This window comes from Vibrio atlanticus, assembly GCF_024347315.1.
GTDB lineage: Bacteria > Pseudomonadota > Gammaproteobacteria > Enterobacterales > Vibrionaceae > Vibrio > Vibrio atlanticus.
Genome location: NZ_AP025460.1, coordinates 57672 through 173014, shown reverse-complemented (window position 1 = coordinate 173014; position 115343 = coordinate 57672). Strand labels below are relative to the sequence as shown.

Below are 115343 nucleotides of genomic sequence, written 5' to 3'. Positions count from 1 at the left end.
CAAAATGCAAAGCTTGAAGCTCAGCTGTTGGATTTAAAAGAGAAGGATAAGAACCGCTGATCTTAACTTCAGGTTCAGGCTCGATAAGGTACGTTTTGATCAAAGTTGGAAGATTTAACACCCCAATAAAAGCGATCACACTGAACATGAGTATGTTGTTCCATCGACGTCCACGATATCTCATCTGATTCTGCTCATCTAATCTATTGAGTAATCAGTATATCGTGAAAGTGGCAATACTTTCTATGTTGTACGGTTTTCTATCTATCAGACGCTATATCACACAAGAATAATTGAGTAACTCAAATTTTAGATATAAAAAAACCCAGCTATAAGCTGGGTTTTTAATTTATTCTTCTATAAAAGAAGAGACAAAGGGGCTATCAATTACTTGATTTTAGCTTCTTTGTACATAACGTGCTGGCGAACTACTGGATCAAACTTTTTGATCTCAAATTTGCCTGGCATGTTACGCTTGTTCTTGTCAGTTGTGTAGAAGTGACCAGTTCCAGCAGAAGATACTAGACGGATTTTCTCACGAATGCCTTTAGCCATTGCTTAATTCCTCTTAAACGTTTTCGCCACGTGCACGGATATCAACAAGAACAGCATCGATGCCTTTCTTATCAATAATACGCATGCCTTTAGCAGTTAGACGTAGTTTAACAAAACGTTTTTCGCTCTCTACCCAGAAACGGTGAGTTTGTAGGTTCGGCAGAAAACGACGCTTGGTAGCATTGCGTGCGTGTGAACGGTTATTACCCGTTACTGGACGCTTACCAGTTACTTGACATACTCGGGACATGAATGTCTCTCCAAATCGTTTCAGCTCGATATCAACCTTGGTGGCCGAACCTCTCTATCAATTCTGAAAATAGAGGTAAAAACCATAATGGAAAATCCATTCAAGGCTATCAAAGGTCGCGTATTATACTAACTTGACATGCATTGCTCAAGACCCGAACAGATCCTTTTTAAGGATTTCGTGATCTTTTTTTGAACAGGGCAGCTATTTGAGTAATCAGAGCTGATTTAAGGTTCTAAAATGTGGGCGGAATGATAGCAGATTTAACGCAACTAACAACCTAAAATGTGATTCAAATCCATCCGCGCTCTGCAAAAGAGATAACTTCGCCATCTCCAACGACAAAATGGTCGAGAATTCGGATGTCCACTAGTGCCAATGCGTCGGTTAATCTACGTGTAATTCGCCTATCTGCTTGGCTTGGCTCTGCGACACCGGAAGGATGGTTGTGCGCTAGGATTAAAGCGGCAGCATTATGATGAAGTGCCCGTTTAACCACTTCTCTCGGGTAAACAGATGCTGCATCGATGGTTCCTTCAAACATCACTTCATCCTTTATTACTCTGTTTTGGTTATCTAGGAACAATATGTAGAAGGCTTCTCGCTGGCGATCACGCAATATACTCGAAAGATACAACTTGGTGTGACTTGGGCTAGTTAGTGCATCCCCTCGAGATAAAGTCTCGGCCAAATAACGTTGCGTCATCTCCAAAACAGCCTGCAACTGGACATATTTCGCCTGCCCCATCCCTTTATGGGCACAAAACTCAGCCTCCGTTGCAGAAAAAAGATGGCGAAGCGAACCAAAATCTTTGATCAACTTGTCTGATAGCTCTAAAACATTCATTCCTTGTGTGCCCGTTCGAAGAAATATAGCTAACAACTCCGCATCACTTAAGGAGTCGGGGCCTCTACTCAGTAACTTTTCTCTTGGCATCGACTCAACAGGCATTTTACTTATAGGCATATAAAGGCTATCTAGGGTGATGAATACGATCCATCAGCCTAATCCGTTTGTCTACGGAGAGCTTCCACAGCTTTATAAAGAAGACTAATGCCTAGCAAAACCGTGTAATTGATAAGTTTGATAACATCAACTTGATGAGTGTCAAACCTGTTCCAATTCTGCTTCTAGGCACTAATCCTTTGTTCTGATATCGTTAGTCCCAGAGAAATTAAGGAACAGAATCATGCAAACATTGGTTAATCAACTGGATAACGCTGACCAACAAGGCCTAGCTGGAAAAAAAATCCTACTTGGCATTAGTGGTGGTATCGCTGCGTATAAATGTGCCGAACTGACTCGACGCTTAATCGAACGTGGTGCGCAGGTACAAGTCGTCATGACTAATGCGGCTAAGGAGTTCATTACTCCTCTCACCATGCAAGCTGTCTCTGGAAGGCCAGTGTCTGATAGTTTGCTTGATCCTGCTGCTGAAGCTTCCATGGGGCACATCGAACTGGCGAAATGGGCTGACCTAGTCTTATTAGCACCCGCAACCGCAGACCTTATTGCGCGTATGACCGCAGGCATGGGTAACGACCTACTGACCACTTTGGTTTTAGCAACCGATGCGCCAGTTGCGGTATCCCCAGCAATGAACCAACAAATGTACAGCCACCCTGCGACTCAAGAGAACATCGCAACGCTAAAACGTCGTGGATGTGAAATCTGGGGCCCGGCAGCTGGTGAACAGGCCTGTGGCGATGTTGGTATGGGGCGTATGTTAGAGCCAATGCAACTGGTCCATCGTTGTGAAGACTTCTTCCAACCTAAACCTCTGACTGGCCGTTCGGTGTTAATTACTGCGGGTCCAACTCGTGAAGCCATCGACCCGGTGCGTTACATTACTAACCACAGCTCAGGCAAGATGGGCTATGCACTGGCTGAAGCGGCCGCGAAACAAGGCGCAACAGTGACTCTAATCAGTGGCCCTGTTTCATTAGCGACGCCAAACAAGGTTAATCGCATTGATGTAGACAGCGCACAACAGATGTTTGATGCCGTGAATGCCAATGCTGCTCAGCATGATATTTTCATCAGCTGCGCTGCGGTTGCCGATTACCGCCCGGAGGCCATTGCAGACCAGAAGCTTAAAAAAGTCGATGGTAAAGATGACATGACCATTCAAATGGTTAAGAACCCAGACATTGTGGCTTCCGTTGCCTCAATGACCGAAGATCGTCCATTTACTGTCGGCTTCGCAGCAGAAACTCAAGATGTCGAGAAGTATGCGCGCGGAAAATTGGAAAGAAAGAACCTCGATATGATTTGTGCTAACGATGTTTCTGTCGAAGGCCAAGGCTTTAATAGTAGTAGTAATGAGTTACACCTTTATTGGAAAGGTGGCGATAAATCTCTACCTCTAGATAGCAAAGACTCTCTTGGTTTCCAGATCCTTAATCAGATCCAACAGCTTATTGACGTATAAACGCACAATTTTACCCTGACAATACGCTGACACCTCTCGATTCTGTTGACCTAGGTCTTACAAAACTAGGAACAGAATTGAATGGTGTTTATAATCCTTCTTCACTCAATCCTCATCTTTAGGAAAGGAAGTAAATAGATGGCCGGTACTCGAAAATCAAACCGTCGTGAAGAAATCCTGCAAGCTCTAGCACAAATGTTGGAATCGACCGAAGGTGCTTCTCGTATCACAACGGTAAAGTTGGCCAAGCAAGTTGGTGTTTCTGAAGCTGCGTTATACCGCCACTTCCCAAGCAAAGCTCGCATGTTTGAAGGCTTGATCGAGTTCATTGAAGAAGCGTTGATGTCTCGAATCAACCGTATTCTAGATGAAGAGAAAGACACACTAGAGCGCATACGCCTAGTGCTACAACTTATCTTGGTTTTCTCAGAACGTAACCCAGGCCTGACTCGAATTTTATCTGGTCATGCTCTAATGTTTGAAAATGAACGCCTACGCGATCGCATCAATCAGCTTTTCGAACGTATTGAGACGCAACTTCGTCAAATTCTACGAGAAAGAAAGCTTCGCGAAGGGAAGTCATTCCCGGTTGATGAAAAAATCTTAGCGGCTCAATTGTTAGGTCAGGTTGAAGGAAGTTTAAATCGATTTGTTCGCTCGGACTTCAAATATCAACCGACAGCGAACTTTGAAGAGTATTGGGCACTTCTGAGTGCACAAATCGAATAGTAATCAGCATTAAGCCAAATATATGAACAAAACCACATATGATAAGCCTGAATTTTCACTCTTACTGCTTCACCCTAAATACTGGCCCGTATGGCTAGGCTTTGGGTTGTTGGCTCTAATTGTTAACCTGCTACCTTACCGTGTGTTGCTCTCCTTAGGGCAGCGACTTGGCTTACTAGGCGTGCGTTTTGGTAAAAAACGGGTTGATATTGCAACTCGTAATATGGAGCTGGCCTTCCCTGAAAAGCCCATAGAAGAAATAAATCAATTAGTTAAAGAAAACTTCAAAAATACTGGATTAGCCTTGATTGAAACCGGCATTACTTGGTTTTGGCCTACGTGGCGATTTAAAATGCTATTGGTTGATAAAGATACCTCTGCAATGAGAGCTCACAGTAAAAATGGCAAAGGCGTTCTACTTTGTTGTGTGCACGCTCTCAACCTTGAAATTACCGGACGTGCTTTTGCTATAATTGGACTTCAGGGATACGGGGTTTACCGTCCGCATAATAATGCAGCATATAATCTCATTCAGTTTTGGGGCAGAACTCACAATGGCAACAAGACAATCGATCGTAAAGATGTGAAAAAGATGATACGTGTTCTGCGTAACGGAGATCGCCTATTCTATCTCCCTGATCATGACTACGGTCGCAATAAATCTGTATTCGTACCTTTCTTTGCAGTAGAGGATGCAAGCACCACCACTGGAACCAGCATTTTGGCTTACACCAGTCGATGCGCGGTCGTTATTGGGTCTGGCTTTAGAAATGCCGACGGAAAATATGAAATCATGGCCGACGAATCAATCGAAGATAACTATCCGCAGAAAGATGAAAAAGCGGCAGCAGCGTATATGAACCGCTATCTTGAGAAGATTATCTTAAGAGCCCCAGAACAATGGATGTGGCTACACAAGCGCTTCAAAACCATGGAAGATCCAGAAGCGGAAAAAGGCATTCGTTACAAGTAAGCGAGCCTTGTTCTGTCCAATAAGATTTAAGTAAAAAAATGCCCGAAAGAGTTTCATCTCTCGGGCATTTTTCTTTTTAATCTCTAAACCTAAGGCACTAAACTATTAGGTTCAACTTCTTCAGTTTAGGAATTAGATTCCGTATTGAGCTCGGTACGCTTTCACTGACTCAAGATGTACTGCGTCGGTGCCTTTCTCTTCAAGAAAAGTCACTAAGTCAGTCAGGCTAACGATTGAGATAATTGCACAACCGAAGTCACGCTCTACTTCTTGAATCGCAGACAACTCACCTTTGCCCTTCTCTTGACGGTCAATCGCAACTAGAACACCCGCTAAGTCAGCGCCGTTTGCTTGGATGATTTCCATCGACTCACGGATCGCAGTACCTGCAGTGATCACGTCATCCACTAACATGATACGACCTTCAAGTTCGCTACCCACTAGGTTGCCACCTTCACCGTGGTTCTTCGCTTCTTTACGGTTGAAGCAGTAAGGCGTGTCCACATCGTGGTGATCCGCCAATGCAACCGCTGTTGTTGTTGCGATTGGGATGCCTTTGTATGCAGGGCCAAATAGTACATCGAACTCAATACCCGAATCTGCCAATGCTGCTGCGTAGAAGCGACCTAAACGCGCTAAGTCGCGACCTGTATTAAACAATCCAGCATTGAAGAAGTAAGGGCTCTTACGGCCAGACTTTAAAGTAAACTCACCAAACTTAAGTACTTCTTTCTCTAGTGCAAATTCAATAAATTCACGTTGATATGCTTTCATGTTCTTCCTCTACGTTTATTCAATAAAACTTAACTTACGCTCTGCACTACCCTTTCGGGTTTTACAGACAAAAAAATAGCTCCTTGTGAAAGGAGCTATCTAAAAACTAGTCGGCCAACGCAGCTTTCTGCGCTTCGACGATATCGGTAATGCCCTTATTCGCCAGGGCTAAAAGCTGCATCAGCTCTTCGTGGCTGAACGGTTCGCCTTCTGCGGTGCCTTGAATCTCAATCATCTTACCGTCTTCCGTCATTACAACGTTCATATCGGTATCGGCTGCTGAGTCTTCAACGTACTCAAGGTCACACAGTGCTTGTGCACCAACGATTCCCACTGAAACTGCCGCTACGTGGCCTTTCATTGGGTTCTTTTTCAGTTTGCCGCTTGCTAGTAGGCTGTTGATAGCATCAGCCATTGCAACGCTTGCACCTGAGATAGAAGCAGTACGAGTACCGCCGTCTGCTTGGATAACATCACAATCGACAGTGATCATGATTTCACCCATTACTTTCAAGTCAACAACAGCACGTAGGCTACGAGCGATCAGACGTTGGATTTCCATCGTACGACCACCTTGCTTACCGCTCGCCGCTTCACGACGGTTACGAGTGTGCGTCGCACGTGGAAGCATGCCGTATTCAGCCGTTACCCAACCCTTTCCTTGGCCTTTCAACCAACGCGGTACGTTTTCTTCTACCGTCGCATTACATAGAACTTTAGTGTTGCCGAACTCAACTAATACAGAACCTTCAGCATAAGCAGTGTAGTTACGAGTAATTTTAATTGGACGAATTTGATCTACAGCGCGGTCATTTGGACGCATTGGTATCTACCTTATTAACAGTCTGAAGTGATTTACTATCGAAAGAGTGCATCACCTAAGAAAGGGGTGAGACAGTTTTGATTGGGGCAAGATTATATAGCAGTTTATCTTTCAAATCTATTTACCATTCAAAGTGGCCTACTACTTAAGGCGACTTACGACTCAAAGATACTTACCGTGAAGGCTATTTATAACGGAAAATCGACAAGCTTCGGGAGCACACCATATCGTGATACTATGCGTGCGCGTTATTTTCAGAATGATAAAAGACAGGAAAATTCGATGATTTATAGTATGACCGCGTACGCGCGCAAAGAAGTAAAAGGCGATTGGGGTACAGCAGTATGGGAAATCCGTAGTGTAAACCAACGCTACCTAGAAACTTACTTCCGTATGCCTGAACAGTTCCGTGGTTTAGAGCCAATCCTACGTGAGCGTTTCCGTAAGCGTCTAGCGCGCGGCAAGGTTGAATGTAACCTACGTTTTGAAGCAAACCCAGCAGCGAAAGGCGAGTTAAGCATTAACGAAGGTTTGGCTCAGCAAGTAATCAATGCTGCGAACCAAGTAATGACGATGACAGGTGAAGACAGCCGTCTGAACCCATTCCAAGTCATGAATTGGCCTGGCGTGATGGAAACGCCAGAGCAAGACATGGATGCCATCAACAAAGATCTTTTGGAAGCATTCAACGATGCTATTGCAGAGTTCATTGACGCTCGTGCTCGTGAAGGTGAAAACATGAAGGCGCTCATCGTACAGCGCTTAGATGCAATCACTGAAGAAGTCGTGAAAGTTCGTGCACGCATGCCTGAGATCCTAGAATGGCAACGTGAGCGTCTTCTTACCAAATTTGAAGATGCGAAAATTGAACTTGAAGGTTCTCGTGTTGAACAAGAGCTTATCCTACTGGCTCAGAAGTCAGACGTAGCAGAAGAGCTAGACCGTCTAGACTCTCACGTGAAAGAAGCAAATGTAGTATTGAAAAAAGGTGGCGCTTGTGGCCGTAAGCTTGACTTCATGATGCAAGAGTTCAACCGTGAATCAAACACGCTAGCATCTAAGTCTATCAGCACAGACATCACAGCATCGGGCGTTGAGCTTAAAGTTCTTATCGAACAGATGCGTGAGCAGATCCAGAACATTGAATAGGGTTTCACAACGCTTCACACTAAATCTAAACATCTAATTTAAAGGGATTCTTTTTGAATCCCTTTTTCATTCCGGTTCACAAAGTTTCTTAATATTTCATTTTAATGGTGGCAGATTGGGTGACAGGCAATAGAGTTATCAGCTACAGTTAGTATATCTGCCACCAAATTGATAAGTTGCTCATATGCAAGATTCTGAACTAAAAAAACTTCAAAAACTCGGTAAGCCCGTTAAAAAGAGTTTAGGAAGAGGTCTCTACTTCCGAGTTAGTGCAGAAGGCACCGGATTTTGGATTCTGAGGTATAGCATCAATAAAACTAGGAAGGAGTTCACTCTTGGTAGATATGGAAGCAGGGCTGATGAAATATCCCTTAAAGATGCTAGAGATAAAGCGGCAGAAACAAGAGTAAAAATCAATCAAGGCATAGATCCACTTGCAGAAAAAAAACGTCTGAATCGAAAAACCTACATCACTGTGAACAACATAGCTGAGAAATGGTTAAGTATATGTGAACGTGAACTAAAAAACCCACAGATACCACGACGAGTGTATAAAAAAGAAATCGCCCCTATGATTGGAGATCTCTCGATAAAGAAAGTTGAACCTCTAGATATACTCGCTATCGTCGACAAAATTAGCCAGAGTGGACGCCCTTCTATTGCCAACGATGCTCTCGCCTACTGTAAACAAATCTTTAATAGAGCGATTAAGGAAGGAGCTATTAAGTTTAACCCCGCTGGTGCGCTATCGATTAGAGATGCAGGAGGTAGTGAGAAATCTCGATCTAGGAGTCTATCTTTTAAGGAACTTGAGATAACCCTGAATGCAATGAGAGAAAACCATCATGTGTTTAACAGAGATAATTATCTAGCATTCTGCTTACTTGTAACTCTGGGCATTAGAAAAGGGGAATTAATTGCAGCTAAATGGAATGAATTCAACTTTGAAACCAAAACTTGGCATCTCCCAGAGGAGCGGACTAAAACAGGTAAAGCGATCTCTATCCCACTACCTGAAGAAGTATTACCTTGGTTCAGAGAGCTATCAATCAAAGCAAACGGTTCCGAATACCTATTCCCTTCTAGAAGATTTAGTAAACGTCGGGGGTATATCTCAGATGACACTCTGAATCATGCTCTAGCAAAACTATTTGGCAATCAGGGTTACATAAAAAAATCCAAGCGAGAACTTCCCAACATACTCGGTAATAAAGGGATTGATCACTTTGTTATCCACGATTTAAGGAGGACATGTCGTAGCTTATTAGCAGAATTGAGAGTGCTCCCTCATATTGCAGAGAAATGCCTTAACCACAAACTCAAAGGTGTAGAAAGTGTATATGACCATTATGACTATTTTAGTGAGAGAGCAGAAGCACTAAAAAAACTAGCAATACAGGTTTCAGATATAGCCTAAGTCGAGAGTGTAAGAAATATTAGTCACGCACAAGAGTTAACGAGATACTGATTTCAGCTACTAACGACATTTGATTATAGCATTCACAAATAACGTGCTGTAATCTTATTATCTAACAGTATCGCATCCCTGCTCGTTTGAAAAAATAGCGGTGAATCTCGCCTCCAACTAGCAACAAATCTTTCAATGATTCCCAAATCTCCATTTTTTCGAGCTTCTTTTATTTTATGTTGAAGTTGGCGAAATAATTTCAAACGAGCTTTGTTCAGACGGTCACAATTCAAATTGAAGACCTTTATTGTCTCCTCTACGAGTAATAACGTAGAACCATGCAAGTTACCCTCAATTACGATTTGATTACATTTGACTTCATTCGGGATTAACCTTCCAGATTCCTTTTCAAAAAAAAACAAAGCTTGATCACAAGGCATGTTCAAAGGCGAAAGTACTTTCCCATTCCAATCTTTATCTGTGACTTTTTTTACACCTTCAAAATGTGACTTGTGGGAATCACAACTTAAGTTCTCGGGAAGATCGTATTTCTCTCTATTTTTATAGTCTGTTCCGCCTAAACAGACACCTATAAGGTTAAACCAGTCTAAATGAACGTTATGCGTAGTGGAATGGTCCGATTTAGATCTAAAATGCTCTACTCTTTTATTATGAGGTTCTTCATCTTTTAAACTAATTTCGCAATACGCACATATTTCATATTGCTCTAAGAAAATTAGGTTTTTAATAACAGTATACGATTCACCATTATTGTGTGTTCTAAAGTCGTCCCATTCAGCATTGGGGAATTCAGAAGCATAGTCAGTGAGCATATTGTCATCAGTAGATTTATTAATCGTCCTCAAACTCTTGCTCCCACTCTTTGTTCTCAATATAAAGGTCTAGTTCAATGATGGTATCGTAATCTTTACCAAAGTTATCGATTAGCACTTTTCTCATACTTCTAGCATCTTCAGTATTATACCTATCAGCATAAACCAACTTTTTATATCTACTAAGTAGTTGAGTTATTTCATCTTCAGGTGGCCGCTCTTCTACATAAAAAAGGTTTCTCAATACCCATGAAGATATAGCACCTCTAACCCCTTTAGGAGCTTTAAATTTTTTACCATCTTTCAGTAACCATATATTATCGCTATCCAGTGTATGACATACCTGAGGGCTATGAGTTGTAACTATGAATTGAATATTAGGAAAAGTATTCTCTAAACGTTGAATAACTTTCTGTTGCCAAGAAGGGTGGAGGTGAAGATCTACTTCGTCAATTAGTACTAATCCACTACCCTCTAAAGGATTGCTTAGCAAAGGGTTCAACATTGTCAATCTTCTAGAAATATCGGCAACTAGAGCCAAAAGGCTTTTTTCACCTTGTGACAATTGCAACACACTAAATTCCTGACCATCTTTATTGATAACCATATCTAATGGCGCTCTTTTGAGTTTTAAGTCGGAAAACCCAGGAAGGAACTTATAGACAGCATTTCTAACACTATCTAGCGCTTTGTTACCAATGTTGGATTTTTGATTGAGCTCTTCTTGAAGGATGTTTATCTGCTCTCGATATTGCATTATTAATCCTTCTCCCACAGCCGCAGTCTTAGGGTCTGATAGAATCGAGGTCATTAATTTGCTATTTATCTCATCCTCTTTAGATTCAATTTTGGCCTTTATAACCCTAACTTCACTACCTTCCTCATTTTCCGACTCAACCTGCTCCTTAAACCATCGAAAAAACAACTTAAAGTCAGCTTTACCTGTCAAACTCTTACTATATGCTTTCGACTTATCCCAAGTTTGGTTACTCAGAATCTCTTCAGATTCTTCTATATCTTTGGTCGTAACATCGTTAGCTCTTTCTACGGTGTAACTCGCCAAAAGTGGAAATGAAAGGTCTTCATTCACAGTATTAGCAAGTCGATACAAGTTCCCGATGTCATTTAGCTCTTTGAACTTACTTTTTTTCTTAGGCTCGAGCATTGGTCTACTTTGAGATAACTCAAAGCTAAAATTAGTTCCATCAACTTGAAACTCTGGAATAACAGTTGCGTAGTTAGCACCGACAGCTATATCAAACTCATCCAACTGATCACCATTGTAAGATCTTGTGGATAATCGAGATACAAAGTGCGTTAAAGATTTTTGAATAGCGTTCAGTACACTCGACTTACCGCTACCATTGTTTCCAATAATAACAATCGTATTTGATTTTTTATTAAAGGGGATTTCAATGTTTGAAAACCCACGATAATCAATGAGTTTAATTGAAGAAAGCCTCAAACTAGCACTTGCTAATTGTTCTGCACACTTAAGACGGTAGTGTTGAACTTTAGATTCATCAATAGGGGCTCCCATCAAACCACCTTCAAAAATTTCAACTAGCTGCGCTGAAGCTGCGAAGCTACCAGACTCTGATTTAGACATAACCTGCTTAATTTGCCGACTTAGCGTGCTAGACATCATTCTCTCCAGAATATTTGATGATTTCAGTCAAAACATTATCACCATATTTGATTGACATTTTTTGAACAAAGCTCGCTTCTATATGATTTGCATACGATATGAGTCCTTGTAGATGGAGGGTGTCTTCTACATCTAGCAAACCAAGCTTAAACTTATGAACTAAAGCTGAGATGTATCGCTTTCTCTCTCTACCTAGTGAGATTTTGTTATTGTTAGTTAAAGTTATCCCGGTCACATGTCTATTATGCGCTTTAGAGGAGAAAACGGTTTTGGACTCATTCAAAACTAGCCTTGCACCAAACTCTTTCTTCAGTGCCTTTCGTACAACAAATAAATGCTCAAAGAGAAGCCCTTTCTGGGTCGTAGAGAAAGTCAAGTCATCAGCATAACGACTATAGTTTATTCCTGACTTCCTACATAGTTTGGTCATTCTCTCATCAAAAGAAAGCATAACCACATTTGACACAAAAGGTGAACTTGGAGCTCCTACACTTAAAGCTAGCTTTCCACTTCTTTTCTTACTAATGTTCCAAAATAAAAATTGCTGCAATACAATAAGATCCACCCCGGAAACAACAATACCCTGTTTTTTCAATGACTTAAATAGCATTTTAGGTGTGATGTTATTAAAGAAATTTTCTAAGTCGACCTTAAGCAAGAAGTTGGACTTAACATGTACAAGAGCATTATCCTTAACACTTCTTCCGGGAACGTAAGCTGTTGCAGAAGTATGTATCGATACTTTAGGCGTTAGGTAATCTACTATTTCTTTTTGGATAATTTTTACGGCAGGCGTGGGTTGCGCAATGGTTCTAAAACCTAGGCGCTTTTTTGGGATCTTATAAACCTTATAGTGTTTAGACGGAGTAGCTTCAAGAAGGCTTTTGAAGTTTAGATTCCGTTCGTTAAGGTATTGATAAAGTTTCAAATCCATTAAGTTCTTGTTTTGTTAAAGGTGACTTGGGAGAAAGCTCCCAAGTCACACAGAGCTCTTTACTAGAAGCCGCGGAATAACATTTTAGATCCGTAAGCGTCTGTGAAGCATGAGCAGCGGTTACGGGTCTAAAATGTTGTTCCGCAACTGCAAATGTGCCCAATAAATGAGAGTTTGGCGCATCGCCAGACTAGACTAAACTTTTGAAATTCAATCTAAATTACACTAAAGAGCTACCTGATTTTAGTTGATTCGGTAAAAGAAAGCAAAAGCTCTTAATAGTACTATCTAATTTAAAAATATCACTTGTTAGTATCGATTTTCGGAAAAAATAAATATTAAACAAAGGCTTACTAATCATTAACTAAAGATAAATCAAAAGTAACACTGACACGTTATTTTCTTCGATGCCTTTTTGCCTTAGTTTCAATAGCTTTAACTCTGTTAAAAATAGTCCTTACATCCACACCCAGCTCATTGGCAACATCTGTTTGATAATCTTTTTCCAGCATAAGCTCAAATACATTACGCTCTTGCTCTGTAAGGCTCTCCAAAATTGTTCGGGATAGTTGTTCGTCAATCAATGCGTCTTCAGGAGACTGTCTATTTATAGATTCAAGCACTCCTTCCATTTCATCTAGGCTTTCAAACCTAATCATTTTTCGGTTTGAATCATTGATTCTTCTATCTCCAATTAACTTTCCTATATCATTATCATCACTGTACTCATGCTTTTGCTCTATCAACTTTCCTTTATACGTACGGTGGGATATTCGCTTCGCCATAAACCTATAAGTCCTATGACGACAGACAATTTCTAGGTAATTATTAAACGAGCTTACCTCGTCAAAAGACAACTTCCCCCTTTTGATAGTCTTGTGCATTTCTAACCAAACGGTTGCAGCTACATCGTCAATTGCCATTTCATAGTCTACGTAGAGTATCTTATGAAAGTCGTTTTTTTTCATGAATTTAGAAATTTCCAGATGAACTCGTTCTGAATAAAGAGTCACCAGCTTGTTAAATTCCCTTTCACCGCCATTAGCTGCATCAACTATTAGCTCAAGAAGCTTTCTATTACCTTCCAAAAAAAACCCTTAATATCAATTGGTTAAAAATTAAATGAAATTTTATCTAAATAAATTTTCCGGTCATGCCCTCCTAAGGGACTCCTAACCTATAGAGGATCAACTAGACAGGAAGAGTACATGAACAATTTAACACACCCAACAAACGACATTATTAACAATATCAGATTAATTAGACAAACAGAGTTGGCCAATTTACTAGGTGTAAGTAAGACAACTTTATGGCGTTTGAGACAAGATAAAAATTTTCCATCTCCTGTCGCCATTAGATCACGATTAATTGGGTGGCGCTTTAGCGATATTGAAAACTGGCTCGAAGTAAACAAACTCGATGCAGCAGCATAAACACTAAATGATATGGCTTAGTTCAGCCGCTAGGCTGGCACAACTAATCGAAAGAGGAAAACAAGTATGAGTAAATTAACATTGATGATGGCCGCACAAGAGTACATAAGCCGACTGAGAGGAAAGAAGTCACCTAAGGGCGAATGGATCTGCAACACTTACTTCATCATTGATAAACATAAAGAGAGGGAACGATGTTGTACAAAATATGAAAATCAAATTGAGTTTAGCCCTCGCGTCATGTGGCAACATTGCAAAAGCATCGAACATATAGCCAACAGCTATCAAGTCGATAGAGATGAGCTTGAAAAAGAAGTAAAAAGTATGTTTGAAATAGGAAGGAAAAGAAGGAAAGGAAATTGCTCAATTTAAATTTTCAATTAAAAATAGATTTATTGAAATCAATATTTAATTAGATTTAATTTGATTTCAAGGTTATTAGGCCGGCAAGAATACTTGCCGAATCAACCCAAATCCTAACACACCTAAAATCAACTTAATTAATAATACCTAGTGGTAAGTTAAAATTAACAAACCAAGATATTTCCAGTTGGCCGCAAAGTTATTTTACCCCCCAAAAATTAAAAGTCAGTAATAATATTAGTATACGTTAGCCGTATGTTAATATTTTTATTTACCTATAACAATTAATAGCTCATAATATAAACATAGTGACAGACTATGTTTATTCATACTTCATAAACGTCTGATTAAGACGCTAACGCTCTTAATAATCTAGTTAGACACTTAAAATAACAAAAAGATTTTTTGTTATTTTAGCGCCATCATAATAACAATAAAGGTGCCATTAAAATGAGTTATCAATTTATACATATAGAAACTTATGCAAGTATATCTTCAAGAAACAATAAAAAACAATCAGCTAAAGCGATTGCTGAAGAATGCGAACGAGCTGTAGGTGCATGCCCACATATAGAACAACCAAAGCCGTATCATTTGCTCTATGGAAAAAAACCAACTGACGTTGTAAAACAAGCAGAGTCTCAAGCTAAAAAAGCAAAAGATAAGATAGGCAGAAAGCTTCGCAAAGATGCACAAATAATACTGGCAGGAGTCGTTAGCTACCCTAAAGCACTAAGCATATTTAATCCAAACTGTAATAAGTTTAGGATGTGGATAAAACTCAATCATCAGTTTTTGAAGAAAAAATATGGTTCGAGGTACAAATCCCTAGTGCTCCATACTGATGAAAATGACGGTTTTCCACATTGCCATTTTTACGTTGTACCGGAATTAGATAGCTCTTCTAATCACCTTAATATCAGCACGGTTCATCAAGGCATACAAGCTCGTGATAAATTAGATTCGGCCTCTGCTAAAGAAAAGGTCAGAGCATATAAAAATGCAATGAGAGAATACCAAGATGAATATCAAGAACAAGTTGGCGTCTTCTGTGGGTTAACCAGAATCGGCCCAAAAAAGAGGCGCTTGACGCGGCAAGAGTGGGCCCTAGAAAAGTCAGCATCAAAAAGATTATCTTTAACTCTGAATAAACTACTAAAGACAAAAAAAATACTGAGTCAAAGAGAAAAAGAAATAATAAACACTAATACCAATAATAACTACAACAAAGGTACATATAATGAGCTTGGTAAATAACGAAAAAACAATGATTAATGCACTACATAACTATAAAAAGGAACTAAGGGATACTCATATAAGTCATCCCTACTTCAGCATCATGCATGATCAATACTATGAACTAATCCAAGAGGTCTTTAAAAGATTAATCATAAATGGTGATCTAAGTCGCTCGGAAGAGTTCTTACATGAAGTAGAGCTTTTTAAGCAAGATATGATTAGAAAATTTGAATCTTCTGATATGTACGCGTACTGTCCTCGCTCTCATCACGAAAGACTGAATGGTATTCCCCGTGAGGGAGAACGAGCCACAGCTCTAGCTGAGCTCAAAAGACATCAATGGGATGATTCCTCAGATTTATCGTTTTGACCTTCGTAGGCTCTAACAAAGCTATACTTAAACGCCACATATGTGGCGTTTTTTGATCTCAAAAATCAAACAAAAATCTTGCACAAAAAAGGTGACAGAAATGGCAGGTAAATATCAAAAAAACCAATAATAAGAACATAACACATTGATTTAATTTGGCTTAATCTCGATAAAATACATTCAGATCCAGAACATTGAATAACAGTTCGTCAGTAACACACTGTGGATAGCCACTAGCTGAATCAGTGTTGATTAGATCAAGATAAGCTCCTAGTTTTAGGGGCTTTTTTTATGGATACAATAATGACAATCAGGATGAGTAAGTTGAGCAGGTTGTTACGCAGGAGATGTACTTAGCACAAAAAATAGATACAGCGATAGATAGAACTGATCAGGTGTACAAAAGGATTTTTAATATTTAGAGGAGGTGTTGCAAGTGGAGGAGAATGTTACGGTAAAACTGAGGGGAAACTGGTTTGAGAGAGAAAGTGACGCAAGTTGCTATTGCAACCTGCGCCGACTTAAAATCTTATAGAGCTACAACGTTTGCAGCTTGAAGACCTTTTTGGCCTTGCTCTACTTCGAAAGACACTTGTTGGCCTTCTTTAAGAGTCTTGAAACCTTCAGAAGCGATTGCACGGAAGTGTACGAATACGTCAGCGCCGCCGTTGTCTTGAGTTAGGAAACCGAAGCCTTTCTCTTCGTTAAACCATTTTACTACGCCGTTTGTTTTGTTAGACATGATGTGTCCCTTATATAAAAATAAAAAATTAATCGCCAAAAGTGCGATGCGCTGAAAGCTTGAATTATTTAATGTATCTATGAAGCCAAGGGAAACACTGAGAATAACAATGAAGCAATACTAAGGGTTTTACTTTACAACTGGATGTTTCATTTAATAACCCTGAAAACAGAGCAAGCACATTCTTGGTGATCCTGACCAGGTTGTAAAGCGTTATTTGAATAAAATGACTATTTTTTGTTCAATTAACTTCTATTCAGCCCCACAACATCACTGAACTTCATTTACAAAGCTATGATCTGAAGAAATTTACTCTTCCGCGGTTTGGTTCGGACAACACACACACGGCCAGTAATAATGTTCTACTAGAATCAAGAGTACGACAAAAGCAAAAACAAACGCCGCAACAGCACTCTCCACGTAACTAAACTACCAGTATCTTCACACCAAGTTCTCGTAAAGCATCAAGCACCTTAGGGTCAGCGCCGTCATCTGTAATCAATGTGTCAATCTGAGAAGCGGTAGCGAGTAACTTCCCACCATGCTTACCTACTTTGCTGCTATCTATCAGAGCCACAATACGATCACCATACTCCAGCAGCTTTTTCTCTGCCATATAGACCAATAGATCAGAGGTATGCACACCAGCTGTCGTAACACCCGTACCCGTAAAGAAGACAAAACGACTTTTATGGTCATCTGCTGCTTCTTCATCTGGAGAAATAGTGATCTGACGTTCGGGTAGATATTGGCCACCAAGTATGATGATACTTTGATGATCTTGACTAATCAGCTGATAAGCCAATGGCATAAAATTCGTCACAACTTGCACATCACGATGCGCTAAATGCTCTCCCATCAAAAAAGTCGTATTGCTACCACTCACAATAATACTGTCGTGTTCTTCACACATATCTGCCGCAGCTTTAGCAATTCGCTTTTTCGCTACATAGCTTTCTATATCTGTTTCGCAGGGGATAAAGCTGCTTGGTGCATGAGTTGCGGCTAGGGACGAGTCAAAATTGATTACCTCTGCCCCATTACGGATTTTTTTCAGCCTCCCTTCTTCCGCCAACTTTGTAATGTCCCGACGAGCTGTAGATAAAGAGATATCTAACATCTTCACATAGTCATTTGTCGTTATAAACGTATGACTCGTTAGATGATCTAACAAGCTTCTATGACGCTGAGCTTCATTCATTGTTCATACCATTAAGTTCTTTTGAATTATTTTGACGCATTATGAACTTTTGAGCAATTAGATTCTCAAAATGAACTCCTTTGAATTAATTTGACTCGAAATGTGTGATCGGAACCATTATTTTGTTCACAATAAATCAAAAATGACTTTACGTGACTGCATTTGACCATTTATAGTCGATTTGCGTCATAAGAAGTCACTGGAGAGTAAAATGAAATACCAAGCAGTAATGATTGATTTAGATGGAACACTGTTAAGTGATGCTGAGCAGATCTGCGTGACTAACAAACAAGCGATTTGTCTTGCCGTTAATAATGGATATCAGGTGAGCTTGGCGAGTGGTAGACCGCACCAGCTGATGATGCCATATGTTGACCAGCTTCAATTATCGCTACCAATCATCTGCTGCAATGGTGCCTATATTTATGACCCTAAAACACAACGTGTTCAACATCAGCACACAATTAGTCATGAATCACTAACGGGCCTGTTGAGCTTACTGAATGATGGACATTTCGCCTTCACCATCTATTCAAGTAAAGGCATCTTTGCTCAAAAAGAATCAACTCATACAAAGGGTTTAGAAAAAAAGGCTGAGGTTATTAATGCCGCAATGGAGCTGCAGATTATCCCAACGCTGACCGAACTCATCGCTCGCAGTGGCGATGTATACAAAGTATTAGTGTCTAGCCAAGACAAAGAATCTCTAAACCAGTTACGAGATTCCTTAAAAACGCACTTCCAAGCTGACTTATCAACACCGAATAAATTGGACATTACGTCTAAAGCAGCCACCAAAGGTCACGCTCTTCAACAGTGGCTAAATGACCAAAGAATTTCATCTCATAACACCATTGCTTTTGGGGATGGGGACAACGATGCCTCTATGTTCCGACTTGTCGGAGAACCTGTCGCAATGGCTAATGCCAGCCCTGCTTTAAAAGGCATGGCTAATCTAATTGTTACCAATAACAACGGCTGTGGAATTGGCCAGTACCTTCGCTTGATAGTGCAAGAAGGCCAACACACATGCCAAAACACTTTTAGTTACTAAGGATAAATCATGAAAAAAGTAAAAATTGCCGCAGGATTAGCACACGTAGATTACGGCCACATTGCAGACGTAGTGAAAGAAGTATCTGATGCTGGTGCCGATTACATCCACTGTGATGCAGCAGATATGCATGACCTGAAAAACCTGCAATTGATGGGGGGGCATCAAATTGTTGAAGGCATTCGTCCTTACACTGAAAAGCCAATTGAAGTTCACGCTTACTTCAAAGATTGCGACAAATTATTTATCGATAAAATCGCAGCTGCTGGTGCAGACATGCTGATTCTACCAGCTGAGCATTTTATCGGTGCTCCTCTGTGTTACATCATTAAGTACTGTCAAAACCACGGAATGAAATTTGGTTTAACCGTTGGTGCATTAACGCCAGTGTCATTTGTTAAAGAATCTATCTACTACCTAGACCGTTTACACATTGTTATTCACGGCATTACTGATGGCGATGATGAATGGTTATGGCGCAAATCTGCGATTGCAATGATCCGCGAAGCACGTGAACTCATCAACGAACGCAACCCTAACTGTGAGCTATGTGTAGATGGCGGTATCCGTAACCACAACATCGAAGAACTGCTTAATGAAGATATTGATGTGATGGTTGCATCGACAAATATCTTTGGCCACAAAGACGGCATCACAGCAGGCGTTCGTGACTTCCGCGCTGCAATCGACCAACTGGAAGATAAAGCAGCGGCAGACACAAAAGAAGTCGAAACCGTTTAAGTAATTGCCTAGCGCAGTTTCTATCGAATCGATGCGCCACAGCAATCTAGAAATAACGGTGCTAAACCTACCCCCCTCTATGCTCGGGTTTGGCACCACTACCAAGGATTAAACCATGACACAGTTTCAACACTATCAACCGACCAAGCTAACCTTTGGTGCGGGTGAGATTCAGAAAATAGGTCAGCTTATCGCTCAATATGGCACACGTTGCCTAGTAGTATCCGAACCTATTTTTGATGCAGTAAAGCCAGCCTATGACCGCATTTTTACTTTGCTTTCAGAGCAAGGAATTGAAGTGACTCATTTTGATGGTGTCGTACCGAATCCGCCTACAACCGTCGTTGAACTTGGCCGCCAAGTGGCCATCGGAAATAACTGTGATGTGGTTTTGGCCATTGGTGGTGGTTCATCGATTGATACAGCAAAAATCATTTCGGCAACGATCAATGCAGAGTCTCTAGATTGGGCCCATTGGTTTGCCACTTATGATTCACCGTTTGGGGACGTCAACCCACTACCCGCGAAAGTCGTACCTTTGATCGCTGTACCTACAACATCGGGAACTGGCTCTCAAGTGACGCAAGCGGCAGTGATTACCGACCTTGAGCAACATGCAAAGCTAACACTGTTTCACCCTGAATTTTTCCCTTGTGAAGCGTTAATCGATCCAGAGCTCATGCTGACACTGCCTCCACGTATGACAGCTATGACCGGATTTGATGCTTTTTCACATGCGTTTGAATCATTTACGGGTACTCGACCATCTCCATTTGTTGATGGTATGGCGTTAGAAGCAATGAAGCTTGTCATTGATCACCTACCGAGTGTTGTCGACAACGGCGCAAATTTACATGGCCGCTGCCAACTCGCGAAAGCAGACACACTTGGCGGGATCTCGCTAGCTAATGGCGGTGCGGGGGCACCACACCCTTTAGGCGAAATCTTAGGTAGTAGCAAAACAAACCTACCACATGGATTAACACTCGCAGTGGTTTATCCAGCTTATGTACAACTTCAATGGCGCAAGCAACCAGAGAGATTTGCTCAAGTGGCTGAGTTATTTGGTGCTGTGGGAAGTACCGAAGAAAAAGCTCAATCATTAGCGGCTGCTCTTGTGAAATTCCTTGAACGTATCGGTCTTGAATCGAACTTAACTCAAGTAGGTGTCACCAAAGAAGATGTTCAAAAGTTGGAGCCGGCTTTTTGCTTTGATCTACCACTAACCAGTGGTGAAGAAATGAAAAAAGTATTGCAGGCCAGTTTGGTTGAATAAGCGACAGTCACAAATTCACGTTTGTCATAATTAAAGAAAATGGAGATTGAAACATGGAGTGCAAGAACAACACTTTAGGTCATACAGCTTTGAAATTGGAAAGAGAGGAATTCATTGCCAGTAACCTGAAAGCGTTGGTCTTTGACTTCGATGGCCTTCTCGTCGATACCGAAACCTGTATGTTCAAAGCCTGGGAGGCTTTGTTAAAACCATACGGCGTTGAAGTTTCGCCACTCCAGGTTGCTGGCCTAGTTGGGAGCTCAGCGCCAGCAACCTACCTTTATCAACTATTCAACAAAGCGTCGAATCAAAAGCTGTCCGATTCACAAATTCGCGATCGAGTGATCGCTCATGCCTACCAATTAATTGCTTCAATAACAGAACGAGAAGGTGTCCGTCAGTATCTAGACTTTGCTAAATCACACTCATTGAGCATTGCACTGGCCACCAGCTCAGAGGCTGAACATTACATGCCAATTCTGAATCGTTTGAACCTTACACCCTATTTTGACTGTTTTATCGGAGCAGAAGACATTGCCTCAGATAGACGGAAACCACATCCCGATGTGTATTTAGCGGCATTAGAACAACTCGGTGTATCTGCCCATCAAGCCATCGCTTTCGAAGATTCCCCTCCTGGAATTATGGCGGCTCGATCGGCAGGAATACCAACAGTTGCAGTAACCAATTTGCTCACTCGTCACCTCGATGTCTCGCTAGCCAACGTGGTGCTGAGTTCGATGAATGATCAAACGCTACTGCAATTGATAAACCAACTTACCGAGAATGAACGATGAATAAATTAGAACAACTGAAAAAGCACACCACTGTCGTTGCCGACACAGGTGATATTGATGCTATTGCTGCATTTCAACCTGAAGACGCCACAACCAACCCATCTCTAGTACTAAAAGCCGCAGAAATGCCGCAATACGATCACTTAATCGCCGATGCGATCACTTGGGCAAAAGCACAAAGCAACGACAAATCACAACAGTTGATCGACGCTGGAGACAAACTGGCGGTCAACATTGGTTTAGAAATTCTAAAAACGGTACCGGGGCGCATCTCAACAGAAGTCGACGCTCGTATGTCATTCGACAGAGTCGCAAGCTTGGCAAAAGCTCGTAAGCTTATCGGCATGTATAACGAAGCTGGCATCAGTAACGACCGAATCCTAATTAAGTTAGCGTCAACTTGGGAAGGCATTCGAGCAGCTCAAGAGCTAGAGAAAGAAGGCATCAACTGCAACCTAACGCTGCTGTTCAACTTTGCACAAGCCAAAGCCTGTGCAGAAGCCGGTGTTTTCTTAATCTCACCTTTTGTCGGTCGTATCCTAGATTGGTACAAAACCAATACCGATAAAAAAGAGTACCTTCCTCATGAAGATCCTGGTGTCGTTTCAGTCTCTGAAATTTACAACTACTACAAAGATCATGGCTACAACACGGTTGTGATGGGCGCGAGCTTCCGCAATGCCGATGAAGTCCTAGCATTAGCGGGCTGTGACCGTTTGACCATAGGCCCTGCAATTTTAGACCAACTTGCAGCACAAGAAGGCTCTGTTGAGCGCCTACTCTTTGCCGACCGTGACACCATCAAAGAGACACCAACAGCTATGACTGAAGCACAGTTCCGCTGGGAGATGAACCAAGACCCGATGGCAACAGAAAAGCTCGCCGAAGGCATCCGTAACTTTGCAGTCGATCAAGGCAAGTTAGAAACCATGATCGAAGCACGCCTGTAGGAGAAGCATAATGATTACACGAACTAAATTAGCCGACGCTATTCGCGTTCTAAGCATGGACGCTGTACAAAAAGCAGGCTCGGGCCACCCCGGAGCACCGATGGGCATGGCCGATATCGCTGAAGTTCTATGGCGTGATTTTCTAAAACACAATCCGAGCAACCCTAACTGGGCCGACCGCGACCGTTTTATCTTGTCGAATGGCCATGGCTCAATGCTTATCTATAGCTTGTTACACCTATCTGGTTACGAGCTATCAATGGATGACATCAAATCTTTCCGTCAATTACACAGTAAAACCGCAGGTCACCCTGAATACGGTTACGCTCCAGGTATTGAAACCACTACCGGCCCATTAGGACAAGGCATCACCAACGGTGTCGGCATGGCTTTGGCTGAAAAAGTGCTGGCTGAACAGTTCAACCGTGAAGGCCACGACATTGTTGATCACCACACCTACGTGTTCATGGGCGACGGCTGCATGATGGAAGGTATTTCTCATGAAGCATGTTCACTTGCCGGTACGCTTGGACTAGGGAAACTGGTCGTTTTTTGGGATGACAATGGCATTTCGATTGATGGCGAAGTCGACGGCTGGTTCTCTGATGACACACCAAAACGTTTTGAAGCCTACGGTTGGCATGTTATTGCTGATGTTGATGGTCATAACGCTGATGATATTCACAAAGCGATTACTGAAGCTAAAGCCGTAACAGATAAACCAACCTTAATTTGCTGCAAAACCGTGATTGGTTTTGGCTCACCAAACAAGTCAGCCAGTCATGACTGTCATGGTGCTCCGTTAGGTGCTGATGAAGTCGCATTGGTTCGACTCAACCTCGGCTGGGACCATCCTGAATTTGAAATTCCTCAAGATGTATACCAAGCATGGGATGGGAAAGAGAAAGGACAAAGCAATGAAGATGATTGGCAAACACGTTTCAATGCTTATCAAGAGGCGCACCCAGAATTAGCCGCTGAGTTTTTGCGTCGTAGCCAGAACCTATTACCTGAAAATTGGGATCAGCACACTCAAGACCTAATCCAGACTTTGCAAGCGAATCCACAAACCATCGCGACTCGCAAAGCATCACAAAATACTATTGAAGCATTCGGACCATTACTGCCAGAGTTTTTGGGAGGTTCTGCCGATTTAACCCCTTCAAACTTAACTAACTGGTCAGGCTCAAAAGCAATTACCGCTCAAGATGCGTCAGGAAACTACTTGAGTTACGGCGTTCGTGAATTTGCGATGTCTGCAATGATGAATGGCGTGGCGTTGCATGGAGGCTTTATCCCATACGGCGGTACGTTCTTGATGTTCATGGAGTACGCTCGTAACGCGCTTCGTATGGCAGCACTAATGAAGCAACGCAGTATCTTCGTTTATACCCATGACTCTATCGGTTTGGGGGAAGATGGTCCGACACACCAACCGGTTGAACAAATCGCATCGCTTCGACTTACCCCAAACATGAGCACTTGGCGTCCTTGCGACCAAGTAGAAACCGCGGTGGCTTGGAAGTCTGCTATCGAACGTTTTGATGGTCCAACGTCATTGATTTTCTCTCGCCAGAATCTTGTTCAATTCGAGCGTGATCAAGACACGCTTTCCAATGTAGCGAAAGGTGGATACATCCTTTCTGACTGTGAAGGCGAACCACAACTTATTTTGATTGCAACCGGCTCTGAAGTGGCACTTGCCATGGAAGCAAAAGCACAACTCAGCCATATTCGCTGCCGCGTAGTTTCAATGCCGGCCACCGATATTTTTGACGCACAAAGCGCGGAATACAAGGAACAGGTTTTACCAAGCCATGTGACAGCACGAGTTGCCATAGAGGCAGGTATCCGTGACTACTGGTTCAAGTATGTCGGGCTACACGGCGACATTGTGGGAATGACAAGCTTTGGTGAATCAGCACCAGCAGAACAACTCTTCGAAATGTTTGGATTTACGGTTGAAAACATCGTTGAAAAATCCCTAGCGGTTCTGGAGAAGTAATATGAGCATGGCACAACGCTTTATTGAAAACCAAAGCCAAGACTGCCTGCGAACTAAGGCTGCAAAAGTAGCCTTAGAGCAAGTCCTAAAAACGCTAACACCTTCTAGCGTGATTGGTATCGGCACAGGTGCAACAGTTGAAGTATTCATTCAACTATTGAAAGAAAGTGGCGCTGAGTTTGCTCACTGCGTATCCAGTTCGGTTCGCTCAAGTCGAGCTTTATCCTCTGCAGGGCTGAATGAGATATCCATATCTGAATGTGGCCGTGTTGATTTCTACATTGATGGCATTGATGAAGGTCTTACAACCGGCATGACCGTGAAAGGTGGTGGTGCAGCACTGGCTCGTGAAAAAGTACTCGCGACGCTTGCTCTAAGCTTCATCACCATCGCAGATAGCGGTCGATTGGTCACTCAACTCGGAAAGTTTCCACTCCCTGTAGAGGTTTTACCTGCCGCACAAACCGCTGTGTTTAATGCCTTACAAAGCCTTGGTGGACACCCGACGTTGCGCCAAGACTGCACCACTGATAACGGCAATATCATTCTCGATGTTGCTCATTTGGACATCGCTGAACCAAAGCGATTAGAACTCCAAATTAACGCTATTCCTGGCGTCGTCGAGAACGGTATTTTCGCGCAAAGAACGGCCGATTCCATGGCTTTTTCGAATGCAGAAGGTACGTATTTATTATCAAAGCAACACGTTCAATAGCTGGGATTTATAATCAAAATGAGACCTCGCTTGCAAGTCTATTTACAAGCATGTCAGTAAGGATAATTTAGGAATAAAACATGACGGAAAGCAATTTTTCAGCTCAAACACTGCGCTATTTTGATTCAAATATTGAAACGTTTACGCGTGATCTATCTGAGCTAATTGCTATTCCGTCTGTACGTGATATCAGTAGCTGTTCACCTAGTGCTCCTTTTGGTTTACCAATTAGAAACGCATTCAATTTTCTAATTAATTGGGCGAAACGAGAAGGGTTTGAAGTCCGTGATCATGATGGTTATGCCTTGGACATCAGCTATGGCGAAGGCTCACAAGAAATAGGCATATTACATCATGTTGACGTAGTCGAAGCTGGTGATTTAAACGCGTGGTTGACACCTGCATTTGAGATGCACCAACACGGTGATGACTTATTAGGACGAGGCGTTACCGACAACAAAGGCCCGTTAATGGCCAGTCTGTATATTCTCAAGATGTTTAAAGCGCTTGATGTAACACTCGACAAAAAAATAAGAGTGATCATCGGCGGCGCAGAAGAGACAACTTGGGAATGTGTAGAACATTATTTTAATCATAACCCTCAACCGGATTATGGTTTCTCTCCAGATGGCGACTTCCCAATCGTTAATGGAGAAAAAGGTATCCTGTATGCGTCATTACAACGAGAATTCCCAACTCACAATGACCTAGGAACTTGTCAGATCGTAAGCATTGAAAGTGAGCGTGACAGAACATCCACCTGCTATCAATTATCGATTTATCTGACAGGAGAAAAAGCGGCTGAAGTAGCAGCAACATTTGAAGCTTCAGCAACGGTCACTCTTGCCAATGTGGCACAAAGTGATAACCACCAACAAAAGGAGTTGTACTGCGTTGAGTTGTCAACGCCGTGGGAGAAATCTCGCAACCCGCATAAGGTCGATAACTGTATGGATCAGTTTGTTCGTCACATGCGACATGTTGAAGGGTTAGACACTAACTCTCGAAATTTAATTGATTTACTAGACGCGTGTTTTAGTGATTCCAATGATGCTTCGAAATTAGGGCTAGCACACCAAGATAATGAAATGGGGTCGACTACATGCTGTGTCTCCTCCCTCAATTTGAATCAACATGGCTACAACTTGGATTTTGATTTTCGGTTTCCTAAAGGACTGACTATCGATCAAGCTCGTACCCAACTCCAGTATGTATCCCAACAATACGGAGTGAGATTGATTGAACACCAGTACTTACCTCTATCTTACCTCTCACCCGAAAGTGAACTTATCCAAGCAATGGGAAAAGCTTATTCCGAAGTTACCAAAATGGACGCTCAATGCTTTAGCAAAGGTGCAGCTTCTTACGCGCGCGCGCTAAACAATGGTGTGGCATTCGGACCTACTTTTCCTGGTGATGTGACTCGTGTCCATGAGCCCAATGAAAGGCTCAGCCTCGAGTCATTAAAAAGAGCAATAACAATATACGTGAAAGTTCTCATATCACTTTAGGAGTAAATTATGAGAGATAAGGTTCAAGCACTTGCTGGAGGTATGATGGTATCCATCATCGTACTGGTTATCGCAGGTATATTTATTGGTGTGGGCGCTGGTGTTGTAAACCAAATGTCTGCTACCGACTCTGTTATTTGGGCATTCTTTAAGCTGATGTTAGATCTTGGCTTGATGGTCATGCGCAATCTACCGCCTTTCTTTGCGATTGGTCTAGCGTTCGCGCTGGCGAAATCTGAAAAAGGTTGGGCAGCCTTCACTGGCTTTACCATGTTCATGTGTTTCAACGTCGCTATCGGATCGATCGCTGCATTTCACGGATGGACTCAAGAAACTACAAGCGTTGCGTCATTAATGAATGATGCTGGCTACGACAAAGTAGCAGCGCAAAACTTCAACTCTTTATGGGGTGAGTCTTTAGGTATCTTCGCTTACAACATGGGGATCTTTAGCGGTATTCTTGTTGGTTGTATTACGGCTTGGATCCACAACCGTTACTACAAATTCGAAATGCCTGCACTCTTGAGCTTCTTCTCAGGCCCTCGTGCCGTAGTGATTTTTGCTTACTTCGCTATCATGCCTATCGCGCTGTTTGTTTACTACGCTTGGCCACCGATCGCTGGGGCACTGCAGTCCATCACTACCTTGATTACTAGCTCAGGTATTTTTGGCTCTTTCCTATTTGGCGTATTTGACAAAGGCTTATTGCCATTTGGCTTACATCACCTTATCGCCTTCCCTATTGAATACACTCGTGTTGGTGGCGTAATGGAGATTGATGGTGTTGTTTACGAAGGTGTTCGTAACATCATGAATGGCCAAATGAGTTCACCAGAGGCAACGAGCTACATTACACATAACTTTACCAGCGGTCGTATTCCAATCCAAATTGGTGGCTTGACGGGTGCTGCTTATGCAATGTACGTAACAGCAAAAACAGCCAATCGTAAGAAGGTAGCCGCTATCATGGTGCCTGCGGTATTTACGGCTGCTGTTATCGGTATTACCGAGCCACTAGAATATACCTTCCTATTCGTCCAACCATTCCTATTCTTTGCAGTGCATGTTCCGCTAAATGGTCTTGCTTATGTGATCACCGAAATGATGGGTGTTTCAATTCACGGTAATCAGCTGCTATTTATGGTGCCTAACCTACTACAACCTGAAAAGGTTCATGCTTGGGCTCTATTGTGGATTATCCCACTATACTTCGCGATTTACTTCTACACATTCAAGTTCTTCATCCTGAAGTTTGATTCAAAAACTCCAGGTCGCGAAGAAGAAGATGGTGATATCGCCCTGTATTCAAAAGAAGACTTTAAAAAGAAAAAGGAGCAGACCTCAAAAGGACTGCCTGTTGAAATCATTAAGGCACTGGGTGGAGCTGACAACATTGAGAACGTGACAAACTGTGCAACTCGACTGCGTGTTTCGCTGCATGACGAATCACTAACGGCAAGCGATAAAGTTTGGAAACAACAGCTCAACGCAATTGGTGTCGTCAGAATGAATAAAGGCATTCAAGTGATATATGGAGCCAACGTTATTACGATTGCCTCTGGTATCAAAGAAGCCCTTGGTGTCGACTCTTAGCTAAGCGCAACTTCCGTAACCCTACTGTTACGAATCTATAGAAACCAATAACTGACAATTCCTCCTGTGACTACAAGTCACAGGAAGGGATTCGTGCACCTGAAATATGGGAAATATAAAAATGAAAGCAATGACAAAACATGCAGTTACTTTACTTGCTCTTTGTGTTTCTGGCGTCCTACACGCAAACGAAAATACAACATCAAGCTGGTCTGAGCGCAACCCTATCGTCTTCTGGGGAGATAGAGCCAATGAGGACTGGAGCTATGTCGATGGTCTAGACGAAAGTCAAAAAAGCTTTTCAGAAAAACTCAAACGCTTGGATATTGATGACAGTGGTGACTGGAAAGTCTCATTTAGCGGCAATGTAAAAGCCGCAGTCGATAACCGTTGGAATCACATGTACGACGGAGAAAACCGCAAGAAAAATGAACTGCGTACTCGCATGCAATTCTCCACCGATGTGACTTACCAAGACTGGATGCGTGTATTTGGTGAAATTCGAACCAATTACACTAACCTCGATAGTCCGGGTCCAATAGACGATGCCGGTACTGACTTCCACCAGTTGTTTACCGAATTCAAATTACTCGATGACGGTGAGCAATACCTAAGTACCCGCCTTGGTCGCCAAGAAATATACTTAAATGAATGGCAAATGATGAACCGTGAACCAACGCCAGTTCAATCAAGTTGGAATGCAGCCAGCGCAAAATACAGCGTAGCAGGCATCAATTTTGACGCATACTACGGCGAGGAAGTATTCCCTCTCTACAAAGATGGCAGCTTCGGTGACAACTGGGATGATAAAACCAATGGCAAAAAATCGACCGGCTTATTCGCTAATTGGAGAACTGACTTCGGGGCAATGCAAGCCTACATAATGAGTAATAAACTCACCAATGAAAGCTTTGTTAATGCACCAGACGGTGACGTCGACATTCAAGTTTTAGGCTTACATGCCCATGACTTTGTGAGTGAAGGGGTTGGTTACATGCTCGACGGTGTTTATCAATTTGGTGATCATGCAGGTAAAGATATCTCAGCCTACATGGCTTATGCCGATTTGAACTACAACTGGAAAGCAGACTGGAACTATCGCTTAGGTCTGAACCTACATTACGCATCAGGTTCAGATAAAAACAGCGACAAAGTGAACACGTTTAACCCTTTGTGGACAGGTGACCCACTGGGTTTCGCGCATGATGGCGCTTACGGTAACGCAATGCAGGTCGGTTCTTACACTGTGATTGAGTATCAGCCGAAACAATCCATCATCGCTGGCTTTATGTCGACATGGCGTGCCAACACAGATGATGCAATCTACACACTCAACCAAGATGTATTATTTGGTGCAGAGTCTGACGAAAAATACGCTTACACCCAGTTCTATCTGCAATTCCATAATTACATCACAGGCAACTTAAAGTCTGAGTTAAATATGTACTACGCATTAGATAGCGACTACACACGTGACGTAGTCGGCAGTAGCAGTGATGACATTTCCCGTGTTGAAATCGCACTGATCTATAACTTCTAACACTGCTTATCAGGTTAGTATGTTACTAAATGAATTCGCCCAGCAGTGCTGGGCGAATTTTTTAGATCATCATATTTCAGTTAATTGAATTACTCATCCGGCTGCTTGGTTCGAAGATCCACATATGGCCAGTAATGGTGCCCTACTCGAATCAAAAGTGTTGCTGCTGCTAAGATAAACGCTGCAACAGACAACCAAACGATGAGTACTGCATCCAACTCTTTCATGCCCAGAGTAATGTAACGAGCAATCGCCATCATCGCGATGTAAATCGGATATCGAACCGGGATCTTACCGTTCATCACAAACTGCTGAACCATCGCCAACACTTCTAAATAGATGAACATCAGTAGAATATCGGTCAATTGCACTCGACGTTCAGCAAAAACATGCATGAACTCTTCGACCATCGCAAACAAGGTCGCGAGCGTGATCGCTACCAGTAATACCGCTTCCATAATGTGAAATACTTTTAAAAACGGCTTACTAAAAGATTTAGGTAAGTGAGAAGGCATAGTCACTCTTCAAAAAATAATTAATCCAGTCTCTACATTAGCATGCGCTCTAGAGAAGCGACGAATACAAAAATGGCCCCACATTCACTGCAGAGCCATCGACTTGTTTTTTACTTATCAACTTCCTAGTGGCGGACTAACCTTACAACAGAATCAGATACGTTAAGAACACCACACACAGGCCGTAGATCAATGGGTGCACTTCTTTGCGCTTACCTGCAACAACCATTGTGAATGCGTAGCTGATGAAACCCATCGCCATACCGTTCGCTGGTGAGAAGCTTAGCACTGTGAACATGATGGTGAAGAAAGCTGCAATGCGTGACTCTTTCTTTTCCCAGTTAATCTGACCAAGACGACCCACCATGTAGATGCCTACCACAACCATCGCAGGCGCGACCATTGCCGCTGAGAAGATAGAGAAGATTGGGTATAGGAATAGAGACACTAGGAATAGGCCAGCCACCATGACTGCCGCTAAACCTGTTTTCGCACCTTGAGAAGAGGCAATACCCGATTCAGAGAAAGCAGTAATCGATGTGGTACCTAGAATTGAACCAATCACAGTACCGCCCGCATCAGCCACTAGCGCCGATTTTGCATTCGGCACTTTACCGTCTTTGTCGATGATACCTGCATCACGGCCAACACCCACAATCGTGCTCAATCCATCGAAGAAATCGACAATCAAGAAGATAAGTACGATGAACAACAAATCGAACATTTTCTCAGGCGTAAAAGCTGAGAAGTCAAAGATAGCGCCAAAGCTGCCTGCCATACTTGGTGGCATTGAAACGAATTGGTCAGGGATTGGCGCGTTTGATGTGCCCATGAATACATCAGCAAGAATGGTCAACACGATAGCAGAAACGAATGAGATGAATGTTGCTAGCTTGATGTCACGAACCATACAGCCCAATGCAATGAAGATACTCACATAAGCGATGATCACTTTTGGATCGGAAATGTCACCTAAACCAACCAGTACGAACGGATTAGAAACGATGATACCCGCATTCTTAAGGCCTAAGAAAGCAATGAACAAGCCGAGAGACACAGTAATCGCCAGCTTCAAATCTTCAGGAATCGATTCAATCATCGACTTACGGATATTAGTCAATGAGAAGGCAAGATAAAGAATACCCGATAGGAAGATGCCAAATAATGCTTCATTCCAAAGTACCGCCACTGAACCACTTAACAATAAACCTTTGAAGAAGCCATTCATGCTCATGCCAGGTGCTAGCATGACTGGATAGTTACCCCAAATGCCCATGATAAGCGTTGCAATAGCAGCAGAAAGAGCGGTCGCCGTAAAGACTGCACCTTTGTCCATTCCCGGAATGCCACCCAAAATTGCTGGGTTAACCGCCAAGATATAACTCATCGCTAAGAAGGTAATAAAACCTGCGTATAGCTCAGTGCTGATCGTGGTCTTTCTCTCTGAGAGTTTGAACAGGGTGTCAAGTGAGCCAGATGTCTTCTGGGCTTTCAGGGTGGAGTCGGTATTCACAACAAAACCTATGTATTGAATTAAGAAATTTGAGATTCAAATGCTGTGAGAATAGAGGGATCTCTACACTAAAAACTGTAGTCACCAAGGTAGGCTCGGTAGTAGAAACATTTGATCCATTTCATCAAACATATACAGCATTTAATCGTTTGCGCGGATTGTAAGGGTTGATATTAAAACTTCAACAAATTTTGTTCAGATCACATAAAAAACTGAACATGATCAGTCATTACATTTATAGGAAGATCAGACAAAGGATCATTTGAGAATAAATAACGATCAAGCCAGTTGTTCTCAATCATCTAAATATGCTACTCTTCGCCTCCATTTTTCTGACCTAATTTTCACCAGTTGTCTCTATTAGTTTTACTTGTTATCCCTTTTTAGATGCAACCATCGGAACAAAAATTAGAGTCAGTGCTATCTTTTATAGTGTCGGTTTATCGCCCTCACTCAATCCAACCAACAGTGGAAATATACAGATGGGCAAAGGTACTCTTTACATCGTATCTGCACCTAGTGGCGCAGGTAAGTCGAGCTTGATCTCAGCAATGCTAGAAACCAATCCAACCTACGCAATGAAGGTATCTGTTTCACACACCACTCGCGGTATGCGCCCTGGTGAAGAAAATGGTGTTCACTACCACTTCGTAGAGAAGCATCATTTTGAAGACCTTATTAATAAAGGTGAATTCCTAGAGTACGCTGAAGTTTTCGGCAACTACTACGGTACTTCACGCGTTTGGATTGAAGAAAACCTAGACCGCGGTATCGATGTATTCCTAGATATCGACTGGCAAGGTGCTCGTCAGATCCGTGAACAAATGCCTCAAGCGAAGAGTGTCTTCATTCTTCCACCATCAAATGGCGAGCTAGAGCGTCGTTTGAATGTTCGCGGTCAAGACAGCGACGAAGTTATTGCAAAACGCATGAGCGAAGCAAAATCTGAGATTTCTCACTATGCAGAATACGATTATGTGATCGTGAATGATGACTTTGATGCAGCCCTAATGGACTTCAGAGCTATCATTCGTGCGGAGCGCTTAAAAGAAGATAAGCAAGCAGCGAAATACAGCGGCATGCTTACTGCTTTATTGGCGGAATAATCTAGATCCCCTAGATTTTCCATTGAGATAAGTATACGGTGAACTAGAAAGTCTCTAGTTAAACTTGTATACTTTCTCGTCATCAAAAATTTATTAGTTAATTACTATTTGGAGTCCTCATGGCACGCGTAACTGTTCAAGACGCTGTTGAAAAAGTTGGCAACCGTTTCGACCTAGTTCTTATTGCGGCTCGCCGCGCACGTCAAATGCAAACTGGCGGCAAAGATTCACTAGTGCCTGAAGAAAACGATAAGCCAACGGTTATCGCTCTTCGCGAAATCGAAGAAGGTCTTATCACTAAAGACGTACTAGATGCTCGTGAGCGTCAAGAGCAACAAGAGCAAGAAGCGGCTGAGCTTGCAGCAGTAAGCAGCATCGCTCACACTCGATAGCTCATATTCGCTGATAGAATCAACGTCATTCGAACTAATTAACCTTCCGGGCCTTTAATTTGTATCTATTCGATAGCCTCAAAGACGTTGCCCAAGAATACCTAACAGAGCCTCAAGTTGAGGCTCTGCGTCAATCTTATGTGGTAGCGAGAGACGCCCATGAAGGGCAAACCCGTTCAACGGGTGAACCATACATTATTCACCCTGTAGCTGTTTCAAGAATCCTGGCAGAAATGCGTCTGGATATCGAAACTCTGCAAGCAGCCCTACTCCACGATGTAATTGAAGACACTGAAGTTACAAAAGAGGAGCTAGAAGCTCAATTCGGCAATACCGTTGCTGAACTGGTTGATGGTGTATCTAAGCTGGATAAGCTTAAATTTCGTGATCGCAAAGAAGCGCAAGCAGAGAACTTCCGTAAGATGGTTCTCGCGATGGTGCAAGACATCCGCGTTATCTTGATCAAATTAGCTGACCGTACTCACAACATGCGTACGCTTGGGGCACTTCGTCCTGATAAGAAGCGTCGTATTGCTCGTGAAACCCTAGAGATTTATTCTCCGCTAGCTCATCGTCTTGGTATTCATAACATCAAGACAGAACTAGAAGAGTTGGGCTTCGAAGCCCTTTATCCTAACCGTTATCGCGTCCTGAAAAACGTAGTGAAAGCTGCGCGTGGTAACCGTAAGGAGATGATCCAACGTATCCATAGCGAAATCGAAGGCCGCCTTGAAGAAGTCGGTTTACCTGCTCGCGTACTTGGTCGTGAGAAGAATCTGTTCTCCATCTATAACAAGATGAAAACCAAAGAGCAGCGCTTCCACACCATTATGGACATCTACGCTTTCCGCGTAGTGGTTGATACCCCAGATACTTGTTATCGCGTACTTGGTCAGGCTCACAGCCTGTACAAGCCTCGTCCTGGCCGAATGAAAGACTATATTGCGGTACCAAAAGCCAACGGCTACCAATCTCTGCACACGTCAATGATCGGCCCTCACGGGGTGCCAGTTGAGGTCCAAATCCGTACTGAAGATATGGAGCAAATGGCAGATAAAGGTGTCGCGGCGCACTGGTCGTACAAAGGTAATGGCTCACGCAGTAGCAACGGGACAACCGCACAGGTTAAAGCACAACGTTGGATGCAGAGCTTACTTGAGCTGCAACAAAGCGCAGGTAACTCATTCGAATTCATTGAAAATGTTAAATCTGATCTGTTCCCAGATGAGATCTTCGTATTCACGCCGAAAGGTCGTATTGTCGAACTTCCAGCAGGCGCAACAGCAGTCGATTTTGCTTACGCGGTACATACCGACGTCGGCAACATGTGTGTCGGTGCTCGTGTAGACATGAACCCTTACCCACTCAGCAAATCGCTGAAGAATGGCCAAACTATTGAGATCATCAGTGCTCCGGGCGCACGTCCGAATGCAGCATGGCTCAACTACGTAGTGACCTCACGTGCGCGTACGAAGATCCGTCAGGTCCTGAAAACGATGCGTCGTGAAGAGTCGATTACCCTTGGCCGTCGCCTACTGAACCATGCACTTGGTGAACACTCTATTGCCGATGTCGGTCAAGAGAATATCGAACATGTATTGTCTGATCTACGTCTCGATAACATTGAAGACTTGCTAGCATCGATTGGTCTTGGTGAGCTGATGAGTATCGTTATTGCTCGTCGTTTATTGGGCGATGCTGACGAACTGACTGAAGTGGCAAACAACAGCGATACGCCTAGGAAGAAATTACCTATCCGTGGTGCTGAAGGCCTATTACTGACGTTCGCCAACTGTTGTCACCCGATTCCAGATGATCACATTATTGCTCATGTATCTCCAGGTCGTGGTCTTGTGGTGCACCGTGAAACGTGTCCAAACGTTCGTGGTTACCAGAAAGAACCGGATAAATACATGGCGGTTGAATGGTCTGACGATTACAACCAAGAGTTCACTGCTGAACTTCAGGTCGAATTACAGAACCATCAAGGTGCGCTGGCTGAGCTAACTAACGTTATCTCGAAAACCGGCTCGAACATTCACGGTATTTCAACCGAAGAACGTGACGGACGCTTGTACACAGTGACTATCTTGTTGACCACGAAAGATCGTGTTCATTTAGCGAGCATTATGAAGAAGCTACGTGTGATGCCACACGCGCTCAAAGTAAGACGTCGTAAGAACTAACGTTCGAATTTATTGGCAACTTTGCTAAGAATTGAAATCCCCTTAATGTTTTATCGCTTAAGGGGATTTTTTTGTGGCTGCGATTCTAGAGTTCCCCTAGCTTCATGCTATTCATGCCTGTACAAAAATCCAGTAAAATGCTTGAATAGATTATCTCTCTTACGTTTATGAGCCTTGTTATGTCACAGCTTTTATCTGCTATCCCTCTCAACTCTTTATCTGGAGTCGGCGCAAAAGTCGCAGAGAAACTGGAAAAGGTTGGGCTTAACAATGTACAAGACCTGTTATTTCATCTGCCTTTGCGCTATGAAGATAGAACTCGTATCTATCCCATCGTAAAGCTGCATGCCGGGCTGTGGGCTGCTGTGCAAGGCAAGGTGATGCATGTTGATACCATTTTCGGTAAACGTAAGATGCTCGCAGTAAAGATCAGCGACGGTAACGGCACGATTACTCTGCGCTTTTTCAACTTTACTGCAGGAATGAAGAATAACTTTGCCGAAGGCAAACAAGTGCATGCTTATGGTGAGATCAAGCGCGGCAATATGGGGCTTGAGATTGTCCATCCGGATTACAAATTCTTTGCTCCTAGGCAACAACCAGACGTTGAAGCCAACCTGACTCCGGTGTATCCAACCACTGAAGGGCTAAGACAAGTCACGCTACGTAACCTCACAGACCAAGCTCTAGAGTTAATCGATAAAGCAGCCGTCAATGAGCTGCTACCGTCTGGTCTATACGACCACCAAATTACCCTCGCACAAGCACTGCATACCATTCACAGGCCGCCCCCGGGCATTGACCTAGAGCTGTTTGATGAAGGAAAACACCCTGCGCAACTGCGCCTGATTATGGAAGAGTTACTGGCTCAAAACCTGTCGATGTTGTCTGTTCGTAGCAAAGGGCAGCAAGACAAGGCAATGCCTTTTCCTCCGGTGAACACCCTCAAAGATAAACTGTTAGCTCAGCTGCCATTCTCGCCAACCAACGCACAAGCACGAGTAACCAAAGAGATCGAAGCTGACCTTGAAAAGCCACACCCTATGATGCGTTTAGTACAGGGTGATGTAGGTTCAGGTAAAACCTTAGTCGCCGCACTGGCAGCCGTTCGCGCACTCGAACATGGTCAGCAAGTGGCACTGATGGCACCAACCGAGCTATTGGCAGAGCAGCACGCGATCAACTTTGCCAATTGGTTTGAAGCGATGGGCATTCAAGTCGGCTGGCTAGCGGGCAAACTCAAAGGCAAAGCTCGCGAAACAGAGCTAGCACGTATTGTCAGCGGCGAAGCTCAGATGATCGTCGGCACACATGCCTTGTTTCAAGAACATGTCGAGTTCAAAAACCTTGGTTTAGTGATCATTGATGAGCAACACCGATTTGGCGTCCACCAGCGATTAGAACTGCGTGAGAAAGGCGCAAAGCAAGGCTACTACCCCCATCAGTTAGTCATGACCGCCACTCCAATCCCACGAACGTTAGCAATGACGGCCTATGCCGACCTCGAAACTTCGATTATTGATGAACTGCCACCGGGACGAACCCCAATTCAAACCGTAGCGATTCCTGATACCAAGCGCGATGACATTGTTGAACGTGTGAAAAATGCGTGTCTCAATGAAGGCAAGCAAGCCTACTGGGTATGTACGCTGATTGATGAATCGGAAGTACTGGAAGCTCAAGCTGCAGCGGATACAGCAGAAGAGCTGCAACGCAAACTGCCTGACGTAAAAATTGGTTTAGTCCATGGCCGTATGAAACCCGCCGAGAAACAAGCGGTGATGCGAGAGTTCAAAGAGAACAAGCTGCACCTGTTAGTTGCTACAACCGTGATTGAAGTCGGTGTGGATGTACCGAATTCGAGCTTAATGATCATCGAGAACCCAGAGCGTCTTGGTCTAGCGCAACTCCACCAACTGCGTGGCCGTGTTGGCCGTGGTTCAGTCGCGAGCCATTGTGTACTGCTGTATCACTCTCCGCTGTCTAAAACCGCTCAGAAGCGATTAGGGGTACTTCGTGAAAGTAACGATGGCTTTGTGATAGCTCAAAGAGATTTAGAGATTCGTGGCCCCGGTGAATTGCTTGGTACCAAACAAACAGGCTTGGCTGACTTCAAGATTGCCGACTTAGTTCGTGACCAGCGTTTGATACCTGAAGTGCAGCGTATCGCGCGTCATATCCACGATAGCTACCCAGACAACGCCAAGGCAATCATCAACCGCTGGTTGGGTGAACGCGATGTTTACTCTAAGGCTTAATTAGCAAAACTAACGTCATCCAAAACGTAAAAAGGCTTCCCTCAAGGACTGTCTCTTGATCACAAGTCTGGTTAATCAAGAGACTTAGCGAGTTCATACCCTTCAAGGATGGTTTGTAACCTAAGCCATCCTTGCCATAACGTCTTTATAGAAGCGCGACCTGTTCGCTTGGTATTCTTCCAACCACCTAACCGAGCAATACCGTTGTAAGCCCATGATATATTAGGCGCTTCTTTCGGTAGTTTTTTGCTCTCCAACTTGAGCCACATTAACTTCCACGCTTTGCCTTTTAATACCTGCTCACAACTGCTCTTAGATAACTCGTCTGATTCATTCATAAACCTCAACTGGAGTAACCGAGTCGCGATAAAAGCCAAAACGACGCTGAGCCTTTCTAAGTTATCCTTACTTTGCATTCTCAGTTGCTCAACTTCAGTCCCTTCACTTTTCCAGACTTTATGAAAATCTTCTATTAGCCAGCGCCGCTCATAATAACTGACGATTTTGAGTGCCTCTTCCTTGCTCGTTATCGGCTCTGAAGTCAGTAAGTGCCATGCGAGCTTATTACCACTCTCTCCTTGTTCTATACATCCCACGTAGTAAAGCGGAATGTTATCGAACTCTTTCTTGTTAGCAGGAGACTTGAGTGTCACGGGGGCATATTTGATATCTAAATGAGCCTTGCGAGCTTTACGACCGCCTTTTTGCGGTATTTCGAGCACTTTCTCTCCGGCTGATAACAGGGTAGAGGCATAGCTATAAAGACGATTATCATGCTCTTCAATACAGCGGCTTTGCATTGAGCGAACGAGGAACCTTTGTTGTTGCTCTCGCTTGTAAGTGAGGTATTCAAATAGGTCGGCTTCTCTATCGCACACAGAAATGACATCCGAAATTTTATCGCCAAGTCGCTCAGCGACATGGCGAGAGGCTTGTTCCCACTTATAACTTTCTTTCTCTTTGTATGGTCGAGTCGCATGCTGGTGCCTTTGACCTCGCTTTTCTATATCACGAGTCCAGCGCTGTTGTTCAATTAAACCAATAACAGATTGAGTGTCGGGAGCAAAAAGTAAGGTTGAGTGTACGAACATGGCGCGATGTCGATTGCCTTGATTGGAGTGCCCGAGTTCATCTCGAATGCTGCGATGGGAGTAACTGAGAGAAGTGGTGTCTTCTAAGGCAAGAAGTGTTTGTTGCTCTAATGCTTCTTGTGCGGTGACATAAAAACCCGCTTCTGCGATATCTTCTGCTTTGATTTGCTCATTACGGATGAAGCGATAAGCCCCTTCCATTTCAGCAGGGGAGATAATGAGTTTCGAGACGGGTACGCCAGGCTGCTCGGCCAGTGAGGCTGCGAGAGCAACGAGTCTTTGAGTGCGTCTAGGGTCATTAAGGTGGGCTTGACCGAACTGTTTTTGTGCCCAAAGGGTTGGCTCTATATAGGTCATGATAATCATCCTTGTCATTGCTTAGATGATCAGATCATGAAACCTAAAAATAGTTCAAAAAAAATCCCCAAGCGTGGCTTAGGGATTTGTGTATAAGAGACAGTCCCTCAAGGAAGCCTTTTTAATGTGCGTTACTTTCATCAAGCAAGAGCGAGATTCCTCGAGAGGGAAGAATGACCGAGTCGAGGATCTCTTAATCGTTCCCCGAACCGAACCCGTTGCCATAATACAGACCGATGATAGCTAAGGCTTTACCGGGAAACTGATCTGCGCTTTCAAACCACCTTCACTGCGGTTATTCACCACCACCGCACCTTGATGCTGGCTGACGATGCGTTTCACAATTGCCAAGCCTAGACCAGTCCCTTCACTGCCACGAGCTGTATCACCACGGGTGAAGGGTTCAAACAACTTACCGACTTGGTCTTGTGGGATGCCTGGACCATTATCTTCTACCGTCACCCAAGCTAACTTATTGTCTGCAGTCATACCGGTCGATACCTTGACCCAACCATTACCATAGCGCAGCGCGTTCACCACCAAGTTACTCACTGCACGTTTCATCGCAATCGGGTTGCCCAACGCAGGTTTCATGGTTTCTGGAATATCGGTTTCAATCTGAACCTCATAGCCTCCTTCAGAGCTAGAGACCTCGCGCGCAATATCATCGACAAATACCGCCTGGAATGAGTCTCGGTCCACAGGTTTTAGGTAATCCATAAACTGACTGATGATCTCATTGCACTCTTCAGTATCACTGATGATCCCTTCCGCTAGATAACTGTCTTCTGGCGACATCATCTCAGTCGCCAAGCGAATACGCGTGAGTGGTGTACGCAGATCATGGCTGATACCCGCCATGAGTAGGGCTCTATCTTCTTCGAGTTCTTGAATGCCTTTCGACATCTGATTAAAGGCTCGAGTTACCGAGCGAATCTCTTGTGCACCTTGTACTGGTAAGGGCGGTGGAATATCACCTCGCCCAACACCTTGCGCGGCTTTCTCTAGGGCTATCAACGGCCGATTTTGCAAGCGGATAAACAGCCACCCACCAGCAACAATCAACAACGCCATGATCAGGCTGTTACGAAATAGAGGCGCAAAGTCTTCTTCTTGTAGCTCAGACAGGGGAATACGAATCAAGGAGTTAGGCAACTGCGCAATGTCCATCCACAACACGTAACTTTCTTTGCCCAAAACCAATCGCACTTCGGTTTCAGAGCCGAGCTCTTTGGTCATCTCCTCACTCATCAGGTCTATCGCGACCGCATGGTAGTACTCGCCCGACGCTTCACTGTCCTTGGCATGAACCGTTACTCCAAGTTGCTCAAGTACACGCTGACGCAGTGGCGCATCAATCTCGATATCACTGCCTTGGTCCAATACTAGGTTTAGTTCGTGAGCCAAAATCTTATTAAACTGCTGCAAACTCGGCATCAATGCATAATTGAACACCGCGTAATACGAAAAAATTTGGCTCGCAACCAACAGGGTTAAGAAGAGCACTATCGACTGAGTAAAGGAGCTACGTATGCGCATAGAAGACCTAAAGTGAGGGGTGATAAAGGGATATAGTGGGAACTATAGCTGTAATACCAATCACAGTAAGTAAATGATCATAAATAGCGCCGAAAAAAGGCTTGAGAACAAGGCTGCAATTTTTGATAAGTAGTTATTTTACAATCAAAATTTCTAACGAAGTTATCGAGCGTTTTAACAAGCTAGGATGAGCAGTTATTTACTACGATTGGTATCTCTCATTGTGCTGAATACAAAACGGGCCATCGCATATTAATGAGATGACCCGTAAATAAGAAATTCTGAATCACAGAACGAGCAAAGCTAGATTACACAGCTTTGCCATCTGGAACGAATACATAACCCAAGCCCCACACCGTTTGGATATAACGAGGTTTACTTGGATCTTCTTCTACTAGACGACGCAAACGCGAAATCTGAACATCGATAGAACGTTCCATCGCTGAATACTCACGGCCACGCGCCATGTTCATCAGCTTATCGCGAGACATTGGCTCACGAGCGTTAGTGACCAGTGACTTCAGAACCGCAAATTCACCTGAGGTAAGAGGCATAGGCTCTTCACCGCGGAACATTTCACGTGTACCTAGGTTTAGGCGGAACTCACCAAACTCAACCACAGACTCTTCTGTGCTTGGCGCGCCCGGTGCTTCAATCACTTGGCGACGCATTACCGCTTTGATACGAGCAAGCAGTTCACGTGGGTTAAATGGTTTTGGCAGGTAATCATCAGCACCCACTTCCAAACCCACGATGCGATCCACTTCGTCACCTTTTGCGGTCAGCATCAGGATTGGTAGCGAGTTGTTTGCGTTTCTTAGACGACGACAGATAGAAAGACCGTCTTCGCCCGGCAACATTAAATCCAATACCATCAAGTGAAAGTTTTCACGGGTTAACAGGCGGTCCATCTGCTCACTGTTTGCCACGCTACGCACTTGAAAGCCTTGCTCTGACAGATAGCGTTCTAGCAGTGCACGTAAACGAGCATCGTCATCGACCACTAAAATTTTGTAGTTTTCTTGCATGTAATGGTTCCACCTATTAATCGCTTATTGGGTTATAAGCTTTTGGGCACAGTCTAATGAGTTCAATACATTAAAAATGTAACATCATTGAGGGAAAAGTCGCCTAAATAATTGTTAACGTATGTTGCCTTTCTATATATTCTATCTTAGATCATCATTTCATTAAGTCAGATTTATGAAAACCAAACTTATCACCCGCGAAGGTTATAACAAGCTCAAAGCAGAACATGACCACTTATGGCACGAGAAGCGTCCTGAAATCACTAAGATAGTCACTTGGGCTGCAAGCCTTGGAGATCGTTCAGAAAACGCAGATTACACCTTCAATAAGCGTTTGCTTCGTCAGATTGATCGCCGAGTGCGTTTCCTACGCAAATTCCTACCAGATGTCACTATCGTGGATTACTCGCCACAACAGGAAGGTAAGGTATTTTTCGGTGCTTGGGTCGAAATTGAGAATGATGATGGGGAAATTAAGAAGTTTCGCATTGTAGGACCTGAAGAGATCTACGGCGATGCCAAAGGCTATATCTCTATCGACTCACCTATGGCTAGAGCTTTACTTAAAAAGGAAGTCGACGATGAGTTCGAGGTGAAGACCCCGGAAGGCATAAAAGAATGGTTTATCAATTCGATTCACTACGCAGACGACGAATAATCAAACCTAATAAACACTTAGCGATGAGCTGAGTGTTCAAGCAAACCCAAACGCCAGATAAAAGAAAACCCCGCTAGGCTTTCGCCTGACGGGGTTAAGTCTCTATCGCAGCAATCCGGCTACTGTTTATCTCTTCGAGATAAGGTGCTCCCTGCATCTGTCCTTGATAGTGGCTAAATCCTTTAACCAATTTCCTTTTTGTTCATCGCCATCCTAGCGGTGTCCATTCTAGCCTGTCATCCTGACTGGCGAATCTCATCCAGAGATTATCACTTCCTTGCTGACCACTCATCCTAAGTAATCAAATCTTCATCCTGAAGATACCTAGTCCGTTAGGCTTTTTCCTGTTCCTGCCAACTCCCTGTCGACAAGTTAAATATTACGGTATTTGGGCAAGTTTCCTAGACAGTCCCAAAAAACATTTCAGGTGAGAAATACGCCCACAAACACACAAACAAATAAAATCAGTAACTTAGGTTTATTTTAAGACGATTTCATCGATTTAAAGTGACTTAGTCGCACACCACGTGTGAGAGATCTCGCACAAAGTGGGTATCAGAAACGGAAATTGGACTTCTGACAGGATAATTACACAGTCAAAGCTAGAAAAAGCGTACGCTCACCCCCATGTATTTGTCATGATATTAAATAAGAGATTCATCGGATGAGCCAAGCTATCTGTCGACTGATTGCTGAAGAACTGAATGTTCGTTCAGAGCAAGTCACCGCCGCAGTAAACCTAATTGACGACGGTAATACCGTTCCCTTTATTGCCCGCTACCGTAAAGAAGTCACGGGTGGCTTAGACGATACCCAACTACGTAACCTTGATAGTCGCCTTTCATACCTTCGCGAGCTAGACGATCGTCGCCAAACGATCCTAAAATCGATTCAAGACCAAGGCAAGCTCACGCCAGAACTGGAGCGTGATATCACTCAAGCCGACAGTAAGACTCGCCTAGAAGATCTATACCTGCCATACAAACCAAAGCGTCGTACCAAAGGTCAAATCGCAATCGAAGCAGGCTTAGAACCACTTGCCGATACACTTTGGAATGAACCACAGCACGATCCTGAAACCGAAGCCGCTAACTTCATCAGCAGCGATAAAGGCATTGCTGATACTAAAGCCGCACTCGATGGAGCACGTGCAATCGTGATGGAGCGTATTGCAGAAGACGCAAACCTACTTGAAAAGATTCGCCAACATCTAACACGTAACTCTGAGCTCGTTTCACGTGTCGTGGCAGGCAAAGAGCAAGCTGGCGAGAAGTTCAAAGACTATTTTGAACACAACGAAACACTCAATAAAGTCCCTTCTCACCGTGCGCTTGCCATGTTGCGTGGCCGTAATGAAGGCTTCCTAACGTTGGCAATGAATGCAGACCCAGAACAAGAAGAAGGCGTCCGTGGTTCATACTGCGAAAACATCATCTCTGATCACTATGGTATTACCCTGAGCAGCGCTCCTGCAGATGCATGGCGTAAGCAAGTGATTAGTTGGGCATGGCGTATCAAGGTTTCTATGCACATGGAAACTGAGTTGATGGGCGCGATGAAAGAACGCGGTGAAATCGAAGCGATTGAAGTGTTCGCAACCAACCTTAAAGACTTGCTAATGGCGGCGCCTGCTGGCCCTCGTGCAACCCTAGGTTTGGATCCGGGTTTACGTACTGGTTCGAAAATCGCCGTGGTGGATTCAACCGGTAAGGTTCTGGCAACAGAGACCATTTACCCTCACCCACCTCAAAAGCAATACGACAAATCTGCACACGTTGTTGAGCAGATGGTTCGTCAGTTCAATGTTGATTTGATTGCGATTGGTAATGGTACGGCTTCACGCGAAACAGACAGCTTCGTGGCTGATGTGATTAAGCGTGGCAACCTAACAGCACAGAAAATCATTGTTAGCGAAGCGGGCGCATCGGTTTATTCTGCTTCTGAGCTAGCGGCAAAAGAATTCCCGAACATGGATGTATCGATTCGTGGTGCGGTGTCTATTGCGCGTCGTCTACAAGATCCACTGGCAGAGCTTGTGAAGATTGACCCTAAATCGATCGGTGTGGGCCAATACCAACACGACGTTAGCCAAACCATGCTTGCTAAGCGCCTAGATGCGATTGTCGAAGACTGTGTAAACGCCGTTGGTGTTGATGTGAATACCGCTTCTGCTGCGCTTCTAACTCGTGTCGCTGGTCTTTCTAGCACCATAGCTCAAAACATCGTGGATTTCCGTGATGAGAATGGTCGCTTCGAAGCGCGTACTACGCTGAAGAAAGTCGCTCGTTTGGGGCCAAAAGCCTTTGAACAGTGTGCTGGCTTCCTACGTATTATGGATGGTAAGAACCCGCTAGATGCATCATCGGTTCACCCAGAAGCTTACCCATTGGTGAAAACCATCGCCGAGAAAAACCACAAAGACATCAAATCTCTGGTGGGTAACACAGATTTCTTACGTGGTTTACATGCGGTTGATTACACCAATGAGAACTTCGGTGTACCGACGGTAACCGACATCATCAAAGAACTGGATAAACCGGGTCGAGATCCTCGTCCTGAGTTCAAGACGGCAACGTTCGCCGATGGCGTAAATAGCATGTCTGACTTGGAACCTGGCATGATCTTAGAAGGCGTGGTTTCAAACGTGGCTAACTTCGGTGCGTTCGTCGATATTGGTGTTCACCAAGACGGCTTGGTACACATTTCAGCGCTGACCGATCGCTTTGTCTCTGACCCACGAGAAGTGGTGAAAGCGGGTGATATCGTGAAAGTGAAGATCATGGAAGTGGATGTTCAGCGTAAACGTATCGCACTAAGCATGCGTATGAAAGATGAACCAGGCCAAGACAACCGAGCGCAACGTTCAAGTGCGCCTCGTACGCAAAGCCGACCAAATCAAAACTCACAAGGTGGACAACGCCGTCGTGAGGAGCCGCAACAAAACGCTGCAATGGGCGGTGCTTTCGCAGCAGCCTTCGCTAAAGCGAAAAAGTAATCCGTTAGCTCGTCTGCAAAACGGATGTGCTTAAAACAGAAAACCTGCATCCCTTAGGGTATGCAGGTTTTTTTATTATGTGTTCAAAAAAGACATCGAAATTTAGTTGAATCATGAATTTTCGATTCATAGCACTACTAACATTTCAGATGGGGCATGAGGCGCAACAGCATGACCATAATGATATTTTATGACCTTACGTCGTTTCTCCATCTGTCCCTCCTGAATCGCCGCATCTAAAACATGCTTTGGCAGGCGGAAACGCATGGTATAGCCCTTTCCTTGATCAGCACTGTATGTTCTCAGAGCCAATAAGCTGAACAGCCTGTCAAAAGGATCTTGTGGCTTTTCATGGCTAACCGAATTGGCCTCTGACTCGTTCTCCATTTCATAACCTGGATGGTCTGAAGGATCCCAAGCCGACTGCTGCCTTCGTTTATCGTCTGATTTTACCTTACGCTCTGCATTGGTTCTCGCCAATGCTACTGCGGGAGCAACAGGTTCTCGGACTCTATTATCACGCGCAACTTGCTCTGTTTGCACATTAACGGACGGGGCGATTAGTGGCACACTTACTGCAGTTGCAGGTGACACAATCATCGCGAACTCTCCTCAAGAATCGCCCATCACTGTTGCCATAACGTTGTCGTACTGAGTCAGCACAACAGGCATAGCCCAACTTACCGCAATCAACTCATGAGAGAGTTAGGTCTGAGTATCATGCAACACGTTGGTTAGGTTATATATCGACCAATCCAGCAATAAATTTAGTGATTATTTTTGCGCGAAGCTAACTAGTTCACTGCAAAAGGCATCGGCTTCTGTCATAAACGGCGCATGTGAAGACTGCGTGAAGATGTATTGCTCAGTATGAGGCAGAGCATTGCCCAAATCTTTTGCAACCTTGATTGGCACCAATCCATCTAATCGACCGTATAAACGCAGCATAGGCACAGAGATCTGCGGCAGTTGTTCACGCAAGTCAACATCAGACAGCATCTTTAAGCCGGCCAATAAAGAATCAGGATTCGGAAGCGGACGAGACAGTACCGCTTGCTTGAGTTGTTTTACATCTTGCCTTGCAGAAGGGCTGCCCATGGCTTGCAGTGCCATAAAGCGTTCGATAGTGGTTTGGAAATCTTCAACCAGCTGTTCGGTAAATGCACTTAATACGTTTGGCTGAATGCCTCGCCATAACACGGGTTCTTTTGCAGCGGCGAATTTAGGAGAACTGGCAACAGTCACCAATTTGCTTACGTAATCTGAGTGATGCAACGCCATGTGCGTCGCGACCAAACCTCCGAGTGACCAACCAACCCAAATCGCTTGCTTGGGCGCGTCGGCCAATAGTTGCTGAGCTATCTCTTCAAGATCTTGAGCGTGGCAGTGCGCGCTGTGTCCATACCCTGGTAAATCGACAACATGCACTCGAAAATCAGCTTGTAATGCATCAACGGTTTGTTGCCATACCGCACCGTTCATTCCCCAGCCGTGAACCAACACTAAATCAGGCCCTTGCCCAGAAACATGCCAATATAACGTGTCACTCATTCTCGATATTCCCTACTTTTTCCATCAGCGATAATCCGCGCTTTTCAGTATTGTGAGTAAAAGGAACACCATAACCCAAAAGCATCACGAGCTATGTTATCCGATTGGCTACAAAAACACACACCACGTCTGGTCACACCTCAATGCGACCTGTGTAAGCTAGATAAGTCGCACAGCGATACTCACCCTAGATGGTGTAATTCTTGTCTCAAACTCTTTGATCCAGTTCCTCGCTGCCAACGATGTGGCTTAAAAACACTGATCACAGTAGATCAGTGCGGGCAATGTTTATCACAGCCTCCACCTTGGCATCGTCTCTATTGTGTTGGGGACTACAGCTTTCCAACCGCAGGTTACATTCAGCAAATGAAGTACGCCGATAAGTTTTGGTTTGCACGCGATCTGTCAAAGTTATTGGCTTCACGTATCGAGCACCCTGCTCCGCTGATCACCAGTGTCCCTTTGCATTGGCGTCGATATATTCATCGTGGCTTTAATCAAAGTCAGTTACTTGCTAATTACACAGCTCGAGAACTTGGCGTTAAAGATGAGGTGCTGTTCCGTCGAATTCGCCCAACGGCTTCTCAGCAAGGGCTAACTAAATCCGCACGATTACACAATCTAAAGAGTGCTTTTACGCTTCGAAAACAAGACTTTCAAGGAGCTATCCCTTCTCACGTCGCGATAATTGATGATGTTGTAACCACAGGCAGTACAGTGTATCAATTATGCCAATTACTACTTGAAGTAGGTGTGAAAAGGATTGATATTTACTGCATCTGCCGCACTCCTGAGCCCTCTGGATAGAAGCTGTGAATCGATACTTGTACAGCAATCCAACAAAAAAGGGCTGAATTACAAGTCTGACAGGAGTAGAATGGCGCTAATAACCTACAAATCTACTCAGGTATTCGTCGTGTCAAATATTACTATTACAGAAACAGCTCAAACTCACTTTGCCAATCTGCTGTCACAGCAGCCTGAAGGTACAAACATTCGTGTGTTCGTGGTAAACCCAGGCACACAAAACGCTGAGTGTGGTGTTTCTTACTGCCCAACAGATGCTATCGAAGCGTCTGATACAAAACTGTCTTTCGAAGCATTCTCTGCATACGTAGATGAGTTAAGCCTGCCATTCCTAGACGAAGCTGAGATTGACTTCGTGACTGACAAAATGGGCTCTCAACTAACGCTTAAAGCACCAAACGCTAAAATGCGTAAAGTATCAGACGACGCAACTCTGATAGAGCGTGTTGAGTATGCAATCCAAACCCAAGTGAACCCACAGCTTGCTGGCCACGGCGGTCACGTTAGCCTAGTAGAGATCACTGAAGAAGGTGCTGCTATCGTTGCATTCGGCGGTGGTTGTAACGGTTGCTCAATGGTTGATGTAACGCTAAAAGAAGGCATCGAGAAAGAACTTCTTCAACAATTCGAAGGTGAATTGACAGCAGTTCGTGATGCAACTGAACACGATCGCGGTGAGCACTCTTACTACTAATCATGTTTACTACTAGGCACTTTACAACTAAGTGCTCCTACGACTAAGCACTCATATAGTCTTAGCCAGTAGATAGTTAAAGATTCAATCAAAAGGTTGATGCGCAAGCATCAACCTTTTTTTGTGTTTAAAACAGCAGAAGCACTCCTGAACCGTATATTTCCCGTTCAATACCAACAATAGTGAGGCGTTACCATTTGCAGTAAGGTATTCAAGTGATCGCAATCGGTTCCTGCTCCAATAATTCTAGGATATGAAAGCTGGGATCTAGGAACTCACCGTCATTTCCCCTATATTAGAATGACTTTATAAGAAAGAATTCCAATGAGTTAAGGAGTGAGCGCAATGACAAAAAGGACCAAACCAGAAATTTTGGCTCAGCAAACTGTCGCTCAATCAAAACTGTTCTCGATCGAGTCTCTCGATTTACGCTTTTCAAACGGTGAAGAGCGCACTTACGAACGTATGAAGCCCAGCGGCCGAAACGCAGTCATGATGGTTCCGATTACTGAACAAGGCGATATTCTGTTAGTACGTGAATACGCTGCGGGTACAGAGCGCTATGAACTCGGCTTCCCAAAAGGTCTAATTGATCCAGGCGAACAACCAAATGAAGCCGCCGTTCGTGAACTAAAAGAAGAGATTGGCTTTGGTGCCAACAAGCTTACTCCTCTAAAAGAAGTGATCCTTGCACCCTCTTATTTCTCTAGCAAAATGACGCTGTTTATCGCAGAAGAGCTCTACCCAGAGAAACTAGAAGGTGATGAACCAGAGCCTCTAGACATCGTACGTTGGCCACTTGCTCAAGCCGAAGAACTGTTAACGCATCTCGACTTCTGTGAGGCTCGCAGTATTACCGCCCTACTATTAGCCCTTCGCGTATTAAACAATAATTAAAACAGTCAGAATCACTCGAAGAGTAAGAGAATATTTATGCCAATAACAAAAGATTTGTCTCACCTGCTGCCCTCTGTCATTGAGATTGCTCGCTCTGCTGGGCAACTGATCTTAGAGATCTACGAGAAAAAAGATTACGAAGAGTTTACCAAGAGTGATGATACGCCCGTCACTAGTGCTGATCTCGCCGCTCATAAACTGATCTCGAAAAAACTTAGCGAACTGACACCTGATATTCCGGTGTTATCGGAAGAAGCCGCTGATATCAGCCTAGAGCAACGTTCTCAATGGGATCGCTACTGGTTGGTTGACCCGCTGGACGGTACACAGGAGTTCATCGCACGAAGTGGCGATTTCGCGACAATCATTGCCCTAATCGAACACAACAAGCCGGTAATGGGCGTCGTGTACGCACCGGTTTCAGGTGTGAGCTATTACGCTTACAGTGGTAAAGGCGCTTGGAAAATTCCAGACCTTAATGACAGCGTTAAAATCAAAACGCACCGTCACGAGCTACCAAACCAATCGATCGCGATGGCAATCAGCCGTCGCCAAGACATCAATCGAATCACTAACCGTATGAGCTCTGCTTGGAACTACGACTTAGTTCCTCTTGGCTCTGCTGCGCTTAAGGCATGTTTAGTCGCAGAAGGAGCTGTCGATTGTTATCTACGTATTGGACCAACCGGAGAGTGGGATACCGCAGCAACCCAGTGCATTGTTGAAGAAGCTGGCGGACGTATCTTAAGTACCCAGTTAGAGCCGCTTTCGTACAATGAAAGAGAGACGCTTGAGAACCCGAACTTCATTGTACTTGGTGATGCTGACTTACCGTGGGCAGAAATCTTGCAAGGTAAAGACTAGGCTTACTTGCTCTCTTTAACCGTCAGATATCCTCTAGATTCTCAGAACAAATAAAACGGGCACCTCACTGAGGTGCCCGTTTTATTTATATTTCGTCGTTTAGTAACCCTTAGCTATTTAGCTAAAAACGGCCTTGATAAGTAAATTGGTATTTACCTTGGCTATCAGGGTTGTCCAACCACTTAAGCTGACTCTGCATCGCAGGTGGGAATTCAGCGCCCGGTTTAAACCATGCGGCCGAGGTGTAGCTTTGATTTGGCGTTACGCTCGCAGAAAACTCACTATCAACTTGAGCACTCTTCTGATTACCTTTCGCTGAAACAGTGCTGTTTTCACAACTGATGTCAGCAATCACAGGGCCAAAATCTAACGAGCCAACCGGAGAATCAACCGCAGCGCCAGACCAAGCAAGCGTACCTTCACCCGATTGGCACCAAGGTTGAGCATGAACCGCATGTTTGATAGTCAGTTCAACTTGTCCTGCAATAGACACTGGCACAGGTATCGCTGGCGCATACTTCATCACGTTACTAGCTGGCATTGATGCCACTAAGTTTTCCGCGTAAGCACCGCTCATGCTATACCCGACAAGCCCTTTACCAGATAAGTTCATGTCGCTGTTACGTCCAAAGCGAACCGCAAGTTCTGCTTTGGCTTGGAATAGCTTAGAGAACTGGAAGTCCCACTGCACTGAGCCGTAATTGACACGCTGCCACGCAATATTGTTAGCGCGACCTTGCCAAACCGTGCCCTCAACACCTTCAATGCTTAAACCTCGTACAACGGGCGCATGTTTGAGAACAAAAGAAGCCGGCAAGTGCAGCAACAAACTTACCGAGAAAAAAACGATAAAGATGCTGCTAAATAACAAACCATACTTAAAAGATAAACCGCGTTTCACATTAACCTCATTTAAACTGTAGTCGGTTGACGTCAATAACCCCAAGGCTATCAGAGCGATCAATATCCATAAACTCAACCTCAACACCCTGCTTTTCTTTCAGGTATGTCAGCCAATCAACAAATTGATTAAATGGCAAAGGTTTAATCCACACTTGCAGCATCTCGCCACGTGGTTGCACTCGTATCAATTCGATCTTGAAGCGACGCATAGATGCAGGCACGGATTGATTCAGAGGCTGACTAGCACTAATGCCACCATTGCCTCTTAGTTCAACCACCTCATTGGCTTTATTGGTAACCCAAGCCAGTAGTTGCTTTTCACTTTGAATGCGACTCTGTGCCAGTTCAGCTCGCTGACTGAGGGGCTGTATTAGCCCCCAATAAACGATACCTACTACCAATAAAATTGAGCAACCAACGACTAATCGTTGCTCTCTTTGACTTATTGAAGTCCACCACGCTTGGAGTGGTTCAATTATATTTCTCATCACTGATCTCCTTGCGCAGTTACTGACGGGGTTTAAGGGTAAAACTGCCAAATACGGCATCGCCATTACGGTTCAATGGCCCTTGTTCAACGGAAAACTTCTCTTCAAGTTTTACTTTAGCCGTCTCAAAATGTTGAAAATCAGCGCTTTTAGCTTGTAATCGAACTTCAGAACGATTGCCATCATAGCGAATGCTTTCGACTTCGATCGATTTCACTTGTCCTAACGTTTCAGGCAGCAATGCTAACCAACCAAGTAAGGAGTCACCATCGTCTGAGCCACCGTACTTCTTAGCTTCATCATTCATCTGACGCTTAAGGTAGCTTACTGTCGGAATTCGTTGTTTACCTGGCAGAACGGCTCTAAAGATACGCTCACTCTCCATGCGATAGGCTTGTGCTTGTGCTTCGTATTGCTGCACCTTCAACACTTGTTGAGTCACAATCACGGCCACCAGCAAGCAAGCAGCAATCGCCACCTTCTGCCATACACGCCAATATTTACTGAAAGAAGATTTGGTTTTAAAGGTGCCCGTCAGTAAATTTACGCCGCTTGTGATCGCTTGTTGGCTCAATAAGGACATCACCAATTCCGCAGGCTTTGCTTGCCATTCCATACCGCTTTGCTGCTGTACATCATCGCTCGGCATTGTGGTATAGCTGAAGATAGTCGTAGGTTGCTCTTCGTCGTCAGCTACAACCCAATCACTTTGCAAAAACATCGCCAACCATGCTTCGCTGATTGATACGGCTTGATAGTTACCTTGACGTTGAGAGTGACCTTGGCGCAATAGCCAATGCTGGTCGATTTGCAATGCACTGATGCCTTGTTCTTCAACAGGCACGGCTAGTGTATCTGGCAGCACCTTACGGAAAATAATATTGGCTTTGCGAAACTGGTCTAAAGCTTGTTTTAACCATTCGCGATCTACACCACACACAGTAGCGTGCGTTGCATCTTTATCTAAAATGGTTAGATGTAAGTCTTCGATATCTTGTGCCACTTCGTCTTCTAACAAAAATGGCAGCATAGAGTCGAACTGGCGAGCAGCACCTTTCGGAATTTCAACACGCTTAATTAAGCACTCATTTCCCGGCAATAAAGCGATACAGCTACGCTTTTCAGCGTAAGGCGTTAACTCATCAAGCTGATCCCAGCTAGACAGCTCACCACTTGCTATCACTTCTTGTTGGCTTGTCGACCAAACCAACCACTGCACTGGGCTTTGTGGCTCGCTACTCAGTCGAACGGTCAGAAACTCGCTCACGGATTCCTCCAAAACGACGGCGTACTACCGTCACTGTTTCTCTATTACTACTATAGAAAAGCGTTCGTATACGTACACGAGACTGCTCAACTAATACCTCTGCATCTAGCTCAAAATAGGCGCTATCTACAGTTAAATATGCTTTCGCTTGTTTGCTGACTTCAGCACTCACACCAACAATAGCAGGCTCAGCCATAAACGCATCCACCGAATCCCAGCCATCAAATGGGCGCTTGTCTATCAGCTGTTTGGCGTCCGATTCACTTAGACCGGGTGCAAACATTGCTTCCAGTAAAGATGCCTGCTTTTCCGAGATGGTATTCACGTTTAATCGGAAATCATCAGTGGGCAAAGCACAAATAAATGGATGTACCTTTTCCATTGCTTCACCAGAGACCTGATAAACGGCTCGCAGCTCCGATTCATCCGCTATTAAGCCATTCGCCGCCAAATAAGCTGGCTTCATCGCCTCATAAGTGCTGTCTTCTACCCCCGCAGAAGAGGTGGCTCGAGTATCAGAGTCCAGAAATTCCCAACTTGAATTTGCGATAACCTCAGCCTGATAAGGCTCCACATCTTGGTTTTCCAGTAAGGTTTGCCAAACCTTCACTAAATAAGGGGGTTGGTTACTTGATGTCGTCGTAATCCCAGCGAGCGCATTAAGATTGAAACAAGCCTGCGCATCAACGATACGCCCTTTAACTTGGCCATAATCCAATGGGTATACCTGCTCCTCTAACGCCCATGGCTGGCTTAAGTTCACCGTATCACTATCTTTATAACTTTGCCTAATACCGTCTTGGACAAGTGCTTCTACACCAATGCTATACCAGTAAGCCTGTTGGTAATTCAGTTGATTGCCAACGCGTTTGAATTGCGTAAACAGACGCTCCGACATACTGCCAGCTATGGTTGCCATGATCGCCAAAAGCATCAGAATAATGATCAGCGCGACACCACGCTGTTTACGCCCCACAGCAGACCTTGTCAGTGCAGGCTTATTAGTTTGATGAATCATTATTCCCCTCATTACTGCCTGAAGAGTCACTGTTTGAAGAATCATCGACCTGATCTAAGGCGCCACTTGGTGTGAGATAAACACGTTCTATCTCACCGTAATCTTTCAGTGTCAGCTTAAGTCTCACCGCTTTAGGCAGTGATTTATCGGTTTGCCACTCTTTGCCCCAGCGGCTTCCGTCATAAAACTCGAACTCCAGGTTCTCAACATCATCAAGCAGAGGAGTAATCACACCTTGTTGGCCGGCAGGTGTATCGGGGTAACGCCACCATACACGCTCAAGCGTTTCCTCTTTTATGCGGTAGCCTACTTTGGTGACTTCTCCGCGAGGGAACTGCTGCTGTGGGTTGTGCCAACCAAGGCGAGTAAACATGATGCCAACACTGTCGGAATCCAGTAAATACTCTTTCATTAGGATCAGCTTAGATGATGCTTCTTCACCATTGGTACGAAATTGTCGTACCGCCATCTGGCGAAAATCATTATCTAAAATGACTAAACTGCGTTGCAGTTGATTTAAACGAGCACTACGCTCAATAGAGAGTTCGTTGCTTCGTTGGACCTGATTTACCACCTGATAAGCCGCCATGCTTAACGTGGAAAAAATGGCAATCGAGACCAAAACTTCGATTAAAGTAAAGCCTCTCCCTTTTGAAGATATACCTTGTTTACGTGGCGTATGCTTATTTGCCGACATGCTTTTACTTAGCGACTTGCTCTTCGCTAACGACACGATTTTACTTAACCACACGCTTTTAGTTGACCACATAACTGCGCACCGTGACCACTGGAGAAGCTTTCTTACTGGTTGCTGCACTCACATCAAACGCCTTTAATAAATTATCGCTGGTATCGATGGGAGTCACCTTCCAGAACCACTCTCTTCCCGCTAACTCTTGCGTGCCCTGCGCTTTTTTAAGCTTCTCAGGATGCAGCATGACTAAGGCCATCTGGTTATCAACAACCATCGCCGCGAAGGTTTTTTCTTCTAGATAACTAAGGGTATTAATGTGTTGGGTGACAGCACGAATCACACTGATCGCCGCCGTAGCGAAGATAGCGAGCGCAACTAATACTTCAAGCAGTGTCATTCCTCGAGAACTAAGAGTCATTCCTCGAGAACCAAGAGGCATACCACGAGAACGATAAGGAGAACGGTTATTCCTCTTCATCTTCTTCTCCCGGCTCTAGCAGTCGAATCACACCATTATCCAACACCCGAATACGCCAACCATCTTGTATGGTGTCTCCGGTATTTGGATAAAACGATAATACAAATGGCGTCATTTCAGCACTCGACAAGATGTATATCTGAGGTGGCTTGGGCTTTTTTTCCTCTTCAAGATCCGCAAACATATCTTCATCAAACAAGCTTCCGGGATTGAACAAACGATCATCGTCTTCCCATGCGCCACCACCTAAAGTCAGTGACAACGCGAGTTCTTCCGGTAATTCAGTTGAAGAGGGGATTTTTTCAAATTCGACTTCTTGCCAACCTTCTGACTTAAGCGCCATCAGAACGTAAGTCGATTTTTTTTCATCGACACGAACGCCAAAATCCAAGCCACTCAAAATAGCCTCTTCATTGAGTAATTGAACTCGTTGATAGAAGCTTTGAGCATATTTTTTAGCGACATCTTTGCTATTGGTCGGAATGGTCGCGATCACCGCGACCGCCGTTACTGACAGTAATACCAACACCAAAAGAATCTCAATCAAGGTGAAACCTGGCTGTGTTTGCTTAGTTTTCACCTTGTAGACTCCATCTGTTTACGTCCTACCATCAATAACGTATCAAGCTCAATAACCTATAAAACAATAAGCCGAAGCTTATTGGAAATCTTGCATGTTCCAGTTACCGATATCCGCAGCGATACCTTCACCACCTTCTTGGCCATCAGCACCAAGCGTAAAGATATCGATAGTACCGTTATCACCTGGGCTTAGGTATTGGTACTCATTGCCCCATGGGTCGTTAGGCAGACGCTTAATGTAGCCACCGTCACGGTAGTTACGAGGCTCTGGACTGCTTGGCTTAGAAACCAATCCATCAAGGCCTTGATCCGTTGTTGGGTAAACACTGTTATCCAGTTTGTACATATCTAGCGCGTTCTCTAGCGCCACGATATCCGTGATGGCTTTCTGTTGATCCGCCTTCTCTTTGTTACCCAAAAGGTTAGGAACAACAAAGCTAGCTAAAACACCAAGAATAACCACAACAACCATCACTTCCAATAGAGTAAAGCCTGACTGTTTTTTCATTTTATTTTTCATTATTTTCTCCAAATTACAGATAGCGAGTTGAAGGTAATAATGCCCTTCTTCTCGATAATCCAAAAACTAACGCCTGATGAGCAGTACGTTATCCACTCATTAAATTGTTCATTTCAAGCATCGGCATCAGCGTCGCCATCACGATAAACAGCACCAAACCGGCCATCAACGCGATAAGCGCTGGGGTGAAAATGCCTAACGCGATATTGACCGTCGACTCAAAGCTTTGATCTTGGTTGTCTGCCGCTCTTGTCAGCATCTGTTCCAACTGACCACTCTGCTCACCACTGGCGATCATATGCAGCATCATCGGTGGAAAGAGTTTGGTTTGATCCAACGCTTTACGTAAGCTTGCGCCTTCTCTAACACTGTCTGAAGCCTGTAATACTTGCTGTTTCACATGTTGATTCGACATCACATCAACCGCGACCTTCATCCCTTCAAGGATTGGAATCGCACTCGAGGTACAAATTGAGAGTGTTCGTGCAAAACGAGAGGTATTGATCCCTTTCGCAATCTTGCCGATCAGCGGAATACTCAATAGTTTGCGATCCCAGCTCATGCGAATACCCGGCTTTTTGAGCGCGCTCTTAATCAACACAATCACACCAATGATCAACAACAGTAATTGGATGCCCCAATTCTGGATAAATTCACTCGAGGCTAATAAAAATTGTGTCGACTGAGGAAGCTCTTGGCCCATTTGGATAATAGGCTCGACGATCTTAGGTACCACGGTTGCCAACAGGAACGAAACAATCGTCACCGCAAACACCACCAGCACCACAGGGTAGATCATCGCTTGTAGCAGCTTAGAGCGCATCTTCTGACGATTTTCTGCATAATCGGCCAGTCGCTCCAATACCGCATCTAAGTGACCAGACTTCTCACCCGCCGCAACCATGGCCCTAAACAGCTCATCGAAGATATGCGGGTAATCAGACAGGCTATCGGCTAATGAGTAGCCTTCGGTAACCTTAGAGCGAACCGCCAATAGCATAGTTCGAATACGTGGCTTTTCAGACTGCTCAGCTACCGCTTTCAAGCACTCTTCTAGCGGCATGCCTGATTGAACGAGCGTGGATATTTGACGAGTAATCAACGCAAGATCTGGCGTACTGATACCACGCTTAAAGTTGGTCGAAGGCTGAGTACCTTTCGCATTTTTCGCCTTAGCTTCGGTCATCTCAACCGGCATTAAACCTTGTTCTTTTAAACGTTGGCGAGCCTGACGAGCATTATCCGCTTCAATCGAACCCTTTTTGCTCTTACCTTTGGTATCCAGCGCTTTGTATTCAAATGCCGCCATACTAGACTTCCTTAGTCACTCGCATCACTTCTTCTAAGGACGTTACCCCTTTCAGAACTTTGCTCAAGCCATCATCTCGAATACTTGGGGTTGTGCCACGAATCGCTTTCTCAATCGCCTGCTCACCAGCTTCACTGTGAATCAGCTCTTGTACCGAATCGTCAATCATCAGTAGCTCATGAATACCGGTACGACCTCGATAGCCTTTATGGCCACACTCTTCACAACCTTTTGCATGGTAAAGTGTGAGGCTCTCTTTCTTCTTCATACCAAACAGCTTTTTCTGTTCTTTATCGGCTTCGTAAGGTTCTTTACAGTCGTTACACAGAGTACGAACCAAGCGCTGAGCCAAAACACCCAGCAGAGAAGAAGAGATCAAGAAAGGTTCAATGCCCATATCACGCAGACGCGTGATCGCACCGATTGCCGTATTGGTGTGAAGAGTCGACATGACTAAGTGACCCGTCAAAGAGGCTTGAACAGCGATCTCAGCAGTCTCTAAATCACGGATCTCACCAATCATTACCACATCCGGGTCTTGACGAAGAATCGCACGTAAGCCGCGCGCAAAGGTCATATCAACCTTAGGGTTTACCTGTGTTTGACCAATACCATCAATATCAAATTCGATTGGATCTTCAACGGTAAGGATGTTGCGTTCGTTACTGTTGAGTTCTTGCAGGCCAGCGTACAAGGTCGTTGATTTACCCGAACCCGTAGGACCGGTAACCAAGATAATACCGTGTGGGCGCTGAATAAGTTTACGAAAGTTCTCGTGGTTCTCTGCCGTCATACCCAAACTGTGTAGATCTAGGCGAGTGGCGTTTTTGTCCAACAGACGCATTACTACACGTTCACCGTGTGAAGAAGGCATGGTAGATACACGCACATCAACCGCTCGGCCACCGATACGTAGAGAAATACGACCGTCTTGTGGCACGCGTTTTTCCGCAATATCCAGCTTAGCCATAACCTTGACACGCGAAACCAACAGCGGAGCCAACTTACGGCTTGGTGCTAATACATCGCGCAGCACACCATCAATACGGAAACGGATCGACAGTGACTTTTCGAAGGTTTCGATATGAATATCCGAAGCGCCTTCTTTAATCGCCTCACCCAACATCGCATTAATTAACTTGATGATCGGTGCGTCGTCTTCTGATTCAAGCAAATCTTCGTCTTGTGGCAGCTCTTCCGCTAACGAGAAGAAGTCATCGTTGTCGGCACCAATGTCTTCCATTAGCTGACGAGCTTCCGACGAGTCACGCTGATAAGCATCGGTCAGTTTTTTATCAAATTCGTCTGCGCTTATCGCTTGTGGTGTGAAGCCATTTTTCACAACACGGCTCACTTCAATGATCGCCGCCGATTTCAGAGGTTCAACATAATAAAGTACCGGCGCGCGCTCCGGGTGCTGATACTCCAAAACCATCTTGTAGCGATTCGCAAAGCTAAACGGCAAGCGCTGATAAGTACGTGCCGCCCCTACCAATTCAGCCATTATTCTGTTTCCATTTGATCGATGAAGGCTTGGATTTCAGCAGGATGATTCATACTATCGCCAAACTTAGGGAGTACTGGAATATTATCGTTATCCATCAGTTTCAAGCCTTGCTCAGCCTTGTACAGTTGCTCAGCACGAATAAAGTTGTATTTACGCTGCGTGATACCATCTGCTGTCATGCCATCACGGATGATGGTTGGCTTGATAAATACCATTAAATTCTTTTTCTCAACCTGAGTACTGGTTGATTTGAACAGGTGTCCAAGCACTGGAATATCACCCAAGAACGGTACCTTAGATTCACTCTCTAGTGCGCGCTCGTCAATCAAGCCACCCAACACCAGCATTTGACCGTCTTGAACAATCACTGACGTATTTAGCTGACGCTTTGCAAAACGCACATCAACCGCACCATTCGCACCCAATACGTTCGACACTTCTTGTTCTATTTTTAGCTGAACCGAGTCACCTTCATTAATTTGTGGTACCACTTTAAGCTTGATGCCCACTTCCTTACGTTCAACCGTTTGGAATGGATTATCGTTGCTTGAACCTGCTTTAGAACCAGTTAGAACGGGCACCTCTTCACCCACAATGAATGAAGCCTCGCCGTTGTCCATCACAGTGATACTTGGAGAAGACAGAATGTTTGAGTTTGAATCGGTTGCTACCGCACTGATCAACGCTGTCCAGTCACCCATGACCACACTCATTGCTGCACCATTAACGCCAGAAAGAGCAGATGCTAACGTTGAATAGTCACCCTTTTCCGTCTCTTTCACCGTATAGGGTTTCGATCCATCACTTGGAGTTACAACTCGATCAACCGTTTTATCTTTTGCTTCTTCTAGACCCACCATCACACCGCCAATCGATGCACCAGTATTGCTGTACTGAATCATGGCACCCGTTTCTAGGTTGCCCCACTGCACACCTAGGTTAACGCCATCACCTTCTGCCATTTCAACAATTAAGGCTTCAATCAACACTTGAGCACGACGGATATCGAGTTGAGCGATCACGTCTTGCAGCGCGTTCATGATGTCTGGCTGTGCGGTAATCACCAACGAGTTAGTATCACTATGAGCTGAAATCATCATTTGGTTGCGCTGCGATGAACTGCCTTTGGTTGATGTTTGTTTCTCTGATTGCAGGTTGTCAGACACGCCTTTCAGCACATCGACTAAGTCTTCCGCTTTTGCGTATTTAAGGTAGATAACTTGGTTGTTACCCTTAGTCGCCATTTCAACATCAAGCTGTTCAATCAACTTTCTTAAACGACTGCGTACTTTAGGGTCGCCTGAGATAAGAATTGCATTGGTACGCTCATCGGCAACTAATTTAGGCTGCAGGAAGGCAGGGGTGTTTTTAGCATCTGTGGTTTTACTTAGTGCATCGACTATACGCACCATCTCCGCGGCGGAAGCATTCTTTAGTTCAACGACCTCAATCTCTTTATCACCCGCTTGGTCTACACGTTTGATGATCTCGGCTAAACGATTAACAACGGCTGCACGGCCAGTAATTAGAATGATATTTGCAGGATCGTAGTGCACCACGTTGCCCGCGCCCGCGTTGTCATTCAGTTGACGAAGCAGAGGAGATAGCTCACGAACCGAGACATTACGAACCGTCACAACACGTGTCACAACGCTGTCGCCTGTGATCGAATCACGGTCGCCAACAACTGGGATTGCCGAGGTTTTAGAATCTTTCGCTTTGATGATCTTAAGAACACCCGAGTCCATTTCAACGACTGCGTAGCCGTACACTTCTAATACGTTTAAGAAGAAGCTGTAATATTGCTCTTCATTGAGTACGTCGTAGCTGCGTACATCGATTTTTCCGCGCACCGAAGGGTCGACGATGATCGTCTTCTCTAGATTACGACCAACAATATTAATAAACTCTTGAATATCAGTGCCTTTAAAGCTGGCACTAAAATCACTCGCGATGGCGGCGGGTGTGCAGATTAAGCTTCCTGCCAATAACCATGCACTTTTCTTAAACCAATGCTTCACGTACTTCTCCTACACTTTCGTCCTTCGTTAGACGCAAAGTTTTAAAATTCAATAAACACTTCATGTTGTTGACCATCTCTCTCGACGACGAGATTTAGCTCTGTCAGCTCTGAGATAGAACGGAATATGTTGCCCATAGCAGCGGGGTCTGTCAGGTCTTGCCCATTTAACTGAGTCGCGATATCTCCGTTTTGGAGCCCTACTGAGTTAAAAAGTTCTGAATCTTTGCCTGGACTCACTCGATAACCAATCACTTTATCGTCGCGCTTGACCTGGGACAGTCGAACATATTGGAAGATTTGTTGCGGATCTTTCATTATCTTCGCTTTAATTTCATCTAGCTTCTGTTCTGCTGAAACAGGGTTATTACCACGAACCGAAGAAGAAGCGCGAGGTGGCGCAGGGGCTGAGACAGCTAAACGCTTGTACTCAATACCTTCAAGCATCAAGGTTTCGTCTCGACCTGAGTTATCAATAATCACACGATCGACTAATACGGCTTTAAGCTTAGCTCTAGTGCCTTCTATCTCTTCATTAATTCCGTAGGTCGCCTGCGTACCGCGATTGGCAATCACAGCTAAGCTCCGCTTTGGATTAGAACTGGCGACTGCACCTACCAAAACTAGATTTAATCGTGTCTTTGGTGCATCTTGGATAACTTGCTGCTCAACCACAACAGGCGTGGTTGGGTTATAGGCACCAAAAAGGTTGCTCCGCTGCAAAGAAGAGATATCAAGGGTCGATTGAGGAGTAGAAGACGATGAAGCTGTTGCTTTCCAAGGCACGACGGCTTGCTCAGCAGGGTCAATAAACCATGCAAGCTGTCCTAAAATCCATGCGGAAGCTGCAATCAACATACAACACATCGCTAGGCTTAGTTTCTGCTGAAGTACAAATCCATTTTCTAATAAGCGGCTCAACACAGGAGAATTTCCTGCGCGATTCTTGAGCTCTAAAAAGTTCACTTTCCTTGCCCCTTTTCATGACGACAAATGCTGCAAATCATTAAACTTTCAGCTTTTTTATTCATTCGTTCGATACCAAGCTTATTTAAGCATAAGATCCTGAACTATATCATAGCAAATCTATAAAGCGGCATTACATGGCTATTTTGTATTATGACTTGAAAAAAATGCCAACCGCCTCCACTTTAAGCTTCTACTTAATGTAATTAAAAGCATGTTGCGCACTGTTCATTACAGTTAAACCGCATTCATTTCTCACTTAATAAGGCACAGCCCTATATGAAAACTACTAATGAAGCTGTCAGACTCGATAAATGGTTGTGGGCAGCTCGTTTTTACAAAACCCGGTCTATTGCTCGCAATATGGTCGATGGTGGCAAAGTCCACTATAATGGTCAGCGCAGCAAGCCAAGTAAAATTGTCGAACTTGGAGCAGTGATTACCCTGCGCCAAGGTAATGAAGAAAAGACGGTGACAATCGAGAAAATCTCGGCCCATCGTGGTGGAGCTCCTATAGCTCAAACCCTCTATGAAGAAACCACCGAGAGCTTGGCAAAGAGAGAAGAGTTTGCAACACAACGTAAACTGAACGCTCATAGCCCAGCACCAGAACGTCGCCCAGATAAAAAGCAACGTCGTGACATCATCAAGTTCAAGACTCAATAAGCTAGAAGGAATAGCCAAATGGCCAACCCAATGTCTACAAGTAATGTTTTAAATCGCTACCTATTTGAAGACCTATCAGTTCGTGGTGAATTGGTACAGATGGACGAAGCATACCAACAGATTATTTCTAGCAAGGAATACCCAGCGCCAGTACAAAAGCTGTTGGGTGAGCTACTGGTTTCAACGACGCTACTAACAGCGACTCTAAAGTTTGAAGGCTCTATCACCATGCAACTGCAAGGTGATGGCCCTGTATCTCTCGCTGTTATCAATGGCGATAACGATCAGAAGATCCGTGGCGTTGCTCGCTTTGATGGTGACATTGCCGACGACGCTGGCCTGCACGATCTAATAGGTAAAGGTCACCTAGTGATCACTATCGATCCTAAGAAAGGTGAGCGTTACCAAGGTATCGTTGGTCTTGAAGGTGACACTTTAGCTGAAGTCCTTGAAGGTTACTTCGCAAACTCTGAACAGCTAAAGACACGTCTATGGTTGCGCACGGGCGAGCATGAAGGTAAAGCACACGCTGCTGGTATGTTGCTACAAGTGATGCCAGACGGCACAGGTACGCCAGACGACTTCGAGCACCTAGAGCAGCTAACTGACACAGTTAAAAATGAAGAGCTATTCACTCTAGAAGCAAACGAACTGCTTTACCGTTTGTACAACCAAGAGAAAGTACAACTGTTCACACCACAACCGGTTGAATTCTTCTGTGGTTGTTCACGTGACCGAAGCGGTGCCGCTATCATTACTGTCGCTCAAGAAGAGATCTACGACATTCTTAGCACTGAAGGCAGCGTTGCTCTTCACTGCGATTACTGTGGCACAAACTACTCGTTCGACAAGAATGATGTTGATGCTCTGTATGCAGAAGCGGCAGATAAAGGCAGCAATACGGTTCATTAATTTACGGCGTACCAAAAACACGTAATTTACCCCAAAAAGGTCAGCGCAACGCTGGCCTTTTTTGTGATCAAAATAGCGCAAACTCCGTAACATCTCGTAATAAAATCACCTCTTAATTTTAATCAATTAATAATGTTCTCTCCTCTAGCGCAAAGGTTTGCGTACAGGATAGACTAGTCAGGCCAATATGTGATGAGGCGCTTAAAACCCCATGGTTAATATGGATATTTTTTGAGCTATATCCCTGTTTCCCCCGAGCCTCGTTGCTAGCATGGTGAGCAGATAACAATAAAAAATTAATACAAAATCCCTACAAAATATCCTACAAGGAGCACCTATGACCGTTATGGAACATACTAAGGCTGCACAAATTGATCTAACTAAGCACGGACTGACTGGCGTTACTGAAGTTCTTCGTAATCCTAGCTACGAGCAGTTATTCGTTGAAGAGACACTGCCAGGTTTGGAAGGCTACGAAAAAGGCGTAGTAACGGAACTAGGCTCTGTTGCGGTTGACACTGGTATCTTTACTGGCCGCTCACCAAAAGATAAGTACATTGTTAAAGATGACACCACGCGCGATACCATGTGGTGGTCAGATCAAGGCAAAAATGACAACAAACCGATTACAACTGAAGTATGGAGTGAGCTTAAAGAGCTTGTGACAACTCAGCTATCTGGCAAGCGCCTGTTTGTCATTGACGGCTACTGTGGTGCTAACCCTGATACGCGCTTAAGTGTACGTATTATCACTGAAGTAGCATGGCAAGCGCACTTCGTTAAGAACATGTTCATTCGTCCAACAGACGAAGAGCTAGCAACGTTCGAACCTGATTTCGTGGTAATGAACGGTGCTAAAACAACTAACCCTAACTGGGAAAAGCAGGGTCTCAACTCTGAAAACTTCGTTGCTTTCAACCTAACAGAACGCGTTCAAATCATCGGTGGTACTTGGTACGGCGGTGAGATGAAGAAAGGCATGTTCGCAATGATGAACTACCTACTTCCTCTGCAAGGCATTGCTTCAATGCACTGTAGTGCTAACGTCGGTGAAGAAGGCGATGTGGCGATTTTCTTCGGTCTATCAGGCACAGGTAAAACAACCCTTTCAACCGACCCTAAACGTGAGCTAATCGGTGATGATGAGCACGGTTGGGATGACGATGGTATCTTCAATTTCGAAGGTGGTTGTTACGCCAAGACCATTCGCCTATCTAAAGAAGCAGAACCTGAAATCTACAATGCAATCCGTCGCGATGCGCTACTAGAAAACGTAACGGTTCGTGGCGATGGTTCTATCGATTTTGATGACGGCTCAAAAACCGAGAACACTCGTGTTTCTTACCCGATTCACCATATCGACAACATCGTTAAGCCAGTATCAAAAGCCGGTCACGCTCAAAAGGTTATCTTCCTGACTGCGGATGCATTTGGTGTGTTACCACCTGTTTCTAAACTGACTCCAGAACAAACGAAGTACCACTTCCTATCTGGCTTCACTGCGAAACTAGCGGGCACTGAGCGTGGTATTACTGAACCAACACCAACGTTCTCTGCGGCATTCGGTGCGGCATTCCTAACTCTTCACCCAACTCAGTACGCTGAAGTACTTGTGAAGCGTATGGAAGCGGCTGGCGCTGAAGCTTACCTAGTGAACACCGGTTGGAATGGCACTGGCAAACGTATCTCAATCCAAGATACTCGTGGCATCATCGACGCTATCCTAGATGGCTCAATCGACCAAGCTGAGACTAAGGTTATCCCTATGTTTAACCTAGAAGTACCACTAGCGTTGCACGATGTTGACCCAGCGATTCTTGACCCACGCGATACATACACTGACCCTCTGCAATGGGAAAGCAAAGCGAAAGATCTAGCAGAGCGCTTCATCAACAACTTTGATAAGTACACAGACAACGCTGAAGGTAAGTCACTGGTTGCGGCAGGCCCTCAACTGGACTAACACAACCATCTGCTCGGGCTTAGCCAAAAGCGAACGTCCAATTTAAAGTGATATTTTTGTAGCAAGCCCCTCTTTTGAGGCAACACCTATCATTTAAGGTGTTTAGATCGCACAGTGTAGCGAGTCTTACTAAAACGAACGGTCCTATCTTTGGGCCGTTTTTGTTTTTCGGGCAAAATATAACGTTTCACTCGCTCTCTCATAGCTCGCAGCTTTTTGGGAACCGAACCTGGGGAGGCGATAGCACACCACATTAGCTCATCTTGAATATCTCGAAGTGCCATCGTAAAGCTTATCCTAAGTGGTGAGACTTCAGCCTCTTTTGCTATTCGGCTAATCTCCAGGCGGATTAAGTTATACGCGATAAGGATACCCCATATCTCTTGCTCTACACCCTCTACAGATTGACTGCGGAGCAGAATTTCATCGTCAAGCATGTCATGCTTAATCTCGCCATAACTATTCTCGATTTCCCACCTTTCGAAGTACACATCTAATAATGATTTTAAACTGTATTTTCTATCTGTTAGAGAAGTCAGCAGCCCTTGTATATGATTGGGTTGTTGTTCACCATCATCGGGGTATAGAGCCAGCCTAGCTTTCCACGTTTCCGGGAGGCTCGGGTCTTGCTTTCTAGCTTGTGGAGAGACTTTCATCTCTACAATCAGATCTCGCCCATCATCATCGAGTTGCTCGATGGTTTCATATTTCACATTCGACTTTATTGGCGTCATCCAGTGACTTGTCCCATGCTCTTGTTGCCAGTTAAGCATAAGTTCTGCGCTCAAGTAGCAACGGTCAAAAATGGTCAATGAATTCGGGACTGCTGATGAAATTAAATCTTTTGCATAGCTGATTTCACCTTTAGAACTTTCCCCAAAAGCCACATCATGAATAAGTCGACTCCGTAGTGATGTGAGTGCGCACATTCGAACGATTGGATATTCAGTGTGCCTGTCTTTTCGGTAGTAAACATATTGATAATGCTCAGCTAAGCTTGGATTGTCGTGAGTTCTAAACTGTGTGCCATCGATTGAAAATAGGCTCAAACCATTCCATTTATCACCCGCATCTTCCGACTGTGTCCAGTGCTTTGCTGTGATTGAGAATAATGACTTTAAAGGCTTAGCGGTGAGGCGTTTTCTTGCCTGAGGAATTGCACTAGGTGCAATTGTTTCACCCAATGAATTAGACAATTTGAGGTCGAGTTTATCGAGTACATCAGTAATCGGTCTATCTCGATATAGACCAATACCAACGACTAACCATACAACAAGTTCGGCAGGTAACTTTCTACGGCGCATGCTCGCTTTGTTCGTTTCAGATAAAGCTTGGTTTATCCAATCTAGCGGAAGGTCTTTTTGGAACAAAGAAAGAGATTCTGGATTAGCAAAATCGTCAACATCGATTAACCAGTGTGACAGCATAAAAAAATACCCTTAAACAAAAGTGCTTAAGGGTATTGTTAACCATCTGTAGGATCGTTCAACTGATCAGGAAAATGCTTAAATGATCAGTGTTACCTCTTTTGAGGGGCTTTTTTGTTGCTGCTTGTCCCTTTTTGTTCCACTCTGTTTTGAGACGATTGAAATTTAAGGCTTTCAGGGAATGAAAAAGGTATTCATGGTGTTCGGCATTGCGTTGGCTATCGCCGTTGCAACTATCGCAGCATTGCTATTAAGCCTACAAACCCAATACCGTACGGATATTACTAACTTTTTTATCAAACATGCGATTGAACAACGTGTGCTCATTGAAGATGTTGAGTACCAGGCGCCTTATCACATCACCTTAATGGGCATTACCCAAAGCCAACCTGAAAAACAAACACCGCTGTATATCGACAAGATTGACCTTTGGTTCAGCTCCAGCTCGATTACGGAGGCCAAACTGGTCTTTGAATCCTTTTTAATCAGTGGCCTACAGTTAGAAGCCGACGACCTAGAAACGTTCACCTCTTTATTTACCCAGCCAAGCATTAAGATCCACCAGCTGGCCATCAACAATCTCGACTTTTCAACCCCAGACTTTAACGCGCGAGGCATCGATCTTCAGATCTCAGATCCAACATGGGACGACAGCAACTCACTACTACCCTATGGCAAAACCCAACTTTCTGCCTCACAGCTGTATTGGCAAGGCGAAGCGTTCGATAACCTGTTGATTGATCTAGATCTTAAACCAAGTGATAGCACCCTGTATGGCGCTTCGTTTGACTGGCGTGGTGCCAAAATTTCTGGTCAAGCAGAGCAGTATCAGCAAAATTGGTCGTTGGTGAATGTGACCGTCGATGGCTTACGACTCAATCAGAAACAGACCCAGAGCCTACTAAGCAAAGAATGGGATGTGGCAGGTATTCAGATCAATCACATCAATAGCTTAGATATTCTGCGTAGCGATGTAGAGTGGCAAGACGGCCACCTCGCAGCTTTTGATGCCTCACTAGAAAATATCCAACTGCCTTTTGAGCTGTGGAAGCAACAGAAAGCCATTTTCTCTCTGCAAGCAGAGGGAGTGACCATTGATGATGACATGTTCATAGAGCCAAGTATCAAGCTCAATTTAGATACGAACCAGATTCTGATTGAAGATTTCTATACTCAATTCCTACAAGGCACTGTTCAACTTAATGGCGAAGTAACCCCTAGCAGCATTCAATTAGCGCAGCTCGACCTGCAAGGCATAAAGTGGATTACGGAAAGCCAAGATAGCCCTCCACCCGCCATTCGCTTGATACCTTGGCTCACGCAGCTCCAGAATGTCGAAATTAGCCGAATTAACATAGAACGCAGCCAACTTATCCAACTCGCACAAAAGCCTTACTGGCAGGTCTCAGGATTACATATCGAGGGGGATCAAGTTCAACTTCTACAAGATAGAAAGCTAGGTCTGTGGCAAGGAAAGCTGATGGCCAGCGCGAATGATGCCAGCTACCAAAACATTATTAGCGCACAGCCGGTGGTTGAGATGAATAGCGAGCAAGGAAAATGGACGCTGACACGCCTGTTTATGCCACTAAAGCATGGCTATGTTGAAGCCAATGCGACACTCGATTTTAACCAAATCAGCAAGCCATGGAGCATAGATATTTCTGCCGATGGATTACCGATAGCTCCCATATTACAGCAACTTGAACTACCGCTCGACGCAACCGGTTATGGCGAGTTTGAACTTCAAGCTGCAGGTTTATACGGCGATTCATTAATGCTCGGCTATTCCACAACAGGTCAACTCACTGGTAGCGTTCGTCAAGGTGTGATGACCTTTAATGACAAGCTTTCTGAAACATCGACTGATAACGTATTTGAAATCCCAGAGCTCAATGCGAATTTTGACCGTGGACGCTTCACACTCGAACCAGCGCACATTATTGGTGCATCGGCAGCAGAGCAAGGCGAACAAAGGATTCAAACGTTAAATGGCGACATTTCTGGGGAGCTCGACTTGCTAAAGGCAGAGCAACACACTCTCTCTATTTCACTATCCGACCCATGCCACCAAATATCAGGAAAGCTCACCCAAGCTGAGTATTCCGAGATTAACGACTGCCAACAAAAAAGCGCCACTCCACAAGAGTAGCGCCTTCTATCTGTATCTTTATCTGCTAGCCATTGTCAGCTATACGCTTACGTTGGAGTCCGTTGATAATCTCTTTTTGTAGTCAGGGATCAGCATATAGGTTCCCGTAAACTCAACCGCCTCCACGTCGCCACTGTTAATGGTCACGTGAATGATGATACGAGCTTTTCTGCCTGACGCGAGGCGATCTAAATCGCCACTGATCCCATCCAATGACGTGGATGCCACTGGGTTTTGCTCAACTGGATGACGATAACGAATATTACTATCTGCTAGTACGATATCACCAGTCAACCCACGCTCCTTCATTAGTAACCAAGTCATACCCCAACCGGTTAAGGTCGCCAAGGTAAAGGCTGAGCCAGCAAACATGGTGTTATGAGGGTTAAGGTTTGGATTCAACTGAGCACTACACTCGAACTGATAACCCGTGTATTGGTTAATCTTGATGCCCATCTTGTCACTGATCGGGATCTGATGCTCCCAGCGCTGTTGAAGCTCATTACACCATTCTGGTTTGCGCAGTACATCAGCCATTGGATCAAGAGGTTTTACCATCTGTTGGTGACGCACAGGCCCACGTTGGTCGTTAATCTCACCACGACGCTCAAACTCATTCTTCTCATAGAATGAGATCGCATCTTCACGTGCATTACACACCAAACGCTTCGCTCCTTCTTGGCGTGCCAGTGACTCTAGCGCAACCAAGATAAGTGAGCCCATGCCTTTGCTTTGGCGAGAGTTCTTCACCGCCATATAGCGAATCTGCCCCTCTAGATCTGGGGTGATATAGAGACGACCAATCGCCATCGGGCGACCTCGACCATCAACAATCATGCGATGGTGACTCATTGGGTCATATTCATCGCGCTCTGAACCGACCGGCATTCGCCAAGGTTCGCGGAGCATTTGCCAGCGAAAATGGTAATACTTGTTCAGTTGATTTTCGGTGGTCGGGGTTATGAGTTTAAACATGCTTATTCCTTTAAGCCTAAACCTGCAGCCAGAATGTTACTGGGCCATCATTAACCAAAGACACTTTCATGTCGGCTGCGAATCGGCCACGTTCCGTTGGCAACACTGATTCACATTGGTCAGAGAAATAGTTGTAAAGACGCTCTGCATCTTCTGGGTGAGCACCGCGAGAAAATCCAGCACGTGTCCCTTTCTTGGTGTCAGCTGGCAGAGTGAATTGAGAAACCACTAATACCTTACCTTCTACCTGCTTTACATTGAGATTCATTTTATCGTCTTCATCTCCAAAGACACGATAAGTAGTCACTCGTTCCATCAAACGTTTGGCTTTGGCTTCATCATCACCTTTTTCTACACCTAACAGAACTAATAAGCCTTGCTCAATCTCACCCACGACTTCGCCATCAACACGGACGGCAGCTTCACTTACTCTCTGGATCAGTGCTATCACTGTTGTTTCCTTGCTCTGTAATTTTGTCTTTATCCGACGAGTGTACCATTTCTTGTGAGTCACTCCACTGTTCCTGCTCGCCCAACGCGGCCGTCACTTCAGCACCCACTAACACAATCAACCAGCACAAATAGACCCAAACAAAAAGAATGGGAATCGCCGCTAATGCGCCATAAATCAACTGGTAAGACGGAAACTGAGTAATGTAAGCTGCAAAGCCTTTCTTGCTGAGTTCGAACAACAGAGCCGCCACTAGAGACCCAGCTGCCGCATGAGAAAAGTGTATCTTTTTGTTGGGAACCAACAGATACAGACCGAAAAACGCAAAGAATGAGGTAATCAAAGGGAGCTTGCGAATCACGGTATTAAAAGCACTCGACACGACTTCGTTTTGTAACAAGTTTAATGATGTCACATACGAGGTTGCAGCAATGCTCGCTCCGATCAAAATAGGCCCAAGAGTTAGCACCATCCAATACATCGAAAAAGACAACACAGCACGTCGCTTTTCCGTTACTCGCCAGATGTAGTTTAGGTTTTTATCAATATTGGAGATCAGCATCAGAGCGGCAATGAATAAGAACACACTACCCACCGCCGTCATCTTGCCGGTATTGGCAACAAACTCCAGTAAAGCACCATGCACCGCATCCCCGGAAGCGGGAACAAAGTTGGTAATAACGAAGTTTTGAATCACTAAACCAACATCAGCAAAAACTGAAAATGACGACAAAATAGAGAGTAAAACCGTCAACATCGGTACGATCGAGAGCAAAGTAATGTACGCCAAGTACCCTGCATTCACATTAACTCTATCGTGCGTCATCCGCGTAAGAAGATAGCGGGAAAACTGGATGCTTCCTGTAGCTGCCTTTTTTATCTTCAACTTGTAACTCCCTGGTAACTCGTTCATAGTCCTAATTAATATTCCGTCATTTAACTATAGGAAACTAGGATGCCTTATTTAATAGTTATAGTCCTCTCTATTTTTACTCTTACTGGATGCCAATCAGCTTATTACTCCGCAATGGAGCAAGTGGGTTACCACAAGCGTGACATTATGGTCGATAGAGTGGAGGATGCGAAAGAGTCACAGCAGGATGCTCAGGAAGAGTTTACCAGCGCACTTGAAGCCTTGAGTAGCCTGACTAACTTCAGTGGTGGCGACCTTGAAGACATGTACAACAAGATCAATGATAAATACCAAGACAGCGAGAAAGCCGCACAAAATGTCAGTGACCGCATTGCTGCGATTGAAGATGTGTCGGATGCGCTATTTGCAGAGTGGCAGGGAGAGTTGGACCTTTACACCAGCGATTCACTGCGTCGTTCAAGTGAGAAAAAGCTGCGTGAAACCAAATCATCTTACCAGACCATGCTTTCAGCGATGAAACGGGCTGAGAAGAAAATGGATCCGGTACTCAACACTCTTCGCGACAACACGCTTTATCTCAAACACAACCTCAATGCGAGTGCCGTTGGTTCATTGCAGGGAGAGTTTATGAGCTTAGAAAAAGACATCGCCTACGCGATAACACAGATGAATGCTGCGATAGCTGAGTCGGATAAGTTCTTAGCACAACTCAACCAAAAATAACGCTTCAGAGACAGAACACGATGAAGCCAATCATTATTACTGGCGGCCCCGGAGCCGGGAAGACAACACTGCTCAATGCCTTGGGTAACGCGGGTTACCCAATATTTGCAGAATCCTCTCGCCAATTGATAGAACAACAGAGCCAACTTGAGAACGGTATCTTACCTTGGTTAAACCTTCCTGGATTTTCTCAGCTATGTTTAGGAGTGATGAATGAGCAGAAAGAGCAAGCGAAGCAGCACCAAATTGCTTTTCTTGATCGCGCCATTCCAGACATTTGTGGCTATTTGGCTCAGGCGAAACTAGAGATAAACACAACCTACCGAGAAGCGAGCCAAGGTTATCACCCCCAAGTGCTGTTCTGTCGCCCTGAGGCATCGATTTACGTACAGGATGATGTGAGGCCTTACCCGTTTGAAGAGGCATTAGAGATTCACCGCGCTTTAGTAACAGTCTACCAAGAGCTTGGTTACGAGGTGGTTGAAGTGCCGTTTATGTCGGTCGATAAGCGGCTTCAATTCGTTGAGCGTTACTTAGTTATCAAAAGCTAGATCCCCAACTCGGTCGTTCCTCCCTCTTGAGGATGACGAATACTTGAACGCCCTTCGAATCTCTCATCTCGTTCACCCGCATCTACTCCAACACCACATAAAACAAAAGCCCCGAGCAGCTAGGCTACTCGGGGCTTTCTTATTTATTCTAAAACGTATTGCTTGAATAGCTAGAAGCTAGTCAACTAGCAATTAAGCCTTAGCTGGACGTGCTGCACGCTTACGTTCGTTTTCAGTAAGAAGCTTCTTACGGATACGTACGTTTAGTGGCGTTACTTCTACTAGTTCATCTTCATCGATAAACTCAAGAGCTTGCTCTAGAGTGTGCTTGATCGGTGGAGAAAGAACTTGTGCTTCATCAGTACCAGATGCACGAACGTTCGTTAGTTGCTTACCTTTCAGACAGTTTACTGTCAGGTCGTTTGAACGGTTGTGAATACCGATTACTTGACCTTCATAAACTTCATCAGCGTGCTCTGTAAATAGACGACCACGAGCTTGAAGGAAGAACAATGCGTAAGTCAGTGCTTTACCAGTCGCGTTCGAGATTAGAACACCATTGTTACGTTGACCAATGATACCGCCTTTGTAAGGACCGTAGTGATCGAACGAGTGGTAAATAAGACCAGAACCAGACGTCATTGTAAGGAATTCAGTTTGGAAACCGATAAGACCACGAGAAGGCATCATGAAGTCCATGCGAACACGGCCTTTACCATCTGGTGCCATATCTGTTAGCTCACCCTTACGTAGACCGATGCTTTCCATGATCGCACCTTGGTGCTCTTCAACTACATCGATAGTAACCGTTTCGAACGGTTCCATTTTCTGACCATCTTCTTCTTTGATGATTACTTCTGGACGAGATACTGCTAGCTCGAAACCTTCACGACGCATGTTTTCGATCAGGATAGAAAGGTGAAGTTCACCACGGCCTGATACGCGGAAACGGTCTGGACTTTCAGTTTCTTCAACACGTAGTGCAACGTTATGAACCAATTCTTTTTCAAGACGCTCAAGGATGTTACGTGAAGTTACAAACTTACCTTCTTTACCCGCGAACGGAGAAGTGTTTACTTGGAACGTCATTGTTACTGTTGGTTCATCAACAGATAGAGGTTCCATTGCTTCAACAGTGTTTACGTCACAGATAGTGTCTGAAATTTTCAGCTCACCAAGACCTGTGATTGCAATGATGTCGCCAGCGTTAGCTTGTTCTACTTCGTGACGCTCAAGACCTAGGTAACCAAGTACAGTACCTACTTTACCGTTACGTTTTTTGCCTTCAGCATTCACGATAGTTACTTGTTGGTTTGGCTTAACCGAACCACGAGTAACACGAGCAACACCGATAACACCTACGTAAGAGCTGTAATCAAGTTGCGAAATTTGCATTTGTAGTGGACCGTCAAGGTCAACTGCTGGTGCTTCTACTGTATCAACAACAGCTTGGAACAATGGTTCCATGTTCTCGCCAGTTTCGCCTTCAGTCATTGTTGCCCAACCGTTTAGAGCTGAAGCGTAAACAACGGTGAAGTCTAGTTGCTCATCTGTAGCACCTAGGTTGTCGAAAAGGTCGAATACTTGATCCATAACCCAATCAGGACGAGCGCCTGGGCGGTCAATCTTGTTGATTACAACGATTGGCTTAAGACCGTGTGCGAATGCTTTTTGCGTTACGAAACGAGTTTGAGGCATTGGGCCATCAACTGCGTCAACGATAAGCAGAACAGAGTCAACCATAGACATGATACGCTCAACTTCACCACCGAAGTCCGCGTGTCCCGGAGTATCTACGATGTTGATGCGGTAATCATTCCAGTTGATTGCTGTGTTCTTAGCAAGGATTGTAATGCCACGCTCTTTTTCGATGTCATTCGAATCCATGACACGCTCTTCAGCTTCACCACGAGACTCAAGAGTGCCTGACTGTTGTAGTAGTTTATCAACCAAAGTCGTTTTACCGTGGTCAACGTGCGCGATGATCGCGATATTTCTTAACTTATCAATCTGTGGAGTAGACATGGATTCTCGATTCACTCATAAAAGTAGCCGTCACTTATCTCAAAAGTTTGGATAATAACCGCTAGCTTGATTTAAAAAACGGTCAATAATATACCAGATTCTAGACAAAAACCCAGAAATATGTGATCTGAACCAAGGCTTTTTTCTTTATTAGCGATTCATATCCGCTTAACTTTGGTTCCGTACAGTGTCTAGTCGACTAATTCGTAGGGTTATCGAAAAGTATCACCCGCGAAGTGGGCAACCAAATCTCAGGTAAAATAACAAAAGTGGATTGACAACTTAGGCAATTCATTGCTGAATGGTGTTCGCTTATGTCTCATATTGGTGCATAGATAAATAGTTGCACCAATACCGTGCAACCAAAGATCATTTTGGTGCAAAAGTCAGAGTTCGCAAATCAAGAAAACAAGTAAATCATTGAAATTAATGGAATAATTTTTTTGGCACGTTTTTGGCTATAGATAAATCAGCATCGATTAATGCACGTATAGACATTAATCAATGCTGGTTTCAACCGAATCGAGCTAATACCGAATTAATAACACTGGAGGTTATCCAAGATGTCAGTAGAAAATGTACTATCCCTGATCCAAGAGAACGAAGTTAAATTTATCGACTTACGTTTTACTGATACAAAAGGTAAAGAGCAGCACATCTCTATTCCTTCTCACCAAGTTGATGCAGACTTCTTCGAAGAAGGCAAAATGTTTGACGGCTCTTCAGTAGCTGGTTGGAAAGGCATTAATGAATCTGACATGGTAATGATGCCAGACGCAGCTTCTGCTGTACTGGACCCATTCACAGAAGATGCAACGCTAAACATCCGTTGTGACATCCTTGAGCCTGCAACAATGCAAGGCTACGACCGTGACCCACGCTCTATAGCTAAACGTTCTGAAGAATACCTACGTTCTACGGGTATCGCAGACACAGTTCTAGTGGGTCCAGAGCCAGAATTCTTCCTATTCGATGACGTTAAGTTCTCAAACGACATGTCTGGTTCTTTCTTCAAAATTGATGATGTAGAAGCAGCTTGGAACACAGGTTCTGACATCGAAGGCGGTAACAAAGGTCACCGTCCTGGCGTTAAAGGCGGTTACTTCCCAGTAGCTCCTGTCGATTCATCTCAAGATATCCGTTCAGCAATGTGTCTAGTAATGGAAGAGATGGGCCTAGTTGTTGAAGCTCACCACCACGAAGTTGCAACTGCGGGTCAAAACGAAATCGCAACTCGCTTCAACACGCTAACAACAAAAGCGGATGAGACTCAAATCTACAAGTACGTTGTACACAACGTTGCGCACGCATTTGGCAAAACAGCGACATTCATGCCTAAGCCACTAGTTGGTGACAACGGTTCTGGCATGCACGTTCACATGTCATTGAACAAAGATGGGCAAAACTTGTTTGCTGGTGATAAGTACGGCGGCCTATCTGAAATGGCTCTTTACTACATCGGTGGTGTAATCAAGCACGCTCGCGCAATCAACGCATTTGCTAACCCATCAACGAACTCATACAAGCGTCTTGTACCTGGTTTCGAAGCACCTGTAATGCTTGCTTACTCAGCACGTAACCGTTCTGCTTCTATCCGTATCCCAGTAGTACCAAGCCCGAAAGCACGTCGTATCGAGCTACGTTTTGGTGACCCAGCAGCTAACCCATACCTATGCTACTCAGCAATGCTTATGGCTGGCCTTGACGGTATTAAGAACAAGATCCACCCTGGCGAAGCTATGGATAAAGATCTATACGACCTTCCTGCAGAAGAAGCAGCTGAAATCCCAACAGTTGCAGAATCTCTACAAGGTGCTCTAGCAGCACTTAACGAAGACCGTGAGTTCCTAACTGCTGGTGGCGTATTCTCTGACGACTTCATCGATTCTTACATCACACTGAAATCTGACGACGTACAGCGCGTGAACATGGCTACACACCCACTTGAGTTTGAACTGTACTACTCAGTTTAATCCTTAGTCGGTTAGCATGTAATTCTTACTGCAGTAAAAGCTATTGCAACATGTAAGAAGCACTAAAAAATATTAGGCTCGCCTCGCAGGCGGGCCTTTTTTCTATTCTCCCTCCCCCTGCTTCCTCGTACCATATCTTAAACAAAGCCCTTAGAGGCTGTTGCTATAAATACAATAAAATCAATAACAAAACTAACGTCAAACGTGAAAACACCTAACGGTGGAAAGAGGCTAACGATATGAAAAACATACTGTTCCTAATCGGATTAACAGTCGCATTCTCGTGCTCTGCTCAAACGGTGTACACCTGGGAAGATGGGGATGGTGTGCTTCACTTTAGTGATACCCCTACCGATCAAGGTGCGGAGGCTCTGCGCCTACCTGACGTACAAGCTTCCGCGCCAGCCCCTAAATTTGAGGCTTCAACGCCTGTTGACGCTGCAGATCCCTCTACAAGTAAAACGGCAACACCAGCTCAAGCTCAGGAAAAAACGGATAACACGAAACGAGAGGTACCCGCTCAGTTAGCCCTCAGCATGCTGACTCCAGTTCATGATCAAACCATCCGCAGCAACCGTGGCTTAATCCCAATAAAAATAAAACTCAACCGCAAGCTTGGTATTGGAGAGCAGTTGCAATTGATGCTCGATGGTCGTCGTTATGGCGCTCCACAAACCCAACCTAACTGGGAATTGAAAGGTATCGATCGAGGCACTCACACCATTGCAATTCAAGCACATAGAAGCGGCAAGCTTATTGCATCTACTAGTCCAGTCACCGTGTATTTACATCGAGCGACGCTCAAGTAAGCCAATGTGTTAAAAGAGGCCAAATTACCTCTACTTTTCACCTGATCGAAGCAGCTTTCAGCAACTCTAATGAATTATCTTTAGCTTCTGGTTGATATGCGCCATACTTGAACTTAGCTTCGCACCAATTTGGTGCAGTGAGAAAAACACCAGTTCAAGGACGAAATAGTGAATCGATCAGCTAAAAGCGACAGCATAGATACACATCATCTTTCCAGCGCCATTCTCGACAATATGGTGACCTCAACATTGATGCTCGATGAGCAACTGTATGTCCGATATGCCAACCCGGCGGCTGAACAACTCTTTTCGCAAAGTGCACGACGTATCGTTGATCACCCTCTGAGCCAACTTATCCAGCACGCCTCACTGGATTTAGCGCTGTTGACTCAACCGCTACAAAGTGGCCAAAGCATTACCGACAGTGACGTTACCTTTGTGGTTGATAACCGCCCACTAATGCTTGAGGTAACAGTGAGCCCAATATCTTGGCAGCGAGAAACGCTGTTATTGGTTGAGATGCGCAAGATAGACCAACAAAGACGCCTCAGCCAAGAGCTCAACCAACACGCACAACAACAAGCGGCTAAACTATTGGTACGCGGATTAGCCCATGAGATTAAGAATCCATTGGGCGGATTAAGAGGAGCCGCGCAGCTACTTGGTAAAATGCTCCCTGATCAGTCCCTTAATGAATATACGCAGATCATTATTGAACAAGCCGACCGCCTGAGAGCTTTGGTCGATCGCCTGCTTGGCCCACAGAAACCGGGGACCAAATCGGAAGAGAACCTTCACCAAATACTTGAAAAAGTAAGGCAACTCGTCGAGCTAGAATCAGGTTCAACACTCGTCATCGAACGAGACTACGACCCGAGCCTACCGGACATCTTGATGGATTCAGCACAGGTAGAACAAGCCATGCTCAATATAGTGAGCAACGCAGCTCAGATTCTGAAGGCTCAAGAATCAGGAAAAATCACCATTCGCACCAGAACGGTGCATCAAGCAAACATTCATGGTCAGCGACACAAACTCGCCGCTCGCATTGAGATCTGCGACAACGGCCCGGGTATCCCCGATGAATTGAAAGATACCCTGTTCTACCCAATGGTCAGCGGACGAGAAGGTGGCACAGGGCTAGGATTATCGATTTCTCAAAACCTGATCGATCAACACAATGGCAAAATTGATGTTGAAAGCTGGCCAGGTAACACCACTTTCACGATTTACTTACCGATTTAGGTCACAGAACCTCGTTATTAGACAGCGCGATGAAGGCGTAACTCGGTAGCTCAAAGATTAGAGACACCATAAAAACAACAATGATTATCACAATAGATTTGGCTGCAAAGGAATTGAATTATGAGTAAGGGATACGTTTGGGTCGTCGATGACGACAGCTCTATCCGCTGGGTAGTAGAGAAGACACTTTCATCTGCGGATATAAAGTGTGAAACATTTGCTGATGCAGAGAGCGTGCTGCTTGCGCTTGAGCGCGAGACGCCAGACGTTTTGGTGTCTGACATTCGCATGCCCGGCATTGACGGTATTGAGCTTTTGCATCAGGTTCATCAACGCTCTCCCGACCTGCCAGTGATCATTATGACCGCGCACTCAGACCTTGATGCTGCGGTCAATGCTTATCAAAAAGGCGCTTTTGAGTATCTGCCTAAGCCGTTCGATATCGATGAGACACTGACTTTAGTAGAACGAGCAATCGCCCACAGCCAAGAGCAAAAGCGAGAACAGGCGAGTGAAGCAGTAGAAGACACCAACGCGCCAGAAATCATTGGCGAAGCGCCTGCGATGCAGGAAGTCTTCCGCGCTATTGGTCGTTTGTCTCGGTCATCCATTTCCGTACTGATCAATGGTGAATCAGGTACAGGTAAAGAACTAGTCGCACACGCCTTACATCGTCACAGCCCAAGAGCGAAAAAGCCCTTTATCGCCCTGAACATGGCTGCGATTCCCAAAGATCTCATCGAGTCAGAACTGTTTGGCCACGAAAAAGGCGCCTTTACCGGTGCTAACAGTGTTCGCCAAGGACGCTTCGAGCAAGCCAACGGGGGTACTCTGTTTCTTGATGAGATTGGCGACATGCCACTCGATATTCAGACTCGACTACTGCGCGTGCTGTCTGATGGCCAGTTTTATCGCGTAGGTGGACATTCTGCGGTCAAGGTCGATGTTCGTATCGTTGCCGCAACCCACCAAGATCTTGAGCGCTTAGTACATGACGGTGGTTTCCGTGAAGACCTTTTCCATCGACTCAACGTTATCCGAATCCATATTCCGGCACTGCGCGAACGTAAACAGGACATTGAAAAGCTGACTCACCACTTCCTAGCATCAGCCGCTGAAGAGCTTGGTGTAGAAGTGAAGACACTGCACCCTGAAACCATTCTGAAGCTCAATCAGCTCAATTGGCCGGGAAACGTGCGTCAGCTTGAGAACATTTGTCGTTGGTTAACAGTAATGGCAAGTGGTAGTGAAATACTTCCTTCAGATCTACCACCAGAGCTGCTGGAAGAAAAAGTAGTGACAACTTCTGGGACTGGAGATAACTGGCAACAACTACTCGCCAATTGGGCAAAATGTGCGCTTGATTCAGGAGAAAAGGAGCTACTGACTTATGCTCTACCCGAGTTTGAACGTATATTACTAGAGGCCGCACTCAACCATACCAATGGCCATAAACAAGATGCAGCCAAAGTTTTAGGTTGGGGAAGAAACACCCTGACTCGTAAGCTCAAAGAGTTGTACTGAGTATTATATGCCTCTAGATACATATTTTTTAAAGCTAAAAAAGTGTCGCTTGATTTGAATAGTATCGGTACAATTACAGTACACTATCTATCCAATCTGTGGCTAAAGATGTCTTTGAAAACGCAAATTACCTTGAGAACAGCAGTGGTTCTGCCATTCGTGATGATATTTATCTTCACCATGGGCGTAATGATTTTCACTCAAAAGCAAAGCTACAAAGAGATGGTGAGTGATATTAGTGCCCGCCAACTCACCTCACTTACAGATAACGTTCATCAAAGTCTGGCCGATTTTTTAGACAAACCCTTTCACGCTAACCTCTCGCTAAGTCATAACATCGGTTATCACAACCTTTATGAAGAGGGAAATCTTAGTCAGGTTCAAGACTATATTCTTTATAAGTTTTCTGCGCACTTTAACGCTATTCCCCAGCTTGACGTGATTGGCTTTGGTTCTGAAGATGGTAACTATGTCGGCTTTCGAAAAGAAACAAACCGCGGCTTAACTTTAATGGCCCGGGATGATCGAACTCAAGGCAAACTTGTCATTTATCGTGGTAATACGATTAGCGGAGACATTCGAACCATAATTTCAGGTTATGACCCTAGAGTTCGCCCTTGGTACACTCCAGTAGTGACACAGAACAAGGCTGTATGGTCATCAATTTATGCCAATGCAGATGAACGACAAGAGATCACTTTATCGGCTCTCGCTCCTATCTATAGTGATAACGAGCTCAAAGGTGTCCTCGCCAGCGATATTAAGATCAACACCTTTAATGCTTTTCTCAAGGATCTCAAAGATAAAACGGATGCCTCTGTTTATATTATTGATAAGCAACAGCGCTTAGTCGCTCATTCGGGCGGAGGCAGCGTGGTCTCTTGGGGAACAGGACAAACAGACAAAGGCCAGCGCTTGTTAGCAACAGAGAGTGCTAACGCGGTAATACGTGAAAGTGCCCGTTATGTAGATAAGTTTCATCTAATCGATGATTTAAATGTGCAGCGCTTTAGTTTTAATTTAGATAACGAACGATATTTCAATCAACTTACCCCTTATGAAGATGAGTACGGCATCACTTGGATTATTGGTATGTCGATCCCAGAAAGTAGCCTACTTGGTGAATTACCAAAAAACCAAAGAAACAGTTGGTTACTCGGTCTAACTCTCAGTTGCATTGGTATTATCGCTGGATTAATTGCCTTTAATCGCGTGACTCAACCCATCACTTCCACAGCTGGTGCGGCAAAGCGCCTCGCCGAAGGTGACTGGAATACGAACATGCCAAACACTGGGAATATTTATGAAACCAGCATGTTAGTAGCATCATTTAATGAAATGACCAACAATTTAAAGGCTTCTTTTCAGGCGTTACAGGCTCAACTTACCTATGACTCATTAACCAAACTGTATAGTCGTGAAGGCTTTATTGATACAGCCAAGAAAAACCCTGAAAACGAAAAAGGTACACTTTATTTAATTGGTATTGACCGCTTTCGAGATATTAATGATAGCCTCGGCCATTACAATGGTGACCAACTGCTTATCATTGCGGCCGCTCGTTTAAGAGGTACGCTACCATCGAACTTCCTGTTAGCTCGAACTGGCGGGGATGAATTTGCGATTTACGCTCCTAACATCAATCAAATAGATGACGTTCAACTACTGACGAGTCGCTTACTTCGAATCTTTACCTCCCCATTTGCCATGGAATCAGAAAGCGTGGTCATCAAAGTATCAATGGGGGTCGTGAATGTCTCGAACGTCAACGACATTACACTGCTGCTACGCAACAGCAGTATAGCCTTGAGCAACGCAAAGCAAGACAAAACCAGTGTCAGTATTTACAACCCAGAAATGGGCAAAGCATCGAGATATCGCACCAAGATGTTGGCACGTCTTAACAAGGCAATTGATCTTCAGCAGTTCGAGCCTTTCTATCAGCCTATAATCGACCTTGAATCTGGAGCTACCATAGGTGCCGAGGCTTTGGCTCGTTGGGTAACGGACGAGGGTATAATCTCACCTTTGGAGTTCATTCCTTTAGCAGAAGAAACAGGATTGATCTACGAGATTGGTAAGCAGATTTTGCACAAGTCATGTCGAGATACCGCAATTGCGATTGAATCTGGAAAATGGAATAAAGACTTCTCTATTCACGTTAACTTATCTGTCGACCAACTGAGTGAAAGCGGATTTATTGAATTGGTTAAAACCACGCTGCGTGACACCAAATTACCAGCCCAAAACCTGACGCTAGAGATCACTGAATCACGCATCGTCGACAATGACCAAACCATCATCGATAATATGCTGACGCTAAAAGCACTAGGCATCTCGATTGCAATTGATGACTTTGGTACCGGCTATTCGTCACTGGCTTACTTACACAAACTGCCATTTGATTGCTTAAAGATCGATCGCAGCTTCGTCAGTAAGTTGGAAAAAGAGAACCTAGACAGCTCCATCGTCGCGGCTATTGTCAACATCACCAAGGGTTTCAAAGTCAGCTTGGTAGCAGAAGGGGTTGAAACACAACAACAGGCAGAGCTCCTCAAGCAACTTCAATGCCCGCTTGCTCAAGGCTTTTTATATAGCCGCCCAGTACCGTTTGGAGCAATGGCCGACCGACCTCGGCAGTATGCTAAATGCCAAGTTTAAAACGAATAACAAAGTCGAACAAAGCACCGAGGCCAAACAAAGCACCAAAGAAAGCGTCACCTAAATCAGACAGATATCGAATGCACAGATACAAAAATGCCAGCATGATGCTGGCATTTTTTATTGTTCTATTCTCTAACGAACGATTAGATAACGCGAGAGAATTGCTGTTGGCGAGCCTTGGCACGTAGGTATTTATCAAAACACATACAGATGTTACGGATCAGCAAACGGCCACGCAAAGTTACGCGGATTTCTTTGTCATCGACTTCAACCAACTCATCGTTGATAAAGGTTTGTAGAAGCTCTAAATCTTCTTTGAAGTAGCGATTAAAGTTAACCGAGAACTCAGATTCGATCATTGTTTTATCAAGCTTGAAGTTACAAATCAGCTGCTTGATCACTTCACGACGTAGAAGGTCGTCACTGTCTAGTGCAACACCTTTCCAAAGTGCATGGCGCAGGTCATTCACTTGAGCGTAGTACTTCTTCAGCTCTTTCTGGTTTTGTGCGTAAGCATCACCAACCATAGAAATCGCAGAAACACCGAAGCCAATTAGGTCAGCTTCACCTTGAGTAGTGTAACCTTGGAAGTTACGATGCAGAATACCTTCACGTTGTGCTACGGCTAGCTCATCTTCAGGTAGCGCGAAGTGATCCATACCAATGAACTGATAACCCGCACCGGTTAGCGTCTCGATAGTATCTTGTAAGATAGCCATCTTCTCTTTCGCTTCAGGTAGGTCTTCATCTTTTATCTTACGCTGCGCAGCAAACAGTTGCGGCATGTGTGCGTAGTTAAATACAGATAAACGGCCCGGCTTCATTTCTAACACTTGCTTCAATGTTTCAGCGAACAAAGCTTGAGTCTGCTTTGGTAGGCCGTAGATCAAATCCAGGTTAGTTGAACGGAAGCCTAGCTCTGTCGCACGTTGAACCATTGCAATAATGAACTCTTCATCTTGCTCACGGTTAACCAGCTTCTGTACTTCTTTATTGAAGTCTTGCACGCCAATGCTCAGGCGGTTGAAGCCTTCATTTCGAAGGTGGTCAAGTACGTCTAGCTCAATCTCACGCGGGTCAACTTCAATACTGATTTCAGCGTCAGCGGTGAAGTTAAACTCTTCACGCAAAATGCCCATCAAACGAGTGATTTGTGTTTTGGTCAAGAACGTGGGTGTACCACCACCGAAGTGCAGTTGAGTCACTTTACGGCCATTCAATAAAGAGGCGCGCTGGCGGATTTCATGTTCAATCACATCCAAGTACTCATCCGCTTTATGCGAGTGACGAGTAATGACTTTATTACAACCACAGTAGTAACAAAGCTTGTGACAAAATGGGATATGCACGTAAAGAGAGAGTGGACGATCAGGATATTGAGTACACGCCATGTCGTAATCAGCGACAGTAAACGCTTCATGAAACTCCAACGCAGTTGGGTATGAGGTGTAACGAGGTCCCGAATAGTTGTACTTGTTTAAGATTTCTTGGTCCCAAACGATTTGCTGATTCGTTGTTACTGGCTTGCTCGACATAGCGGTACTTCCAATTTAGATCCGCGAGAACCTAAGGTCTCTCAAATCATTTTACATACATTAAAATATAGACGGGTTATTTTGCCACACGACCAGTAAGGTCGTTCCAAGACAAAATCAATTTTTCAGACAAAAACTCAGAACTGCTAGCTTGATCACTAACAAAGCGTCGGGATTAACGAGACGCAAAAGGTAAGAAAGCTCATTTAACATTGTCTATTAAAAAGCAAGACGACTTAAAAACAATATGCCTTTAAGGCAAAGTGTCTTAAAGGCATAGGTATTAAAAGCAGCACGTCTTAAAAATAGAGTATTAAACAAGCCTCTACATTAAATAGTCTTAGTGACTAGATCATCTGAATGTTGATTTGGTTGTTGAGAGGCTTAACCTTCTCCTGCAACCTTTTCAAATCTTCGATGACCGCATCATTCAAGCGAGTCTCTGCCTTATGGCGCGTGAGATTCTGCTGCATGCGATCTTTCTTCGTCAGTTCCTGTCTTGCATCTCCGCGAGCCATATCTTTTACGATATGGTACAGCTCAGAAAGAGCAGGATATTCAGAATCAAAATCAACACGCTCATCACCCTGAACGTTATCCATAATGATACACACTCGAATACTGATCTCAGGTAAGTCACACTGGCCTTGAATACCCGCTAAGCATAAAGTATTTACGTTTTCGTAAATCGTCGCGTTACGTTTTTCAATGGCAAGTGCTTGATGCTGCTTTTGCAACTCCGTCTGCTTCTTCACTTGAAGTAGAAGGTAACCTGCGTAAGAGCCCAAGCCGAGAATGATAATTCCACCAGCAATTGCTAATAAGGTTACGTTCATTGGCTATTAACCTTTAAAGCTGTCTAAGTCGAAATCTTCGAATTGAGATAGCAAGTCTTCGTCAGAGCTTGCTTTCTTCTTAGAGGCAACAGGTGCTTCTTCGAAGATCTCTTCTTCATCGTCTTCTGGCTCTAGCAGACCTAAGCGGCCCATTAGGTGTTCGATACGATCAAGTTTCTCATCAACAAACTTCTGCAGACCAGCACCTAGGTTTTCACCATTTTCGATACGATCTAGCAATGTGTTCAGTTGAGCATCATTCTCAAGCATCTCTAACTCTTGTTCGTTAGATAGCTTGCGCTCTTGTTTCGTCGACTTCTTCGCTGGTTCAACAATCAGCGGGATTTTTTTCTTGCTGCCTAAACGAGGGTCGCGAGCTAGTGCAGCTTTACGCTGTTTTGCTTCGCTACCATCAGAGTGACGGCTGCCAGACTTAAGGCCTTTACGCTTTTTAACACGCTTACGTTCACGACCTTCAACATCAGATTCACTACGGTTACGAGTAACCATAGGTTCCGGAGCGCCAAGTGCTCCCGGTTTTCTTGATTTCTTACTACGACCCATTACTGCACTTTCCTCAGTAAAATTACATCATTTCCAAAAAATTCTAGTTCGAGCTTATCCCGCTCTGCCAAAAACTGGAATGTTTGACGACTAAAGAAGACGACATGTGTCGGGTCATTCTTGTAGTGCCAACCAGCAAACGCGTCTACGTCTATTACTAGCTTAGTCATAAGACCAATCCAGCCCTTGGGTTTAACTAAATTCAACCATTGCTGCCACACTTTGTCTGGGTGATAAAGATGCTCTATCACCTCCGTGGCAGTCATAAAGTCATACGTTTTTTCCAACACAGAAGCTTCTGGGTGGTAATAGATATCGTACAACTCCATGGTGTGTCCGGCTTCTTCTAACATAATAGATAGCGTAGGGCCTGGGCCACAACCAAAATCCAACCCTTGTGAGTTAGATGAAATTTTGTCTGTTAGTGGATCCGCGATGCGAGATAGAAAACGGCGATAGCCTGCATCACTAGGATCGTTCTCATGGAGATCATAGTGTGCTTTTTCTTCTTTTGCTTCTAACCTTTGTTCAGGTTTAACAAATACCAGTTCACATTGCTGACACTGCAGATAGGCTCTGCGTTTGTCTTCAAAATAGTGATTCACGCCTTGGTGATGGCATAAGGGACAAGTATACATAGCACATCCTTAAACAGGGATGCGAAACATACCAGAAACTGAGTTTATAGTGGAGAGGTATTGGGTGTTTTTTCATCAAATCAATAAAAAAAGCGATAGGAAAACCTATCGCTCTCTAAATCTGCCTATATCGGCCAAAATTTGCATACTCAACTTGGTACACAAATCTCCATTTGTTATTGGTGCTTTCCATGCCAAATTTGTTTGTTGTTCATCGTCCTGATGAGTTTTGGCTATCCTTTTCTAACACCTTGTTGCTGGGCTGTCCTAGCCTGATCCGTTTCTGTCTATACCGTTAGACTAGATGACCATCCGTATCTAAGTCAGCTCCTAGCTGATGGCGGCTACTTTACCTTTTTACAAAAAGACTACAAGAGTGCGAGCTCACACTTTTGTACACAATTCGAACACGCATTGATAAATTAGACATTAACACAAACCGGATATATAAAATCAACACAAAAGAAAACGCCCCAACCATTACTGATCGGGGCGTCTCTTCAATCTCGCTCGAACGTACATTTCATTACTCTGGCTAAGAGCAAGAAACCGACATATTAGTGTAAACCACCAACGTACTTCGATAAGGTATCAATATCTGCGTCTGTTAACTTTTTAGCTACATCACGCATCATCGCATTCATGTCGTTATTACGGTTACCATCGCGGAATTTCTCAAGTTGAACCTTGATGTAATCTGCGTGCTGACCTGAAATCTTAGGGAAACCAGAAAGTTCGGTACCATTACCACGAGGGCCGTGACAAGCAATACAAGCCGTTACGCCGCGTTCTGCGTTACCCGCAGTGTAAAGAACCTTACCTTCATCTACTACATTTTCAGGAGTAGAGTTACTCGAGATAGGGAGAGATGCGTAGTATGCCGCTAGGTCAGCCATATCTTCTTCAGATAAAGGCATCGCCATTGCACCCATTACAGGCTCGTAACGACCTTGTTTACCACCACTCGTCATACCTAGCTTAAGCTCTTTTAACTGCTTCTCTAGATACTTCTCATGTTGACCAGCCAGCTTAGGGTACTGAGTGATCAGACTGTTGCCGTCAGCACCGTGGCAGGCAACACATGTTTGTGATTTGGCTTTACCAGCTTCAATACTACCTTGAGCCCATACTGAGCAGCTGGCTAAAAGACTCAAAATTAGCGCTAATTTCTTCATGACATTCCATTATAATTATCAAGCTTCCAGTACCACTCTATGTTGCCACTCATGGTACAATAGGCGACCTTATGCCGAGCACGGTTATTTTACACAAATTCACAAAAAAGTAATCAATCGACTACACAAAGTCGAGATGGAGTTAACAGTGAGCGTAAAAATTCATTATCAAAACACGCATTTCATTACCAGTGCACCTGATATTCGTCACTTACCAGAAGACGAAGGGATCGAAATTGCGTTTGCAGGACGCTCCAATGCTGGTAAATCTAGCGCACTAAACCGCGTTACAAACCAAAAAAGCTTGGCGAAAACCAGTAAAACCCCAGGTCGAACTCAGCTAATTAACCTATTTAAGGTTACCGACGGCTGTCATATTGTCGATTTACCGGGATATGGCTTCGCTCAAGTACCGCTTGAAATGAAGAAAAAGTGGCAGAAGTCGCTAGGCGAATACCTACAACGACGCGAAAGCCTAAAAGGTTTAGTGGTATTGATGGATATCCGTCACCCAATGAAGGACCTTGACCAACAAATGATCTACTGGGCTATCGATAGCCGCATCCCAGTACAGGTTTTGTTAACAAAAGCAGACAAACTAAAAAGCGGTGCGCGTAAAGCACAGCTACTGAAAATCCGTAATGATGCGAAATCTTTCGGTGGTGATGTAGCGGTTGATGTCTTCTCTTCAATGAAGGGCATCGGCGTTGACCAACTGCGTGCCAAGATGGATGAGTGGTTTGCACCTGTGTTTGCTGATCAGATCATTGATGAGCTAGCGGACGAAGAGCAAAACGACTCAGAGTAATTCTTCTATATAGAGCTTTATCTATAATTAGAGGGTAAAGCACTGACAACCAGTGATTTAGCCTTATCAATACCCTGCCTTTTATAGGTGGGGTATTTTTTTACCCACAAATTAGTGAGTTAAACCTAGATCTTGAGAGTTAAAGACAAGATTAATCAGTTAGAAGAGAGAGAAGTGAACCATACTAAAAGACAACCTTTAACAAACTGAACAGTGAGAAAGGAATACTCATGTGGAAAAAACCCTTGGCGACCATCGCACTTATATTGATCTCATTTTCCGGTGTAGCATCTGAAGCGGAACAAGAACAAGTCCCATTAATCAATATCGATATGACTTTAGACCTAGATGGTATGGAAAAGTATGCAAAAGACGCGAGTGAGTCCCTTGAGGTGATATCGCAATCTTTGCAGGCGATAGTCAACAACCCCAACCTCAGCAATGACCAACAACAAGCCCTGAATCAAACCGTTGAAAGCATCAATCAGCTTGCGAGCTCCACCAAGACATCACTCAATCAACTCCCACAAGTCTTAGACCAATCTCGACTCGCCTTTAAGAAAACCAGTCAATTACTGTTAGATGATATCCAAACTAAAATCATTATTGCGTTGGCAGCCGTTATCGCTGTCATTGTTATCGCGTTGGCCGCTATCTATCTACTTATCCTAAAACCCATGCAGCAAACCTTGGTGGAAGCGACCAACAATATCTCTTCTATGGCGCAATCTATCCAGATCACGGCCGAAGCTCTGAAATACAGCACAGAGAAACAACAGGAAATCATGGACTACATTGAGCATTCACCCACTCAATGTACTGATAAATAAGACGTAAACGATCATTGCATTATGAGTCACTTGTAAAATAAAAGTTATTTTCAAGAATAAAACAATGCACTTAGAGACGGATTAAAATTACCAATTGCTGATTGAATTCCAGATCTAAGGCAATCAAGTGTTTATCACGCTGCTTAGGGGAAACGTAACAAAAGGCACTAAAAATGGGAGATTTTACGGGGGAATAGTAGGTTGGAGATATTTTTCTTTCGCACAAGAAAAAACGCCCCAGTCAAATACTGACTGGGGCGGCTGAATCAGCCTAATCCAATAACGTGAAACAAAAGGTCTGAAAGATAGAACATCTTACCTCTGTACCCTACAAGATTTAATGTACAACAATTGCTCAGAAATGAAAACCATTTTTGTAGTTTTTTTTCATGAACGTTTTATTAAAACACCCAAGATCTTCTTATGACTTAACTTTATTCGAGACAAAAAAAAGCCAGTGTTTGTGCACTGGCTCATACTAATTTACTCAATAAGGTCAAAAACTGATTAGTGGGCTTGATCCCAGTTGTCACCGTGGCCAGCTTCCGCGACAAGCGGTACTTCTAGCTCTGCGGCGGATTCCATCAATTGTTGTACTTTACTTTCAATTTCGGCTAAAGCTGACTCTTCCACTTCGAAGACCAATTCATCGTGTACTTGCATAAGCAGTTTCACACGACCATCGCCTTCCGCTTGAATCCATTCATCAACCAACAGCATCGCTTTCTTAATGATATCTGCTGCTGTGCCCTGCATTGGCGCGTTGATTGCCGCACGTTCAGCAGCCTTACGACGCATGCCATTTCGAGATTGAATCTCAGGAAGGTGCAGACGACGACCGTAAATGGTTTCAACAAAGCCTTGCTCTGAAGCCGCGCTGCGTGTGTCTTCCATATACTGCATCACACCTGGGTAACGCTCAAAGTAAGTATCCATGTAGTGTTGTGCTTCGCCACGAGGAATACCTAGCTGCTTAGCCAAACCAAAAGCACTCATGCCGTAGATAAGACCAAAGTTAACCGCTTTAGCACGACGACGTTGCTCAGTGGTTACCTGCTCAATATCAACGCCAATGATCTCAGCAGCCGTTGCCGCGTGGATATCTTTGCCTTGTTGGAATGCTTCCAGCAACGCTTTGTCACCTGATAGGTGCGCCATGATACGCAATTCAATTTGAGAGTAATCGACCGCTAGAATCTTCCAACCATGTTGTGCAACGAATGCTTGGCGGATACGACGACCTTCTTCATTACGAATTGGGATGTTCTGTAGGTTTGGATCAGTCGAAGACAAACGGCCCGTCGCGGTCACCGCTTGATGGTAAGACGTATGAACACGACCAGTCTCAGCGTTGATCATCTTCGGCAGTTTATCTGTGTACGTCGACTTAAGCTTCGCAAGACCACGATACTCAATGATCAGCTTAGGCAGCGGGTAATCAAGCGCCAGTTCTTGAAGCACTTCTTCGTTGGTTGAAGGTGCACCTGATGGCGTTTTCTTGATAACTGGTAGACCCATTTTCTCAAACAGGATCGCTTGCAGTTGTTTTGGCGAGTTCATATTGAACTCTTGCTCTGCAATCTCGTAGGCTTTCTGCTCTAGCTCATCCAGACGAACCGCAATCTCTTGCGATTGAGCCCCTAACAACATGTCATCAATGAATACACCAGTGCGTTCAATGCGAGACATCACAGGGATCAGCGGTACTTCGATTTCTTCATAGATGGTTTTTAGCTTTTCATCTTGCTCAATGTTTTCCATCAGGCGGTTATGAAGACGTAATGTCACATCAGCATCTTCTGCAGCGTATGGAGACGCCTCACCCAGTTCAATCTGGTTGAAAGTAAGCTGTTTCTTACCTTTACCTGCGATTTGCTCAAATGAGATGCAGCTGTGCTGAAGGAAACGCAGCGCTAGGCTGTCCATGTCATGCTTGCCACCTACGCTGTTGAAAACGTAAGACGCCAGCATGGTATCGTGTTTGATGCCTTTCATCTCGATACCGTAGCGCGCTAGCACACTCATATCGTACTTCAGGTTTTGACCCACTTTAGCTTGAGCATCATCTTCAAGAATCGGCTTAAGCTGTTCAAGTACCCAATCACGATCCAGCTGTTGCGGTGCGTCTAGGTAGTCGTGAGCAACCGGTACGTAAGCGGCAACGCCTTCTTCAGTCGCGAATGACAGGCCAACGAGGTTCGCCACCATGTAATCAAGGCTGTCTGTCTCAGTATCAAAAGCAAACAATTCAGCTGCTTTAAGCTTTTCTAACCAAACATTGAATGACGCTTCATCTAGAATCGTTTCGTAGTTGCTGCGATCAATCGTCACGGCAGACGTATTCATCTCTACAGTAGACGTTGCTGAAGAAGCACTGTTGCGTACCGCACCAGCTCCCGCTGCGGCAGATTTTTCAGCCGCCTCAACCACACCACTGCCACCTTCAAGGAGCTCGTTCAACCAAGATTTGAAGACCAGTTGACCGTATAACTTAATCAGCTCATCGATATTGGGTTGTGCTTTTACCAATGACTCAGGCGTCTCTTCAAGCTCAACATCTAGCTTGATTGTTGCAAGCTCGTAGGACATGTCAGCATTGTCTTTATTATCAGCCAGCTTCTTAGCCATCGTCTTCGAACCACGGAAACCAAGCGCCGCAATATCATCAAGATTCTGATACAACTTTTCGATACTACCAATGCCTTGTAGCAAAGCCGTCGCTGTCTTGTCACCCACACCCGGAACACCAGGGATGTTATCGACTTTATCGCCCATCAGTGCCAAATAATCGATGATCAGTTCTGGCGGGATACCAAACTTCTCAATCACACCTTCGCGATCCATTACCACGTTGGTCATGGTGTTGATCAGAGTAACGTTGTCATCAACTAACTGCGCCATATCTTTATCACCAGTACTGATAAGTACAGGCATCCCCATCGCAGAAGCTTGAGAAGCAAGCGTACCGATCACATCATCCGCTTCAACGCCGGGTATAGAGATAAGTGGCAAGCCCATTGCTCGAATCACATTGTGCAGCGGTTCTATTTGGCAACGAAGGTCATCAGGCATGGGTGGACGGTTTGCTTTGTACTCTGGGTACATGTCATCACGGAACGTTTTTCCTTTCGCATCAAAAATAACCGCAATACGATCAGAAGCAAATTGACGCATCATGCTGCGTAGCATGTTAACCACACCATAAACAGCGTTGGTTGGGATATCACCATTGCTCATGGTGCCAGGGTAAGCATGGAACGCGCGATATAGGTAAGAAGAGCCATCGATCAGAATCAATGGATTATCAGGAATACGAGCCATAATATTTGTGAATCCAGTAAGTACAGAAATTATCTGTTAAGAATGCCACGTCTGTTGGTTGGATTCCATGTTGTCGATCTGTATCCGTTCACTCGGTTGTATTCGTTATAATCGATTTGTTGTTATTTTTTGTTCTTAGACGCAAGCGTTCTGTGGATAACTCTGTTTATATTATTTATCCACCCTGTTGAGAAGTAAGGTTAACAAATCAAAAAACACTAACAACACACTGAAAACAAAGAATAATTTTACAGATCGAGCAGATGATCAACGATCTTTTTACGATCCTGCATTGTGGAAAAGAATGCTGATGGCGTTTTATTCATAAAAAAACGTGCCACTAAATATGCATATTGTTGAATTGGAGGTATAAAAAAAGCGACACCCGAAGATGTCGCCTAGCAAAAACTGGTAAAGCCATTCAAATTGAATACCACAGCTTTACCTAAAAGCTATAAATTACACTGGAAGCAATGTGAGCAATGTCGTGTCAAAAAGAACTTAGTACAAGTTCGCGAGAATTCTGTTGGGTAACCAAGTTGATACTTGAGTACTTAACATCCTTGTGAACATTTCCTCATTCCCTAAGACAGAGTTAATAATAATGATTCTCATTTAATAGTCAACAACTAAATGATAATAAATCTCATTAAATTCATTTTAAATGATTTATCCCCCCGATAAAGCAAATCACTAAGCTGATAATTGCTTCACGAAATGGATTCGATTTTCATTAATCTCTTCTTTTTCTTCCAGTTTTTCTATTCGATATCCATTTTTCAATAGTAAACACAGCATCGCAGGAAACTGGTTACGAGATTTTACTTTCAGCTGCTCATAACCCCGCTCTTGTGCCCACTGCTCCTGAACATCTAATTGAGCCTGTGCGACCCCCTTATTTCTTGCAAGCGGTGACACACCACCAAACCAACTATAGAAAGTATTTGAGTTAAGCTCATAACCAATTTTAAAGCCGAGTAACACGTTCGCCTCTTCAGCCACTAAGATCAGACTCTTTTTCCCTTCAAGCCGAGCTGCCAGTGAAGCGACACTCTCTTTTCTAGCAAACTCAGAGATCTGCTCGACAACAGACACAACCTCTTCCAGTGAACCTTCACGTACTATGACTGACATCTTCTTCCATCCTCATAAGCGAAAGGGCTGACACAATGGCCAACCCTTTTACTGAATACCACTTAAGTTAACGTTAAGTTGTTACTTTTCTTTTAAGTGCTTGGCTGCTTGTGCATTGTCTTCAGCAAGCCACTCTGCAACATCTTTAGCGAAGTACGTCAGGATGCCATCAGCACCAGCACGCTTAAAGCACAGCAGTGATTCCATAACGGTGTCGCGTTCTTTTAGCCAACCGTTTTGAATTGCTGCTTTGTGCATCGCATACTCACCAGACACTTGATAAGCATACGTTGGTGCTTGAAGTTCATGTTTCACACGACGCACGATGTCTAAATAAGGCATGCCAGGCTTAACCATCACCATATCCGCACCTTCATTAAGATCCATTGCCACTTCGTGAATCGCTTCATCGCTGTTGGCAGGATCCATCTGGTAGTTCTTCTTATTACCACCTTTCAGGTTCGAAGCACTGCCGACTGCATCACGAAATGGGCCGTAATAACACGATGCGTATTTCGCAGAGTACGCCATAATCTGAGTATGAATATAACCCGCTTCCTCTAACGCTTCGCGGATCTTACCAATACGACCATCCATCATATCCGACGGAGCAACCACATCTGCACCGGCTTCAGCATGCGATAACGCCTGCTGAATCAACACTTCAGTCGTTTCATCATTCATCACGTAACCATCTTCATCGATGATGCCGTCCTGGCCGTGAGTAGTAAATGGGTCCAGTGCAACATCAGTAATCACACCCATATTTGGCACGTGCTCTTTTAATGAACGTACCGCACGCTGCACTAAACCTTCTGAATTATGAGCTTCAGCCGCGCATAAGCTTTTAGCATCTTGGTTCACGACCGGAAACAGAGCAATCGCAGGAACACCCAATTTTGACAGGTAATCCGCTTCTTCAAGCATCAGATCGATCGACAAGCGTTCAACACCCGGCATTGACTCGACAGGCTCGCGGCGGTCTTTACCCATCAGGATAAACATTGGGTAGATGAGGTCATCCACAGACAATTGATTTTCTGCCATTAGGCGACGGCTAAAGTCGTGCTTACGCATACGGCGCATACGGCGACCTGGGAATTGACCTTGAATTGAAACAGACACTAGATTCTCCTTGCCTAGTCTAAGCACCGAAATGCTTAGATATGAAAAGTGCTAAATACAGGCAAAAGCATATCACTGATGGCTCAGGACGCTAGCAGTAAAATATAAAACCCACTCAAAAACAGGGATAAATGGCAAAAAATGACCTTCTCCTCACACTGCCGTATACTCATGACAACTCAGTAAAGACTGCTTTCAGGACAAAATAATGATCGACACCCATGCTCATATTTACGCGAGCGAATTCGATGAAGACCGTGAACAAGTCGTGCAGCGCGCATTGGCTCAAGGTATTGATACCATTCTATTGCCGAACATCGATTTAGATTCTATCGAACCAATGTTAGCGACGGAAGCTCAGTTTCCTGATGTGTGTCGTTCAATGATGGGCTTACACCCTTGTTATGTGGATGCGAATATCGAGCAAACCCTCAAAACCATTCGAGCTTGGTTTGATAAACATGACTTTATCGCCGTGGGTGAGATTGGTATCGACTTGTACTGGGATAAAACCTTCAAGGCTGAACAAGAGATGGCTTTCGTGACTCAACTGCAGTGGGCAAAAGATCTAGACCTACCTGTCGTGATCCACACGCGTGATTCTATTGAAGAGACACTTGCCTTACTTCGTAAAGAACAAGACGGCAGCTTACGTGGCGTATTCCACTGCTTTGGCAGCAGCTTAGAGGAGGCCCAAGCAATCAACGAGCTAGGCTTTCACTTAGGTTTAGGCGGTGTATCGACCTTTAAGAACTCAGGAATGGACAAGGTGATTCCACATCTTGATATGAATTACGTCATTCTAGAGACAGATTGCCCATACTTGGCACCAACACCGAATCGCGGTAAACGTAATGAGCCAGCCTACACGGAGTTGGTAGCAAAACGCATCGCTGAATTGCGTGGAATTAGCCTTGAAGAAGTCGACAGTATAACGACCAGCAACGCTAAATTACTGTTTGGTTTATAATATCAATTACAGTAAGTCATCAGAAATAACGCAGTGATCGAGCTTTAAAACAAGTGAGCGTAACCCGTTATTTATGACGATGGTATAATCGACATTCGATAAACAGACACAATAAAAAAGCGGCCTCGGGCCGCTTTTTTATTGTGTTATTTTTGCTGAAGGACTCTAGCAATTATACTCTTACAGCAGAATCAAGACTCAGCTTCTTCCTCTTCATCCGCATCTGGCTTACGCACATAGAAACGCGCGAAGAACAGACCAATCTCAAACAGAATACACATTGGAATCGCCAACAGTGTCTGCGAGATCATATCGGGAGGTGTCAGCATCATACCGACGATAAAAGCACCGACAACAATGTACGGACGCTTTTCAGACAGAGCCTTAGGCGTTGTCGCCCCCGTCCAACATAACAAGATAATCGCTACTGGTACTTCAAAGGCAATACCAAAAGCAAAGAACAGCGCGAGTACAAAATCGAGATAACTTGATATGTCTGTCGCGAACTCTACCTGCCCTAAGGAAATAGCCGTGAAGAAACTAAATACCAATGGGAATACTACGAAGTAAGCAAACGCCACACCACAGTAAAACAGCAAAGAACTTGAAGCCAATAGCGGCATGATCAAGCGTTTTTCATGCTTGTACAAACCCGGAGCAACAAAGGCCCACACCTGATACAAAATAAACGGCACCGCGACAAAAATAGACGCGATTAAGGTTAATTTTAGTGGTGTAAAAAATGGCGATGCAACATCCGTTGCGATCATCGTCGCCCCTTCAGGCAGACGATCTACCAAAGGTGCTGATACGAATTCATAAATATCATTAGCAAAATAAATTAGCCCGACAAATATCACTAGAACAGCGACAATCGCGCGTAGTAGGCGATTACGTAATTCTAGAAGATGGCTAATTAAAGGCTGTGTCTGCTCAGTCGAAGACATGTCAAACCTCTTAAACAGGAAGATCGAAAAGGAGCCGCGCACCTATCTATCCAGTTGAATTGGTATCCACTTGAATAGTTATCTACTTGAATAGCTATCGATTTAAACATCTAGCGACTCAAGCATCTGGCGACTCCTCCTTGCGAGACTATTCGGCTTTCTTATCTGACGGTGCTGAAGCTTCGCTGTTGACCTGAATGGTTTCAGATTCCACAGTTTCCGTGACACTAGGTTCAGTCTCACTTGGCTTATCAGACTCAGGCTTAGCGTACGGACGTTGAACTTGAGCAGCGGCCTGCTTGAGTTCATCGACTGACGCTTTTAGGTCTGGAGATAAATCTTCCATACCCATTTTTTCCGCCTTGCGTAGGTTTTCTTGCAGCTCTTGCACCTTAAGCTCGTGAGAAAGTTCATCTTTCACACTGTTTGCCATGCTTTTCGCTTGTCCAACAAACTTGGAAATACTACGAATCGCCACGGGCAAACGCTCAGGTCCTAAAACCACTAACCCAACGACAGATATTAATACCAGTTCCCAAAAACCGATATCAAACACGATTTACGCCTGCTCTTTGTCTTTCTTTGTTTCAGCAGTTGTTTCAGCGCTAGCTTCTGTCTTCTGCTGTTCAATATTCTTTGGTTCGAAGTCTGCATCTTTCTTATCTGCAGGCTTGTCTTCATCGCTCATCGCTTTTTTGAAGCCTTTCACAGCTGAACCTAAGTCACCACCCATACCGCGCAGTTTCTTTGTTCCGAAAAGTAAAATTACAATTACAGCAATGATTAGAAGTTGCCAAATACTGATACCACCCATTGTCATTGTCCTCGGGTCTGTCTACACATAAAAAATATTAAGAGAGTCTACTGTCTAACGACGGTAAGCTCGCCAACTAAGCAACCAAAATGTGACACCTGCGATGCCACAGCCCATAGATAGCTGCTCATAAGGGCTTGAAACTAATATTGCGGAGCATACGACTAAAGTAGCTCCAACGCCAAACAAAAACTTTCCTGTTGCTTGCTGACGCTTACTATCTCGGTAACCTTGATAAAGCTGATCCATTCTGTGGTTCATCGCTTTACCTTGGCGCAAGCTGTCATAAAGTAGCTCTGGCAGCTCTGGCAGTTTTTCTGCCCAGAATGGCGCACGCTCTTTTACTGCGTTAATCACAGCTTGCGGCCCCACCTGATTCATCATCCAGGTTTCAAGGAAAGGCTTCGCCGTTGCCCACAAATCAAGTTGCGGATACAGCTGACGGCCTAGGCCTTCGACATACAACAAGGTCTTCTGAAGAAGCACCAACTGAGGTTGAACCTCCATGTTGAAACGTCTTGCTGTATTAAATAAGTTTAGCAACACATGGCCAAATGAGATCTCGCCAAGTGGTTTTGCAAAAATTGGCTCACACACCATGCGAATCGCGAACTCGAAATCGTTGACGTTGGTGTCGTGTGGAACCCAACCCGAATCCACGTGCAGCTCTGCGACCTTACGGTAATCTCGATTGAAGAAGGCCAGCAGGTTCTCTGCTAAATAACGCTTATCTTCGCTGTTGAGCGTACCAACAATGCCACAATCCAAACCAATCCACTGAGGGTTATCTGGATTCTCTGGGTTAACGAATACGTTGCCCGGGTGCATGTCTGCATGGAAAAAGCTGTCTCGGAATACTTGGGTGAAGAATACCGTCACGCCACGTTCCGCGAGCAATTTCATGTTGGTGCCGTTGGCTTCTAGCGTTTCAATATCGGATACTTGAATACCATAGATTCGCTCTGACACCATCAGGGTTTCACTGCTTAGATCAGGGATAACCTCTGGAACATACAGCTCTTCACTGCCTTCAAAATTACGTCGTAGTTGAATGGCATTGGCCGCCTCGCGGCGCAGGTCTAGTTCATCAAGTAACGTTTTTTCGTACTCGTGAACGACTTCAACCGGTTTCAAACGACGTGCTTCAGGAAGCGACTTAGCGACTATACGCGCCATTCGGTGCATCAGTTTTAGATCTGCATCAATCACCGGGCGAATATCAGGGCGAATAACCTTCAGAACAATCTCGCGACCACTCTCTTTGAGCTTTGCGGTATGCACCTGAGCGATAGAAGCAGAAGCCAATGGCTCGATATCAAAATCGGTAAACCAGTTATCTAGGCTACCACCGAGCGCTTTTTCCATGTCTCGCTTAGCCAATTGACCATCAAATGGCGCCACTTGGTCTTGCAATAGTGCTAGCTGATCAGCGATATGAGGAGGAAATAGGTCGCGACGCGTTGACATCATCTGACCAAACTTAATCCAAACAGGCCCTAATTCTTGCAACGCTAAACGCAAGCGGTGGCCTAATTCTTTATCTTGATGCTTATTCTTGAGCCAAAACAGTGACTTTCGCGCCAGTAAAGGGGCTTTAGTCAACTGGTGCTCAGGCATCAATTCATCAAGGCCGTATTCCAACTGTACCTTGATAATATGATAAAGACGTTTCAGTTCTGTTGGGGTCATGCTTTCTCCAACAGAGCGTTCAATTTAGCTTCAAGACGTGCAGCTGAGCTTTTTACGTCATCAACCTGATCGCAAAAATGTGCCACTTCTAATGGCGCTGGTGCAATTTTCCACTCTTCAGTTAATACCTGAGCGAGATGGTTTTGATGCTTAGTCGCTTGCTTAGCTACAAGACCGCCAACATTCTTAACGCCTTGTACCAAGGTATGAGCAACCACATCGCCCGTCACGCGCGATAGCCACTCTTCCAAGTCAGGCTTGCAGTCTGTCATTAGCTGAGCAAATTTCTGAGCCAGTTGAATATCACCCTCTAAGATCAGCTTATCTTGCTTGATCAGCTTGGTGATGTTCGATTGCTCACGCAGTTCCGGTAACACTGATAAATTCAAAGATAGGTAGCAATCAGGCTGCCCTTCGTATTCCGACAACACATCAATTTGTTGGCTGAAAACGAAAGTGAGTGTTTTATTCAACTCTTTCAAATTAACTTGAATGATCTGCCCCTTTAAACGAGACAAACGACGAACCAAAGCTGGATCATCGTTCACGAAAGTATTTAAAGAGGTTTCAATAACCGCGGTTACCAATGGATCAAATGGCATGACTGTCCTTACCTTTGAAAACGGATAAGCGTTAACCTATCCGTTCTGTCTTTATTCTTATTGTTTAGCACGCTCAACGAGCCTGCTACCAAGTTCGACTAGAACTTGTAACCGCGGTGCAGCGCAACAATGCCGCCCGTTAGGTTGAAATATTTAGTATTCTCGAAACCCGCTTCCTGCATCATGCCTTCCAAAGTCTCTTGGTTAGGGTGCATGCGGATAGATTCTGCAAGGTAACGGTAGCTGTCTGCATCGTTAGCAATCAGCTCACCCATTTTTGGCAATAGGTGGAAAGAGTATGCATCGTAAACCTTTGATAGTGGCTCAAGCACTGGCTTAGAAAACTCAAGAACCAACAGACGACCGCCCGGCTTAAGTACGCGGTACATTGAACGCAGCGCTTGGTCTTTGTCGGTAACATTACGCAGACAGAAGCTGATGGTAATGCAATCGAAGTAGTTATCTGGGAAAGGCAGCTCTTCAGCATTGGCTTGAACGTAATGTACATTGCCAACAATACCGCTATCACGCAGTTTATCGCGGCCAACATTCAGCATTGAGTTGTTGATATCAGCAAGAACCACGTGGCCTTTTTCACCAACGATGCGCGAGAATTTCGCAGTAAGGTCGCCAGTACCACCACCAAGATCAAGGATACGTTGACCCGGGCGAACGCCACTGCAATCAATCGTGAATCGCTTCCACAAGCGGTGAACACCACCCGACATTAAGTCATTCATGATGTCGTATTTAGCGGCTACAGAGTGAAATACCTCTGCTACTTTCGCGACTTTTTGGTCTTTCGCGACTGTTTCGAAACCAAAGTGTGTGGTTTCTGACTCTACTGCTGAATTTGTCTGCACGCTTGTGTCCATAATGCTGTTATCTACCATGGTAAGTTCTCATCGACAGTACACTCTCTCTTTAGAGGCGCTGCGGCCGATTAGTTTACTTTATCCTCAGCGGGTTGTCTTTCTACTAAGGAGGCATTTTCTGAAAAAGCCTCATTTTGAGCGATTTCCGCCAAGCCAACCGAGATAGGTTTCTTCACCTCAACACCCAATTGCTTAAAGCTTTCGGCCTGACGAATCACGTTACCACGACCAGTCACCAGCTTATTCATGGCACCTTGGTAGCTTTGGTTAGCTCTATCAAGTGAACTGCCAAGACCTTCCATATCATCCACAAACAAGCGCAGCTTGTCGTAAAGTTTGCTCGCCCGCTCTGCAATGATTTGTGCATTCTGGTTCTGTCTTTCGTTGCGCCACAAGTTATCAATGGTACGCAGTGCCACCAGCAAGGTCGTAGGGCTGACCAATATAATGTTTTGTTCCATCGCGTCTTTGACCAAACTAGGGTCAGCTTGAATCGCGACTTGAAACGCAGGCTCTACCGGAATAAACATCAATACATAATCAAGGCTCTGTATGCCTTTGAGCTGATGATAATCCTTTTGGCTCAAGCCTTTAATATGCGCTCGCAATGAAGCCAAGTGATCACGTAATGCAGCATCACGTTGTTGATCAGTTTCAGCATTGAAGTAACGCTCAAACGCCACCAAAGCCATTTTCGAATCGACTACCACTTGCTTATCTTGTGGCAGATGAACAATCACATCCGGTTGATAACGCTTGCCTGCATCGTTTTGCAGGTTCACCTGCGTTTGATATTCATGGCCTTCTCGTAAGCCAGAATCCGCCAACACACGAGCCAGTACCACCTCGCCCCAGTTACCCTGCTGTTTGTTATCGCCCTTTAGCGCTTGAGTCAGGTTCACCGCTTCACGTGTCATGCTTTCATTGAGGCGTTGCAGATTTTTAAGCTCATGCACCAAAGTATGACGCTCTTTGGCCTCTTGGCTGAAGCTGTCGTTCACTTGCTTCTTAAAGCCTTCTAACTGCTCTCTCAGCGGTGATAACAAACCTTCAAGACTCTGCTTGTTCTGCTGATCGACCTTAGCGGTTTTGCTCTCAAACAGTTGATTCGCTAACAGTTCAAACTGCTGCTTAAGTCGAGATTCTGCTTGCTCTAACAATTGCAGTTTTTCACTGTTGGCGAGGTTTTCTTGGTCGTGCCTAGCTTCTTGCTCGCGAAGCTCAGCCTCCAACTCAGACTTATGCTCCTTAAGAACATTGATATCATCGGCATACTGCTGACGCTCTTGCTTCACGGCTTCAAAATAGCGCAGCTTCTCCATCGCAGCCATCACCTTGCCATGGGCCTGCTTAAGTTCAAATGCCGCTTTATCTCGATCATCATCCAGCTCATTGAGCTCTTGTTGCGCCTCTGCGAGTGAGGATTTGAGCTGAGATTGTTGTGACTCATGCAGCAAACGGTCGGACTCTAATTGCTGTTCAAGAAGTCGCTGCTGAAAAGAGAACTTCTGTTTGATCCACCAACCCACGACACCGCCGCTGACGAGCGCGCCGGAAATAGCAGCAATAAGCGTTGCCTGATGTTCGATAATCCATTGCATGATAATGATTTAGCCTAATTGGAAATAACTCATTAAAGGGTATTTTGATACTGGATAAATGTCCAGTTTGCCGTATTAAAATTCGACAGATAGACTAAGCGCTCCGTATTCTGCCCCATCAAATTAGAATGAGTTGCTATGAACGAACGTCGTGCCTTGGGCTTTGGCCTTGCTGCGGTATTACTGTGGTCAACAGTCGCTACTGCTTTTAAGCTGACCCTTGCTGAGTTTTCACCGATTCAAATGCTGACCATCGCCAGCATTGTGTCGTCGATTGCGCTGATCGCGGTTTGCGCGTTTCAAGGTAAGCTTTCTCAACTGAGTACCACGTTTCTTTCAAACCCTTGGTATTACTTGCTGCTCGGTTTGGTCAATCCTCTAGCCTATTACCTGATTCTATTCAAAGCCTACGACCTACTGCCAGCTTCTCAAGCGCAAGCCATCAACTACAGTTGGGCGATCACGCTGACTCTAATGGCAGCGGTTTTTCTAGGGCAAAAGATTCGTAAACAAGATTGGATTGCTTGTACCTTCAGTTATGCGGGTGTGGTGGTCATTGCCACCAAAGGCGATGTGCTAGGAATGCAGTTCGATAGCCCACTCGGTGTGGCTCTGGCGCTACTTTCAACCTTGCTTTGGGCGGGATACTGGATTCTAAACACCAAAAACAAGGCTGACCCTGTGATTGGCGTATTGCTTGGTTTCTTAGTGGCATTACCTTTCGCGATCGGTTTAACCCTTTACGAAGGCGAGAGCTTTAGTCAAATCACAGCAAAAGGTTGGATGGCTGTGACTTACGTAGGCCTGTTCGAGATGGGCATTACCTTTGTCTTGTGGCTCTCGGCATTAAAACTGACCAACAACACGGCACGTATCAGCAACCTAATTTTTGCCTCGCCGTTTATCTCGTTGATGCTACTTTCCACTATTATCGGCGAAGAGATTCACCCAGCGACCCTGTTTGGCTTGGTACTGATCATTGCCGGCTTGGTGATTCAACAGATCAAGTTTTCAAAGAAAAACCCTACGTAAATAAGAGCTAAAAGACTCGATTGAGCACGAAAAGCTATCGATATAGTCGAATTCTCTCAATTAGATGTTAGATACAAAAATGGCGAGTCATATGACTCGCCATTTTTCTGTAAGATAACATTAAGTTGTAAGTCTCAATGTTCGATATTCAACCGTTGTTTTTCATATCAAATTTGGACTTAAATATCATGAAAAACAAGATCATAAATATAAAATCATTTACGCCATAAATTGTGTAAAACACGCCAGCCATCGTATCCGCTTCATATACTGGTGATAGCGTATTATTGGAAAGCCAATTCACCCAAACAACCACATAAACCAACTTTTCAATAAAGAAAGCACCAGCAAGATATTTGATGTTCGCATTGATTGTTGCAGCCCCAAGGTACGCAAAACCCCAAACGACGATCATAATCAGTCCAAAGTTGGACATTACTACGGGATCGGCTTCGTTAATGGCACTATTCGTAAAAAAGCGTGAAAACAGTAAAACAGTAAAACAGCACCAACATTCATCGCTCCTGCTGCCAATAGAATGCTTTTTACTTTTGTCTGATTCATTGCAAACCCCTCATTTAAATAATTAAAACATCAATCACTTATAATCTTTATCATTTGTGACGAAGTCATTCTTTCTACTGACTGAAAATGTTCTAAATGAATAAGCTTAGCCAGTGCCATCGCCAGTGTGCTATACGTTTTGGCCTGCAACCCACCCAGACGACCACGTCCATTGGAAGTTATAGCCCCCTAACCAACCCGTTACGTCCATTACTTCACCGATGAAATAGAGGCCAGACACACTCTTACACTCCATGGTTTTCGAAGATAGGTGATCAGTATCCACTCCGCCTAGAGTCACTTCGGCAGTTCGATAACCTTCCGTGCCATTTGGTGCAATTTTCCAGTTCTCTAGGTGCTCAACGATGCCACTAAGCTGCTTTTCATTGAACTGTTTAAGCGGCTTGTCTTCAAGCTCTTTACGGTCAATCAGCACTTCTACAAAACGCTTTGGTAGTGCTTTCGCCAAGGTATTTTTCAGGCTCTGATTTGGGTGTTTCTCGCGAGAATTCTCAAGCAACTCGGCAAGGTTTACTTCAGGTACTAGGTTGATAGAAACCGATTGACCCGCTTTCCAGAATGAAGAGATTTGCAGTACCGAAGGACCAGATAAGCCGCGGTGCGTAAACAGCAACGCTTCTTTAAATAAAGTGCCGTCTTGCGCTGTGATCTCAGCAGGAATTGCGATACCAGAAAGCTCAGCGAAAGCTTCTTTGTCTTCTTTATGCAGAGTGAATGGCACTAAACCTGCAGTAGTTGGCATTACAGACAAACCAAACTGCTCTGCAATCTTATAGCCAAATGGCGTTGCGCCTAGCTTAGGCATAGACAAACCGCCTGTCGCTACAACGAGTGAGTCACACTCAACTTCGTCGGTATTGAGGTGCATCTTGAAGCCAGCGTCTGTTTTTTCGATGGAGTGAACATCACAACGGTAGCGTTGTTCGACTTTCGCTTGCTTACACTCGTCAAGCAGCATGCTCACGATGTCTTTTGCTGTGTGGTCATTCACACAGAACAACTGACCGTGATCGCGCTCTTCGAACTCAATGCCGTACTTGCTCACCATCGAGATAAAATCCCAGTTGGTGTATTGAGATAAAGCTGACTTCACGAAGTGAGGGTTGTTACACAGGAAATTGTTGGCTGAAACATCATAGTTAGTAAAGTTACAACGACCGCCACCTGAGATTAAAATTTTTCTGCCTGGTTTCTTTGCATGATCAACCACTAGCACTCGTCGGCCGCGTTTGCCCGCTTCCGCAGCGCACATTAAGCCCGCGGCGCCCGCACCAATTACGATTACATCAAATTTTTCACTCATGGGGTTCTGCTTTTCTTCACTTGTGCAGCCCGAGTACGCCCTGTTCTCGAAATGCCATCAATAAAAAAGGATGTGCATAAACAGCACATCCTTACTAATTGCTCGCTATTTTAGCGGCAATTTTAAACTTTGCAATTGATGTTCAATTGTACAATTTGCAGACAGCAGCAAGCCACTGTTTGTCTTGGCGAACCAACAACCGAAGCTTTACACCAAAAATCTAAGCTCTACTTCAATCGAACTAAATGACTTAGACGATGAAAGAAGACAGCAACGTTACACCTAACAGAGCAGAAGAGAGTATGAATAACTGCCTTACACGATCGCACTTCGACGTAAAAACTTCGTCGTGATGGTGGTGATACTCTTTGCTTTTGATGTAACTAAACAGGCGAACCTGTTTGGTCATATTGCCATGGGTTGTGAAAAAACCGCCTCCATCTACTTGTTGATATAGTAGAGGGTGTGCTTCTCGCATAATATAAATGAGTGTTCTTAGCGCAGTAAAGTAACGCGCCCAGTTCACACAAGTCACAACCATTAGTGCAAATAGAATAGTGTCGCCGCTGATCATCCTTTCCTCCTTACATCTTCATAAGAAAACTCAAAAGAAAAAGATAATCAGTGTCTTTCTCGTACTACCTAAACGGCAGGAGCTTCCATAATTGAAGATGAACCATCTTTTGCCAATTGTGCTAGGTCTTTATCAATAAAGAACAGTGCTTTACCGTCTTCACCAACAAGCTCTAGCTTATCCAATACACCTTTAAACAACTTCTCTTCTTCGTGTTGCTCTGCAACGTACCATTGCAGGAAGTTAAAGGTTGAGTAATCTTGTGTGCTGAAAGCAACGTGAGCCAGTTTGTTGATCTTTTGAGTAATCATTTGCTCATGTTCGTAAGTTTCACGGAACACAGCCCCAAGGCTATCAAATTCATGTTTTGGCGCTTCAATCGCACCTAAAATTGGCATTGCACCTGTCTCACTTACGTAAGTAAAAAGACGCTGCATGTGTTCCATTTCTTCTACTGCATGAACACGCAGAAACTCTGCTGCACCTTCAAATCCTTTGTCTTCACACCAAGCACTCATTTGTAAGTATAGGTTGGATGAGAAAAATTCTAGATTAATTTGATCGTTCAGTTGCTCTACCATAGTTTTTGATAGCATTTAAGACTCCTAATTACATCTTCAGTTTTCTCTACTATATCACTATTTTATGAATATCTCGCAGGCCATTAGTTAACCAATATTTCGAGCAAACATTACGCAAGACAGTGGATATGAGATCACTTCAGCAAAAAAAGGCATTGCATAGTGCTAGTCTTTAGTTAGGCAATGAATAGAAGAGGTAGCGATATGAGTTACAAACATATTTTGGTCGCAGTCGATTTATCAGATGACAGCAAATTACTTGTGGATAAAGCGGTAGCATTGGCTAAGCCATTGGAAGCCAAAGTCTCTTTTATCCATATCGATATTAATTATGCAGAGCTCTATACCGGCCTTATTGATATCAACATGGCAGAAACCCAGCACAACGCGATGGAAGCATCTCGAGTTCAGCTACAAAATTTTGCAGAACACGCTCAATACCCTATTACCCACACCTTAGTGGGCAGCGGCGACCTGAGTCATGAACTGTGTGACACCATCAATGAATTCAATGTTGATTTAGTGGTTTGTGGGCACCATCAAGACTTCTGGAGCAAATTGCTCTCTTCAACACGACAACTGATCAATGCCTCGCCGGTTGATATGCTGGTCGTGCCTCTAAGAGATTCAGAAGACTAATGAATTAAGGTTAGGTAACATACAGCTCATATCTTATTAACGAAGTTTTTATATGAGCTATTTAGCTAGTGTTACCCTCTTATGGGCCTTCTCTTTTAGCCTGATCGGCGTTTACCTTGCTGGTCAGGTTGATTCTTGGTTCTCTGTATTAATGCGTGTTGCCCTTGCTGGCATTGTATTTCTTCCTTTCCTGAAGTTTCGAGGTATCTCGCGTAAGCTGATCGCTAAGTTGATGACGATTGGTGGTATCCAGCTTGGGCTGATGTACTGCTTCTATTACCAATCTTTCTTGCTGCTATCCGTTCCTGAAGTCCTTCTGTTTACCGTTTTTACCCCAATTTACGTCACGCTTATTTATGACTTCCTCAAAGGACAATTCTCTCCGTGGTATTTAGTGACAGCGGCGATTGCTGTATTGGGCGCTGTATTCATTAAATTCGCGGGTATCAACGAAAATTTTTTAGTCGGTTTCCTCGTAGTCCAAGGTGCAAACCTGTGCTTTGCTATCGGCCAAGTTGCTTACAAAGTAGTGATGGAGAAGGAATCGACAGAGTTACCTCAGCGCACAGTATTTGGTTACTTCTATTTGGGTGCGTTATGCGTCGCTTCGGTTGCTTTCATACTCTTAGGTAACCCTGAGAAGCTGCCAACAACCACTCTTCAATGGGGCATCCTGATTTATCTTGGCTTGATTGCTTCGGGGCTAGGTTACTTTATGTGGAATAAAGGTGCATGCATGGTGAATGCTGGTGCACTGGCTGTAATGAACAACGCCTTAGTTCCAGCCGGCCTTGTAGTGAACATCCTTATTTGGAACAGAGACGTCGACTTGATTCGATTGGCCATTGGCGGCGCGGTTATCTTGTTCTCTCTATTCGTCAACGAGACATGGGTGAAAAAGCGTGTTGCGAGATCCACAAGCAACGCCTAACCGCTTTCACTGAGCTAAGTGAACTAAACTAAGCTAAGTGAGCAGAGCTAAATGAGTTAGCTCTGATAACCCCAAAAAGCAAAAGAGCGACCTTAGGTCGCTCTTTTTAAATCATCGTTGTAGCAATAAGTTATCCGTACCAGTTTCAGTGAATGTGACTATGGCTCACTACCTGAGTCTTGGTTTCAGTGAAAGCGACGTCATCAAGTTGTAGGTTGATACGTTCAAGGTTACTTTCCAGTTTTTGACTTTTCTTAAACAGCTTTTGCTGCTTCTTAATCATCTTCGCGAGCTTTTTGTTGTACTTCTCTTGTTTCTTAGCCGCTTTCTTCGCTCGCTTGAGGTCGGCTTTTTCATCACCACTCGCATTAGCGATTCGTTTTTTCAGTTTGGCTTTTTTCTGTGATGCATTTTTATCTACAACATTAGGGGCAATATCAGCAGCGGCTGGATCGAACATTTGTACGCTCGGCTCAATTGTCTCGCTGATTTCCGCAAGCGATAACTCGGGTGCAGGTAATGTTTCCGCTAGTAGGCCGCATGCGGCTTTTTCTTCAACGGGTTTATTTTGACAGCCAAGAGGTGGAATTGCGGTTGGTTTGCATAGGTTCGCTTGATCCGCCGAAGAACGCGCACAAGAACGACACACAAACTTAGGTTCAGTAACCAAGCTATGGATCTCTCCTAGGTGTTCAGTAATATCTCGACGGTTTAACTTACAAAAGCGTTTAGCCATGCTACAACTCCAGCTAAGAATAATAATGATTCTTAGTTAGATATACATCCGTAACGCGACTATCGCAAGTGTTAAATGGTGATTTATCGTATTTATGACGGGAAATTTTCTTAGCGTGTAGCTAAGTTATTGATGCTTCCGCTAAGTCATTGATGCTTTCACATACACATCAAAACGGTTCTTTTTAGTTTCGATTGCCATGCTCGGTTTTTGCTCGTCTAACCATGCTGCGTAATCTGGTCTTTTGACCACAACGCGCTTCGTTGCCAGCTTCATCGCAGGCTCAAACAAGCCATCGGCATCCAGATCGGCGCCAACCAAAGATTGGAATACTCGCATCTCTTTCTTAACCAAAGCCGACTTCTTCTTGTTCTCTGGGTGTGGGTACATAGGATCGAGGTACACCACATCAGGCTGTTCGAAGTTAGGGTCGTTGCTAAGTTTATCCAGCGCATCGTGACTTGAAGCGTGAATCAACTTCATACGTTCGCTAACCCAACCGCCGATATCTGGGTCTTTTTTTGCTCTCTGCAGGCCGTCATCAAGCAGTGCAGCCACAACTGGATGTCGCTCGACCATCTGCACTTTACAGCCCAACGAAGCCAATACAAACGCGTCACGCCCTAAGCCTGCTGTACCATCAAGAATAGTTGGCGTTGCGCCTTTATTTAGACCTGCCGCCTTAGCAATTGCCTGACCTTTACCACCACCAAACTTACGTCTGTGACCGACTGCGCCTCCCACTAAATCAACAAAAATAGCGCCAAGCTTAGGCTCATCGACTTTACGTAGCTCAAGTCGCTCGCAAGTCAGTACCAAAGCAAAATCGCTGTTTTCATCATGAGATAAATTCCAACGGGTCGCTAAGTCATTTAGATGATCGATTTGGGTAGCATCTTCGCAAATCAGTTGTAGTTGCAAGGTCGTCTCCAACAGACAGTAGTATTCAAAACAAAAGAGGCAACCAGTTTACCTGATTGCCTCAACAATACATATTAGCGGTGAAAAGTATTCACAGCTCGGTCGGCTTACCTAAACCAATTACTCTATCTCTCGTTCTTGCCTTAACTCTTCAACAAGCTCGGCCAGTGGCTTCGGTCGGCCAATAACATAGCCCTGAGCGTAGTTAACACCGAGTTCAATCAACTTATCGAGAACCTGAGTATTTTCAACAAACTCAGCTACCGTGTGCTTGCCCATCTGCTTCGCTAAATCATTGATCGAACGAACCATCACATAGTCCATCTCGTTAACATCAATATCACGCACAAACAGGCCATCAATTTTCACAATATCAACGGGTAATGCCTTCAGATATCCGAATGACGACAAGCCTGAACCAAAATCATCCAGAGCAATCAAACAGCCGAGCTCTTTAATTCGAGTAAAGAACTTGATTGCCTGCTTCATATTACTCATGGCGGCCGTTTCAGTGATCTCTAAACAAATCTTATGGCAAGGCACTGATGAGTTCGCCAAACTTTCAATCAAGAATTCAACAAACTCTCGGTTACCCATCGAGTGACCAGAAAGGTTTATCGAACACATCCCCAAATCATCAACGAGATGCGGGCGTTGCTCCAACCAATTCAACGTCTGACTGACGACTTGGCGATCAATCAAATGCGCGATGTTATAGCGCTCGGAAGCTGGCATGAAGATCCCCGGTGAAATGTACTCACCTTGGACGTTCTTGATCCGCACCAGTATCTCAAAGTGCATTTTGTTGCTATTTTCCTCTAGGCCAAGAATACGTTGGGCAAATAACTCCAAGCGATCATTGGCTAAGGCTTCGTGTACCAAGTTAACGCATTCCATTTCTAAATGGCGACGGCGCAGATCTTCATCATCTAGATGATAAAGGTGATAACGATTTCGCCCTTCCTCTTTAGCGGCATGGCAAGCGGCATCCGCCTGTGCATGCACCATTTGTGATGAAGCGGCAGTATGGTCAATCAATCGAATTCCGATAGAACAAGTAAGATTGAGGTGAATATCACCCCATAAGAATGGATTCTCACTCATCATCGATATAATACTGTGACAGACATTGACAGCATCTCGCTCAGTACAGTCTTTGATTAATACCGCAAACTCATCTCCCCCCATCCGAGCTAACACAGCATTGTAAGGAAGCACATCTTCTATCAGATTAGCGCTAAATAAGATCGCGGCATCACCCGCTTCATGCCCAGCAGTATCGTTCAATACTTTCAATTGGTCCAAATCTAAGAACAACATCGCATGAGTTCTCATATGACTCTCGACCTCTTTCAGCGCCTTTTGTAGCTCTTGCTCAAAGTGGTTGCGGTTGAAAGTGTCTGTAAGCAGGTCATAACGCGCTTGGTATTCTAACTTTTCAGAAAGTTCGCGGGTTTCAGTAATATCCTCTCCCACAATCAACAGCTGACCCGAGTCGACCAATGGACGAATATTTTCACGAATCCAGATCGTTCTACCGTCCGCATGACGATACTCGATATCACGACGCCACACGCCGCGAATTTTGTGCTGTGGTTGCAACAAGATATGACGAGGAATCATCGCGTTCTCATCCACATAAAATTCTCTAGGGCGATGCCCCAAAAGCAGATCAAGTGGATAACCTAGTAATTCTTCAGCAAACTGGTTCACTTGCTGAATGCGATTATTTACATCCAGTGTAATCATCATCACCGGTTGCTTGTCGTAATACAGTTTGAGATTCGCTTCACGTTGGAACAATTTGTTCTCAGCAAGCTTTCGTGAGGTAACATCACGAGCTTCAAATAAGAACTGAATGGTGTCCTCTTCACTGATCGGCATCGGCTTTAAAGAGATATCTAGCACCATTCCACCACGATCACGACACCATACCTCAGCCTCAAATCGTAGGGTGGGATAATCATCTCTTTCAGCAAAATACTCCTTTAGCACTTCGCCCGCGGCACCCTCCCAATATTCTTGGAGAGGTGTTCCCAATTTATAACCTTGATTATAAAGAAGCTCATGCAGCTTACTGTTGCTCGACAGCAGTACACCGCCTTTATCAAGAATCCCCATGAACTGTAGGCTTTGGTCGAATATTGACTCCAGTAACAGCTGGCTTTGTCGGCTGGCACGTTCACTTTTCTTAAGGCGGTTGAGGTAGTAAACCAAGGTCGCAATAACACACGACATAACCAGAAACAGCAAACCTATTGTTCGAATTTCATCGTGATAACGCACCAAGAATGACTGAGGCTTGTTGAGAAAAGTAATTGAAGCTTCATTCTCAGTTCCCAGCCCCCAGCGTGACATCTGTTGGTAGTCGAGTTTAATTTCCGATGCGCCAGGTGCGACTAAAGGCAGAGGTTCATTTGGGTTTGCTAATACCTTTAGTAAAACACGTCCCGTATCTCGACCTTGCGTTTCACCACTTTGAATCACACCGCCTATCGCCCCAAACCCTAGCCCCAAATCGTGCACCATATACAGTGGCATTTGGGTTTTAATGTTCAATTGTCGCCAGTCTTCAACGCTACTCACGTTACCTTTAGCATCGCGATAATATGCCCAAAAGAGTAAGCTCTGATCTAGATCGGTTCGCTGAGAAAACGCAATTAACTCTTGGTAAGAGTCAGGCACATAGTGCTCCAGCAAATCGGAAAAGTTGGGGTGAGCCTCAATAGAACGATCAATTTGTGAGCGGATAGCCTCACCTGTTACTGAATGGTCAGTAACAATGTATATCTTCTTTACGTTTGTTTGAAGGCGCTTAATTAGCTCAATATTACCCAATAAATCAATATCTTCAGTAATGCCCGTCGCGTTCAAACCTTCAATCATTTCAGGGGAGAAATTGTTGATGCCACCAAAGATTACTGGCGTATCTTTGAGATCGGGCGCAAGGCGCTTCATTAAATTAAGGGCGTTATTGTCACTGACCACAACCGCAGCAAATTCTTCATGCATCAACTTGGTGTGATAAAGCTGATAAACGCGCTCTAAGTATTCTGGGTTTTGAGTTCGTTTACTATCCAAATAAACAACTCGATACGATAGTCGATCACGGTCCAGTTCTTCTGATAATCCTTTGTGGAAATCATCAGTCCAGAAAAAACCCTGATGATAAGAGTGAATAACCAACACATCTTTTGTTTGAGCTGAAACAAAAGCACTCCAACACATAACAATCAAAAACAACGAAAATCGCACTGAATTCACCCTAACACTATAGTTGCTGCTAATATTATCACCCTTGGCTATGATGTGTACTAAAGCCGGTATGTTTTTTATTCACCCTAAGGATTATGCATGTCCACAACTACAGCTCGTCTGGATGATCTAGACCGTGCCATTCTCAAAACCTTAATGGAAGATGCGCGCACGCCTTATGCTGAAATGGCAAAGAAATTCGATGTCAGCCCCGCGACGATTCACGTTCGTATCGAAAAGATGAGATCGGCCGACATTATTGAGCGAACCGAGGTTGTAGTAAACACCAAGAAGCTTGGTTACGACGTGTGTTGTTTTATTGGTATCAACCTTAACGCAGCTCGCGACTACCACTCAGCCATTGCCAAGCTTAATGCATTAGACGAAGTGGTTGAGGCTTACTACACCACTGGCGCCTACAACATTTTCGTTAAACTGATGTGTAAATCGATCGAAGAGTTGCAGTTCGTACTGATCGATAAATTGCAGGCGATTGACGAGGTTCAATCGACTGAGACACTGATTTCATTGCAGAACCCTATCAACCGCAATGTAAATCCATAATCGTTTGATAAATAGATACAAAAAGAGCCTCACAATGAGGCTCTTTTTACATTCTGACCAGCACAATATTAAGCGCTGATACCCGCATGACGCAGCATCGCATCGATTTGAGGCTCACGACCGCGGAAGCGTTTGAACAGCTCCATCGGCTCTTCACTACCACCCATTTCAAGGATGTTGTTCAGGAAGCGATTGCCCGTTTCAGTGTTGAAGATACCCTCTTCTTCAAATGCTGAGAACGCATCTGCAGACAATACTTCTGCCCATAGGTAGCTGTAGTAGCCCGCGCTGTAGCCACCAGCAAAGATATGCCCAAAGCTGTGCGAGAAGCGGTTCCAATCAAGGCTTGGCAATACAGAAACTTTAGACTTCACGTCGGCTAACGTTTCGAGTACGCGAGCACCCACTTCAGGGTCGTACTCTGTGTGCAGTGTGAAATCGAACAGGCCAAGCTCTAGCTGACGCAGGATAAACATCGCAGATTGGAAGTTCTTCGCCGCTAGCATTTTCTCTAACATCTCTTTTGGTAAGGCTTCACCCGTTTCGAAGTGACCAGAAATAAACGACAGCGCCTCCTCTTCCCAACACCAGTTTTCTAGGAACTGACTTGGTAGCTCAACGGCATCCCAAGGCACACCGTTGATACCCGCAACTGCGCCCGCTTCAACTTGCGTTAGCATGTGATGGATACCGTGGCCAAATTCGTGGAACAAAGTGACCACTTCATCGTGAGTAAACAGTGCTGGTTTGTCACCGACTGGCTTGTTGAAGTTACACGTTAGGTAAGCAACAGGCGTCTGTAGATCACCAGATTGAGTAATGCGACGACCGCGACAGTCATCCATCCAAGCACCGCCACGTTTGTGTTCACGTGCGTATAGATCTAGGTAGAAGCTACCGCGCAATGTGCCTGTCGCATCAAAGATATCAAAGAAGCGCACTGACTCATGCCATGTATCCACACCTTCACGCTCAGTCACAGACATACCAAACACACGGTTTAGTACTTCGAACAAACCAGACACTGCGTTCGACTCAGGGAAGTATGGACGAAGCTCTTCATCAGAGATCTCGAACAAGTTCTGTTTTTGTTTCTCGCTGTAGTAAGCGATGTCCCACAGGTTTAGTTCAGAGACACCAAACTCTTTCTCAGCAAACTGACGTAGCTCTTCTACTTCGCGCTCACCTTGTGGTTTGGCTTTTACTGCTAGATCGTTAAGGAAACCAAGTACTTGGTCTGGCGTTTCTGCCATCTTAGTCGACAGAGATTTTTCGCTGTAAGTGCTAAAGCCAAGCATGCGTGCAATCTCGTGACGCAGCTTAAGTTGCTCCGTGATGATCTCAGTGTTGTCCCACTTACCTGCATTTGGACCGCGATCTGAAGCGCGTGTTACGTACGCTTCGTATAGCTCTTTACGCAGTTCTTGGTTATCACAGTACGTCATCACCGGTAAATATGAAGGAATATCCAAAGTCAGTAGGTAACCTTCCTGCTCTTTAGCTTCCGCCGCGGCTTGTGCTGCTGCCAATGCCGACTCAGGCATACCAGCCAGTTCAGCCACGTCTGTAACTTGCTTGCTCCA

Annotated in this window: 105 protein-coding genes, 1 pseudogene and 1 riboswitch (2 of these 107 cut by a window edge); of the genes and pseudogenes, 46 read left to right on the top strand and 60 right to left on the bottom strand. The window is 44.4% G+C overall.

The genetic code is table 11. The features are described from left to right. The 4 genes from OCV30_RS00780 to radC all read right to left on the bottom strand — a co-directional run. Positions 1–184: the 5' portion of a hypothetical protein gene (locus OCV30_RS00780; protein WP_083994566.1), read on the bottom strand. Its footprint begins 401 nt before the window's first position; the window shows 184 of its 585 coding nt (coding positions 1–184); its start codon is at positions 182–184; its stop codon lies off the left edge, out of view. 203 nt (positions 185–387) lie between these two features. Next, positions 388–555: a 50S ribosomal protein L33 gene (rpmG, locus tag OCV30_RS00775; protein ID WP_002535344.1), complete on the bottom strand. Its 168-nt coding sequence runs from the start codon at positions 553–555 to the stop codon at positions 388–390. A gap of 13 nt (positions 556–568) precedes the next feature. Beyond that, positions 569–805: a 50S ribosomal protein L28 gene (rpmB, locus tag OCV30_RS00770; RefSeq protein ID WP_004728407.1), complete on the bottom strand. Its 237-nt coding sequence runs from the start codon at positions 803–805 to the stop codon at positions 569–571. Between the two features lie 292 nt (positions 806–1097). Then, positions 1098–1772 carry a RadC family protein gene (radC, locus tag OCV30_RS00765; RefSeq protein WP_012603038.1) on the bottom strand — a complete coding sequence of 225 codons (675 nt, stop codon included), beginning with the start codon at positions 1770–1772 and terminating at the stop codon, positions 1098–1100. A gap of 223 nt (positions 1773–1995) precedes the next feature. On the opposite strand from radC, the gene coaBC reads away from it, so the two are divergent. From coaBC to lpxL, 3 genes are all read left to right on the top strand, one after another. Next, positions 1996–3237, top strand: a complete 1242-nt coding sequence (gene coaBC / locus OCV30_RS00760; RefSeq protein WP_065678244.1) for a bifunctional phosphopantothenoylcysteine decarboxylase/phosphopantothenate--cysteine ligase CoaBC — start codon at positions 1996–1998, stop codon at positions 3235–3237. Positions 3238–3375: 138 nt separating this feature from the next. Beyond that, positions 3376–3966, top strand: a complete 591-nt coding sequence (gene slmA / locus OCV30_RS00755) for a nucleoid occlusion factor SlmA (protein WP_017100198.1) — start codon at positions 3376–3378, stop codon at positions 3964–3966. Between the two features lie 22 nt (positions 3967–3988). Further along, the gene (gene lpxL, locus OCV30_RS00750; RefSeq protein WP_065678245.1) at positions 3989–4939 is read left to right on the top strand and encodes an LpxL/LpxP family Kdo(2)-lipid IV(A) lauroyl/palmitoleoyl acyltransferase; all 951 of its coding nucleotides are present in this window, start codon (positions 3989–3991) and stop codon (positions 4937–4939) included. A 132-nt stretch (positions 4940–5071) separates the two neighbouring features. Here lpxL and pyrE read toward each other — a convergent pair whose 3' ends face one another. Both pyrE and rph read right to left on the bottom strand, forming a co-directional pair. Beyond that, positions 5072–5713 carry an orotate phosphoribosyltransferase gene (gene pyrE / locus OCV30_RS00745; protein ID WP_065106073.1) on the bottom strand — a complete coding sequence of 214 codons (642 nt, stop codon included), beginning with the start codon at positions 5711–5713 and terminating at the stop codon, positions 5072–5074. Positions 5714–5819: 106 nt separating this feature from the next. Next, a complete protein-coding gene (gene rph, locus OCV30_RS00740) occupies positions 5820–6536 on the bottom strand; it encodes a ribonuclease PH (RefSeq protein WP_004735726.1) in 717 nt (238 codons plus the stop codon). 282 nt (positions 6537–6818) lie between these two features. Here rph and OCV30_RS00735 point away from each other — a divergent pair, with 282 nt between their 5' ends. Both OCV30_RS00735 and OCV30_RS00730 read left to right on the top strand, forming a co-directional pair. Continuing rightward, positions 6819–7685, top strand: a complete 867-nt coding sequence (locus OCV30_RS00735) for a YicC/YloC family endoribonuclease (protein WP_004735725.1) — start codon at positions 6819–6821, stop codon at positions 7683–7685. Positions 7686–7869: 184 nt separating this feature from the next. Beyond that, entirely contained in the window at positions 7870–9102 is a 1233-nt protein-coding gene (locus OCV30_RS00730; RefSeq protein ID WP_065678246.1) for a tyrosine-type recombinase/integrase, read from the top strand. A gap of 83 nt (positions 9103–9185) precedes the next feature. Here the strand turns inward: OCV30_RS00730 and ptuB are convergent, their stop codons facing one another. The 4 genes from ptuB to OCV30_RS00710 form a co-directional block, all read right to left on the bottom strand. Continuing rightward, entirely contained in the window at positions 9186–9926 is a 741-nt protein-coding gene (gene ptuB / locus OCV30_RS00725) for a retron Ec78 anti-phage system effector HNH endonuclease PtuB (RefSeq protein WP_141678270.1), read from the bottom strand. Between the two features lie 19 nt (positions 9927–9945). Beyond that, a complete protein-coding gene (gene ptuA / locus OCV30_RS00720) occupies positions 9946–11535 on the bottom strand; it encodes a retron Ec78 anti-phage system effector ATPase PtuA (protein ID WP_240696835.1) in 1590 nt (529 codons plus the stop codon). A 28-nt stretch (positions 11536–11563) separates the two neighbouring features. Continuing rightward, complete coding sequence (locus OCV30_RS00715; RefSeq protein WP_065678249.1) at positions 11564–12508, bottom strand: retron St85 family RNA-directed DNA polymerase; 945 nt, start codon at positions 12506–12508, stop codon at positions 11564–11566. Positions 12509–12903: 395 nt separating this feature from the next. Further along, the gene (locus OCV30_RS00710) at positions 12904–13596 is read right to left on the bottom strand and encodes a sigma-70 RNA polymerase sigma factor region 4 domain-containing protein (RefSeq protein WP_065678250.1); all 693 of its coding nucleotides are present in this window, start codon (positions 13594–13596) and stop codon (positions 12904–12906) included. Between the two features lie 120 nt (positions 13597–13716). Here OCV30_RS00710 and OCV30_RS00705 point away from each other — a divergent pair, with 120 nt between their 5' ends. The 3 genes from OCV30_RS00705 (at position 13717) to OCV30_RS00695 (ending at position 15561) form a co-directional block, all read left to right on the top strand. Next, the gene (locus OCV30_RS00705; RefSeq protein ID WP_065678251.1) at positions 13717–13941 is read left to right on the top strand and encodes a helix-turn-helix transcriptional regulator; all 225 of its coding nucleotides are present in this window, start codon (positions 13717–13719) and stop codon (positions 13939–13941) included. Positions 13942–14007: 66 nt separating this feature from the next. Further along, on the top strand, positions 14008–14313 hold the full coding sequence (locus OCV30_RS00700; RefSeq protein ID WP_065678252.1) for a hypothetical protein: 306 nt from the start codon (positions 14008–14010) through the stop codon (positions 14311–14313). A 441-nt stretch (positions 14314–14754) separates the two neighbouring features. Next, on the top strand, positions 14755–15561 hold the full coding sequence (locus OCV30_RS00695) for a plasmid recombination protein (RefSeq protein ID WP_065678253.1): 807 nt from the start codon (positions 14755–14757) through the stop codon (positions 15559–15561). An 881-nt stretch (positions 15562–16442) separates the two neighbouring features. On the opposite strand, the gene cspE is transcribed toward OCV30_RS00695, so the two are convergent. Together cspE and ulaR are read right to left on the bottom strand one after the other, a co-directional pair. Then, positions 16443–16655: a transcription antiterminator/RNA stability regulator CspE gene (cspE, locus tag OCV30_RS00690; RefSeq protein ID WP_004735656.1), complete on the bottom strand. Its 213-nt coding sequence runs from the start codon at positions 16653–16655 to the stop codon at positions 16443–16445. A gap of 424 nt (positions 16656–17079) precedes the next feature. Next, positions 17080–17856 carry an HTH-type transcriptional regulator UlaR gene (gene ulaR / locus OCV30_RS00685; RefSeq protein ID WP_009847985.1) on the bottom strand — a complete coding sequence of 259 codons (777 nt, stop codon included), beginning with the start codon at positions 17854–17856 and terminating at the stop codon, positions 17080–17082. A 211-nt stretch (positions 17857–18067) separates the two neighbouring features. Here ulaR and OCV30_RS00680 point away from each other — a divergent pair, with 211 nt between their 5' ends. From OCV30_RS00680 to OCV30_RS00635, 10 genes are all read left to right on the top strand, one after another. Continuing rightward, complete coding sequence (locus OCV30_RS00680) at positions 18068–18910, top strand: Cof-type HAD-IIB family hydrolase (protein ID WP_009847986.1); 843 nt, start codon at positions 18068–18070, stop codon at positions 18908–18910. Positions 18911–18919: 9 nt separating this feature from the next. Continuing rightward, positions 18920–19651: a ribulose-phosphate 3-epimerase gene (locus OCV30_RS00675; protein WP_012603032.1), complete on the top strand. Its 732-nt coding sequence runs from the start codon at positions 18920–18922 to the stop codon at positions 19649–19651. A gap of 115 nt (positions 19652–19766) precedes the next feature. Further along, the gene (locus OCV30_RS00670; protein ID WP_065678255.1) at positions 19767–20927 is read left to right on the top strand and encodes an iron-containing alcohol dehydrogenase; all 1161 of its coding nucleotides are present in this window, start codon (positions 19767–19769) and stop codon (positions 20925–20927) included. Positions 20928–20980: 53 nt separating this feature from the next. Then, positions 20981–21724 carry an HAD family hydrolase gene (locus OCV30_RS00665; RefSeq protein ID WP_017099279.1) on the top strand — a complete coding sequence of 248 codons (744 nt, stop codon included), beginning with the start codon at positions 20981–20983 and terminating at the stop codon, positions 21722–21724. After that, positions 21721–22674, top strand: a complete 954-nt coding sequence (tal, locus tag OCV30_RS00660; protein ID WP_017099278.1) for a transaldolase — start codon at positions 21721–21723, stop codon at positions 22672–22674. Before OCV30_RS00665 ends, tal begins: the two co-directional genes overlap by 4 nt. Positions 22675–22684: 10 nt before the next feature. Beyond that, positions 22685–24679: a transketolase gene (tkt, locus tag OCV30_RS00655; protein WP_065678256.1), complete on the top strand. Its 1995-nt coding sequence runs from the start codon at positions 22685–22687 to the stop codon at positions 24677–24679. Between the two features lies 1 nt (position 24680). After that, complete coding sequence (gene rpiA, locus OCV30_RS00650) at positions 24681–25394, top strand: ribose-5-phosphate isomerase RpiA (protein ID WP_065678257.1); 714 nt, start codon at positions 24681–24683, stop codon at positions 25392–25394. A gap of 80 nt (positions 25395–25474) precedes the next feature. After that, positions 25475–26905 (top strand): Sapep family Mn(2+)-dependent dipeptidase, encoded by a 1431-nt coding sequence (locus OCV30_RS00645; protein WP_065678258.1) that lies wholly within the window; start codon positions 25475–25477, stop codon positions 26903–26905. 9 nt (positions 26906–26914) lie between these two features. Next, the gene (locus OCV30_RS00640; protein WP_065678259.1) at positions 26915–28498 is read left to right on the top strand and encodes a PTS transporter subunit EIIC; all 1584 of its coding nucleotides are present in this window, start codon (positions 26915–26917) and stop codon (positions 28496–28498) included. A gap of 121 nt (positions 28499–28619) precedes the next feature. Continuing rightward, complete coding sequence (locus OCV30_RS00635; RefSeq protein WP_065678260.1) at positions 28620–30038, top strand: alginate export family protein; 1419 nt, start codon at positions 28620–28622, stop codon at positions 30036–30038. A gap of 89 nt (positions 30039–30127) precedes the next feature. Here the strand turns inward: OCV30_RS00635 and OCV30_RS00630 are convergent, their stop codons facing one another. Continuing rightward, positions 30128–30553 carry a phosphate-starvation-inducible protein PsiE gene (locus OCV30_RS00630; RefSeq protein WP_009848000.1) on the bottom strand — a complete coding sequence of 142 codons (426 nt, stop codon included), beginning with the start codon at positions 30551–30553 and terminating at the stop codon, positions 30128–30130. Positions 30554–30695: 142 nt separating this feature from the next. Next, entirely contained in the window at positions 30696–32066 is a 1371-nt protein-coding gene (locus tag OCV30_RS00625; protein ID WP_065678261.1) for an NCS2 family permease, read from the bottom strand. A 58-nt stretch (positions 32067–32124) separates the two neighbouring features. Further along, positions 32125–32224: riboswitch (purine riboswitch) on the bottom strand. Positions 32225–32548: 324 nt separating this feature from the next. Between OCV30_RS00625 and gmk the strand changes: the two genes are divergently transcribed. From gmk to recG, 4 genes are all read left to right on the top strand, one after another. Continuing rightward, complete coding sequence (gene gmk, locus OCV30_RS00620; RefSeq protein ID WP_009848002.1) at positions 32549–33172, top strand: guanylate kinase; 624 nt, start codon at positions 32549–32551, stop codon at positions 33170–33172. 119 nt (positions 33173–33291) lie between these two features. After that, the gene (gene rpoZ, locus OCV30_RS00615; RefSeq protein WP_009848003.1) at positions 33292–33564 is read left to right on the top strand and encodes a DNA-directed RNA polymerase subunit omega; all 273 of its coding nucleotides are present in this window, start codon (positions 33292–33294) and stop codon (positions 33562–33564) included. A gap of 59 nt (positions 33565–33623) precedes the next feature. Next, on the top strand, positions 33624–35750 hold the full coding sequence (gene spoT, locus OCV30_RS00610; RefSeq protein ID WP_012603022.1) for a bifunctional GTP diphosphokinase/guanosine-3',5'-bis pyrophosphate 3'-pyrophosphohydrolase: 2127 nt from the start codon (positions 33624–33626) through the stop codon (positions 35748–35750). Positions 35751–35929: 179 nt separating this feature from the next. Continuing rightward, positions 35930–38008, top strand: coding sequence for an ATP-dependent DNA helicase RecG (recG, locus tag OCV30_RS00605; RefSeq protein ID WP_065678262.1), 2079 nt, complete (start codon positions 35930–35932; stop codon positions 38006–38008). Positions 38009–38079: 71 nt separating this feature from the next. Here recG and OCV30_RS00600 read toward each other — a convergent pair whose 3' ends face one another. The 3 genes from OCV30_RS00600 to ompR form a co-directional block, all read right to left on the bottom strand. Further along, positions 38080–39456, bottom strand: coding sequence for an IS4 family transposase (locus OCV30_RS00600; protein ID WP_102265919.1), 1377 nt, complete (start codon positions 39454–39456; stop codon positions 38080–38082). Between the two features lie 243 nt (positions 39457–39699). Beyond that, positions 39700–40995: a two-component system sensor histidine kinase EnvZ gene (envZ, locus tag OCV30_RS00595; protein WP_065679086.1), complete on the bottom strand. Its 1296-nt coding sequence runs from the start codon at positions 40993–40995 to the stop codon at positions 39700–39702. Positions 40996–41303: 308 nt separating this feature from the next. After that, positions 41304–42023, bottom strand: a complete 720-nt coding sequence (ompR, locus tag OCV30_RS00590) for an osmolarity response regulator transcription factor OmpR (protein WP_009848007.1) — start codon at positions 42021–42023, stop codon at positions 41304–41306. A 175-nt stretch (positions 42024–42198) separates the two neighbouring features. On the opposite strand from ompR, the gene greB reads away from it, so the two are divergent. Continuing rightward, positions 42199–42681: a transcription elongation factor GreB gene (gene greB, locus OCV30_RS00585; RefSeq protein WP_065679087.1), complete on the top strand. Its 483-nt coding sequence runs from the start codon at positions 42199–42201 to the stop codon at positions 42679–42681. Positions 42682–43345: 664 nt separating this feature from the next. After that, entirely contained in the window at positions 43346–45676 is a 2331-nt protein-coding gene (locus OCV30_RS00580; protein ID WP_065679088.1) for a Tex family protein, read from the top strand. 126 nt (positions 45677–45802) lie between these two features. Here OCV30_RS00580 and OCV30_RS00575 read toward each other — a convergent pair whose 3' ends face one another. Next, complete coding sequence (locus OCV30_RS00575) at positions 45803–46276, bottom strand: hypothetical protein (RefSeq protein ID WP_009848010.1); 474 nt, start codon at positions 46274–46276, stop codon at positions 45803–45805. A 174-nt stretch (positions 46277–46450) separates the two neighbouring features. Further along, on the bottom strand, positions 46451–47227 hold the full coding sequence (gene bioH / locus OCV30_RS00570; RefSeq protein ID WP_065679089.1) for a pimeloyl-ACP methyl ester esterase BioH: 777 nt from the start codon (positions 47225–47227) through the stop codon (positions 46451–46453). A 93-nt stretch (positions 47228–47320) separates the two neighbouring features. Between bioH and OCV30_RS22875 the strand changes: the two genes are divergently transcribed. From OCV30_RS22875 to cysQ, 4 genes are all read left to right on the top strand, one after another. Then, positions 47321–48034 (top strand): ComF family protein, encoded by a 714-nt coding sequence (locus OCV30_RS22875; protein WP_167351953.1) that lies wholly within the window; start codon positions 47321–47323, stop codon positions 48032–48034. Positions 48035–48143: 109 nt separating this feature from the next. Then, positions 48144–48728, top strand: coding sequence for a Fe-S biogenesis protein NfuA (gene nfuA / locus OCV30_RS00560; RefSeq protein WP_009848013.1), 585 nt, complete (start codon positions 48144–48146; stop codon positions 48726–48728). Between the two features lie 345 nt (positions 48729–49073). Beyond that, on the top strand, positions 49074–49625 hold the full coding sequence (nudE, locus tag OCV30_RS00555; protein WP_009848014.1) for an ADP compounds hydrolase NudE: 552 nt from the start codon (positions 49074–49076) through the stop codon (positions 49623–49625). A gap of 36 nt (positions 49626–49661) precedes the next feature. Continuing rightward, entirely contained in the window at positions 49662–50489 is an 828-nt protein-coding gene (cysQ, locus tag OCV30_RS00550; RefSeq protein WP_009848015.1) for a 3'(2'),5'-bisphosphate nucleotidase CysQ, read from the top strand. A 121-nt stretch (positions 50490–50610) separates the two neighbouring features. On the opposite strand, the gene OCV30_RS00545 is transcribed toward cysQ, so the two are convergent. The 12 genes from OCV30_RS00545 to gspC form a co-directional block, all read right to left on the bottom strand. Beyond that, entirely contained in the window at positions 50611–51390 is a 780-nt protein-coding gene (locus tag OCV30_RS00545; protein WP_065679090.1) for a type II secretion system protein N, read from the bottom strand. 7 nt (positions 51391–51397) lie between these two features. Then, on the bottom strand, positions 51398–51880 hold the full coding sequence (locus tag OCV30_RS00540) for a type II secretion system protein M (RefSeq protein ID WP_065679091.1): 483 nt from the start codon (positions 51878–51880) through the stop codon (positions 51398–51400). Between the two features lie 19 nt (positions 51881–51899). Continuing rightward, the gene (gene gspL, locus OCV30_RS00535) at positions 51900–53147 is read right to left on the bottom strand and encodes a type II secretion system protein GspL (RefSeq protein ID WP_065679092.1); all 1248 of its coding nucleotides are present in this window, start codon (positions 53145–53147) and stop codon (positions 51900–51902) included. Further along, a complete protein-coding gene (gene gspK / locus OCV30_RS00530; protein ID WP_065679093.1) occupies positions 53116–54165 on the bottom strand; it encodes a type II secretion system minor pseudopilin GspK in 1050 nt (349 codons plus the stop codon). Before gspK ends, gspL begins: the two co-directional genes overlap by 32 nt. Further along, a complete protein-coding gene (gspJ, locus tag OCV30_RS00525; RefSeq protein WP_065679094.1) occupies positions 54149–54934 on the bottom strand; it encodes a type II secretion system minor pseudopilin GspJ in 786 nt (261 codons plus the stop codon). The genes gspK and gspJ overlap by 17 nt, the downstream gene beginning before the upstream one ends. Next, a complete protein-coding gene (gene gspI, locus OCV30_RS00520) occupies positions 54921–55337 on the bottom strand; it encodes a type II secretion system minor pseudopilin GspI (protein ID WP_065679095.1) in 417 nt (138 codons plus the stop codon). The genes gspJ and gspI overlap by 14 nt, the downstream gene beginning before the upstream one ends. Continuing rightward, positions 55324–55917 (bottom strand): type II secretion system minor pseudopilin GspH, encoded by a 594-nt coding sequence (gene gspH, locus OCV30_RS00515; protein ID WP_009848022.1) that lies wholly within the window; start codon positions 55915–55917, stop codon positions 55324–55326. The genes gspI and gspH overlap by 14 nt, the downstream gene beginning before the upstream one ends. A gap of 78 nt (positions 55918–55995) precedes the next feature. Further along, positions 55996–56439 carry a type II secretion system major pseudopilin GspG gene (gene gspG / locus OCV30_RS00510; protein WP_009848023.1) on the bottom strand — a complete coding sequence of 148 codons (444 nt, stop codon included), beginning with the start codon at positions 56437–56439 and terminating at the stop codon, positions 55996–55998. A gap of 88 nt (positions 56440–56527) precedes the next feature. Next, a complete protein-coding gene (gene gspF, locus OCV30_RS00505; RefSeq protein ID WP_065679096.1) occupies positions 56528–57748 on the bottom strand; it encodes a type II secretion system inner membrane protein GspF in 1221 nt (406 codons plus the stop codon). Between the two features lies 1 nt (position 57749). Then, on the bottom strand, positions 57750–59252 hold the full coding sequence (gene gspE / locus OCV30_RS00500; RefSeq protein ID WP_009848025.1) for a type II secretion system ATPase GspE: 1503 nt from the start codon (positions 59250–59252) through the stop codon (positions 57750–57752). Then, positions 59252–61276, bottom strand: coding sequence for a type II secretion system secretin GspD (gspD, locus tag OCV30_RS00495; RefSeq protein WP_065679097.1), 2025 nt, complete (start codon positions 61274–61276; stop codon positions 59252–59254). Before gspD ends, gspE begins: the two co-directional genes overlap by 1 nt. 41 nt (positions 61277–61317) lie before the next feature. Continuing rightward, positions 61318–62241, bottom strand: coding sequence for a type II secretion system protein GspC (gene gspC / locus OCV30_RS00490; RefSeq protein WP_065679098.1), 924 nt, complete (start codon positions 62239–62241; stop codon positions 61318–61320). A gap of 279 nt (positions 62242–62520) precedes the next feature. Here gspC and hslR point away from each other — a divergent pair, with 279 nt between their 5' ends. The 3 genes from hslR (at position 62521) to pckA (ending at position 65782) form a co-directional block, all read left to right on the top strand. Beyond that, entirely contained in the window at positions 62521–62907 is a 387-nt protein-coding gene (gene hslR / locus OCV30_RS00485; RefSeq protein ID WP_012603005.1) for a ribosome-associated heat shock protein Hsp15, read from the top strand. Between the two features lie 18 nt (positions 62908–62925). Then, entirely contained in the window at positions 62926–63819 is an 894-nt protein-coding gene (gene hslO, locus OCV30_RS00480; RefSeq protein WP_009848029.1) for an Hsp33 family molecular chaperone HslO, read from the top strand. A 337-nt stretch (positions 63820–64156) separates the two neighbouring features. Further along, a complete protein-coding gene (pckA, locus tag OCV30_RS00475) occupies positions 64157–65782 on the top strand; it encodes a phosphoenolpyruvate carboxykinase (ATP) (protein ID WP_065679099.1) in 1626 nt (541 codons plus the stop codon). Positions 65783–65871: 89 nt separating this feature from the next. Here pckA and OCV30_RS00470 read toward each other — a convergent pair whose 3' ends face one another. After that, positions 65872–67209, bottom strand: a complete 1338-nt coding sequence (locus OCV30_RS00470; protein ID WP_065680110.1) for an IS4 family transposase — start codon at positions 67207–67209, stop codon at positions 65872–65874. A 181-nt stretch (positions 67210–67390) separates the two neighbouring features. Here OCV30_RS00470 and OCV30_RS00465 point away from each other — a divergent pair, with 181 nt between their 5' ends. After that, positions 67391–69361: an AsmA family protein gene (locus OCV30_RS00465; RefSeq protein WP_065679645.1), complete on the top strand. Its 1971-nt coding sequence runs from the start codon at positions 67391–67393 to the stop codon at positions 69359–69361. A gap of 39 nt (positions 69362–69400) precedes the next feature. On the opposite strand, the gene OCV30_RS00460 is transcribed toward OCV30_RS00465, so the two are convergent. The 3 genes from OCV30_RS00460 to OCV30_RS00450 are packed head-to-tail and all read right to left on the bottom strand — an operon-like array spanning position 69401 to position 71700. Next, the gene (locus OCV30_RS00460) at positions 69401–70336 is read right to left on the bottom strand and encodes a bifunctional GNAT family N-acetyltransferase/hotdog fold thioesterase (protein ID WP_009848032.1); all 936 of its coding nucleotides are present in this window, start codon (positions 70334–70336) and stop codon (positions 69401–69403) included. Between the two features lie 16 nt (positions 70337–70352). Beyond that, positions 70353–70787: a D-aminoacyl-tRNA deacylase gene (gene dtd, locus OCV30_RS00455; protein ID WP_004735590.1), complete on the bottom strand. Its 435-nt coding sequence runs from the start codon at positions 70785–70787 to the stop codon at positions 70353–70355. Next, entirely contained in the window at positions 70759–71700 is a 942-nt protein-coding gene (locus tag OCV30_RS00450; RefSeq protein ID WP_012603002.1) for a virulence factor BrkB family protein, read from the bottom strand. Before OCV30_RS00450 ends, dtd begins: the two co-directional genes overlap by 29 nt. Positions 71701–71742: 42 nt before the next feature. On the opposite strand from OCV30_RS00450, the gene OCV30_RS00445 reads away from it, so the two are divergent. Then, positions 71743–72384, top strand: a complete 642-nt coding sequence (locus OCV30_RS00445; RefSeq protein ID WP_017099568.1) for a DUF2959 domain-containing protein — start codon at positions 71743–71745, stop codon at positions 72382–72384. A 20-nt stretch (positions 72385–72404) separates the two neighbouring features. After that, positions 72405–72935: an AAA family ATPase gene (locus OCV30_RS00440; protein ID WP_065679644.1), complete on the top strand. Its 531-nt coding sequence runs from the start codon at positions 72405–72407 to the stop codon at positions 72933–72935. Between the two features lie 192 nt (positions 72936–73127). Here the strand turns inward: OCV30_RS00440 and typA are convergent, their stop codons facing one another. Beyond that, a complete protein-coding gene (gene typA / locus OCV30_RS00435) occupies positions 73128–74960 on the bottom strand; it encodes a translational GTPase TypA (protein WP_009848036.1) in 1833 nt (610 codons plus the stop codon). A 563-nt stretch (positions 74961–75523) separates the two neighbouring features. Here typA and glnA point away from each other — a divergent pair. The 5 genes and pseudogenes from glnA (at position 75524) to gepA (ending at position 83236) form a co-directional block, all read left to right on the top strand. Beyond that, a complete protein-coding gene (gene glnA / locus OCV30_RS00430) occupies positions 75524–76933 on the top strand; it encodes a glutamate--ammonia ligase (RefSeq protein WP_009848037.1) in 1410 nt (469 codons plus the stop codon). Positions 76934–77172: 239 nt separating this feature from the next. Next, the gene (locus OCV30_RS00425) at positions 77173–77742 is read left to right on the top strand and encodes a DUF4124 domain-containing protein (protein ID WP_065679643.1); all 570 of its coding nucleotides are present in this window, start codon (positions 77173–77175) and stop codon (positions 77740–77742) included. Positions 77743–77910: 168 nt separating this feature from the next. Beyond that, a complete protein-coding gene (glnL, locus tag OCV30_RS00420) occupies positions 77911–78987 on the top strand; it encodes a nitrogen regulation protein NR(II) (protein ID WP_012602997.1) in 1077 nt (358 codons plus the stop codon). A gap of 120 nt (positions 78988–79107) precedes the next feature. Beyond that, positions 79108–80511: a nitrogen regulation protein NR(I) gene (gene glnG, locus OCV30_RS00415; protein WP_065679642.1), complete on the top strand. Its 1404-nt coding sequence runs from the start codon at positions 79108–79110 to the stop codon at positions 80509–80511. A gap of 108 nt (positions 80512–80619) precedes the next feature. After that, positions 80620–83236: pseudogene (gepA, locus tag OCV30_RS00410) on the top strand (phosphodiesterase GepA). 82 nt (positions 83237–83318) lie between these two features. Here the strand turns inward: gepA and hemN are convergent. The 5 genes from hemN to OCV30_RS00385 all read right to left on the bottom strand — a co-directional run bounded on the left by hemN (position 83319) and on the right by OCV30_RS00385 (position 87923). Beyond that, entirely contained in the window at positions 83319–84710 is a 1392-nt protein-coding gene (gene hemN, locus OCV30_RS00405; protein ID WP_009848042.1) for an oxygen-independent coproporphyrinogen III oxidase, read from the bottom strand. Between the two features lie 347 nt (positions 84711–85057). Next, positions 85058–85546: a DUF2489 domain-containing protein gene (locus tag OCV30_RS00400; RefSeq protein WP_009848043.1), complete on the bottom strand. Its 489-nt coding sequence runs from the start codon at positions 85544–85546 to the stop codon at positions 85058–85060. Between the two features lie 6 nt (positions 85547–85552). Then, entirely contained in the window at positions 85553–86110 is a 558-nt protein-coding gene (gene yihI / locus OCV30_RS00395; protein ID WP_004735577.1) for a Der GTPase-activating protein YihI, read from the bottom strand. Continuing rightward, the gene (locus OCV30_RS00390; protein WP_012602994.1) at positions 86110–86748 is read right to left on the bottom strand and encodes a class I SAM-dependent methyltransferase; all 639 of its coding nucleotides are present in this window, start codon (positions 86746–86748) and stop codon (positions 86110–86112) included. The genes yihI and OCV30_RS00390 overlap by 1 nt, the downstream gene beginning before the upstream one ends. A 557-nt stretch (positions 86749–87305) precedes the next feature. Beyond that, positions 87306–87923 carry a c-type cytochrome gene (locus OCV30_RS00385; RefSeq protein WP_065679641.1) on the bottom strand — a complete coding sequence of 206 codons (618 nt, stop codon included), beginning with the start codon at positions 87921–87923 and terminating at the stop codon, positions 87306–87308. Between the two features lie 148 nt (positions 87924–88071). Between OCV30_RS00385 and yihA the strand changes: the two genes are divergently transcribed. Together yihA and OCV30_RS00375 are read left to right on the top strand one after the other, a co-directional pair. Beyond that, complete coding sequence (gene yihA, locus OCV30_RS00380) at positions 88072–88731, top strand: ribosome biogenesis GTP-binding protein YihA/YsxC (RefSeq protein WP_009848045.1); 660 nt, start codon at positions 88072–88074, stop codon at positions 88729–88731. A gap of 230 nt (positions 88732–88961) precedes the next feature. Continuing rightward, on the top strand, positions 88962–89561 hold the full coding sequence (locus tag OCV30_RS00375) for a GTP-binding protein (protein WP_065679640.1): 600 nt from the start codon (positions 88962–88964) through the stop codon (positions 89559–89561). A 266-nt stretch (positions 89562–89827) separates the two neighbouring features. On the opposite strand, the gene spfP is transcribed toward OCV30_RS00375, so the two are convergent. The 4 genes from spfP to hemB all read right to left on the bottom strand — a co-directional run bounded on the left by spfP (position 89828) and on the right by hemB (position 95141). Further along, entirely contained in the window at positions 89828–89875 is a 48-nt protein-coding gene (gene spfP, locus OCV30_RS22975) for a small protein SpfP (RefSeq protein ID WP_438356636.1), read from the bottom strand. Positions 89876–90068: 193 nt separating this feature from the next. Further along, the gene (gene polA, locus OCV30_RS00370) at positions 90069–92882 is read right to left on the bottom strand and encodes a DNA polymerase I (protein ID WP_065679639.1); all 2814 of its coding nucleotides are present in this window, start codon (positions 92880–92882) and stop codon (positions 90069–90071) included. A 693-nt stretch (positions 92883–93575) separates the two neighbouring features. Beyond that, complete coding sequence (locus tag OCV30_RS00365; protein ID WP_012602989.1) at positions 93576–94016, bottom strand: GNAT family N-acetyltransferase; 441 nt, start codon at positions 94014–94016, stop codon at positions 93576–93578. 81 nt (positions 94017–94097) lie between these two features. Further along, entirely contained in the window at positions 94098–95141 is a 1044-nt protein-coding gene (gene hemB, locus OCV30_RS00360) for a porphobilinogen synthase (protein ID WP_009848049.1), read from the bottom strand. Positions 95142–95349: 208 nt separating this feature from the next. On the opposite strand from hemB, the gene OCV30_RS00355 reads away from it, so the two are divergent. Then, positions 95350–96111, top strand: a complete 762-nt coding sequence (locus OCV30_RS00355; protein ID WP_065679638.1) for a TatD family hydrolase — start codon at positions 95350–95352, stop codon at positions 96109–96111. Positions 96112–96302: 191 nt separating this feature from the next. Here the strand turns inward: OCV30_RS00355 and tatC are convergent, their stop codons facing one another. From tatC to rmuC, 7 genes are all read right to left on the bottom strand, one after another. Next, positions 96303–97058: a twin-arginine translocase subunit TatC gene (gene tatC / locus OCV30_RS00350; protein ID WP_009848051.1), complete on the bottom strand. Its 756-nt coding sequence runs from the start codon at positions 97056–97058 to the stop codon at positions 96303–96305. A 148-nt stretch (positions 97059–97206) separates the two neighbouring features. After that, positions 97207–97614, bottom strand: a complete 408-nt coding sequence (gene tatB, locus OCV30_RS00345) for a Sec-independent protein translocase protein TatB (RefSeq protein ID WP_004735566.1) — start codon at positions 97612–97614, stop codon at positions 97207–97209. Between the two features lie 3 nt (positions 97615–97617). Next, entirely contained in the window at positions 97618–97872 is a 255-nt protein-coding gene (gene tatA, locus OCV30_RS00340) for a Sec-independent protein translocase subunit TatA (RefSeq protein WP_009848052.1), read from the bottom strand. A gap of 54 nt (positions 97873–97926) precedes the next feature. Beyond that, positions 97927–99561, bottom strand: coding sequence for a ubiquinone biosynthesis regulatory protein kinase UbiB (ubiB, locus tag OCV30_RS00335; protein ID WP_065679637.1), 1635 nt, complete (start codon positions 99559–99561; stop codon positions 97927–97929). Next, positions 99558–100163, bottom strand: a complete 606-nt coding sequence (locus tag OCV30_RS00330) for a ubiquinone biosynthesis accessory factor UbiJ (protein ID WP_017631979.1) — start codon at positions 100161–100163, stop codon at positions 99558–99560. Before OCV30_RS00330 ends, ubiB begins: the two co-directional genes overlap by 4 nt. Before the next feature lie 98 nt (positions 100164–100261). Beyond that, positions 100262–101041, bottom strand: coding sequence for a bifunctional demethylmenaquinone methyltransferase/2-methoxy-6-polyprenyl-1,4-benzoquinol methylase UbiE (gene ubiE, locus OCV30_RS00325; RefSeq protein WP_029222994.1), 780 nt, complete (start codon positions 101039–101041; stop codon positions 100262–100264). Positions 101042–101106: 65 nt separating this feature from the next. Beyond that, positions 101107–102639, bottom strand: coding sequence for a DNA recombination protein RmuC (gene rmuC / locus OCV30_RS00320; protein ID WP_017103438.1), 1533 nt, complete (start codon positions 102637–102639; stop codon positions 101107–101109). A 138-nt stretch (positions 102640–102777) separates the two neighbouring features. Here rmuC and OCV30_RS00315 point away from each other — a divergent pair, with 138 nt between their 5' ends. Beyond that, complete coding sequence (locus tag OCV30_RS00315) at positions 102778–103671, top strand: DMT family transporter (protein WP_065679636.1); 894 nt, start codon at positions 102778–102780, stop codon at positions 103669–103671. Positions 103672–103819: 148 nt separating this feature from the next. On the opposite strand, the gene OCV30_RS00310 is transcribed toward OCV30_RS00315, so the two are convergent. The 4 genes from OCV30_RS00310 to ftnA all read right to left on the bottom strand — a co-directional run bounded on the left by OCV30_RS00310 (position 103820) and on the right by ftnA (position 106729). Next, positions 103820–104086, bottom strand: coding sequence for a hypothetical protein (locus OCV30_RS00310; protein WP_244499047.1), 267 nt, complete (start codon positions 104084–104086; stop codon positions 103820–103822). A gap of 279 nt (positions 104087–104365) precedes the next feature. Further along, on the bottom strand, positions 104366–105559 hold the full coding sequence (locus OCV30_RS00305; RefSeq protein WP_065679635.1) for a BaiN/RdsA family NAD(P)/FAD-dependent oxidoreductase: 1194 nt from the start codon (positions 105557–105559) through the stop codon (positions 104366–104368). 250 nt (positions 105560–105809) lie between these two features. Next, positions 105810–106133 (bottom strand): universal stress protein UspB, encoded by a 324-nt coding sequence (uspB, locus tag OCV30_RS00300; protein WP_009848060.1) that lies wholly within the window; start codon positions 106131–106133, stop codon positions 105810–105812. A gap of 68 nt (positions 106134–106201) precedes the next feature. Further along, positions 106202–106729, bottom strand: coding sequence for a non-heme ferritin (ftnA, locus tag OCV30_RS00295; RefSeq protein WP_004735556.1), 528 nt, complete (start codon positions 106727–106729; stop codon positions 106202–106204). A 189-nt stretch (positions 106730–106918) separates the two neighbouring features. On the opposite strand from ftnA, the gene uspA reads away from it, so the two are divergent. Further along, positions 106919–107353, top strand: a complete 435-nt coding sequence (gene uspA / locus OCV30_RS00290) for a universal stress protein UspA (protein WP_009848061.1) — start codon at positions 106919–106921, stop codon at positions 107351–107353. Positions 107354–107405: 52 nt separating this feature from the next. Further along, positions 107406–108284: a carboxylate/amino acid/amine transporter gene (locus OCV30_RS00285; protein WP_012602979.1), complete on the top strand. Its 879-nt coding sequence runs from the start codon at positions 107406–107408 to the stop codon at positions 108282–108284. Between the two features lie 145 nt (positions 108285–108429). On the opposite strand, the gene OCV30_RS00280 is transcribed toward OCV30_RS00285, so the two are convergent. From OCV30_RS00280 to OCV30_RS00270, 3 genes are all read right to left on the bottom strand, one after another. Further along, positions 108430–109020, bottom strand: a complete 591-nt coding sequence (locus OCV30_RS00280) for a hypothetical protein (RefSeq protein ID WP_017103434.1) — start codon at positions 109018–109020, stop codon at positions 108430–108432. A 141-nt stretch (positions 109021–109161) separates the two neighbouring features. Continuing rightward, positions 109162–109941 (bottom strand): class I SAM-dependent methyltransferase, encoded by a 780-nt coding sequence (locus tag OCV30_RS00275; protein WP_065679634.1) that lies wholly within the window; start codon positions 109939–109941, stop codon positions 109162–109164. Positions 109942–110061: 120 nt separating this feature from the next. Continuing rightward, positions 110062–113169, bottom strand: a complete 3108-nt coding sequence (locus OCV30_RS00270; RefSeq protein WP_338115274.1) for an EAL domain-containing protein — start codon at positions 113167–113169, stop codon at positions 110062–110064. Positions 113170–113295: 126 nt separating this feature from the next. Here OCV30_RS00270 and asnC point away from each other — a divergent pair, with 126 nt between their 5' ends. Further along, positions 113296–113760 carry a transcriptional regulator AsnC gene (gene asnC / locus OCV30_RS00265; RefSeq protein ID WP_009848066.1) on the top strand — a complete coding sequence of 155 codons (465 nt, stop codon included), beginning with the start codon at positions 113296–113298 and terminating at the stop codon, positions 113758–113760. A gap of 68 nt (positions 113761–113828) precedes the next feature. Here asnC and prlC read toward each other — a convergent pair whose 3' ends face one another. Then, positions 113829–115343 carry the 3' portion of an oligopeptidase A gene (gene prlC / locus OCV30_RS00260; RefSeq protein ID WP_065679632.1) on the bottom strand. Its footprint extends 528 nt past the window's final position, so 1515 of the gene's 2043 nt are visible here — the last part of the coding sequence; its start codon lies off the right edge, out of view; its stop codon occupies positions 113829–113831.

Excerpts from the sequence above, each read along its gene's own strand:
- rpmG (WP_002535344.1), bottom strand. The coding sequence starts at position 555 with ATGGCTAAAGGCATTCGTGAGAAAATCCGTCTAGTATCTTCTGCTGGA.
- rpmB (WP_004728407.1), bottom strand. The coding sequence starts at position 805 with ATGTCCCGAGTATGTCAAGTAACTGGTAAGCGTCCAGTAACGGGTAAT.
- radC (WP_012603038.1), bottom strand. The coding sequence starts at position 1,772 with ATGCCTATAAGTAAAATGCCTGTTGAGTCGATGCCAAGAGAAAAGTTA.
- coaBC (WP_065678244.1), top strand. The coding sequence starts at position 1,996 with ATGCAAACATTGGTTAATCAACTGGATAACGCTGACCAACAAGGCCTA.
- slmA (WP_017100198.1), top strand. The coding sequence starts at position 3,376 with ATGGCCGGTACTCGAAAATCAAACCGTCGTGAAGAAATCCTGCAAGCT.
- lpxL (WP_065678245.1), top strand. The coding sequence starts at position 3,989 with ATGAACAAAACCACATATGATAAGCCTGAATTTTCACTCTTACTGCTT.
- pyrE (WP_065106073.1), bottom strand. The coding sequence starts at position 5,713 with ATGAAAGCATATCAACGTGAATTTATTGAATTTGCACTAGAGAAAGAA.
- rph (WP_004735726.1), bottom strand. The coding sequence starts at position 6,536 with ATGCGTCCAAATGACCGCGCTGTAGATCAAATTCGTCCAATTAAAATT.
- OCV30_RS00735 (WP_004735725.1), top strand. The coding sequence starts at position 6,819 with ATGATTTATAGTATGACCGCGTACGCGCGCAAAGAAGTAAAAGGCGAT.
- OCV30_RS00730 (WP_065678246.1), top strand. The coding sequence starts at position 7,870 with ATGCAAGATTCTGAACTAAAAAAACTTCAAAAACTCGGTAAGCCCGTT.
- ptuB (WP_141678270.1), bottom strand. The coding sequence starts at position 9,926 with ATGCTCACTGACTATGCTTCTGAATTCCCCAATGCTGAATGGGACGAC.
- ptuA (WP_240696835.1), bottom strand. The coding sequence starts at position 11,535 with ATGTCTAAATCAGAGTCTGGTAGCTTCGCAGCTTCAGCGCAGCTAGTT.
- OCV30_RS00715 (WP_065678249.1), bottom strand. The coding sequence starts at position 12,508 with ATGGATTTGAAACTTTATCAATACCTTAACGAACGGAATCTAAACTTC.
- OCV30_RS00705 (WP_065678251.1), top strand. The coding sequence starts at position 13,717 with ATGAACAATTTAACACACCCAACAAACGACATTATTAACAATATCAGA.
- OCV30_RS00700 (WP_065678252.1), top strand. The coding sequence starts at position 14,008 with ATGAGTAAATTAACATTGATGATGGCCGCACAAGAGTACATAAGCCGA.
- OCV30_RS00695 (WP_065678253.1), top strand. The coding sequence starts at position 14,755 with ATGAGTTATCAATTTATACATATAGAAACTTATGCAAGTATATCTTCA.
- cspE (WP_004735656.1), bottom strand. The coding sequence starts at position 16,655 with ATGTCTAACAAAACAAACGGCGTAGTAAAATGGTTTAACGAAGAGAAA.
- ulaR (WP_009847985.1), bottom strand. The coding sequence starts at position 17,856 with ATGAATGAAGCTCAGCGTCATAGAAGCTTGTTAGATCATCTAACGAGT.
- OCV30_RS00680 (WP_009847986.1), top strand. The coding sequence starts at position 18,068 with ATGAAATACCAAGCAGTAATGATTGATTTAGATGGAACACTGTTAAGT.
- OCV30_RS00675 (WP_012603032.1), top strand. The coding sequence starts at position 18,920 with ATGAAAAAAGTAAAAATTGCCGCAGGATTAGCACACGTAGATTACGGC.
- OCV30_RS00670 (WP_065678255.1), top strand. The coding sequence starts at position 19,767 with ATGACACAGTTTCAACACTATCAACCGACCAAGCTAACCTTTGGTGCG.
- OCV30_RS00665 (WP_017099279.1), top strand. The coding sequence starts at position 20,981 with ATGGAGTGCAAGAACAACACTTTAGGTCATACAGCTTTGAAATTGGAA.
- tal (WP_017099278.1), top strand. The coding sequence starts at position 21,721 with ATGAATAAATTAGAACAACTGAAAAAGCACACCACTGTCGTTGCCGAC.
- tkt (WP_065678256.1), top strand. The coding sequence starts at position 22,685 with ATGATTACACGAACTAAATTAGCCGACGCTATTCGCGTTCTAAGCATG.
- rpiA (WP_065678257.1), top strand. The coding sequence starts at position 24,681 with ATGAGCATGGCACAACGCTTTATTGAAAACCAAAGCCAAGACTGCCTG.
- OCV30_RS00645 (WP_065678258.1), top strand. The coding sequence starts at position 25,475 with ATGACGGAAAGCAATTTTTCAGCTCAAACACTGCGCTATTTTGATTCA.
- OCV30_RS00640 (WP_065678259.1), top strand. The coding sequence starts at position 26,915 with ATGAGAGATAAGGTTCAAGCACTTGCTGGAGGTATGATGGTATCCATC.
- OCV30_RS00635 (WP_065678260.1), top strand. The coding sequence starts at position 28,620 with ATGAAAGCAATGACAAAACATGCAGTTACTTTACTTGCTCTTTGTGTT.
- OCV30_RS00630 (WP_009848000.1), bottom strand. The coding sequence starts at position 30,553 with ATGCCTTCTCACTTACCTAAATCTTTTAGTAAGCCGTTTTTAAAAGTA.
- gmk (WP_009848002.1), top strand. The coding sequence starts at position 32,549 with ATGGGCAAAGGTACTCTTTACATCGTATCTGCACCTAGTGGCGCAGGT.
- rpoZ (WP_009848003.1), top strand. The coding sequence starts at position 33,292 with ATGGCACGCGTAACTGTTCAAGACGCTGTTGAAAAAGTTGGCAACCGT.
- recG (WP_065678262.1), top strand. The coding sequence starts at position 35,930 with ATGTCACAGCTTTTATCTGCTATCCCTCTCAACTCTTTATCTGGAGTC.
- OCV30_RS00600 (WP_102265919.1), bottom strand. The coding sequence starts at position 39,456 with ATGACCTATATAGAGCCAACCCTTTGGGCACAAAAACAGTTCGGTCAA.
- envZ (WP_065679086.1), bottom strand. The coding sequence starts at position 40,995 with ATGCGCATACGTAGCTCCTTTACTCAGTCGATAGTGCTCTTCTTAACC.
- ompR (WP_009848007.1), bottom strand. The coding sequence starts at position 42,023 with ATGCAAGAAAACTACAAAATTTTAGTGGTCGATGACGATGCTCGTTTA.
- greB (WP_065679087.1), top strand. The coding sequence starts at position 42,199 with ATGAAAACCAAACTTATCACCCGCGAAGGTTATAACAAGCTCAAAGCA.
- OCV30_RS00580 (WP_065679088.1), top strand. The coding sequence starts at position 43,346 with ATGAGCCAAGCTATCTGTCGACTGATTGCTGAAGAACTGAATGTTCGT.
- OCV30_RS00575 (WP_009848010.1), bottom strand. The coding sequence starts at position 46,276 with ATGATTGTGTCACCTGCAACTGCAGTAAGTGTGCCACTAATCGCCCCG.
- bioH (WP_065679089.1), bottom strand. The coding sequence starts at position 47,227 with ATGAGTGACACGTTATATTGGCATGTTTCTGGGCAAGGGCCTGATTTA.
- OCV30_RS22875 (WP_167351953.1), top strand. The coding sequence starts at position 47,321 with ATGTTATCCGATTGGCTACAAAAACACACACCACGTCTGGTCACACCT.
- nudE (WP_009848014.1), top strand. The coding sequence starts at position 49,074 with ATGACAAAAAGGACCAAACCAGAAATTTTGGCTCAGCAAACTGTCGCT.
- cysQ (WP_009848015.1), top strand. The coding sequence starts at position 49,662 with ATGCCAATAACAAAAGATTTGTCTCACCTGCTGCCCTCTGTCATTGAG.
- OCV30_RS00540 (WP_065679091.1), bottom strand. The coding sequence starts at position 51,880 with ATGAGAAATATAATTGAACCACTCCAAGCGTGGTGGACTTCAATAAGT.
- gspK (WP_065679093.1), bottom strand. The coding sequence starts at position 54,165 with ATGATTCATCAAACTAATAAGCCTGCACTGACAAGGTCTGCTGTGGGG.
- gspJ (WP_065679094.1), bottom strand. The coding sequence starts at position 54,934 with ATGTGGTCAACTAAAAGCGTGTGGTTAAGTAAAATCGTGTCGTTAGCG.
- gspI (WP_065679095.1), bottom strand. The coding sequence starts at position 55,337 with ATGAAGAGGAATAACCGTTCTCCTTATCGTTCTCGTGGTATGCCTCTT.
- gspG (WP_009848023.1), bottom strand. The coding sequence starts at position 56,439 with ATGAAAAATAAAATGAAAAAACAGTCAGGCTTTACTCTATTGGAAGTG.
- gspF (WP_065679096.1), bottom strand. The coding sequence starts at position 57,748 with ATGGCGGCATTTGAATACAAAGCGCTGGATACCAAAGGTAAGAGCAAA.
- gspE (WP_009848025.1), bottom strand. The coding sequence starts at position 59,252 with ATGGCTGAATTGGTAGGGGCGGCACGTACTTATCAGCGCTTGCCGTTT.
- hslR (WP_012603005.1), top strand. The coding sequence starts at position 62,521 with ATGAAAACTACTAATGAAGCTGTCAGACTCGATAAATGGTTGTGGGCA.
- hslO (WP_009848029.1), top strand. The coding sequence starts at position 62,926 with ATGGCCAACCCAATGTCTACAAGTAATGTTTTAAATCGCTACCTATTT.
- pckA (WP_065679099.1), top strand. The coding sequence starts at position 64,157 with ATGACCGTTATGGAACATACTAAGGCTGCACAAATTGATCTAACTAAG.
- OCV30_RS00470 (WP_065680110.1), bottom strand. The coding sequence starts at position 67,209 with ATGCTGTCACACTGGTTAATCGATGTTGACGATTTTGCTAATCCAGAA.
- OCV30_RS00465 (WP_065679645.1), top strand. The coding sequence starts at position 67,391 with ATGAAAAAGGTATTCATGGTGTTCGGCATTGCGTTGGCTATCGCCGTT.
- OCV30_RS00460 (WP_009848032.1), bottom strand. The coding sequence starts at position 70,336 with ATGTTTAAACTCATAACCCCGACCACCGAAAATCAACTGAACAAGTAT.
- OCV30_RS00450 (WP_012603002.1), bottom strand. The coding sequence starts at position 71,700 with ATGAACGAGTTACCAGGGAGTTACAAGTTGAAGATAAAAAAGGCAGCT.
- OCV30_RS00445 (WP_017099568.1), top strand. The coding sequence starts at position 71,743 with ATGCCTTATTTAATAGTTATAGTCCTCTCTATTTTTACTCTTACTGGA.
- OCV30_RS00440 (WP_065679644.1), top strand. The coding sequence starts at position 72,405 with ATGAAGCCAATCATTATTACTGGCGGCCCCGGAGCCGGGAAGACAACA.
- typA (WP_009848036.1), bottom strand. The coding sequence starts at position 74,960 with ATGTCTACTCCACAGATTGATAAGTTAAGAAATATCGCGATCATCGCG.
- glnA (WP_009848037.1), top strand. The coding sequence starts at position 75,524 with ATGTCAGTAGAAAATGTACTATCCCTGATCCAAGAGAACGAAGTTAAA.
- OCV30_RS00425 (WP_065679643.1), top strand. The coding sequence starts at position 77,173 with ATGAAAAACATACTGTTCCTAATCGGATTAACAGTCGCATTCTCGTGC.
- glnG (WP_065679642.1), top strand. The coding sequence starts at position 79,108 with ATGAGTAAGGGATACGTTTGGGTCGTCGATGACGACAGCTCTATCCGC.
- hemN (WP_009848042.1), bottom strand. The coding sequence starts at position 84,710 with ATGTCGAGCAAGCCAGTAACAACGAATCAGCAAATCGTTTGGGACCAA.
- OCV30_RS00400 (WP_009848043.1), bottom strand. The coding sequence starts at position 85,546 with ATGAACGTAACCTTATTAGCAATTGCTGGTGGAATTATCATTCTCGGC.
- yihI (WP_004735577.1), bottom strand. The coding sequence starts at position 86,110 with ATGGGTCGTAGTAAGAAATCAAGAAAACCGGGAGCACTTGGCGCTCCG.
- OCV30_RS00390 (WP_012602994.1), bottom strand. The coding sequence starts at position 86,748 with ATGTATACTTGTCCCTTATGCCATCACCAAGGCGTGAATCACTATTTT.
- OCV30_RS00385 (WP_065679641.1), bottom strand. The coding sequence starts at position 87,923 with ATGAAGAAATTAGCGCTAATTTTGAGTCTTTTAGCCAGCTGCTCAGTA.
- OCV30_RS00375 (WP_065679640.1), top strand. The coding sequence starts at position 88,962 with ATGTGGAAAAAACCCTTGGCGACCATCGCACTTATATTGATCTCATTT.
- polA (WP_065679639.1), bottom strand. The coding sequence starts at position 92,882 with ATGGCTCGTATTCCTGATAATCCATTGATTCTGATCGATGGCTCTTCT.
- OCV30_RS00365 (WP_012602989.1), bottom strand. The coding sequence starts at position 94,016 with ATGTCAGTCATAGTACGTGAAGGTTCACTGGAAGAGGTTGTGTCTGTT.
- OCV30_RS00355 (WP_065679638.1), top strand. The coding sequence starts at position 95,350 with ATGATCGACACCCATGCTCATATTTACGCGAGCGAATTCGATGAAGAC.
- tatC (WP_009848051.1), bottom strand. The coding sequence starts at position 97,058 with ATGTCTTCGACTGAGCAGACACAGCCTTTAATTAGCCATCTTCTAGAA.
- tatA (WP_009848052.1), bottom strand. The coding sequence starts at position 97,872 with ATGGGTGGTATCAGTATTTGGCAACTTCTAATCATTGCTGTAATTGTA.
- ubiB (WP_065679637.1), bottom strand. The coding sequence starts at position 99,561 with ATGACCCCAACAGAACTGAAACGTCTTTATCATATTATCAAGGTACAG.
- OCV30_RS00330 (WP_017631979.1), bottom strand. The coding sequence starts at position 100,163 with ATGCCATTTGATCCATTGGTAACCGCGGTTATTGAAACCTCTTTAAAT.
- rmuC (WP_017103438.1), bottom strand. The coding sequence starts at position 102,639 with ATGCAATGGATTATCGAACATCAGGCAACGCTTATTGCTGCTATTTCC.
- OCV30_RS00315 (WP_065679636.1), top strand. The coding sequence starts at position 102,778 with ATGAACGAACGTCGTGCCTTGGGCTTTGGCCTTGCTGCGGTATTACTG.
- OCV30_RS00310 (WP_244499047.1), bottom strand. The coding sequence starts at position 104,086 with ATGATCGTCGTTTGGGGTTTTGCGTACCTTGGGGCTGCAACAATCAAT.
- OCV30_RS00305 (WP_065679635.1), bottom strand. The coding sequence starts at position 105,559 with ATGAGTGAAAAATTTGATGTAATCGTAATTGGTGCGGGCGCCGCGGGC.
- uspB (WP_009848060.1), bottom strand. The coding sequence starts at position 106,133 with ATGATCAGCGGCGACACTATTCTATTTGCACTAATGGTTGTGACTTGT.
- ftnA (WP_004735556.1), bottom strand. The coding sequence starts at position 106,729 with ATGCTATCAAAAACTATGGTAGAGCAACTGAACGATCAAATTAATCTA.
- uspA (WP_009848061.1), top strand. The coding sequence starts at position 106,919 with ATGAGTTACAAACATATTTTGGTCGCAGTCGATTTATCAGATGACAGC.
- OCV30_RS00285 (WP_012602979.1), top strand. The coding sequence starts at position 107,406 with ATGAGCTATTTAGCTAGTGTTACCCTCTTATGGGCCTTCTCTTTTAGC.
- OCV30_RS00280 (WP_017103434.1), bottom strand. The coding sequence starts at position 109,020 with ATGGCTAAACGCTTTTGTAAGTTAAACCGTCGAGATATTACTGAACAC.
- OCV30_RS00270 (WP_338115274.1), bottom strand. The coding sequence starts at position 113,169 with ATGTGTTGGAGTGCTTTTGTTTCAGCTCAAACAAAAGATGTGTTGGTT.
- asnC (WP_009848066.1), top strand. The coding sequence starts at position 113,296 with ATGTCCACAACTACAGCTCGTCTGGATGATCTAGACCGTGCCATTCTC.